The organism is Rhizobium sp. S152 (assembly GCF_030380735.1).
In the GTDB taxonomy this organism is placed as follows: Bacteria; Pseudomonadota; Alphaproteobacteria; order Rhizobiales; family Rhizobiaceae; genus Rhizobium.
Map to the genome: position 1 here is coordinate 56,817 of NZ_JAUDRZ010000002.1, position 115,343 is coordinate 172,159.

General features: G+C 62.2%; 96 protein-coding genes and 1 pseudogene (2 of these 97 cut by a window edge). 51 read left to right on the forward strand and 46 right to left on the reverse strand.

What is annotated here, in order from left to right; genetic code table 11:
• The 3 genes in view from QTL95_RS01740 to QTL95_RS01750 are tightly spaced (at most 44 nt apart) and all read left to right on the forward strand, a layout consistent with a single transcriptional unit that may run on beyond the window.
• Window positions 1–101, forward strand: the end of a protein-coding gene (locus QTL95_RS01740) for a Gfo/Idh/MocA family protein (RefSeq protein WP_112532798.1). 1,075 nt of this gene lie to the left of the window's left edge; only the last 101 of its 1,176 coding nucleotides appear in the window; its start codon lies beyond the left edge, outside the window; it ends in the stop codon at window positions 99–101.
• A gap of 5 nt (window positions 102–106) precedes the next feature.
• The gene (locus QTL95_RS01745) at window positions 107–1,279 is read left to right on the forward strand and encodes a dihydrodipicolinate synthase family protein (protein ID WP_289718242.1); all 1,173 of its coding nucleotides are present in this window, start codon (window positions 107–109) and stop codon (window positions 1,277–1,279) included.
• Window positions 1,280–1,323: 44 nt separating this feature from the next.
• On the forward strand, window positions 1,324–2,148 hold the full coding sequence (locus QTL95_RS01750; protein ID WP_289718243.1) for a sugar phosphate isomerase/epimerase family protein: 825 nt from the start codon (window positions 1,324–1,326) through the stop codon (window positions 2,146–2,148).
• A 7-nt stretch (window positions 2,149–2,155) separates the two neighbouring features.
• Here QTL95_RS01750 and QTL95_RS01755 read toward each other — a convergent pair whose 3' ends face one another.
• Complete coding sequence (locus tag QTL95_RS01755) at window positions 2,156–4,453, reverse strand: FdhF/YdeP family oxidoreductase (RefSeq protein WP_289718244.1); 2,298 nt, start codon at window positions 4,451–4,453, stop codon at window positions 2,156–2,158.
• Between the two features lie 222 nt (window positions 4,454–4,675).
• On the opposite strand from QTL95_RS01755, the gene QTL95_RS01760 reads away from it, so the two are divergent.
• Window positions 4,676–5,773: an NADH:flavin oxidoreductase/NADH oxidase gene (locus tag QTL95_RS01760; RefSeq protein ID WP_289718245.1), complete on the forward strand. Its 1,098-nt coding sequence runs from the start codon at window positions 4,676–4,678 to the stop codon at window positions 5,771–5,773.
• A gap of 171 nt (window positions 5,774–5,944) precedes the next feature.
• Entirely contained in the window at window positions 5,945–7,081 is a 1,137-nt protein-coding gene (locus tag QTL95_RS01765) for an RHE_PE00001 family protein (RefSeq protein ID WP_289718246.1), read from the forward strand.
• Window positions 7,082–7,220: 139 nt separating this feature from the next.
• Here QTL95_RS01765 and QTL95_RS01770 read toward each other — a convergent pair whose 3' ends face one another.
• The 8 genes from QTL95_RS01770 to QTL95_RS01805 form a co-directional block, all read right to left on the reverse strand.
• Complete coding sequence (locus QTL95_RS01770; protein WP_112532803.1) at window positions 7,221–7,937, reverse strand: Bax inhibitor-1/YccA family protein; 717 nt, start codon at window positions 7,935–7,937, stop codon at window positions 7,221–7,223.
• A 19-nt stretch (window positions 7,938–7,956) separates the two neighbouring features.
• Entirely contained in the window at window positions 7,957–8,724 is a 768-nt protein-coding gene (locus QTL95_RS01775; protein WP_289718247.1) for an anti-sigma factor family protein, read from the reverse strand.
• Window positions 8,711–9,250 (reverse strand): sigma-70 family RNA polymerase sigma factor, encoded by a 540-nt coding sequence (locus QTL95_RS01780; protein WP_289718782.1) that lies wholly within the window; start codon window positions 9,248–9,250, stop codon window positions 8,711–8,713. Before QTL95_RS01780 ends, QTL95_RS01775 begins: the two co-directional genes overlap by 14 nt.
• A 77-nt stretch (window positions 9,251–9,327) precedes the next feature.
• Window positions 9,328–9,723: a Cu(I)-responsive transcriptional regulator gene (gene cueR / locus QTL95_RS01785; RefSeq protein WP_289718248.1), complete on the reverse strand. Its 396-nt coding sequence runs from the start codon at window positions 9,721–9,723 to the stop codon at window positions 9,328–9,330.
• A 9-nt stretch (window positions 9,724–9,732) separates the two neighbouring features.
• Window positions 9,733–12,234 carry a heavy metal translocating P-type ATPase gene (locus QTL95_RS01790; RefSeq protein ID WP_289718249.1) on the reverse strand — a complete coding sequence of 834 codons (2,502 nt, stop codon included), beginning with the start codon at window positions 12,232–12,234 and terminating at the stop codon, window positions 9,733–9,735.
• 96 nt (window positions 12,235–12,330) lie between these two features.
• Window positions 12,331–13,524 (reverse strand): amidohydrolase family protein, encoded by a 1,194-nt coding sequence (locus tag QTL95_RS01795; RefSeq protein WP_289718250.1) that lies wholly within the window; start codon window positions 13,522–13,524, stop codon window positions 12,331–12,333.
• Window positions 13,525–13,556: 32 nt separating this feature from the next.
• Window positions 13,557–15,638, reverse strand: a complete 2,082-nt coding sequence (gene pbpC / locus QTL95_RS01800; RefSeq protein WP_289718251.1) for a penicillin-binding protein 1C — start codon at window positions 15,636–15,638, stop codon at window positions 13,557–13,559.
• Window positions 15,635–21,109 (reverse strand): alpha-2-macroglobulin family protein, encoded by a 5,475-nt coding sequence (locus QTL95_RS01805; RefSeq protein WP_289718252.1) that lies wholly within the window; start codon window positions 21,107–21,109, stop codon window positions 15,635–15,637. Before QTL95_RS01805 ends, pbpC begins: the two co-directional genes overlap by 4 nt.
• 504 nt (window positions 21,110–21,613) lie before the next feature.
• Here QTL95_RS01805 and QTL95_RS01810 point away from each other — a divergent pair.
• A complete protein-coding gene (locus tag QTL95_RS01810; RefSeq protein ID WP_289718253.1) occupies window positions 21,614–22,018 on the forward strand; it encodes a response regulator in 405 nt (134 codons plus the stop codon).
• Between the two features lie 26 nt (window positions 22,019–22,044).
• Here the strand turns inward: QTL95_RS01810 and copD are convergent, their stop codons facing one another.
• The 5 genes from copD to QTL95_RS01835 all read right to left on the reverse strand — a co-directional run bounded on the left by copD (window position 22,045) and on the right by QTL95_RS01835 (window position 27,843).
• Window positions 22,045–22,920 (reverse strand): copper homeostasis membrane protein CopD, encoded by an 876-nt coding sequence (copD, locus tag QTL95_RS01815; protein WP_289718254.1) that lies wholly within the window; start codon window positions 22,918–22,920, stop codon window positions 22,045–22,047.
• A gap of 140 nt (window positions 22,921–23,060) precedes the next feature.
• A complete protein-coding gene (locus QTL95_RS01820) occupies window positions 23,061–23,558 on the reverse strand; it encodes a copper chaperone PCu(A)C (protein WP_289718255.1) in 498 nt (165 codons plus the stop codon).
• Between the two features lie 160 nt (window positions 23,559–23,718).
• The gene (locus QTL95_RS01825) at window positions 23,719–25,233 is read right to left on the reverse strand and encodes an O-antigen ligase family protein (RefSeq protein WP_289718256.1); all 1,515 of its coding nucleotides are present in this window, start codon (window positions 25,231–25,233) and stop codon (window positions 23,719–23,721) included.
• Window positions 25,234–25,317: 84 nt separating this feature from the next.
• A complete protein-coding gene (locus QTL95_RS01830; RefSeq protein ID WP_289718257.1) occupies window positions 25,318–26,796 on the reverse strand; it encodes an oligosaccharide flippase family protein in 1,479 nt (492 codons plus the stop codon).
• A gap of 252 nt (window positions 26,797–27,048) precedes the next feature.
• Window positions 27,049–27,843: a WecB/TagA/CpsF family glycosyltransferase gene (locus QTL95_RS01835; protein ID WP_289718258.1), complete on the reverse strand. Its 795-nt coding sequence runs from the start codon at window positions 27,841–27,843 to the stop codon at window positions 27,049–27,051.
• Between the two features lie 90 nt (window positions 27,844–27,933).
• Here QTL95_RS01835 and QTL95_RS01840 point away from each other — a divergent pair, with 90 nt between their 5' ends.
• Together QTL95_RS01840 and QTL95_RS01845 are read left to right on the forward strand one after the other, a co-directional pair.
• Window positions 27,934–29,310, forward strand: coding sequence for a glycosyltransferase family 2 protein (locus QTL95_RS01840; RefSeq protein WP_289718259.1), 1,377 nt, complete (start codon window positions 27,934–27,936; stop codon window positions 29,308–29,310).
• 202 nt (window positions 29,311–29,512) lie between these two features.
• The gene (locus QTL95_RS01845) at window positions 29,513–30,994 is read left to right on the forward strand and encodes a hypothetical protein (protein ID WP_289718260.1); all 1,482 of its coding nucleotides are present in this window, start codon (window positions 29,513–29,515) and stop codon (window positions 30,992–30,994) included.
• Window positions 30,995–31,051: 57 nt separating this feature from the next.
• On the opposite strand, the gene QTL95_RS01850 is transcribed toward QTL95_RS01845, so the two are convergent.
• From QTL95_RS01850 to QTL95_RS01865, 4 genes are all read right to left on the reverse strand, one after another.
• Window positions 31,052–31,852, reverse strand: a complete 801-nt coding sequence (locus tag QTL95_RS01850; RefSeq protein ID WP_289718261.1) for an inositol monophosphatase family protein — start codon at window positions 31,850–31,852, stop codon at window positions 31,052–31,054.
• 27 nt (window positions 31,853–31,879) lie between these two features.
• Window positions 31,880–32,944, reverse strand: coding sequence for an ABC transporter ATP-binding protein (locus tag QTL95_RS01855; protein WP_289718262.1), 1,065 nt, complete (start codon window positions 32,942–32,944; stop codon window positions 31,880–31,882).
• A complete protein-coding gene (locus QTL95_RS01860; protein WP_289718263.1) occupies window positions 32,941–35,181 on the reverse strand; it encodes an ABC transporter permease in 2,241 nt (746 codons plus the stop codon). The genes QTL95_RS01855 and QTL95_RS01860 overlap by 4 nt, the downstream gene beginning before the upstream one ends.
• Window positions 35,182–35,260: 79 nt before the next feature.
• Window positions 35,261–36,289: an ABC transporter substrate-binding protein gene (locus QTL95_RS01865; RefSeq protein WP_289718264.1), complete on the reverse strand. Its 1,029-nt coding sequence runs from the start codon at window positions 36,287–36,289 to the stop codon at window positions 35,261–35,263.
• A gap of 182 nt (window positions 36,290–36,471) precedes the next feature.
• Here QTL95_RS01865 and QTL95_RS01870 point away from each other — a divergent pair, with 182 nt between their 5' ends.
• Window positions 36,472–37,485 carry a LacI family DNA-binding transcriptional regulator gene (locus tag QTL95_RS01870; RefSeq protein ID WP_289718265.1) on the forward strand — a complete coding sequence of 338 codons (1,014 nt, stop codon included), beginning with the start codon at window positions 36,472–36,474 and terminating at the stop codon, window positions 37,483–37,485.
• A 56-nt stretch (window positions 37,486–37,541) separates the two neighbouring features.
• Here QTL95_RS01870 and QTL95_RS01875 read toward each other — a convergent pair whose 3' ends face one another.
• The 5 genes from QTL95_RS01875 to QTL95_RS01895 form a co-directional block, all read right to left on the reverse strand.
• The gene (locus QTL95_RS01875) at window positions 37,542–38,288 is read right to left on the reverse strand and encodes a ThuA domain-containing protein (RefSeq protein ID WP_289718266.1); all 747 of its coding nucleotides are present in this window, start codon (window positions 38,286–38,288) and stop codon (window positions 37,542–37,544) included.
• 40 nt (window positions 38,289–38,328) lie between these two features.
• Complete coding sequence (locus QTL95_RS01880) at window positions 38,329–39,414, reverse strand: ABC transporter ATP-binding protein (RefSeq protein ID WP_289718267.1); 1,086 nt, start codon at window positions 39,412–39,414, stop codon at window positions 38,329–38,331.
• Between the two features lie 21 nt (window positions 39,415–39,435).
• Window positions 39,436–40,347, reverse strand: coding sequence for a carbohydrate ABC transporter permease (locus QTL95_RS01885; protein WP_289718268.1), 912 nt, complete (start codon window positions 40,345–40,347; stop codon window positions 39,436–39,438).
• Window position 40,348: 1 nt separating this feature from the next.
• The gene (locus QTL95_RS01890) at window positions 40,349–41,236 is read right to left on the reverse strand and encodes a carbohydrate ABC transporter permease (protein ID WP_289718269.1); all 888 of its coding nucleotides are present in this window, start codon (window positions 41,234–41,236) and stop codon (window positions 40,349–40,351) included.
• Window positions 41,237–41,334: 98 nt separating this feature from the next.
• Complete coding sequence (locus tag QTL95_RS01895) at window positions 41,335–42,627, reverse strand: ABC transporter substrate-binding protein (RefSeq protein WP_289718270.1); 1,293 nt, start codon at window positions 42,625–42,627, stop codon at window positions 41,335–41,337.
• 200 nt (window positions 42,628–42,827) lie between these two features.
• On the opposite strand from QTL95_RS01895, the gene QTL95_RS01900 reads away from it, so the two are divergent.
• Both QTL95_RS01900 and QTL95_RS01905 read left to right on the forward strand, forming a co-directional pair.
• Entirely contained in the window at window positions 42,828–43,835 is a 1,008-nt protein-coding gene (locus QTL95_RS01900; RefSeq protein ID WP_289718271.1) for a Gfo/Idh/MocA family protein, read from the forward strand.
• Window positions 43,836–43,851: 16 nt separating this feature from the next.
• Window positions 43,852–44,841 (forward strand): LacI family DNA-binding transcriptional regulator, encoded by a 990-nt coding sequence (locus QTL95_RS01905; protein ID WP_289718272.1) that lies wholly within the window; start codon window positions 43,852–43,854, stop codon window positions 44,839–44,841.
• Between the two features lie 109 nt (window positions 44,842–44,950).
• Here QTL95_RS01905 and QTL95_RS28615 read toward each other — a convergent pair whose 3' ends face one another.
• Window positions 44,951–45,433 (reverse strand): MarR family winged helix-turn-helix transcriptional regulator, encoded by a 483-nt coding sequence (locus tag QTL95_RS28615; RefSeq protein WP_442981249.1) that lies wholly within the window; start codon window positions 45,431–45,433, stop codon window positions 44,951–44,953.
• Window positions 45,434–45,797: 364 nt separating this feature from the next.
• On the opposite strand from QTL95_RS28615, the gene QTL95_RS01915 reads away from it, so the two are divergent.
• Genes QTL95_RS01915 through QTL95_RS01925 form a run of 3 tightly spaced genes read left to right on the forward strand, consistent with a single transcriptional unit; the run spans window position 45,798 to window position 49,544 of the window.
• The gene (locus tag QTL95_RS01915; protein ID WP_289718274.1) at window positions 45,798–46,547 is read left to right on the forward strand and encodes a gluconate 2-dehydrogenase subunit 3 family protein; all 750 of its coding nucleotides are present in this window, start codon (window positions 45,798–45,800) and stop codon (window positions 46,545–46,547) included.
• A gap of 4 nt (window positions 46,548–46,551) precedes the next feature.
• Complete coding sequence (locus QTL95_RS01920; protein ID WP_289718275.1) at window positions 46,552–48,318, forward strand: GMC family oxidoreductase; 1,767 nt, start codon at window positions 46,552–46,554, stop codon at window positions 48,316–48,318.
• A complete protein-coding gene (locus QTL95_RS01925) occupies window positions 48,315–49,544 on the forward strand; it encodes a c-type cytochrome (protein WP_289718276.1) in 1,230 nt (409 codons plus the stop codon). The genes QTL95_RS01920 and QTL95_RS01925 overlap by 4 nt, the downstream gene beginning before the upstream one ends.
• Window positions 49,545–49,863: 319 nt before the next feature.
• On the opposite strand, the gene QTL95_RS01930 is transcribed toward QTL95_RS01925, so the two are convergent.
• The 7 genes from QTL95_RS01930 to QTL95_RS01960 form a co-directional block, all read right to left on the reverse strand.
• On the reverse strand, window positions 49,864–50,811 hold the full coding sequence (locus tag QTL95_RS01930) for an NAD(P)-dependent oxidoreductase (RefSeq protein ID WP_289718277.1): 948 nt from the start codon (window positions 50,809–50,811) through the stop codon (window positions 49,864–49,866).
• 63 nt (window positions 50,812–50,874) lie between these two features.
• Entirely contained in the window at window positions 50,875–51,594 is a 720-nt protein-coding gene (locus QTL95_RS01935; protein WP_442981242.1) for a GntR family transcriptional regulator, read from the reverse strand.
• Window positions 51,595–51,679: 85 nt separating this feature from the next.
• Complete coding sequence (locus tag QTL95_RS01940; RefSeq protein ID WP_289718279.1) at window positions 51,680–52,501, reverse strand: alpha/beta fold hydrolase; 822 nt, start codon at window positions 52,499–52,501, stop codon at window positions 51,680–51,682.
• A gap of 3 nt (window positions 52,502–52,504) precedes the next feature.
• Window positions 52,505–53,350, reverse strand: a complete 846-nt coding sequence (locus QTL95_RS01945) for a carbohydrate ABC transporter permease (protein ID WP_052213787.1) — start codon at window positions 53,348–53,350, stop codon at window positions 52,505–52,507.
• Between the two features lies 1 nt (window position 53,351).
• Window positions 53,352–54,290 carry a carbohydrate ABC transporter permease gene (locus QTL95_RS01950; protein ID WP_051961529.1) on the reverse strand — a complete coding sequence of 313 codons (939 nt, stop codon included), beginning with the start codon at window positions 54,288–54,290 and terminating at the stop codon, window positions 53,352–53,354.
• Between the two features lie 15 nt (window positions 54,291–54,305).
• Window positions 54,306–55,610, reverse strand: a complete 1,305-nt coding sequence (locus QTL95_RS01955) for an ABC transporter substrate-binding protein (protein ID WP_289718280.1) — start codon at window positions 55,608–55,610, stop codon at window positions 54,306–54,308.
• 46 nt (window positions 55,611–55,656) lie between these two features.
• A complete protein-coding gene (locus QTL95_RS01960; RefSeq protein ID WP_289718281.1) occupies window positions 55,657–56,739 on the reverse strand; it encodes an ABC transporter ATP-binding protein in 1,083 nt (360 codons plus the stop codon).
• A gap of 293 nt (window positions 56,740–57,032) precedes the next feature.
• Between QTL95_RS01960 and QTL95_RS01965 the strand changes: the two genes are divergently transcribed.
• The 18 genes from QTL95_RS01965 (at window position 57,033) to fhuB (ending at window position 76,949) form a co-directional block, all read left to right on the forward strand.
• The gene (locus QTL95_RS01965) at window positions 57,033–57,815 is read left to right on the forward strand and encodes an SDR family oxidoreductase (RefSeq protein WP_289718282.1); all 783 of its coding nucleotides are present in this window, start codon (window positions 57,033–57,035) and stop codon (window positions 57,813–57,815) included.
• Window positions 57,816–57,817: 2 nt separating this feature from the next.
• Window positions 57,818–58,954, forward strand: coding sequence for a pyridoxal phosphate-dependent aminotransferase (locus QTL95_RS01970; RefSeq protein ID WP_289718283.1), 1,137 nt, complete (start codon window positions 57,818–57,820; stop codon window positions 58,952–58,954).
• Between the two features lie 43 nt (window positions 58,955–58,997).
• Window positions 58,998–59,876: an alpha/beta fold hydrolase gene (locus tag QTL95_RS01975; RefSeq protein ID WP_289718284.1), complete on the forward strand. Its 879-nt coding sequence runs from the start codon at window positions 58,998–59,000 to the stop codon at window positions 59,874–59,876.
• 5 nt (window positions 59,877–59,881) lie between these two features.
• Window positions 59,882–61,135, forward strand: coding sequence for a hydantoinase/carbamoylase family amidase (locus QTL95_RS01980; RefSeq protein WP_289718285.1), 1,254 nt, complete (start codon window positions 59,882–59,884; stop codon window positions 61,133–61,135).
• On the forward strand, window positions 61,135–62,064 hold the full coding sequence (locus tag QTL95_RS01985; protein ID WP_289718286.1) for a cupin domain-containing protein: 930 nt from the start codon (window positions 61,135–61,137) through the stop codon (window positions 62,062–62,064). The genes QTL95_RS01980 and QTL95_RS01985 overlap by 1 nt, the downstream gene beginning before the upstream one ends.
• Complete coding sequence (locus tag QTL95_RS01990) at window positions 62,064–63,002, forward strand: nucleoside hydrolase (RefSeq protein ID WP_289718287.1); 939 nt, start codon at window positions 62,064–62,066, stop codon at window positions 63,000–63,002. The genes QTL95_RS01985 and QTL95_RS01990 overlap by 1 nt, the downstream gene beginning before the upstream one ends.
• Window positions 63,003–63,426: 424 nt before the next feature.
• Window positions 63,427–64,302, forward strand: coding sequence for an ABC transporter ATP-binding protein (locus QTL95_RS01995; protein WP_442981250.1), 876 nt, complete (start codon window positions 63,427–63,429; stop codon window positions 64,300–64,302).
• A gap of 38 nt (window positions 64,303–64,340) precedes the next feature.
• Window positions 64,341–65,120 (forward strand): class II aldolase/adducin family protein, encoded by a 780-nt coding sequence (locus tag QTL95_RS02000; RefSeq protein ID WP_289718289.1) that lies wholly within the window; start codon window positions 64,341–64,343, stop codon window positions 65,118–65,120.
• 53 nt (window positions 65,121–65,173) lie between these two features.
• A complete protein-coding gene (locus QTL95_RS02005; protein ID WP_289718290.1) occupies window positions 65,174–66,199 on the forward strand; it encodes an ABC transporter substrate-binding protein in 1,026 nt (341 codons plus the stop codon).
• Window positions 66,200–66,204: 5 nt separating this feature from the next.
• Entirely contained in the window at window positions 66,205–66,993 is a 789-nt protein-coding gene (locus QTL95_RS02010) for an ABC transporter permease (RefSeq protein WP_289718783.1), read from the forward strand.
• Entirely contained in the window at window positions 66,990–67,748 is a 759-nt protein-coding gene (locus QTL95_RS02015) for an ABC transporter permease (protein WP_289718291.1), read from the forward strand. Before QTL95_RS02010 ends, QTL95_RS02015 begins: the two co-directional genes overlap by 4 nt.
• 7 nt (window positions 67,749–67,755) lie before the next feature.
• Complete coding sequence (locus QTL95_RS02020; protein WP_289718292.1) at window positions 67,756–69,051, forward strand: LLM class flavin-dependent oxidoreductase; 1,296 nt, start codon at window positions 67,756–67,758, stop codon at window positions 69,049–69,051.
• A 10-nt stretch (window positions 69,052–69,061) separates the two neighbouring features.
• Window positions 69,062–69,574 (forward strand): flavin reductase, encoded by a 513-nt coding sequence (locus QTL95_RS02025; RefSeq protein WP_289718293.1) that lies wholly within the window; start codon window positions 69,062–69,064, stop codon window positions 69,572–69,574.
• Window positions 69,575–69,986: 412 nt separating this feature from the next.
• Complete coding sequence (locus tag QTL95_RS02030; protein WP_289718294.1) at window positions 69,987–70,484, forward strand: RNA polymerase sigma factor; 498 nt, start codon at window positions 69,987–69,989, stop codon at window positions 70,482–70,484.
• 53 nt (window positions 70,485–70,537) lie between these two features.
• Window positions 70,538–71,476: a FecR family protein gene (locus tag QTL95_RS02035; protein ID WP_289718295.1), complete on the forward strand. Its 939-nt coding sequence runs from the start codon at window positions 70,538–70,540 to the stop codon at window positions 71,474–71,476.
• 188 nt (window positions 71,477–71,664) lie between these two features.
• Window positions 71,665–74,049, forward strand: a complete 2,385-nt coding sequence (locus QTL95_RS02040; RefSeq protein ID WP_289718296.1) for a TonB-dependent receptor — start codon at window positions 71,665–71,667, stop codon at window positions 74,047–74,049.
• A gap of 13 nt (window positions 74,050–74,062) precedes the next feature.
• Window positions 74,063–74,965 carry an ABC transporter substrate-binding protein gene (locus QTL95_RS02045; protein ID WP_289718297.1) on the forward strand — a complete coding sequence of 301 codons (903 nt, stop codon included), beginning with the start codon at window positions 74,063–74,065 and terminating at the stop codon, window positions 74,963–74,965.
• Window positions 74,928–76,949, forward strand: coding sequence for a Fe(3+)-hydroxamate ABC transporter permease FhuB (gene fhuB, locus QTL95_RS02050; protein ID WP_289718298.1), 2,022 nt, complete (start codon window positions 74,928–74,930; stop codon window positions 76,947–76,949). Before QTL95_RS02045 ends, fhuB begins: the two co-directional genes overlap by 38 nt.
• Before the next feature lie 112 nt (window positions 76,950–77,061).
• Here fhuB and QTL95_RS02055 read toward each other — a convergent pair whose 3' ends face one another.
• The gene (locus tag QTL95_RS02055; RefSeq protein WP_289718299.1) at window positions 77,062–78,528 is read right to left on the reverse strand and encodes an MDR family MFS transporter; all 1,467 of its coding nucleotides are present in this window, start codon (window positions 78,526–78,528) and stop codon (window positions 77,062–77,064) included.
• A gap of 490 nt (window positions 78,529–79,018) precedes the next feature.
• Here QTL95_RS02055 and QTL95_RS02060 point away from each other — a divergent pair, with 490 nt between their 5' ends.
• From QTL95_RS02060 to QTL95_RS02080, 5 genes are all read left to right on the forward strand, one after another.
• Window positions 79,019–80,302 (forward strand): extracellular solute-binding protein, encoded by a 1,284-nt coding sequence (locus QTL95_RS02060; protein ID WP_289718784.1) that lies wholly within the window; start codon window positions 79,019–79,021, stop codon window positions 80,300–80,302.
• Window positions 80,303–80,387: 85 nt separating this feature from the next.
• Window positions 80,388–81,320, forward strand: coding sequence for a carbohydrate ABC transporter permease (locus QTL95_RS02065; RefSeq protein WP_289718300.1), 933 nt, complete (start codon window positions 80,388–80,390; stop codon window positions 81,318–81,320).
• Window positions 81,317–82,159 (forward strand): carbohydrate ABC transporter permease, encoded by an 843-nt coding sequence (locus tag QTL95_RS02070; protein ID WP_289718301.1) that lies wholly within the window; start codon window positions 81,317–81,319, stop codon window positions 82,157–82,159. The genes QTL95_RS02065 and QTL95_RS02070 overlap by 4 nt, the downstream gene beginning before the upstream one ends.
• A 26-nt stretch (window positions 82,160–82,185) precedes the next feature.
• Window positions 82,186–85,206, forward strand: coding sequence for an alpha-mannosidase (locus QTL95_RS02075; protein WP_289718302.1), 3,021 nt, complete (start codon window positions 82,186–82,188; stop codon window positions 85,204–85,206).
• A 129-nt stretch (window positions 85,207–85,335) separates the two neighbouring features.
• On the forward strand, window positions 85,336–86,580 hold the full coding sequence (locus tag QTL95_RS02080; protein ID WP_442981243.1) for an ROK family transcriptional regulator: 1,245 nt from the start codon (window positions 85,336–85,338) through the stop codon (window positions 86,578–86,580).
• Between the two features lie 5 nt (window positions 86,581–86,585).
• Here the strand turns inward: QTL95_RS02080 and QTL95_RS02085 are convergent, their stop codons facing one another.
• The 5 genes from QTL95_RS02085 to QTL95_RS02105 form a co-directional block, all read right to left on the reverse strand.
• The gene (locus tag QTL95_RS02085) at window positions 86,586–87,662 is read right to left on the reverse strand and encodes an ROK family transcriptional regulator (RefSeq protein ID WP_289718303.1); all 1,077 of its coding nucleotides are present in this window, start codon (window positions 87,660–87,662) and stop codon (window positions 86,586–86,588) included.
• Between the two features lie 136 nt (window positions 87,663–87,798).
• Entirely contained in the window at window positions 87,799–89,118 is a 1,320-nt protein-coding gene (locus QTL95_RS02090; RefSeq protein WP_289718304.1) for a GH1 family beta-glucosidase, read from the reverse strand.
• A gap of 37 nt (window positions 89,119–89,155) precedes the next feature.
• Window positions 89,156–90,061, reverse strand: coding sequence for a 5-dehydro-4-deoxyglucarate dehydratase (kdgD, locus tag QTL95_RS02095; protein ID WP_289718786.1), 906 nt, complete (start codon window positions 90,059–90,061; stop codon window positions 89,156–89,158).
• Window positions 90,062–90,084: 23 nt separating this feature from the next.
• Window positions 90,085–91,059, reverse strand: coding sequence for a mannonate dehydratase (locus QTL95_RS02100; RefSeq protein ID WP_289718305.1), 975 nt, complete (start codon window positions 91,057–91,059; stop codon window positions 90,085–90,087).
• A gap of 56 nt (window positions 91,060–91,115) precedes the next feature.
• Window positions 91,116–91,823: a FadR/GntR family transcriptional regulator gene (locus tag QTL95_RS02105; protein ID WP_289718306.1), complete on the reverse strand. Its 708-nt coding sequence runs from the start codon at window positions 91,821–91,823 to the stop codon at window positions 91,116–91,118.
• Between the two features lie 119 nt (window positions 91,824–91,942).
• Here QTL95_RS02105 and QTL95_RS02110 point away from each other — a divergent pair, with 119 nt between their 5' ends.
• Genes QTL95_RS02110 through QTL95_RS02130 form a run of 5 tightly spaced genes read left to right on the forward strand, consistent with a single transcriptional unit; the run spans window position 91,943 to window position 97,056 of the window.
• Window positions 91,943–93,547, forward strand: coding sequence for an ABC transporter substrate-binding protein (locus QTL95_RS02110; RefSeq protein WP_289718307.1), 1,605 nt, complete (start codon window positions 91,943–91,945; stop codon window positions 93,545–93,547).
• 15 nt (window positions 93,548–93,562) lie between these two features.
• Complete coding sequence (locus QTL95_RS02115) at window positions 93,563–94,591, forward strand: ABC transporter permease (protein WP_289718308.1); 1,029 nt, start codon at window positions 93,563–93,565, stop codon at window positions 94,589–94,591.
• 41 nt (window positions 94,592–94,632) lie between these two features.
• On the forward strand, window positions 94,633–95,487 hold the full coding sequence (locus tag QTL95_RS02120; RefSeq protein WP_289718787.1) for an ABC transporter permease: 855 nt from the start codon (window positions 94,633–94,635) through the stop codon (window positions 95,485–95,487).
• Window positions 95,474–96,322: an ABC transporter ATP-binding protein gene (locus QTL95_RS02125; RefSeq protein ID WP_289718309.1), complete on the forward strand. Its 849-nt coding sequence runs from the start codon at window positions 95,474–95,476 to the stop codon at window positions 96,320–96,322. The genes QTL95_RS02120 and QTL95_RS02125 overlap by 14 nt, the downstream gene beginning before the upstream one ends.
• A complete protein-coding gene (locus QTL95_RS02130; protein ID WP_289718310.1) occupies window positions 96,319–97,056 on the forward strand; it encodes an ABC transporter ATP-binding protein in 738 nt (245 codons plus the stop codon). Before QTL95_RS02125 ends, QTL95_RS02130 begins: the two co-directional genes overlap by 4 nt.
• 170 nt (window positions 97,057–97,226) lie before the next feature.
• On the opposite strand, the gene QTL95_RS02135 is transcribed toward QTL95_RS02130, so the two are convergent.
• The 6 genes from QTL95_RS02135 to QTL95_RS02160 are packed head-to-tail and all read right to left on the reverse strand — an operon-like array spanning window position 97,227 to window position 102,951.
• Complete coding sequence (locus QTL95_RS02135; protein WP_289718311.1) at window positions 97,227–98,342, reverse strand: ABC transporter ATP-binding protein; 1,116 nt, start codon at window positions 98,340–98,342, stop codon at window positions 97,227–97,229.
• A gap of 14 nt (window positions 98,343–98,356) precedes the next feature.
• The gene (locus QTL95_RS02140; protein ID WP_289718312.1) at window positions 98,357–99,439 is read right to left on the reverse strand and encodes an extracellular solute-binding protein; all 1,083 of its coding nucleotides are present in this window, start codon (window positions 99,437–99,439) and stop codon (window positions 98,357–98,359) included.
• 27 nt (window positions 99,440–99,466) lie between these two features.
• The gene (locus QTL95_RS02145) at window positions 99,467–100,273 is read right to left on the reverse strand and encodes an ABC transporter permease (RefSeq protein ID WP_289718313.1); all 807 of its coding nucleotides are present in this window, start codon (window positions 100,271–100,273) and stop codon (window positions 99,467–99,469) included.
• Between the two features lie 4 nt (window positions 100,274–100,277).
• Window positions 100,278–101,219: an ABC transporter permease gene (locus QTL95_RS02150; protein WP_289718314.1), complete on the reverse strand. Its 942-nt coding sequence runs from the start codon at window positions 101,217–101,219 to the stop codon at window positions 100,278–100,280.
• Window positions 101,216–101,926: an aspartate/glutamate racemase family protein gene (locus tag QTL95_RS02155; protein WP_289718315.1), complete on the reverse strand. Its 711-nt coding sequence runs from the start codon at window positions 101,924–101,926 to the stop codon at window positions 101,216–101,218. The genes QTL95_RS02150 and QTL95_RS02155 overlap by 4 nt, the downstream gene beginning before the upstream one ends.
• A gap of 5 nt (window positions 101,927–101,931) precedes the next feature.
• Entirely contained in the window at window positions 101,932–102,951 is a 1,020-nt protein-coding gene (locus QTL95_RS02160) for a DUF6282 family protein (RefSeq protein ID WP_289718316.1), read from the reverse strand.
• A gap of 371 nt (window positions 102,952–103,322) precedes the next feature.
• Between QTL95_RS02160 and QTL95_RS02165 the strand changes: the two genes are divergently transcribed.
• The 6 genes from QTL95_RS02165 (at window position 103,323) to QTL95_RS02190 (ending at window position 109,822) form a co-directional block, all read left to right on the forward strand.
• Window positions 103,323–104,402, forward strand: coding sequence for an ABC transporter ATP-binding protein (locus tag QTL95_RS02165; protein ID WP_289718317.1), 1,080 nt, complete (start codon window positions 103,323–103,325; stop codon window positions 104,400–104,402).
• Window positions 104,403–104,468: 66 nt separating this feature from the next.
• Entirely contained in the window at window positions 104,469–105,911 is a 1,443-nt protein-coding gene (locus tag QTL95_RS02170) for an extracellular solute-binding protein (protein ID WP_289718318.1), read from the forward strand.
• A 53-nt stretch (window positions 105,912–105,964) separates the two neighbouring features.
• Complete coding sequence (locus QTL95_RS02175; RefSeq protein WP_289718319.1) at window positions 105,965–106,900, forward strand: carbohydrate ABC transporter permease; 936 nt, start codon at window positions 105,965–105,967, stop codon at window positions 106,898–106,900.
• Complete coding sequence (locus QTL95_RS02180) at window positions 106,897–107,796, forward strand: carbohydrate ABC transporter permease (RefSeq protein ID WP_289718320.1); 900 nt, start codon at window positions 106,897–106,899, stop codon at window positions 107,794–107,796. Before QTL95_RS02175 ends, QTL95_RS02180 begins: the two co-directional genes overlap by 4 nt.
• 32 nt (window positions 107,797–107,828) lie before the next feature.
• Entirely contained in the window at window positions 107,829–108,926 is a 1,098-nt protein-coding gene (locus QTL95_RS02185; RefSeq protein ID WP_289718321.1) for a sugar phosphate isomerase/epimerase family protein, read from the forward strand.
• A gap of 14 nt (window positions 108,927–108,940) precedes the next feature.
• The gene (locus QTL95_RS02190; RefSeq protein ID WP_289718322.1) at window positions 108,941–109,822 is read left to right on the forward strand and encodes a MurR/RpiR family transcriptional regulator; all 882 of its coding nucleotides are present in this window, start codon (window positions 108,941–108,943) and stop codon (window positions 109,820–109,822) included.
• A 47-nt stretch (window positions 109,823–109,869) separates the two neighbouring features.
• On the opposite strand, the gene QTL95_RS02195 is transcribed toward QTL95_RS02190, so the two are convergent.
• Window positions 109,870–110,838, reverse strand: a complete 969-nt coding sequence (locus QTL95_RS02195; RefSeq protein WP_289718323.1) for a LysR family transcriptional regulator — start codon at window positions 110,836–110,838, stop codon at window positions 109,870–109,872.
• Between QTL95_RS02195 and QTL95_RS02200 the strand changes: the two genes are divergently transcribed.
• The 3 genes and pseudogenes from QTL95_RS02200 to QTL95_RS02210 all read left to right on the forward strand — a co-directional run bounded on the left by QTL95_RS02200 (window position 110,821) and on the right by QTL95_RS02210 (window position 112,730).
• Window positions 110,821–111,606, forward strand: a complete 786-nt coding sequence (locus QTL95_RS02200; protein WP_289718324.1) for an SDR family oxidoreductase — start codon at window positions 110,821–110,823, stop codon at window positions 111,604–111,606. The genes QTL95_RS02195 and QTL95_RS02200 overlap by 18 nt on opposite strands.
• Window positions 111,607–111,672: 66 nt before the next feature.
• A pseudogene (locus QTL95_RS02205) lies at window positions 111,673–111,807 on the forward strand (ribonuclease activity regulator RraA); the annotation flags it as partial.
• Window positions 111,804–112,730, forward strand: coding sequence for a dihydrodipicolinate synthase family protein (locus QTL95_RS02210; protein WP_289718325.1), 927 nt, complete (start codon window positions 111,804–111,806; stop codon window positions 112,728–112,730). The pseudogene QTL95_RS02205 and the gene QTL95_RS02210, both read left to right, overlap by 4 nt.
• A 106-nt stretch (window positions 112,731–112,836) precedes the next feature.
• Here the strand turns inward: QTL95_RS02210 and QTL95_RS02215 are convergent, their stop codons facing one another.
• Together QTL95_RS02215 and QTL95_RS02220 are read right to left on the reverse strand one after the other, a co-directional pair.
• Window positions 112,837–113,700: an amidohydrolase family protein gene (locus tag QTL95_RS02215; RefSeq protein ID WP_289718326.1), complete on the reverse strand. Its 864-nt coding sequence runs from the start codon at window positions 113,698–113,700 to the stop codon at window positions 112,837–112,839.
• Window positions 113,693–115,343, reverse strand: the 3' portion of a protein-coding gene (locus QTL95_RS02220; RefSeq protein ID WP_289718327.1) for an IlvD/Edd family dehydratase. Its footprint extends 65 nt past the window's final position; 1,651 of the gene's 1,716 nt are visible here — the last part of the coding sequence; its start codon lies beyond the right edge, outside the window; it ends in the stop codon at window positions 113,693–113,695. Before QTL95_RS02220 ends, QTL95_RS02215 begins: the two co-directional genes overlap by 8 nt.

Below are 115,343 nucleotides of genomic sequence, written 5' to 3' on the forward strand. Positions count from 1 at the left end.
AGGGCGTGCAGCTGGCCGAACTTGCACATCGCAGCTGGAAGGAGCGCCGCTGGGTGGACGTGCCCTCGCTTGCCGATACTGCTGCCCGCAAGGTGGCGTGACGACCATGCCGGCAACATTGCGACTTCCCGTCCCCGACGGCACGCTCCGGGACTATACCATCCTGAACACGCCGATCGAGGCGCCGAGGCCCTCGGCCTCGGGCCACGGCTTCAACCGGGTCGCCTATGCGGCGGCCCATATCGTCGTCGATCCGCTGGCCGACAACGATCCCTGGCTCGATCGCAATATCGACTGGGAACGCACGGTTGCCTTCCGCGAATATCTCTGGGATCTCGGCCTCGGTGTCGCCGAAGCCATGGATACCGCGCAGCGCGGCATGGGGCTAGATTGGGAAGGGGCGAAGGAGGTCATCGCCAACGTGCAATCGGCGGCGCGAAAGCGTCCAGATGCGCTGATTGCCTACGGCGCCGGCACCGATCATCTGCCGCCGGGTTCAGGCGTCAGCATCGACGACGTCATCCGCGCCTATGAGGAGCAGGTCGCCTATGTCGAAGCGCAGGGTGGCCGAATCATCCTGATGGCAAGCCGGGCGCTGGCCGCGGCGGCGAAGAGCCCCGACGACTATGTCAGGGTCTATAGCCGCATCCTGAGCCAGATGCGCGAGCCGGTGATGATCCATTGGCTCGGCGACATGTTCGATCCCGCCCTTTCAGGCTATTGGGGATCGCGTGACGATCACCAGGCCATGGACACGGCGCTCGCCATCATCAACGACAACGCGGCCAAGGTCGATGGCGTGAAGATCTCGCTGCTTTCGGCGGAAAAGGAAATCCGCATGCGCCGGCGCCTGGACCCGGCGGTGAAGATGTATACCGGCGACGACTTCAATTACGCCGAACTGATCGCCGGCGACGAAGAGGGCTATTCGCACGCGCTGCTCGGCATCTTCGATGCCATCGCGCCGGCCGCAAGCGCAGCACTCGGCCACCTGGCGAAGGACGACCTCGCGGCGTTCCATGAAGTCCTGGCGCCGACGGTGCCATTGTCGCGGCATATCTTCAAGGCGCCGACGCGCTTCTACAAGACCGGCGTGGTCTTCCTCGCCTATCTCAACGGCTTCCAGGATCATTTCCAGATGCTGGGCGGGCAGCAGAGCGCGCGGTCGATCGTGCATCTTGCCGAGCTGTTCCGGCTTGCCGACGCGGCTCGGGTGCTGCGCGATCCCGATCTGGCGGCGAGCCGCATGAAGACCATACTGGCGACTGCAGGCATTTGAAAACAAGCGCTTCGCGGGAGGCGAAGCGGCATGGGAGGAGCATCATGGCTATCGAGGGCCTGTCCATCAATCTCGCCACCGTCCGCAAGCAATACGACATGAAGCAGGCGGTCGACGTCTGCCTCAAGCAGGGCATCACGGCGATCGCCCCCTGGCGGGATCAGGTGCATGCCATCGGCCTGTCGGAGGCTGCGCGTATCGTCGCCGACAACGGCCTGCGCGTCACCGGTCTTTGCCGGGGCGGCATGTTTCCGGCGGCGGATACGGAAGGGCGCCGCGCGGCGATCGACGACAACAAGCGGGCGATCGACGAGGCGGCGGCGCTGAACGCCGATTGCCTCGTCCTCGTTGTCGGCGGACTGCCCGAGGGCTCGAAGGATATCGCCCACGCCCGCGAGATGGTATCCGACGGGATCGCCGCCATCCTGCCGCATGCGCGGGCCTCCGGCGTGCCGATCGCCATCGAGCCGCTGCACCCGATGTATGCCGCCGACCGGGCCTGCGTGAACACGCTGGAGCAGGCGCTCGACATTTGCGATCTCTTGGGCGAGGGGATGGGCGTCGCCGTCGATGTCTATCACGTCTGGTGGGATCCGAAGCTCGACCAGCAGATCGCCCGGGCCGGCGCCGGCGGCCGCATCCTTGCCCATCACATCTGCGACTGGCTGGTGCCGACGACTGATCTGCTGCTCGACCGCGGCATGATGGGCGACGGCGTGATCGACCTCAAGCGCATCCGCCGCAGCATCGAGGCGGCCGGTTTCCACGGGCCGCAGGAGGTCGAGATCTTCTCCGCCGGGAACTGGTGGAAGAGGCCCGGCGAGGAGGTGATTTCCACCTGCGCCGAGCGCTTCCTCACCGTCTGTTGAGACGGTTTCAGGCGGCGACGCTGCCGGTCACCCGCACGGTGGTACCCTTGTAGGTCGGCGTTCCCGACAGGCGGTCGTACTGGTCGAGCGGGATGACGGCGTTCATCTCGGGATAATAGCCGGCGATCGCGCCGCGCGGGATGTCGTACTGGACGGCGGTAAAGCCCCGGACGGCAAGCGTTTCCTTGGCACCGCCGACCGCGCAGAGCACGTCGATCTTCGAGCCGTCGGAGAGCCCGCGCGCCGCGAGGTCGTCCTTGTTCATGAACACGACGTCGCGGCGACCGAAGACGCCGCGATAGCGGTCGTCGAGACCGTAGATCGTGGTGTTGTACTGGTCGTGGCTGCGCAGCGTCGTAAGGATGAGCTGCGACGGGTCCGTCAACAGCGGATCTTCCTCGATGCCCTTGGCGACGAGGAAAGTCGCCTTGCCGCTCTCGGTCTTCCAAACCCGCTCCGATGCCGGAACGCTGAGCCGGAAGCCGCCGCGGGCGCGAACGCGGCGATTGAAGTCGCGAAAATCGGGAAAGACCTCCTCGATCTTGTCGCGGATGCGATCGTAGTTCTCGACCATGCCGTCCCAGTCGATGCCGTAGCGGTCGCCGAGCGTCGCCTTGGCGATCTCCGCGACGATGACGGGCTCTGATTTCAGCATGTCGCTCGGCGGGTTGAGGAAGCCGCGCGAAGCATGCACCATAGACATCGAATCCTCCACCGTGACCGATTGCGGGCCGGATGCCTGCGTATCGAGATCGGTGCGGCCGAGGCAGGGGAGAAGGATCGAGGTCTTGGCCATCAGCAGGTGCGAGCGATTGAGCTTGGTGGCGATGTGGACGGCCAGATCGAGCTTGCGCATGCCGGGGAAGGTCGCTTCCGGGTCGGAGATCGCCACCGCGAGATTGCCGCCGAGGCAGATCAACGCCTTCGACGAGCCGTCGTTGATCGCCTCGATGGTCTCGACCGCATTGTGGCCCTTCTCCTGCGTCGGGCGGAAACCGAAGGCGCGTTCGATGCCGTCGATCAGCGCGTCGTTCGGAATTTCGGTGATGCCGACGGTGCGGTCGCCCTGCACGTTGGAATGGCCGCGCAGCGGGCAGATGCCGGCGCCCTGCTTGCCGATGTTTCCGCGCAGCATCAGGAAATTGGCGAGCTGCTGGACGTTGGCGGTGCCGTGCGAATGCTGGGTGATGCCCATGCCGTAGCAGAGGATGACCCGCTCGGACTTGAGATAGACATCGACGGCGCTCGACAGATCATCCTTGCTCAGCCCCGAGACGGCAAGGATGTGCGCCCAATCCGTGCGCTCGATATCCTCGCGCAACGCGTCTAGGCCTTCTGTATGCTGGGCGATGAACGCGCGGTCGAGCACGCCGGTGCCGCCCGCCGCGATATCCTCGGCATCGCGTTCGAAGATCAGCTTCATCAGCCCCTTGAGCGCTGCGAGGTCGCCGCCGGCGCGCAGCTGGTAATAGGCCGAAGCGATCGGCGTCGACGACATCGTCGCCATCTCGATCGGGCTCTGCGGCGAGGCGAATTTCTCCAGCGCCCGTTCCTTCAGCGGATTGAAGACGACGATCGGCACGCCACGGCGCGCCGCCTCGTGCAGCGTCGCCATCATCCGCGGATGGTTCGTGCCGGGATTGTGGCCGAAGCTGAAGATCGCGTCGCAATGGTCGAAATCCTCGAGCAGCACCGTGCCCTTGCCGACGCCGATCGATTTCGGCAGGCCGACGCTGGTGGCCTCGTGGCACATGTTGGAGCAATCGGGGAAATTGTTGGTGCCATAGGCGCGAACGAAGAGCTGGTAGAGGAAGGCCGCCTCGTTGGAGGCGCGGCCGGAGGTGTAGAACTCGGCCTGATGCGCGTTGTCGAGCTTGTTCAGTTCCGCTCCTATCAGCGCGAAGGCGGCGCTCCACTCGATCGGCTCGTAGCGATCGCTGCCCTTGTTGTAGACCATCGGGTGCGTCAGGCGCCCCTGATCCTCCAGCTTGTGGTCGGTCCAGTCCCATAGTTCGGAGACGGAGTGCTCGGCGAAGAACGCCGGCTCGACGCGCTTGGCCGTCGATTCCCAGGTGATCGCCTTGGCGCCGTTTTCGCAGAACTCGAAGGAAGAGGTGTGCTTCGGGTCCGGCCATGCGCAGCCGGGACAGTCGAAGCCCTCGGGCTGGTTGGCCTTCAGGAGCGTCGTGGTGCCCTGGGCGACGATCTGCTGATGCGCCAGGGTCTTGGCGACCGCGCGCAGCGCGCCCCATCCCCCGGCCGGCGCGTCGTATTCTTCGATGCCAGGGGGACGTCTTGCTGCCATGTCACTCTCCATTGCGTTCGCGCGATCCTAGCAGCGAACATTGGGTGTCGTCTATTGCACTGCGGTATCGATTGACACCATCATCCGTCAACGCGGATAAGCACTTAGGGAGGATCGCCCAGGCATCAACATTTTTTGATGAGGGGGCTTGTGCTTATGGCATTAGAAGCGCGCGATCGCGTAGCTGGCGCAATTGAAACGAACCGAGGCTCTGGAGATATCATGAGCAAGTCCAAACTCTTCTCACCCGTGTCGATCGGCGGGATGACACTGAAGAACCGCATCGTCATCGCCCCCATGTGTCAATATTCCGCCGAAGACGGCAAGATGACCGACTGGCATCTGATCCATCTCGGCATGCTCGCCAATTCCGGCGCCGGCATCCTGACCATCGAGGCGACGGCGGTAACGCCGGAGGGCCGCATCTCCTATGGCGACGTCGGGCTTTATTCTGACGAATGCGAAGCGGCCATGCACAGGACGCTCGAAGGTGTGCGCCGTTGGTCGGACATGCCCATTGCCATTCAGCTCGGCCATGCCGGCCGCAAGGCGTCCAGCGACCTGCCCTGGAAGGGCGGCGGCCAGATCGCGCCGGGCGCGGTGAACGGCTGGAAGACGGAGGCGCCGAGCGCCGTGCCGTTCAAGGCGGAATATGATGCGCCGACCGCACTTGACCGGGATGGGCTGAAGCGTATCCGCACGGCCTTCGCCGATGCCGCGCGCCGGGCCGCCCGGCTCGATCTCGATGCCGTCCAGATCCACGGGGCTCACGGCTATCTGCTGCACCAGTTCCTGTCGCCGCTCTCCAACCAGCGTACCGACGAATACGGCGGCTCGCTGGAAAACCGCATGCGCTTTCCGCTTGAGGTGTTCGAATCCGTTCGGGAGGCCTTCTCGCAGAGCCCGGTGACCATGCGCGTCTCGGCAACCGATTGGGCGCCCGGCGGCTGGGATGTCGAGCAGACCATCGCCTTCGCCCAGGCGCTCGAAAAGCGCGGCTGCGATGGTATCCATGTGTCGTCAGGCGGTCTCGCGGTCGACCAGCAGATCGCCATCGGCCCGAACTACCAGGTGCCGTTTGCCCGGCAGGTGAAGGCGGCGGTCGAAATCCCCGTCATCGCGGTCGGCCTGATCACCGAGTTCGAGCAGGCCGAGGCGATCATCAGCACCGGCGACGCGGATCTCGTGGCGCTGGCGCGGACGATCCTCTACGATCCGCGCTGGCCCTGGCACGCCGCGGCGCATTTCGGCGAGACGATCCACGCCGCCGATCAGTACCTGCGCTGCCAGCCCCGCCAGTTCCGCAATCTCTTCGGCTGAGCGGAACCATCGGCGAAGCGGGCGGCAGGTCCGCTTTGCCCAATTGGCGCGGGATGCGCCGGCGGGATTTCCACAGCGCGCCAAGCGAATCATTTGAACTCGCCTTCCGATATGACATAACGGGCGGAAGATAATCGCCATTTGGCTTCCGTTCCCGCAGGCATACCCGACATGCGTTTTGACATCGATAACTCCCTGATCAATTCGCTGCTGCCAGCCATTGTCCAGGCGGAGGATGGCCTGGCGCGGCTGGATGAGCGGGCGGCGCGGGCGTCGATCGGCGGCGGCTTTTCGGAGCGGCGGCATTATTTCGATGCCGTCGGCGCCCTGTGGGTGGCCGGCGAACTGGTGCATGTCGAGGATCTCGTCCTCCACGACGCTCATATGGATACCCGCTCGCCGAGCCACGAACTGACGATCGCGCATGCGGTCCTGCGGGCACGCCGCCGGATCTGGACGGGTGATCCGGCATGGGCGCTGACCTCGGCGGGTCTCGGCGTGCTTGCCGGCATCGGCGGGGAAGGCGAGGGCGATGCGGTTCCGGGCAAAACCGCGATATCGCTGGGCGAGGACGACAGGGACGACGCGGTGGACGATGCGCTGGCCGCCGAACTCGCCGAGATCGACGCCGTGCTCGAACGCTCGCAGCGCCTGCTGGACAGCCATGCCAACAAGGTGGCGGCGGAAGCGCCAGCGCCTGCCGAGCCGGTCAAGGAAAAGCGCCGGGACGATCCGCTCGGCCTCTTCGACGACGAGGAATGGGACGAAGCGGCGCGGCTCAAACAATGGCGCAAGGTGCTCGCTACCGCCGACGATTTGCCGCCGGTGCTGGGCGCCGCGCTGATGTTCGAGGCTTGGGAAAAGATCGAGCCGCTGCGCCGCCAGCATTGGCTGGGCGGAGTGCTGGTGGCGAGTTACCTGAGGGCGCGCGGCAAGGTCACGTCGCATCTGTTTTCGTTCTACACCGGCCTGAAGACAATCCGCCACGAACGCCGGCGCTCGCGCGACCGCCTGACGCGGCTGCAATCCTTCCTGGAGGGGATGAGCGAAAGTGCCGTACTCGGCCTGAAGGAGATGGATCGTCTTTCGCTGGCGGAGACGCAGATGGAGCTGCGCTTCCGCGACCGCCGCTCGAATAGCAGCCTGCCGCAGCTCGCCGAACTCGTTCTGTCACGACCGATGGTCTCGACGGCGATGGTCGCTCGCGAACTCAAGGTCACGAGCCGTGGGGCGCTCAATCTGCTCAACGATATCGGCGTGCGCGAGATGACCGGCCGCGGCCGCTACCGGGCATGGGGCATCATCTGACGAACAGCCAGGAAACAGAAAAGCGGCCGAGGATTGCCCCGGCCGCTTTCCTTTGGTGAACACCCGATCCGTGCTTCCTGTCACAGATTGCGGATCGGGCGTTCTGGCGCTTCCTTTGCCCCCAGAAGCGCCGTAGCCTTTATTCCCGCTCGCCGGTGAAGTTCAGCAGCAGCTGGAAGATGTTGACGAAGTTCAGGTAGAGCGACAGAGCGCCGAAGACGGCCAGCTTCTGGTTCGATTCCTGATCGTAGTTTTCGGAATACTGTTCCTTGATGTTCTGCGTGTCGTAGGCGGTGAGGCCGACGAAGACGACGATACCGATCACCGAGATGGCGAACTGCAGGGCGCTCGAACCGAGGAAGATGTTGACCAGGCTGGCGATGACCACGCCGATCAGGCCCATCATCAGGAACGATCCCATGCGCGACAGGTCACGCTTCGTCACGTAGCCGTAGAGGCTGGTGGTGCCGAACATGGTGGCCGCGATGAAGAAGGTGCGGGCGATGCTGGTGCCGGTAAAGACGAGGAACACGGAGGCCAGCGACAGGCCCATGACCGCGCAGAACGCCCAGAAGGTCATCTGTGCCGCCCCGGCCGACATCGTCTGGATCTTGAACGAGAAGAAGAAGACGAATGCGAGCGGCGCCAGCATCACCACCCACTTCAGCGGCGACTGGAAGATCGGCACGTAGAGCGCCGGCGTGGAGCCGACGATGAAGGCGACGATGCCGGTGATGACCAGGCCGATGCCCATGTAGTTGTAGACGCGCAGCATATGCTGGCGCAGGCCTTCATCAAAGAGCGCCTGCGAGCCGGCGGCCGAGCCGTAGCCGTAACGCGGATTGATCGGGTTCATACTGATCTCCTCGGTTGAACTAGTAGAGGGTCCGGGCAAGCTTTTCGGCCGCCTGGTCCAGGTTTATGTTTCGGTCGTCGGCAACAAGGGCGTAAGCCACGTCGCCGATCTGCCAGTAGGCGGATTCCGCATTGTCGAGCGCGATGTGGCTGACAGACTGCACCGCGAATGCACCAGGGCGAACGGCAAACAGCGAGAGCTGCCGGCCGTCTGTCGTCTTGAGGGCCATCTCGACGCTGGGGCCGAACTCGGACGGGAATATCTGCACATCGGAAATGCTCCAGTCCGCCGGCAGCTGCGGCATGACGATGCCTGTCGCGGCGCGAATGTCTTCCGGCTTGTAGCCGGCCACCGTCTGCGACGGCACGGATTGGCGCAGCACCGCCGTGTGATAGGCGCGCACCGCGTCCTCGACATAGGCGGGCGCCGGAACGGAGGCGGCGACTTCCGTCGCGGTGAAGGCGCCGAAGAAGGTGTGCGTCGTCCAGCCGGCGGCCACCAGAACGGCGACGGCGGCAATGCGCTGCACGGAATGGAAGATGCGGCCATAGGCAAGGCCACGCTCCAGACGGCGCGCGGCGTCGCGGGTATCGGCCCGGCCGAAGGCGCTTTCGCCGGCCAGCGCCAGCCGAAGCTCGCCCTTGACGCTCAGATCCGCCATCACCTTGGCGGCGATGTCCGGGTGCTCCGAGAGATAGCTTTCCACCTCGATGCGGCGGGCGACGCCGAGCTCGCCATCGACATAGGCGTCGAGATCGGTATCGATGATCGGATCAACTGCTTTCATGGCTGTTCCCTCCGATTAGTCTCAGGTGAGAGGCGCGGGGTGTCGTTTCCTCGAAGGCGCGAAGCTGGGCGCGGGCCCGCGAGATGCGCGACATCAGCGTGCCCATGGGAATGCCGAGGGTGGCGGCCGCCTCCTGGTAAGAGAGATCCTCTATGGCAACGAGATGCAGCGCCTCGCGCTGTTCCTCTGGAAGCTGGAAGAAGGCGTTGCGCACCTGCTGCAGCCGAACCGCGTGCTCCTGGCCGGCCTGCAGCGACTGGTCGGCCTCTGCGGCCGCCTCGTCGTGCCGGCGCGATTGCGAGAGGCCCTGGCGAACGCGGTCAATGTGGGCGTTGTGCACGATCGACATCAGCCAGGTGCGCAGGTTGGCGCCGCGACGGAAACTCTGCTTCTTCTCGTAGGCGCGGACCAGTGCATCGTGAACGAGGTCTTCCGCGTCATCCGAATTGCGCACCAGCGAGCGCGCGTAGCGCCTGAGCGCTGCGAGCTGACCGATGACATCGAATGGGCGTTCTTTCCGTTCCATGATTGAGTATACGGAACTCGGCACGATTTTATTCCGTCGCGTTCAAAACTTTTTTGAAAATCGCGCGAAAAGTCGCGTCAGCTGGCCCTGTGGTCGGAAAGCTCCTCGAGAATAGGGCAATCCGGCCGGTCGTCGCCATGGCAGGCGTGGACGAGATGCTCCAGCGTGCGCCTGAGTTCCGTCAGTTCACGGATCTTGCGGTCGATCTCCATCAGCTTCGTCTGCGTGAGGTTCTTGACGTCGGCGCTGGCGCGGCTCTTGTCCTCGTAAAGCGCCAGCAGCTGGCGACACTCCTCGACCGAAAAGCCGAGCCCGCGCGAGCGCTGCAGGAAGCGCAGCTTGTGGACGTCGGCATCGGCGTAGTCGCGGTAGCCGTTTCCGCCGCGATCGGGCCGGATCAGCCCGATCTCCTCGTAGTAGCGAATGGTCTTAGACGGCAGGCCGGAGCGTTCGGCGGCTTCCCCGATATTCATCGCATCCTCCTAGAGCTTTGCTAAGCGCAGGCGCAGCGCGTTGGTGATGACGGAGACCGACGACAGGCTCATGGCGGCCGCGGCGATCATCGGCGAGAGCAGCAGGCCGAAGACCGGATAAAGCACGCCGGCTGCGAGCGGCACGCCGAGTGCATTGTAGCCGAAGGCGAAACCGAGGTTCTGGCGAATGTTGCGCATCGTCGCCTCCGCCAGCCTGCGGGCCCGGAGGATGCCGTTGAGATCGCCTTTGACCAGCGTGATGCCGGCGCTTTCCATGGCGACATCGGCGCCCGTGCCCATGGCAATGCCGACATCGGCGGCGGCGAGCGCCGGCGCGTCGTTGACCCCATCGCCGGCCATGGCGATGACGGCACCATTGGCGCGCAGCTCGTCCACGAGCGCCTTCTTGCCTTCAGGCAAAATATCGGCGCGCACGTCGTCGATGCCGAGCGTCCTGGCGACGGCCAGTGCCGTGCGTTCGTTGTCGCCGGTTGCCATTATGATCCTGAGGCCCGCCTCGTGCAGCGCCCGGATGGCGGCCGCGGTCGTCGGCTTGACGCGATCGGCGACCGCGATGAGGCCGGCGAGCCTGCCGCCGGCAACGACGAACATGACCGTCTTGCCGTCGTCGCGCAGTGCCTGCAGCCGATCGGCGACGGATGCGACGTCGATGCCGAGATCATCCATCATCGCGGCGTTGCCGAGAGCGACGTCGGTATCGCCCGCCTTGCCACGCACGCCCTTGCCTGTCGTCGCTTCGAAGCCTGTTACATCGAGAAATTCGACCTCGCGTTCCTCGGCGCCGGAGACGATCGCCTCGGCGAGAGGATGTTCCGAGCCACGCTCCAGGCTTGCCGCCAGGGTCAGCAGGCGGTGCTCGTCCAGATCGCCGAGCGGCACGACATCCGTCAACCTCGGCTTGCCCTCGGTCAGCGTGCCGGTCTTGTCGACGATCAGCGTATCGACCCTGGCAAAGCGCTCCAGCGCCTCGGCATCCTTGATCAGCACGCCTTCCTGGGCACCGCGGCCGGTGGCGATCATGATCGACATCGGCGTTGCGAGGCCAAGCGCGCAGGGGCAGGCGATGATGAGAACGGCGACGGCGGCAAGCAAGGCATGCGCCAGCCGCGGCTCCGGCCCGACGATCCACCAGACGATGAAGGCCAAGATCGCGGCGGCGACGACGGCCGGAACGAAGATCGCCGAAACCTTGTCGACGGCGCCCTGGATCGGTGCGCGAGAACGCTGCGCCTTGGCGACCAGATCGACGATACGCGACAGAGTGGTGTCGGCGCCGACTTTCTCGGCTACGATGACAAGCGTGCCGTTGCGGTTCAGCGTGCCGCCGGTGACGCTATCGCCCGGCTGCTTGTCGACCGGCATCGCCTCGCCCGAGATCATCGATTCATCAACCGTCGATTGCCCCTCACGGACAGAACCATCCACGGCGACGCTTTCACCCGGACGAACGCGCAGGGCATCGCCGACCTTGATATCCTCGACGGGAACATCGGCCTCGGTACCGTCGGCAGCGATCCGCCGGGCGGTCTTCGGCGCGAGATCGAGCAGGGCGCGGATAGCCGAGCCGGTGCGTTCGCGGGCTTTCAGCTCCAGCACCTGCCCGACGAAGACCAGCGCGACGATGACGGCAGCCGCCTCGAAATAGACCGGCACCATGCCGCCATGGCCGCTGACACTATGCGGAAACAGGCCCGGGAAGAGGGTGGCGACGACGCTGTAGAGATAGGCGGCCGCCACGCCGAGCCCGATCAGCGTCCACATGTTGGGGCTGCGGTTCACGATGGAGGCATAGGCGCGCCGGAAGAAGGGGAGGGCGGCCCAGAGAACGACGGGGGTTGCGAGCAGCAGTTCGACCCAGGTCGCCAGCGGCTCGCCGATCCAGTCGCGCAGCGGCAGACCCACCATCGGGCCCATGCTTATGGCGAGAAGCGGGATGGAGAGCGCGGCGCTGATCCAGAGCCGGCGGTTGAAATCGACCAGTTCCGGATTGGGGCCGGCGTCCTCGGGCGGGATGCCCATCGGCTCCAGCGCCATGCCACACTTCGGGCAATCGCCCGGATGATCGCTGACCACCTCGGGATGCATCGGGCAGGTGTATTGCGTGCCCTTGGGCATGGCTGCCGCCTGCGGCTTGCGGCCGTCCGAATAGGCGGCCGGATCGGCCTCGAATTTCGTCTGGCAGCCGGCCGAGCAGAAATAGTGCTTTTGTCCCTCGTGCCGAAGGAAATGCCTTGCGCTTGCCCGGTCGACGCTCATGCCGCAGACGGGATCCTTCGCCGTCAGATAGTCCTCCGGCTGTGCCTCGAACTTGGTCCGGCAGCCATCGCAGCAGAAATGGTAGTTATGGCCGTTGTACGAGACCGACGGCTTGCCGGCCTTCGGATCGACGGTCATGCCGCAGACGGGATCACGTATGACGCCGAGATCCGGCACCCTGTGGTCGTCACCGTGGTGATGATGATGGTGGTTGTGGTTGCCGCTGCTGTCCATAAGTCTCTCCTGCGCCCACAAGGGCAGTGGATATCCTTATGAACCTTCCAGCAACTGGAAGGTCAAGCGGGAATTTTGTCACGGGTCATCTGCGCCTCAGACGAGCTTGCCGCCCTTCGCCACCAGCTCTCCGGCCTTGTAGACCGCGCGCTCCCTCGGAACGGACGCGACGGCCTCGGGAACGTGCTCGGCGTCGAGCGCCACGAAATCGGCCTTGGCGCCAATGCGCAATCCGTAGTCGGCAAGCCGCAATGCCCTCGCACCCGCGGTGGTCACGATGTCGAAAGCTGCCGCGAGTTCGTCGTCGGTGTAGAAGCCGGAGCGGTAGCCGATCATGTTCGCCCGTCCCAGCATGTCGCCGTCGCCATAGGGCCACCAGGAATCGCGGACGTTGTCGCTGCCGGAAAACACGGTGACGCCTGCCGCGCGCAGCAGCGCCACCGGTGGGAAATTGTGGGCGCCGGGCGCGTTGGTCATGATCGAAACGCCCGCCTCGACCAGTTTTCCGGCGGTACGCTTTGCAATATCCTCGCCGACATCGCCCAGGCCATAGGCGTGGCTGACGGCAACCCGGCCCTGCATGCCGAGCGCGCGGGCGCGGGCGCAGATCTGCTCGATGGTGAAGACGCCCAGCGTGCCGGCGTCGTGCAGGTGGATATCGACATCAACGCCCCGCCGCTCGGCGATCCCGAAGACGACGTCGAGATGCCCTTCGATATCGCGGTCGAAACTCGCCGGGTCGAGACCGCCCACGAGATCGGCGCCGAGCCCGACCGCCGCGTCCATCAGGTCGGGCGTGCCGGGGCTCTTGAGGATGCCGCTTTGCGGAAAGGCGACGAGCTGGATATCGATCAGGTCGCGGTACTCCTCCCGCACCCCGAGGATCGTCTCGAGCGAGGTCAGCCCGACCGAACCATCGACCATCACGTGGCTGCGCATGGCGGTGGCGCCGTTTGATATGCAGAGCTCGAGCTGCTTGCGGGCCCTCACATCCATCGGCTCGGCGATCGCCATGTTCTGGCGCTGGAATTCGACGCGCTCGTGCACGTCGAAGCCGTTGGTGCACGGTTTGTGCGATATCCATTTGCCGCCGTAGAAGCTGGTGTCGAGATGGATATGGCCTTCGACGAAGCCGGGCAGGACGAGCGCGCCGTTGAGGTCCGTGACCTGCGCTGCGTTGCTTGGCACACCCGGTTCGTTGTCGATCGCGGTGATGCGGCCGCCCGAGACGCGGATCGTTTTCAGCGTGCCGTCGGCAAATTTCGCGCGCGTGAAGATCGTATCGGTCATGGCAGCTCCAGTCTTGTGCACGGTGGTGGTCTTCAGTCGATGAAGACGCCGACGCTGGCGGCGCGGCCCATGGCGTCTATCACGGTCAGCTTCGAATACCCACCGCCGTCGGGCATCCATTGATTGGTGCGGCGGCGGGAAAGGTCGGGCAGGGGCTTGCCGTTGGCGAGCCAGCGGAAGGGCGCGCGGCCGCCCTGCAGCTTCAGCATCAGCGGCGAGAGATCGCCATTCCTGGCGCCGAGATCGACATGCGCGCCCTCCGGCGGATAGACGATCTGCGGCGCTGTCTCGCGGCCGGATGTGGCAAGCAGGCCACTTGCGGTGATTGCGAAACGACGCTGGCTAATCGGCAGCTGCGCCTGCGCGATGCGCACCGCGCCGGATGGCGGGCGGGGAAGCGGCGTGGTCGCGATGCCGGATTTGGCGAAACCCTCGAACAGGATCGGCGCCGCCGTGCCATAACCGGTAAGGCCAGGCGCCGCGCCGTTGTCGGGGCGTCCCACCCATACGCCGAGCACATGGCGTCCGTCATAGCCGATCGACCATGCGTCGCGGTAACCGTAGCTGGTTCCTGTCTTGTAGGCGATGCCGCGCTGGGCGGCGCCGGCGGGCGGGATGACGCCGGAGAGGATATCGGCGACATTCCACACCGCGACCGGATCGAGCAGCGCCTCGCCGTCGATCGTGCCGGGATGGCCGGTGACGCCATCGCCGAGCCGCACCGGCTGGCCGCGATTGGCGAGCGCGGTGTAGATCTGCACCAGGTCCTTCAGGGTGATGCCGAGACCGCCGAGGCCGATCGCAAGACCCGGTGTCTCGTTCGGCGGCAGCACCGGCCGTACCTCGGCGCGGCGGAAGCGGACCAGAAGCTTGCCGGGATTGACCGCATCGAGCAGTTTCACCGCCGGCACGTTCAGCGACAGCTGCAAGGCCTCGCGGATGGTCACGTCGCCCTGGTAGCTCATGTCGAAGTTGCGCGGCCGGTAGCCGAAGAAATCGGCCGGTCGGTCCTCGATGATCGTTTCCTGGCTCACCAGCCCTTCCTCGAAGGCGAGGCCGTAGATGAAAGGCTTCAATGTCGAGCCGGGCGAGCGATTGACGCGCGTCATGTCGATCCAGCCGGAGCGGCTGGCGTCAAAGTAATCGGCGGAACCAACCTCGCCGATGATGTCGCCGGTCTGCGCGTCGGCCATGACCATGGCAATCGAGAGCTTCGGTCCAAGCTTCCGGGCCGCGTCGCGGGCAACCGCTTCCAGCCCCTCCTGCACCGGCTTGCGCAAGGTGGTCAGGTGCTTGCTCGTATCGGGATACTTGCGTCGCGCCGCTTCCGCGACATGCGCGGCAAGCGCCGGCAATTGCATGCGTTTTGCCGGCACCAGCGTCGCCTCGGCGCGTTCCGCCTCACCCTCGCCGACGGCCTCGGCAACCGCCACGCGATCGAGCACCCGTTTGCGGGCGGCCTCGGCGGCAGCGAGATTGCGGTCCGGCCTGCGCTTTTCCGGCAATTGCGGCAGCGCCACGAGGAGGGCGGCCTGGGCGACCGTCAGGCGCTTCGGCTCTTTGCCGAAATAGGCGAGGCTCGCGGCGCGCACGCCCTCGAGATTGCCGCCATAGGGCGCGTGGGTCAGGTAGAGGTCAAGTATCTGCTCCTTGGAAAGCCGGCGCTCGATCTGCACCGCGCGGGCGACCTGCAGCAGTTTCGCCGAAAGCGACCGGCCCTGGCGAGGCTCGATCAGCCGCGCCACCTGCATCGACAGCGTCGAGGCGCCGGAGACGATGCGGCCGTTGGTGACGAGCTGAAGTGCTGCACGGCCGATCGCCAGCACGTCGATGCCGTGATGATCGTAGAAGCGGCGATCCTCGTAGGCGACGAGCATCCTCAGGAACTGCGGATCGACATCGCCGACCCCGGTCTTCAGCCGCCAGCGGCCCTCGGGCGTGGCGAAGGCGCGCAGCAGCTGGCCGTCCTTGTCCAGCACCTCGGCGGAGACGACATCGGCCTTGTCGAGCGGCGGCGGAAAGGCCCGGTCGGCGGCGTAGAGCGCAAGAACCGCCGCGCCGGCAAGGCCGATGCCGGCGACCGCTCCGATCGCGAATGTGCGCCTCAGCCTCATTTCGGTGCCGCCACGACCTCCATCTTGCCGGTCGCGGTGCGTGCCGAAAGCTGCGGGCGATACATGTCCTCGACCACGGCTGCCGGATGGTCATAAACGCCGGGGGTGACGGCGCGCACGACATAGGCGACGTTGACCTCCCGGTTGTCACCTTCCGAACGGTTGAAGGCCGCGACGAAACGGTCGTTGCGGAACTCCGTATGGGCGGCCGTTACCTCACCGATCCAGTCGAAATTGGCGAGCTGGGCGCTGTCGACCAGGTTCGGATTGTCGATCTGGAAGCCGGCCGGCAGCAGGTCGGTGACGACGATGCGCGACGGCCAATTGTTGCTCTCGGTGACATGCACGACGACGACATAGCGTTCGTTCTGCCTGGCTTCGCTGACATTCGCCTGCTCGCCGTCCATCGTGTAGTAGGTGCGATCAATGGCAAAGCCGTCGCCGCCGGCCGGCAGAGGTACGGCCGGGGCGGCGACCGTGGTCACCACGGCCGAAACCGCATCGCTCGTCTGGTTGGTGAGCGTCAGCGCATTGTTCATCAGCGCATCGCCGCTCATCTTCGCCATGTAGGCGCCGCTGTGCAGGGCGCCGTTGACGTCGATCTTCAGCGAATCGTCGCCGCCCTGGATGGCGCGTGCGGCAAGCAGCATCCAGGCCTGTTCCTGGGTGCTCGTATACTTGCTGCGCTCCCATTCCTTGGCGACGGCCTTGGCAAGCTCGGGTACCACGGGCGGAACGGGGCGGCTCTCGGCTGCCAGCGCCAGGATCGCGGCGCCGTCGCGGAGCACCGAGCCGTAATCGGTGCGCGAGAGGTTGACGCGGGTGACCATCGATTGCTCGGACATCTGCAGCGCGTCGAGGAAGATGTTCTTCGAGCGCGTGGCATCGCCGTAAAGCGCCAGCGCGGCGGCGATATGGGCCTTGGCGAGCGGCGTCGGGAAGTCGTTGATCATCGTATCGGCGTAGTAGCGCAGATCGCTGATCGCGGCCTTCTTGTTGCGGGCGAGAACGTAGAGCGCGTAGGCGATCTGGTCGCCTTGGTCCTTGACGTTGACGTCGTAGCTCAAGGCGTTCTGGAGGTTTTCCAGCGCCTGCGCAAAGGCGCGGTCCGGCACGTCGTACTTCTCTTCGCGAGCCCGCGTCAGGAAATCGGTGACGTAGGAATCGAGCCACAGGTCGCCGCTATCAGGTCCCCAGAGGCCGAAGCTGCCGGCGGATGCCTGATAGGAGAGAACCCTATATATCGCGTCCTGTACACGCTTTTTGATGTCGGCATCGTCCTCGAGGCCGGCCTGCTTGGCGAGTTCGCTCAGATAGAGCAGCGGCAGCGCGCGGCTCGTCGTCTGCTCGGCGCAGCCGAAGGGATAGCGATCCAGCGACATCAGCAGCGCCGGGATATCGAAGGCCGCCGATCGCGTGACGTTCACGCTGACGGATGCGCCCGGCAGGATGCTGTCGGCAAGCAGCGCCTTGTCGACGGTGAGCTTGGCGCCCGGTTTCAGCGCGAGAACGCGTCGTTCGGTGACCGGCAGCACGGCCGGGCGAACCGGCACATCCAGCGTCTGGTCGAGCGACAGGCCCGAGGCGTCGGAGAGATTGATCGCCACGCTGCCGTTGCCCGGCTGGCCGCCGGTGACATCAAGCGTCAAAGACGACTTGCCGCCGGCTTCGAGACGGATGGTCTGCGAGGCATTGGCGACAGTGACCGATTCATTGCCGGTTACGGCAAGCTTGTAATCGCCCGCCGGGGCGTCGGTGTTGGCGATGTCGAGTCGCAGCTGCGACGTGTCGCCGGGCGCCAGGAAGCGCGGCAGGCTCGCGGTCACGACGACGGGATCGCGGATGATCACATCCCGGGTCGCATGTCCCACGCCCGATTTCGACCAGGCAACCGCCATCAGCTTGGCCGTACCGTTGAACTGCGGGATATCGAAGCTCACCGTTGCCTTGCCCTGTGCATCGAGCTTCACCGGGCCGGAAAAGAAGGCGACGAGCTTCTGCGTCGGCGGGCTTGCCTGCAGCGCGATGGCGCCGCCGTCGCCGCCGGTGCGGAGCTTGCCGGTGGCGCCGAGCGAGCCGTCGATCAGGCGACCGTAGAGATCGCGGATTTCGAGGCCGAGCTGGCGCTGGCCGAAGTACCAATCGTCAGGGCTCGGCGGCTCGTAGCGCGTGAGGTTGAGGATGCCGACGTCGACGGCGGCGACCGTCACATAGGCGTCCTCATTGGCGCCGGCGCCTGCCACGGCGAGCGTGATGGGCAGCGGGCCGCGCGGCAGCATCTTCTCCGGCGCGTCGATCTTCACCTGCAGCGCGCGCTCGGCGGGATCGACCTTCAGCCACTTCACGCCGATGGCGCGCATCGGCATGTGGCTGTCCTGCGCATCGCCGGGGCGGAACAGCGTGGCGGTCACATAAGCGCCGGCGCCCCAGTCGGCGGTGACGGGAATGTCGATCTCGCCGCCCTTGTCGCCGATCTCGGCATTCTGCACGGCGACCAGCGTCTCGGTACCGGCTGCGATCATCAGCTGGCCGGCATAGCGGGACGAGACCTTGAGCTTGGCGGTCTCGCCGATCTTGTAGCTGTTCTTGTCCAGCGCGATTTCGAGCGCGTCGGGCGTTTCGGTCGATGTCGCCTGCACGAACCAGCCGGCGTCGAATTCCACGCTCGAAGTCGGGCCGTCGGCCTCGGTGCTTTCCACCTCAAGCCGATACCGGCCCCAGCCGACCGGGGACGAGATCTTGGCGCCGTCGAGCGCGGCATCGGCGGTGCCGTTACCGACCTGCTCGGCATTGTAGATCGGCTCGTACTTCCAGGCCGTGCCGTCGCGATACCACTGATAATCGCGGTTGAGCTTGAAGAGCTTCCAGCGCAGGCCCTTCATCTCCTCCTTCGTGCCATCGGCGCTGACGCCGATCACGGTGAAGTTGGCGATCGAGTTTTCGCCGAGGTCGCCGGAGAATTCCGGCTTGATGCCGATCATCGGGCCTTCGTTCTTGACCGGGATGACGAGCGAGCGCTCGATGGCGCGACCACCGGCCTCCTGCATGCGGATATAGACGGTGGCGTTGAGAAGCTGCGTCGTTGCCGGCAGCTCGCCCACCGTCAGGTCGGTGACGCCTTCGCCGTTCTCGTCGAGATCGGGCAGCCCTTCGATGGTCTGTCGCGAATCCTCGCTGGCTTCCTCATCGGCCAGGCCGAAGAAATAGCCGGGGAAGGCTTCCGCCTGACGGGTCGGCTTGATGACCACGTCGCCCTCGAGCGTCAGGCCCGCGGCCGGTGCGCCATAGAGATACTTGCCCGAGATATTGACGGTGGCGGGCGTATCGGGGCCGATGACCTTGGCGTCTGTCTTGATCTCCATGTCGGTCCTGTCAGGTACGAAGTCATCCACGAGGAACGTCTTCGTCGCGATCGGCGAGCCCTTGGGATCGGTATGGATGTTCATCGTCCAGGTGCCGCGCATGGCGTTTTCCTGGATCGGCAGGTCGATGTTGTAGCCGCCGATATTGCTCGTCTGGCTGACGATGCGGCGGCCTTCAACGCCATCCGGGCGCATGAAGATGAAGGTGAGCGGCAGGTTCTCCACGGCCTTGCCGTCGACATCTCGGGCGAGCGCGGAGGCATGGACCGTTTCGCCGGCGCGGTAGATGCCGCGTTCCGTCCAGCTCAGGACGTCGATCGCGCCGGGCGAGGCGCGGCCGGTGACGCCGCGGTCGGACAGGTCGAAGCCGGCGCGGGTCATGTCGAGGAAGACATAATCCGATGTGCCGTTTCGGGCGGTGACGACGGCAGGCGTCAAGGCCGCCGTGGCGCGGATCAGCCCGGCGTTGAACGTGGCGCGGCCGTCGGCGTCGGTCGTTGCCGTGCCGAGCACCTCGTTGTTCTTGGCGAGCAGCTGCAGCTCGACGCCGGCCATCGGCTTTGCCGAGGCAAGCGAGCGTGTGAAGACATTGAGGCCGTCCGTGCCGGCATAGGTGGTGACGCCGATGTCGGAGACGACGAACCACTGCGTGGCCTGCGAATTCCACTCCTGGTCCGGCGTGTTAGCGGCAGTCGCGGTCAGCACATAGACCCCGGGCTTGCGTTCCGGCAGGGCCTCGTCGACAGGGAAGCTGGTGACGACGTCCTTGTTCAGCTCGTTGCCGATCTCAATCGACCCCTGCCAGACCAGTTCGCCACTCTCGTCCTCGATGCGCTGGGCGCTGTAGCCGTCGAGCTGCGTCAGGAACTGCGAGCTCGTCAGAAGCGGTGCGATGCCGCGGTCGCCGATGCGGTAGAGCTTGAGATTGGCCGACGCCATGTTGACCGAGACGATCGGGATGCCGCGCCGGGCCGTCGACGGCAGCACGAAGCTGTCTCCTGTGAAGCGGACGCTTGCCGTGCGGTCCTTGACGTAGATGTCGAGGCTGACGGGCGCTTCCAGCACTTCGTCCTCGGAAGACGGCAGGCCGGTACGGAAGGCGATCTTGTAGGTCTCGCCATGCTTGAGCCCTTCGACGCAGATCTGCTTGTCCTTGGCCTCGAGCGCCTTCGGTGCGGCGCCGTTGAGCGTTACGAATGGCGTGTAGTCGGTCGTCTTGACGAGAGAGTCCGAGAAGCTGACGCAGGCGCGCGGTGTTGCGCTGTCGGCATCGACCGTGTGTTCGGTGATGCGGAAGCCCTGCGTCGACTTCAGCTGAAGATAAGCGGCCTGCACGCCCTTGGAATTCACCAGCGCAAGGCTTGCCTTGTAGGCGTTCAGCGCCGCGCGGTAGTTGGTGTTCTTCTCCAGCGCCGCCGCGAGCACGGCCAGTGCGTCGGCACGGCCGGAGGTGGTGCGCGAGAGCTCGTAGCCGTTGAGCGCGGCGAGCACCGCCTGCGCATAGATGTCGCTGCCGCTGTTGTCGTCGGTCTTCACGAAGCTGTCGCCGACGCGGGCGGTTTCCAGCCAGAGGTCGCCATTCTCAGGGGTCAGTGCCAGCGCGCCACGGAAGGATTTCAGCGCATCGATGACATTGCCGCCGGTGAGGTCGAGACGGCCGTTGGCGATCAGGCTGTCGGCGCCCTCGGTGCGCTGGTCGTCGGTCGCTTCGAGATTGGCCTTGTCGTCACGCGCCTGCTGCAACACATCGCCGGAGAGAAAGGTGAGGCGCGGCGCGGCGCCGAGATCCGGCTCCTGCTGTTTGCTCGTTTCGACGATCTTGCCGGCGATGGCGCCGGGGAAGGCGTTCATCGTCTTGAAGTCGGATTTCAGAAAGCACCAGCTGGCCTTCGGATTATAGGTGAACGCCTTGCAGGACTTGTCGCCGATGCAGGAAGCCTTGCACTGATCGAGCGTGAGGTTCTGTTCCGTGCGCAGGTCGAAGCCGAAATAGTCGGCATCCTTGATCGTCTGGATCTCGCGCTTGGTTTCCGCCGCGGAGGCGGGCGAGCTTGCGACGATGGCGGAAAGGGCGACGGCGGCAATGGCGAAAAACGCGCGGACAGTCATAGGTTCCCCCCGAGATGCTGGCGCTCAAATCGGGGGCACTCTCGGCACTGGCCGCGTCATTGTCAACATGGATATCCGGCTGTTCCGAAATGGCGCGACGGCTGTTTCATCGGTTTCGTGGAGCTGCAGGCAGGGGCCGCTGTCTTGTGCCGGCACATCCCTTGGCAATTCCGTGTCAGCGGTCAAAAGCGGCCGGCCATCGACATCGCGGCGAGCCGGCCTGCCGGTGTCAAGACTATGAGCAAGGATGAAAAACTCATCAATTTGCCGAATCGCAAGCTCGCGCGATACGGGTAACGGACCAATCGCCAACGGTTTGATCTCTCACGGGAATCCCCTCGGGGAGAGAAAGGCGGTTAATGATTTATCAACGTTAACAAATGCTTACCTGTGGATAAATCTGTTTCGGCGCGGAACATATCCGATTGGGGCCCGTTAACCGACCGAGCTTCAGCTATCGAAGCCACCGCGTAACTGAGTAAACAGCGAAGCAGGGGACCTTTCATGGGCGCCAATGTCGAACGCAAGCCACAGGAAGATAATGCCGCGAGTCCGCGGGTCTTGATCGTGGAGGATGAGTTCCTGATTGCACTCGATCTGGAGGAAACCGTGAGGTCACTCGGCCTTCAGGTCGCGGGGTTGGCGGTCAATAAAGAGCAGGCCTTGAACTTGGCGGCGATGGCCGACATCGCCTTCGTCGACGTCAATCTGCTCGATGGAGCGACCGGCCCCGAGATCGGCCGGCGGCTCGCGGAGGATTACGGCGTATCGGTCGTCTTCATGACCGGTAATCCAGAGGCGCTGACCGATCGAGTGAGCGGCGTTCTCGGCGTGCTTACCAAGCCGGTCATGCCTTCCGTCGTCGAGCGCTCCCTGCGCTATGCGGTGACGGCGCGCCGCAGCGCCTGACTAGGGAACTGCGGACGGATGCGCGATCAGGTCGGCTGGAGCATGCCAAACCAGGCGACAAGTGCGAGAGACGACAGGCCCAAAGCGATGGCCATGCCGGTCGATCGCTTCAAAGCCGAGAGCGAACCGGCAGCCGACAGCCGTGGGACCAGCACATAGCGGTTGATCACCGCGATCGTGACCATCCCGGCGACCACCAGTATTTTCAGGCAGAGCAGCCGCTGATAGGCCAGCGTCCAATCCGTTGGCATGCCCCCGACGATCAGCAGCGTGTTGGCCACACCGGTCAGCAGCACAAGTGCTACCGCGATATGACCGGCGGTCGAGAAGCGCATCAGGGCCAACCGCGCCTCCGCCCGCCATTCGCCGTTATCCAAAGCCGAGAACATGAGGAAGACCGGCACCAGCGAGCCGAGCCACGCGCCGCCCGACAGGAGATGCAGGGCATCGTTGAGACGGTGAAGGATGCGCAGCCAGCCGTCATTCATCGCCGCGTGGCCGGTGAACGTCATGCTGGCAAGTAGCACGAACGCGCACAGGGCATGCGCGGCGCGATCGTGCCTGGTCAGCACGGCGGATGACGCGCAGAGCGCCAGAGTGGTGGAGAGCTGTATCATCCAGGCATGCCCGCCAGCGGTATCCACCACCACGCTGATGATCAGGCCCATGCGAAGATCGCTCCAACCGTCGCCGATTGTCGCCGTCAGGGCTAGAGGTGTGACGAAAATGGCCGCGACCAGAAGCACGCGTGCCATCAGGTTCAGGATACGAAGTTTGCGCGCAATCGCGGCCGAGAGGCCGGCAGGTACCAAAGCGGCAAGATAGGCAGAGGAGCCCCACAGAAAAATGGCCGTCGCATAGAGGAGGAAGCGGCACAGGCTGAGCGCAATTTCCGGGCTCACGGCACCACCACAAACACGTTGCCGCCCATCTCTCGATTTCGGGGCCGGAAATACGGTCGCAAGACGGTGGTGGGTGGTGCCAGCGGCACGGAAAGAAATCTCGGCATTACGCTCTCGCCATGGCAGATCGCCGGAAGGGCTTACTGTGGCTTCGACATGTCCATTTGCGGTTGCGAACCCTTCATGCCGCCGCTGGCGCCGCCGACCGTGAAATCGACATCCACAGAGCCCGCCTTTTCGAATGTCAGCGTCGCCTTGATGCTCTCGCCCTGCTTGAACGGCTGGGCCACGTCCATGAACATGATGTGATAGCCGCCCGGCTTGAGTTCGACCGTCTGTCCGGCCGGAATGGATAGCCCGCCCGCGACGGACCGCATTGTCATGATCCCGTTCTTGACGCTCATTTCATGGATTTCCGCCGAGTTGGCGCGATCCGAGTTGATGCCGATGAGCTTGTCGTCGGTCGATCCGGTGTTCGTCAGCGTCAGGTAGCCGCCCCCCACCTTGGCGCCGGGCACCATGGCACGGGCATTCGGCTGCTCGATATCGATATCGCCGGCCTTGGTGCCGCCAGCGGCCGCGTGGACGGCAAGGAGGCATGAAAGGAGAAAGCCTGTCAGTACGGTCTGTTTCTTCATGATGTTGCGCTTTCGAAGCGGGCAGGCGTGCCGGTCGCCGCGATCGCGGCCGTCACCTTGTGAAGCGGATCGACGCCACGACGACGACGACGTCTCTCAATAGCCTTGCGTCACGGATTTTGAAAGAGGATCCGATATCAATGAATGCGCTGTCTCTCGGTCACCATTGCCCCAGAACCTTCATCCGTTTCACCGGTTCTGGTAATGATTCCGGCGACAGCGGATGTTGTTGCAGCGAGGCGCAGCGCAGGATTCCCACCGATAGGCCGATGAACATCCAGTAGATGTACGGGATGACGTTGACGCTGCTGACGGTGACAAGGGTAATCGCAATCGCGACCACCGTGCCGAGTATCGCGCTCGCATGCCATTGCGGCCCCTGGGCACTGAAGCTGAGCTTGATCAGGCCAGTGATCAATATGACGAAGATCGCACAGAACACCGCCATGGTCACAAGACCGTAGGTCAGCGCGGTGCCAAGGTAGGTGTTCACGATATCGACGATGCCTTCGCCCTGGATCATCGCGTGCATTTCGGGGGTCGTGAGGAAGTTGGGATCGCCGAAAAGCGGATTGCGCCCGATGACGATCATCGACGCCTCGAAGAGCTTTACGCGGTAGTCTTCGGTATTCGTATCCTTCCCGATGAACGGCAGTACGGCGACGATCTTCTCGCCGATCGGCGAAAGCATCAGAATTGGCAGCAGAGCGACCGCCGCCAGGCCGGCACGGACCAGGTTCGTAAGGACGCCTCGTTGCATGAGCAAGGTGACCGCGACCAGAGCGACGGCACCGACCCACGGGCCACGCGACACCGTGACAAAGAGGCTGAGCGATATCAATCCGACGGCAAATATCGACGTCTTGTCTGAAAAACTGGGCTTCCTGGTTGCAAGAAGGCAGCCGATCGCGGTCATGCATGTGAAACCGAGCGAAATCGGCTGGGCGGTCGATACGACCGCGCGCATCACCCCGCTGCGGAACATATAGGGAGACGTCATCGAGACACCCCATCCGGCCTCGACTGCCTGATACAGACGCCACATCTTCACCGCCTCGATAAGACTGATTGCGGCGATCGGCAAGACGGCGACGACGAACGCGGCCATTACCTTCTTCAAGTCGGTGGGGCTGGTAAGCGTGCGACTGAAGACGAAGTAGGGAAGCAGAATATCGAGGAAGGACGTCAGCATCATGCGCATCACGTCCGTGCTTTTCCCCAGACGTACGGTCAACACGATCACGATAAGCGTGTAGAGCAGGACGAATTTGTCCACCAGGGTCAAGCTTCGGGTTTCGCGGAAGACGCGCATTGCCAGCGGCGCCAGGAAAAAAATGGCGAGCAGCCGCGATGGATTGAGATAGATCAGCGTCCCGCCGTTGGCTCCAAGGCCCGCCAGGACGTCGATCGCCGGCGCGCAGAACATCAGCACGATATAGAGGTATATCGGATTGAAAGGCTGCCTATGGCAGTAGATGCTGAGCAGGCCGAGAAAGACGGCAAAGAGTACGAAGTTGTGGGTGATGAAGACGACGGCGACCGTGGCGAGCCAGCATCCCGCCCACATCGTGAACTCCTGCCGCGGAACGAAAGGTGCCGAGTATCGTCGCGCGAGAAAGAGGGCGGGGATTGCCGCGAGATAAACAAAGACTAGCGCGCGAGCATATTCCGGCATCGCCTTACTCCACCGCCTGTTCCGCTTTGCCCGAGGCAAACCGGCGCGCCGCGCGAGATCTGGTTCTGATCAGCCAATAAAACATCATGCCGCAATTCCCGCGCTGACGTAGCTTATGAACGACAACAGCACGCGACCGATCAAATATCCCGCCGGCCAAGCCAGGAGGATGAAAACCTCGAACGCCACGCTGTTCAGGCGATGCCGGGAATTATAGAAGAATATCAGAGGGATGATCGGCAACTGGTGGAGAGCGGCCGCCCAAAGCGCACCTTCGAAACCGAACAGCCAGTAGGAGATCGGTACTGCGACGAAAAGCAGTCCCGCCTTGGCGAGGTTCAGTATGCCGACGTTTCGCGGCTCGCCGATGGCGAGATAGACCGAGTTCATTATCCCATAGCGAGCCGTTACCAGGCTGAAGGACAGGATCTGAAGCATGGGTCCCGCGGCAGCGTAGCGATCGTCGTACACGAGGTCGACGACGAGCTGTCCGCACGCAAAGATGCCGCCGGCCCCAAGAAGGTAGAAAATGTCGAATGAAGCGCGCAGCTTGAGATAGGAGGTTCGAAAACGCTCGCGATTTTCCCGCGCCATCTTGCTGAGGGCGGGCAGGGTCACGGAGCTCTGAAGGCGCGCGCCCACGCCGTCCAGTATGCCGATCAGCCCGAATGCGAGCGTGTAGAGACCGAACGTCTGTGTGCTCGCCCAGCTTCCCATCATCATCTTGTCGCCATTCGAAGCAAGGATGGTGAAGAACGACGAGAACATGATCCAGCGACCGAAACGCAATAGTTCGACCGCAAACTTTCGGTTCAGCCGGAAGCGGTCCTGCCGGCCGGGTATCCAGACGTGGCTGAGGATCGTGGTGATCAGCGCGGATGCCGGACCGAAAACGATGCATGCCCAGACGGAATGAGTGAGCCAGGCCACGGCCAAGCCCAACGCGGTTGCGCCCAGCTGGCTGTAGAGATCTATCATCGTGATGCGGTTGAGGCCCATCCGGCGATAGCTCGTGATGCGCTTCGTGGACTGGAAGCCGTCGATGAAAATTCCCGATGTGCCCAGGATGATGACAAGCGGCAATTCGGGTGAAGCGTAGACGGAATGCGCGGGCATCCATCCGAGCGACGCGGCATGGCCGATCGCCACGGCGATGACGATGCAGCCGATCCAGATCAGCGTGCCGCGAATGATCTGGACGACCCAGACGGTGTCCAGGAATTCCGGGTCGTCTCCCCTGGGGCTCTGGATAACGGCCTGATGCAGGCCGATGTCGGCAAGCAGCACGACGATATAAGACACCATGGCCGCGGCCGCGGCGATCCCGAACATCTCCGGTGCAAGAAGCCGCGTCAGGATCAGATTGCTGGCGATCCGCACGAACTGACTGGCGACATAGCCGCCGGTGCTCCAGCCGGCGGCGCTCAGGATGAGCGTCCGGTTGCTTTTCTGAGGTGCGGGCGAAGGTCCGTCGTGCAGGCGTGGCGACGGATCTTGCGCGGATAGGCTGGGCATGCGTGGCGGCTTTCGCTCTCTGCTTGGACGTTCGAGTTCGTAGGTCACGCGACCTCCCCGAGATGCCCGGTCAACGCTGCCGGCGATATCTGCGATATCAGTCTGCTGTTGTCCGCATTGGCCAATTTGTCGAACATCCGAAACTCTACCAAATACAAAAGAGGCGACGCGAGGCCACGGAGGCCGGATTCTGCCCATGTGGCGGCACAAACTCAATTACGTCTTTAGGCTGTGGGCTTAGCTTCACCAAGGCCGGTCCGTCTTCCTCAACCCGTCTCCGGTGCGCCCGGCAACGCAGGATCACGTGGCCTTTCCCGGTGGTCGTCGGGTGACCAGCTCGCGCAGGAACAGCCGAGCCAGCGGTGCCACCGCGAATACGTATCGCCGCCACAGACGTCGTGGATCGGTGCCCAGGCGATGAGCCCATTCGAGCCCCCACCGCTGCATCCAGAGCGGAGCGCGCGTCTTGCTGCCGACGAGAAATTCCAGTGACGCACCGATGCACAGGCCGATCCCCGACGCGTCTGGTCGCTGGGAGATCGCATGGGCGATCTTCTCGGACTGCGGCGACCCGATCGCTATGAAAACGAAGCGGGCGGCCTCGGCGGCAGCGAAGTCCACGCAGGCCGCGAACGCCGCCGGATCGTGCAGGACACCGCGTGGAGGGACGTGGCTGCGGAAGCGGATGGTCGGATAGACGGCTTCCAGACTACGAACGACACCTGTGTCGCTGGCGATCAGCGCGACGACGTCGCCGTCCCGGATCACCGATTTGAACAATCTCGCCGTCAGATCGGAGCCGGTGACATGCGGCAGGTCCAGTGACAAGACATGGGCGAGGGACGAAATCGGCTTGCTGTCGCAAAGCGACATCCAGGCCTCGTCGTAGCAGGGAACCAACCCCCGGTTGCCACTCAGCCGAACGACATGATCCACATTGGGGGTAACCACATACCGGAACTTGCCGCCGGCGGTTCTTTCGACCAGGTCGACAAACGCGTCCTGATCGATGCCGTCAAAGGGTGCGCCGAGAAAGTGCCGGCGAACGCCCGTATCGGCACCGGCGGTCGTGGCCGGTATGTCCAACGCTGTCATCATGCTTCCTCGTGTCTCCGCAGCGGCGCGTTGCGCCGGATCCGGAATAGGAACGGCGATCAGCGACAGTCTCGGCGCTAGACTACAGAGTTGCCGAAGCCGTACAATTCTCCCTATCTCAGCATTTTGGGGTATGGTCATTGTATAACCGGATATTTAAATGATGGCACTTCAGATAAATATTACGATTATGTAGTAAATGTCGGCGCTTGTGGCGGAGATATATTGATGCAAGATAGCGCGGCGTGGATTTGGCTGACGATCGGAGAAACAGCCGTGCTTGCTACAACGATACTTTGCGTTGCGACTGTTGCCGCTGCCATCCTGATGTTGCCTGTCCTCCTCTTCGCCATCGAATGCATAGCGGGCGTCTGGCCGTCCGTCCGGCGTTCCTCGAGCACGAGCGCCCGGCCGCCCGTCGCGGTCCTGATCCCCGCTCACAACGAGAGTTCCGGAATAGCATCCACCCTGAGGAACGTCAGGGAGCAGGCAAGGCCGGGTGATCGGCTCGTCGTCGTTGCCGACAACTGCGACGATGACACCGCCGAAATCGCGCGATCGGAGGGAGCGGAGGTCGTCGTGCGAAAAGACCCGGTCAACCGGGGGAAAGGTTATGCGCTGGACGCGGGCATCCGCTATCTCGCGCAGACACCCTGCGATGTGGTGATGATCCTCGATGCCGATTGCCGCATCCAGCCCGGGACGATCAACGAACTTGCAGCCGCGGCTCTGTCTACCGGTCGCCCTGTGCAGGCGCGAAATCTCGTCCACGCGCCGCCGGGTTCAGGCCTCAATCTTGCCGTTGCGGAATTCGCTTTCCTCGTGAAAAACCACGTCAGGCCGCTCGGCCTCTCCCGGCTCGGTCTTCCCTGCCAGCTTACCGGAACGGGCATGGCCTTTCCCTGGGCGGTCATCGAGGGGGCGGATCTGGCCAATGGGCATCGGACGGAAGATATGAAGCTGGGGCTCGAGCTTGCGGCCGCTGGTTATCCGTCGTCGTTCTGCAACAACGCGATGGTCACAAGCCTGTTTCCCTACTCCGATCACGGCCTGGAAACGCAGCGGCAGCGGTGGGAGGGAGGACACCTTTCGATGATGCGTTTCGCGTTCCGCTCGCTGTTCAGCGTAAGGCGCGGGTTGACGCTTTCCTATCTCCTCATGTTGCTCGACGTCATGATCCCGCCGCTGACGCTTTTGGTCGCTGCGTCGGTCGCCATCCTTCTCCTCAACGCGGTCGTCGCGGTGTCGGGAGTGGGAGTCCTGCCGCTCGCCATATCCGGAGCGAGCCTTGTCTTGCTCGTCATTGCGGTTGGACTCGGGTGGCTTGCCCATGGGCGAACCGTCTTGCCGGCGCGCAATCTCGCGCAGATTCCGCTTTATGCAATCTCGAAATTGAAGAGCTATCCGAAGGTTGTTCTGTTGGGGAAAAACAGCACCTGGGTCAGGACCGACAGAAGCAGCAAATAGGAACCATCGCACACCGAAATAGGTAGGCCGCTATCGGCTACCGCACCAAAAGGCGGGGTTAAATGTTCCTCGGCCAAGCTTTAGACTGAGGCTTTCGGGCAAAGTGCATTCCTGATGAGCGTGCCCCGTGTTTAAGAGGAGTGGGAAATTGCGCCGTCGCGATCTTCTGAAGGGTCTTTCCGCATCGCTTGTCTCCAGCCCCTTGCTGAACTTGCCGGCTTACGCGGCCACACAGCAGCACAAGACGGGCTGGGTCGGGATGAATCTTGCTCCGACCGACTATTATTCCAACGAGATGCCGTTTGCCAATCTTGCCAAACTGGCATCCAGGTGGAGGCTTCAGGACCAGGGGCCGTTCAGCTGGGACTTGCCGTTGCCGCCGTTGACGGAAGACGGCTGCCCTACCTCTGTACCGCCCGACAGCTACGTGGAAACCTTCCTGCTTTCCACCAACGCCCGTAAATTCCTGCCTGCCGAACTCTTCGTTTCCTATGATGGGGAGGGGGTGCTGGAATATGCCGAAGGCGCACGGTTGGTGAAGCGCTTTCCGGGCGTGGATCAGATCAGGTGCCTTCAGACCAGCGACGTGCCGATGATGGCCCGGCTTGTTTCTACCAATCCCGAAAATCCGCTCCGCAACGTCTCGTTCCACGAGGGGCATGCAGCCCCTCCCAAGGAAACATTCCGCAAGGCCTTCCTGGAGCGAAATGCGTCGATGGCGGCGTTGCGTTTCATGGACTGGATGAAGACGAACGAGTCGAAGATCGAGCATTTCGAACAGCGCCCGATGAAGAACGCCTACACCCAATCGGAAAAGGGCGTGGCGCTGGAATACATGATAGAGCTCGCCAATGAATTGAAGAGTGCGCCGTGGTTCACGATGCCGCATCTGGCGACGGATGACTACGTGCGCCAATTCGCCGAGATGGTCAGGCGGGACCTTGATCCATCCTTGCCTGTTTATGTCGAGTATTCGAACGAGGTCTGGAACACCACATTCGAACAGGCCCGCTGGGCGCAGGCTCAGGGGTTAAGTGTGGGGCTGTCCACCGATCCTTTTGAAGCTCAGCTTCGCTTCTATTCGCAGCGTGCCACCGAGATGCTCGGGATATGGGATCAGGTGTTCGGTGCGGACAAGGCTCGGGTCTTGGGCGTCTACGCGTCACAGGCCGGAAATCCCGAGAGCGGCGAGACAATCCTCGGTTGGAAGGACGCGGGAAAATACGCCGATGTCCACGCGATCGCGCCGTATTTCGGCAACGGGTTCGGCGATCCCGCTAAGCTGGAGGAGGTGTCGCGGTGGAGCTTAGATCGCCTGTTCAGCGAGCTTGAAAAGGAAATCGACGGCAGCAACAAGAGCCTCATGGTCGCACAGGCGGCCCTGGCCAGGAAATTCGGCGTATCGATGGTGGCGTACGAAGGCGGCCAGCATCTGGTCGGCTATGGGGGAGCACAGAACGACGATCTGCTGACGATGCTCTTTGTCAAGGCCAATTGGGATCCCCGCATGGGAGAGCTCTACCGCAAGTACATGGCCAACTGGCGAGCCGTCGGCGGCGGTACGTTCATGTTCTACAGCTCCATGGGAAGCTACAGCAAATGGGGCAGCTGGGGCTTGCTCGAGAACGAGGACAAGCCGACCAGCGCGAAATGGGAAGCTGTGCGGAGTGCCGTGAAGGCCTGATGGCCGGGTGCGGCCATCAGCGTGGCGACAATCGGCACGGCGATGCCGTGCCTGACATCACAGCCCCGCGATCGTCCTGAGATCGTCGGTTGCGCCCGGCGCGGTCGCCAGCACGGGTGATCCCTTCGTCAGCCTTTCGCCTTCGGTCGGGAAGGGGTGAAACCAACCGCCGGCTTCCCTGACGAGGCAATAGCCGGCCATGCAGTCCCAGGCGTGCATGTAGGGCTCGTAATAGCCGACCAGCCGGCCGGCCGCGACATAGGCGAGCATCAGCGCGCCGGAGCCGTTGCGGATGAAGTTGCCGCCGGCCTCCAGCAGGCTCTCGACCATCTTGCCGACGAAGGCCGGCGTCACGTAGTTGTTGGCGCCGATGCCGGTTACGGCGTTGCGGATGGTGCGGGATGGATCGAGCGTCAGGCGCTTGCCGTTGAGCGTCGCGCCAAGGCCGAGGCCGGCAGCGTAGAGTTCATTATGGCAAGGCGCGGAGATCACGCCGACGACAGGCTCGCCGCCGTGGAGAAGGCCTATCGATACGCACCAGTTCGGCATGCCGTTGACGAAGGGGCTTGTCCCGTCGATCGGGTCGACCACCCAGGTGAAGCCCGATGTCCCCTTTTCCAGGCCATATTCCTCGCCCAGCACGCCGTCATCGGGATAGGCATCCCTGAAGCGCGCGCGGATCAGGTTCTCGACCTCGCGGTCGGCGATCGAGACGACATCCTGGGGATCGCGTTTGGTTTCGATGACGAGCGTTTCGCGACGATTGAAATAATCGAGCGCAACTGCGCCTGCTTCCTTGGCTACCGCCGTGGCGATCGCCAGGCGCGCTTCCAGGCCGGGGACGATATGGGAGGTCATGTGAAATTCCTTGGATAAACAGGCGGCTCAGCCGCTGATGATGGCGATGCCGCGGTCCTTGAAGCCGATTTCCACCTCGGTGGCCGGCGGCAAGCTTCTCTCCACGGCCGGATCGACGACGAAAAGCGTGCCTTTGCTGGTCTTCACCTCGTATTCGACGTGATCGCCCAGATAGGCGGCATGGGTGATCTCGCCGTTGAAGGCGCTTGCGGCCGTGCGCGGCGAAAGCGTGATGGCGTTAGGACGAACCGCGAGCTGCGCCGGACCGGCCTTGAGGTTGCGGCCGGGCACGCGATGCCGGAGACCCTCGACATTGATCGTCGCGCGGCCCTCCTCGATATCGATCACCTCGCAGGGAACGACATTGGCTTCGCCCATGAAGTCGGCGATGAAGGCGGATGCGGGTGCGTCGTAGAGATCGCGCGGGGCGCCCTGCTGGGCGATCTCGCCTTCCTTCATGACGATGATCTGGTCGGATACCGCCAGCGCCTCATCCTGGTCGTGGGTGACGTAGACGGCGGTGAAACCAAGGCGCTGCTGCAGGTCGCGGATCTCGGTGCGCACCCGGCGGCGCAGACGCGCGTCAAGGTTGGACAGCGGTTCGTCGAGCAGCAGCACCTGCGGCTCCAGGACCAATGCGCGGGCGACGGCGACGCGCTGCTGCTGGCCGCCCGAGAGTTCGGCCGGCAGGCGCTGGCCCATGCCGGCAAGGCCGACAAGGGCCAGCCCGTCGGCGGCACGCTCGTGCGCTTCCTTGCGCTTGATGCCTGATGATTCCAGCCCATAGGCAACATTGTCGAGCGCCGTCATGTGCGGAAAGAGCGCATAGGACTGGAACACCATCGACACATCGCGTTCGTTGGCCGGCAGCATGGTCACGTCCTTGCCGCCGATCAGGATACGGCCGGACGAGGGGTGCTCGAGCCCCGCCAGCATGCGAAGTGTCGTCGTCTTGCCGCAGCCGGAAGGGCCAAGCAGCGTGACCAGCGTGCCGGGTTCGATGGTGAGCGACAGGTCCGGGATGGCGGTAAAGGCGCCGAAGGATTTACGCACGTTCTGGAAGACGACGGAGCCGGGACGGGTGGTGCTCATGCGGTTTTCTCCTGGCCGATCTTTGCCGATGCCATTGTCGTGGGCGCGGCGGATGCCACGCGGTTTTCTCGTCGCAACCGCCGCTCGCCGACCAATAGCTGGAAGCCGGCGATCACGGTGACCATCACGAGGATGAGGACGGAGGAATAGGCGATCGCCACACCGTACTCGCCGTTCTCGACGAGGCCGACGATGTAGGATGTCGCCATGTTGTATTGCGCGCTCACCAGGAAGATCACGGCGCTGATCGATGTGATGGCGCGCACGAAGGAATAGACGAGCGCCGCGGTGATCGCCGGCCTGAGCAGCGGCAGGATCACCTTGCGGATGGTGCGGAAGCTGTTGGCGCGCAACGTCAGCGAGGCCTCGTCGAGGCTCTTGTCCAGCTGGCTCATCGCCGCCACTCCGCCGCGCACGCCGACGGGCATGTTGCGGAAGACGAAGCAGGCGATCAGGATCACGGCGGTGCCCGTCATCTCGAGCGGAGGCAGGTTGAAGGCCATGATGTAGCTGATGCCGATGACCGTGCCGGGGATGGCGAAGCTCATCATCAGCGCGAATTCGAAGAGGTTGCGCCCGACGAACTTCTGGCGGACGATGAGATAGGCGGTGAGCAGGCCGACGGCCGCCGTCAGCGGCGCCGCGATCAGCGCGATTTCCATCGTCGTCCAGAACGAGTTCCAGGCAACGCCGGTCCAGGCCAGCCCGCCATCGTCGCGCAAGCCGATCGAGAAGGCGCGGGCGTAGTGGTCGAAGGTCAGCGTGTTGTCGAGCCCCCAGGTACGGACGAAGCCGCCGAAAAGGATCATGGCGTAGACCACGATCGTGAAGATCATCCACGGGATGACGATGGCGTGGACGGCGATCGAGAGGCCACGCGGCAGGGCGATGTGCGCGCCTGAATCACCCTTGCCTGTGACCGTCGCGAAGCTCTTGCCCGCCAGCCAGACGCGTTGCGCGAGGAAGGCGGAGAGCGTGAAGAGCAACAGGACCATGGCGAGCACGGCAGCGCGGGACGGATCGTTCTGCGAGCCGACGACGGCGAAGAAGATCTCTGTCGACAGCACGCCATGGCTGCCGCCAAGCACGAGGGGATTGCCGAAGTCGGCCATGCTTTCGATGAAGCCGATCAGGAAGGCGTTGGCGAGGCCCGGTTTCATCAGCGGCAGCGAGACGCGCCAGAAGGTGCGCCAGCGATCGGCGCGAAGCGTCTGCGACGCTTCTTCCATCGATGGGCTGACACCTTCGACGACGCCGATCAGCACGAGGAAGGAAATGGGCGTGAAGGAAAGGACCTGGGCGATCCAGATGCCGGTCAGGCCATAGAGCCAGCGGCCGGGCTCGATGCCGAGCAGGGAGGAGATCGCCTGCGTGGCGACGCCGGAGCGCCCGAAGAGCAGCGTCAGCGCCAGGCCGACGACGAAGGGCGGCGTGATGATCGGCAGGATCGTCAGCAGCCGCAGCCCCTTCTTGAAGGGAAAGCGCGTACGGGTGGCGACCAGAGCGAAGCAGAGGCCGAGCAGCGTCGAGCCGCCGGCGGTCATGATCGCCAGCCAGAGCGTGCGCCAGGCAACGCCGCACCGGTCGCCGCCGACCAAGCAGTTCAGGCTCCAGATCGAGGGATCCTGGATGTTGGTGAGGAAGCCATCCGGGTTGAAGGAGCCGTCGAAATCCTGGAAGGCGCCGACGAACATGCTGCCGATCGGGTAGAAGACGAATATGGCGACCAGGAACACCAGCATGGCGATGGCGCCGACGACGAAGGCATCGCCCTTCATTGCGCCGCGATCCGCCAGGCCGAATGACGCGAGCAGCACGAAGACGATGCCGAGCAGGACGGCGCCGGCACCCATGGAGGGCTGGCCGTCTGAAAGCGCGCCGAAGAGCGTTTCGCTGATCGTCCAGCTCCAGCCGGAAAAGCCGATCGCCAGCCCCTGCAGGGCAAGGAAAAGCGTACCGGCCGTGCCGGCGCACAAAAGCAGCGCTCCACGCCGCGCGGGGTCGGAGACGAAGCGGGCCGCGACGCCGAGAAGCAGAAGCGCGGCAGCGATCGAAAGCCACCAACGGCCATGGCTGACCAGTTCGAGAATGCCGGGCGCCGTCGCCGCATCACCAGGAAAGCCGGAAAGCCAGCCGAAGCCGTAGAAGCCGCCCTCGACCCGATACCATGGAAGCAGGACAAACGCGGCGAGACCGATGGCAAGCGCGATATCCAGCCGCCGATTGTGATGTGTCATGGTGGTATCGCTTTCTCGTCATCGATCCGTGGTCATCGACATGGCCGGCGGTGCGGCCATGTCGTGAAGGAGCGCGGGCTCAGTTGGCCTTGGCGCCGATTTCCTTGTCCCAACGGCCGAGCAGTTCCTTGCGCTTGGTGGGGTCGCCATAGGTCTTGAAGTCGTAGTCGATCAGCTTGATGTCCTCGAACTTCGGGGATTCCTTCGGAACCTCGGCCGACTTGTTCGACGGCAGCTGGAAGGACTTGGCGTCCTTCATGTGCGACTGCACCTCGGCGGTCAGCGCCCAGTCGTACCACTTCTTGGCGTTCTCCAGGTTCTTCGCGCCCTTGATGATCGACATCGAGCCGATCTCGTAGCCCGTGCCCTCGCAGGGGGCGACCGACTTCACCGGAAAGCCTTCGACCGTTTGGGCAACAGCGTCATGCATGAAGACGACGCCGATGGTCGTTTCGCCGCGCGCTGCGGCCTTGACCGGCGCCGAGCCCGACTTGGTGTATTGCGAGATGTTGGCGTTGAGCTTGCCGAGATAGTCGAAAGCCTTGTCCTCGCCCATGATCTGCACCAGCGTCGCGAGTGCCGTATAAGCCGTGCCCGAGGAGTTCGGGTTGGCCATCTGGATCTCGCCCTTGTAGGAGGCGTCGAGCAGATCGGCCCAGCACTTCGGTTCCTTCATGCCCTTTTTCGCGAGGATATCGGTGTTGTAGCCCCAGCCGAGCGCACCGGCATAGACGCCGACCGTCCGGTAGTTGGCGCTTTCGGCCTGCTTCTTCGCCCAGTCCTGTAGCTGATCGAGCATCGGCGACTTGTATTCCTGCGTCAGGCCTTCGCTGGCGGCCTGCAGGTGGGGATCGCCGGTGCCGGCCCACCAAATATCGGTCTTCGGGTTGCGGGCCTCGGCGCGAACCTTCGCGTAGGTCTCGCCGGATGACAGGCGGACCATGTTCACCTTGATATCGGTCGCCTTCTCGAAATTGTCCTTCATCATTTCGCAGATGACGACATCGGCCGAGCAGATCAGGTTGAGATCGCCGGCGGCATGCGCGGAATAGGCAACGAAAGTCACACTCGCGGCCAGGGCAGCCGCGGCAAATTTTACCGAACCCATGATTTCCTCCAGATTGTTGCGACGCCTCCACGTCACCCGCTATTGCAAGCGTGTGCAAATGCTGCATGAGGCGGATCGGTGTGTCAATGGCCTTCGTCATGAAAGTTTCACATTGGCGCAAGAGGAGGCGCTTGCACGCAGTTGCAATATGGTGCAAAAGTCCATGCAACGGAGAGATCGAAGTGTCTGCAAAGGTTTATGTCAGCGCGCAGGAAGTTGCGGAGAAGGCCGGCGTATCCCGGTCCGCCGTATCGCGAACGTTCACGCCAGGCGCGAGCGTCTCGGCGGAAACCCGCCGGCGCGTGCTCGAGGCGGCGGATGCTCTCGGGTATCATGTCAACGAGCTTGCACGCGGTCTCATGCGCAACGAAAGCGGGATAGTCTGCCTGATCGTTTCCGACGTCGCGACACCTTATCGGGCGGCGCTGCTGCGGGAGCTGACGCTGCAATTGCAGAACGCCGGCAAGGTCGCGATGCTGATCAATACCGATCGCTCGGACGGCAGCGTCGACCGCGCCCTGCGGCAGGCGATCAGCTATCGCGCCGATGCATCGATCATCCTCTCGGGCCTGCCGGACAAGTCGATCGCGCAGCTCTGCCTGCGTAGCGGCCAGCGTCTGGTGCTGATCAACCGCGACGACGACCAGCCGGGTCCGTTGCGCATCAATCTCGACGACTACGAGGCGGCCGGCCGCGTCGTGACCGCCTTCGTCAGGGCGGGCTGTCGCCGCCTCGCCTTCGCCAATTCGGAAGCCGGCACGCCGAGCCTGATGGCGCGCGAGCGCGGCTTCGTTGCCGGCGCGCGAGCGCTCGGCATGGACGTGACGGTCGAGCGCTACGGCTGGACGGGATACGAGGCCGGCAAGGTTCTGGCGCAGCGGCTGCTGACGCGTTCCGAGCGGCCGGACGCGGTGTTCTGCGCCACCGACCTTCTCGCCTGCGGCTTCATGGACACGGCGCGCCATCAGTTTTCGATGTCGATCCCCAACCAGCTATGCGTGGCCGGATTCGACGATATCGAGCAGGCGTCGTGGTCGTCCTACGACCTCACCACATTCGCTCAGCCGGTATCGACGATTGCCGCCAAGGCGGTGGAGTGGCTGTCCGAGGCCCAGCCCGAGATCGTGAGCAATCAGGAACAGTCGCTCAGGCTTCGCGCCGAGCTCGTCTGGCGCGGTTCGATCCGCGGCGGCTGACGCAAGGCGCGAAGCACGGAATGCTCCGCGCTTCGGCTTGTCGGTCGTCGAATCGGTCAGCCCTTGCGGTCCGGACGGCCGTGGATCGGCTCGGCGCGGTGCCAGTTTTCAAGGATACGCCCGTCGGTATGCTTCTGGTTGGCCCAGCGGATGCCGTTGGAGATGACCTTGTGGATCATCCTGTCGTGATAGATCGGGTAAGTCTCGTGTCCCGGGCTGAAGAAGAAGATGCGCCCGCGGCCACGCTGGAAGGTGCAGCCGCTGCGAAACACCTCGCCGCCCGAGTACCAGGAGATGAAGACCAGTTCGTCCGGCTGCGGGATGTCGAAGGGCTCGCCGTACATTTCGGAAGCATTGACCTCGAAATAGGGCGGCAAACCCTCGGCGATCGGATGTGACGGGTTGACGACCCAGACCCGCTCCAGATCGCCTTCCGCCGTTTCGCGCCAGGAGAGATTGGCGTTGGTGCCCATGAGGCGACGGAAGAGCTTCGAATGGTGGCCGGAATGCAGCACCAGCAGGCCCATGCCTTTCAATACGCGCTGCTGCACGCGGTTGATCAGGCCGTCGCTCACATCCTCATGCGCCATATGCCCCCACCAGAGCAGCACGTCGGTATCATCGAGCACGGAATCGGGAAGCCCTTCGTCCGGATCGTCGAGCGTGCCGCGGCGGATATGGAAATCGGGATGCTCGATACCGGCCGCGATCGCGCCGTCGATGCGGTCGGGGTAGATCTCCTGAACCTCCTTGTGCAGTTGCTCGTGGCGGCCCTCGTTCCAGATGGTGACCTTGATTGTCATGATGTCCTCGATGTTGTCGACTGTTGGTCTTGGGAGGTTGTCATTGCGACCGCGCGGTGCGGATCACCTGGCCGCTCGGGTCGAAGAGATGGCAGGCGTTGCCGTCGACGGTGAGCGCCACGCGGTCGCCCGGGCGCACGGCGATATCGCCCTCGGCGCGCACGACGATCGGCTCTTGCTGCGAACCGACCGTCAGGTAGGTTTCGACGCCGAGGCGCTCGACGATCACGACCTCGGCCGAGAAATTGCCGATGCCATCGGCGGCGATCTTCAGGTGTTCCGGCCGGATGCCCAGCCTAGCCTCGCCATTGGGGAGGGTGGCTCCGGCATCCGCGAGGTCGAGGGAAAGCCCGGTGGGGCTTTCGACGCGAATGCCGTTCGCTTGCGGGCGGCTGATGGCGACCGGGAGAACGTTCATCTTCGGCGAGCCGATGAAGGTCGCGACGAACTCGTTGTCGGGGTGATGGTAGAGCGACATCGGCGAGCCCTGCTGCGCGACCAGCCCCTTGTTCAGGACAACGATCCGGTCGGCCATGGTCATCGCTTCCACCTGGTCGTGGGTGACGTAGACGACGGTCGCCTTCAGCTCCCGGTGCAGTCGCTGCAATTCGGCGCGCATCTGCACGCGCAGCGCCGAATCGAGGTTGGAAAGCGGCTCGTCGAAGAGGATAAGCGACGGCTTTTTGATGATGGCGCGGCCGATGGCGACGCGCTGGCGCTGGCCTCCCGAGAGGGCGGCGGGGCGGCGATCGAGATAGTCCGTCAGTTGCAGCACCTCGGCGACGGCGCCGACTTCACGGCGGATCTCCGCTTCCGGCACCTTCTTGAGGCTCAGCGAAAAGCCGATGTTCTCGGCCACAGTCATATGAGGATAGAGCGCGTAGGACTGGAACACCATGGCGATGCCGCGTTTGTCCGGCGGCACGTCGTTGATGCGCTTGCCATTGAGGATCAGGTCGCCGTCATCGATGCCTTCGAGGCCCGCGATCATGCGCAAGAGGGTGGACTTGCCGCAGCCGGACGGGCCGACGAACACCGCGAACTCGCCGTCCTCGACGGTGATGTCCACGCCCTTGATGACCTCGAGGGCGCCATAGAATTTGCGAACATTCTTGAGATTGATCATCTGCGAAACTCTTTCTTGGCGTCAGCCTTTGACGCCGCCCGCGAAGGTCTGGACGAGGAAGCGCCGCGCGAAGCCGAAGGCGATGACGGCAGGCAGGAGATAGATGAAGGCGAGTGCCGCGAGCAGGCCATAGTCGATCTCGTTGATGCGCAGGAAGGCGCGGAAGAGACCAAGCGGCAGGGTCTGCAGTTCGGGCGAGGACAGGAAGATCAGCGGCAGCAGGAAATCGCCCCAGGCCGACATGAAGGCGAACAGCCCGGCGGCGGCGAGCCCCGGCAGCGCCAGCGGGATCAATACGCGGCGAATGCGCTGGATGAGGGTTGCTCCATCCATCAACGCCGCTTCCTCATAGTCGCGCGGCAGCCCGTCGAAGAAGGTCTTCATGATCCACAGCGCCAGCGGCAGCTGCATGGTCGCGAGCACCAGGATGAGGCCGAGATAGCCGTCGATGAAGCCTGTCCAGCGCATGACCGGCCGCGCATATTCGCCGAGGATCGGCCGCAGGATCGCCCCTTCGGCATTGTTCAGCGTCAGCAGGAATTTATAGAGCGGCACCACCAGCGCCGTCGGCGGCAGCACGCGGATGAGCAGGATCGCGTAGAGGAACGGCAGCTTCCACCAGGCCCGTGTGCGCGACAGCGCATAGCCGCCAAGACCGGCAAGCACCATGACGAGAACAGTCGCTCCGCCGACGACGAAGAGTGAGTTGAACAGCCACCGCGCGCCGTCTTCCTTCGTGAAAACCCTCAGATAGTTGTCGAGTGTCCACTGCTGCGGCCAGCGCAGGAAGAGCTGGGCGTTTCCGTCGAGGGAGGCGAGCAGCACCCAGAAGAACGGCACGGCGCAGAAGATCGAGATCAGCGACAGTGTCGCATAGGCAAGCGCGTCCGAACGCGTGCGATTTGCGACTTCGGCGGGCGAGGATACGGCCATCTCAGACCTCCACTTTCATCGCCCGCACATAGGCTATGCCGAGCAGCAACGAGATGATGAGGGCGACCACCGCGACCGCCGCGCCATAGCCGAGCTGAAACGCCGTGAAGGACTGGTTATAGATGTAGATGCTGATCACCTCCGTGGCGCCGCTCGGGCCACCGCGGGTCAGTGCGTAGACGAGCCCGAAGACGGCGATTGTCGAAACGGCCGAGATCAGCATGTAGAGAAGGATCGTCGGCATCATCAGCGGCAGCGTGATGCGCCGGAACATTTGCGAGGGCGTGGCGCCATCCATGCGGGCGGCTTCGTAGATCTCGTCGGGGATGGTGCTGAGGCCGGCGGTCAGGAGGATCATCGCCGTGGCGATGCCGCGCCAGGTATTGACGACGATGATCATCGTCAGCGGGAAGACCTGCAGCCAGTCCGCCGGCGTCACGCCGAAGAACATCACGATGCGGCTCAGCGTCGCGTGTTCGCCGCCTGCCAGCATCGAGATCCACATGAAACCGGCGACGACCTCCGGTGCTGCGTTCGGCAGCAGGATGAGCGAGCTGAAGATCCGCCCGAAATGAATGCGCCGCCGCAGTGCCATCGCCGATACCAGGCCGAGCACGAATTGGCCGATCACCGCCGAGCCGATGACGAAGAAGAAGGTGACGAGCAGCGCGTTCCAGAACTTGGCGTCGTTGAAGAGGCGCATGTAGTTGCGCAGGCCGACGAAACGCGGCCGCAGCGCAGCCGCCCCGGTCAGGGCCTCGTTGGTGAAGCTCAGATAGACGGAATAAACGGCCGGATAGATGACGAAGGCCAGCAACAGGGCCAGCGACGGCATCAGGATGAACAGGAGCTGTCTTTCGACGCGCCTTTCATGAGAGTTTCGGGCCATGGACGCTCACGGTTTCATTGAATACGGCAATGCGGGCTGGCTGAGGGACGCGACCGCAATGGCCGCGTCCCTCATGCGGGCGAAGGGGAGTTACGTGGTTATTTGACCACGTCGTCGCCCAGGGTTTCCTTCACGTAGTCGACCAGGATCTTCTGCGCCCCGGCCGCATCGGTTTCCTTGCGCAGCAGCGCTTCGGTCGCCCGCGCCACGCCCTCGGCGACCGTCGCGAAGCCGGAGGCCTGCTTCAGGAACACGCCGTTTTCAGCCGCCGCGTGGATCGGCACGAGTTCGGTCAGCTTCTGGAAGTCGGCATTGCCGGCGGCATCCTTGCTGGATGGAATGTTGCCGATGCGGGCCGCGTAGGAGACCTGCGTCTCGACCGAACCAATCTCCATGAGCGCCTTCTTGGCCAGCTCCACATTTGCCGACTTGGAGTTGACGGCCCACGGGGCTGCGAGGTTGGCAAGCACATATTGCCCGCCGTCCTGGCCCGGCACCGTCCACGTGCCGACGATCTTGGTCACATCAGGCATGGGGTTCTTGCTCTCGCGGCCCCAGTCGAAGATGTAGCACCACGAGCCGCAAGTGGTCGCGACCAGCTTGCCCTGCGGAAACATCTCATATTTCGGCACGACCCAGGGCTCTGGCCCGAGCAGCGGCTGGACCGGCATCAGGTCGTTGTCGATCAACTGCTTGTAGACGTTGAAGACGTCCTTGACGCCTTCGCCGTTGAGATCGAGCTTGCCGTCGGCATCGACGATCTGCGGCGTCTTGGAGCCGACGATCAGGTGCTGGAAGCCTTCATCGAAGGCGCCGCTGCCCCAGGACACACCGGCCGGGAACAGAAGCCCGTAAGCGCCTGTCTTCTTCTTCACCTCGGCGGCGCGATCGAGCAGGTCCTGCCAGTTCTTCGGCTGTTCCGTCGAAATGCCGGCCTTCTCCAGCACGTCCTTGCGATAGTAGATTTCCTGGATGCCGAGCATGAAGGGCATCACGTAGGTTTCGCCATCGGGGCTGACGGCGAGCTGCTTGGCCACGTCATAGAAATTGGCGTAGCCGTCCCAGGCCTTGAACTCGGCGGTGATGGGCGCGAGATAACCGGCCTCGACCATATCGGCAACGGCGGCGGTGCTCGGGATGGAGAACAGGTCCGGACCATTGCCGGCGCCGAGTTCCGTCAAAAGCTTGGTCAGATAATCCTTGTCGGGCGCCGGGTATTCGACCACCTCGACGGTCACGCCGTATTTCTTCTCGATGGCCGCGACGGTCGACTTCATCGCGTCGATGCCGGCCTGGCCGTGATTGGCAATTCGGATTGTTTCGGCGTGCGCCAGCGTCGATACCGCACCCAGCAGAATGGCGCACAAGCCACCAATGACCGTTTTTCTCAACGGACTATCCTCCCTTTTTGTGAGCGGCGCCCTCCAGCACCGTGCGTAAAAATGTACACGCATTCTCATTTTGCGCAAGGTGGATTCACTCCGAGGCGTTTCCACAGAATAATGCATTGAAATACATGTGGTAATCATGTGTTGCGCTGAAATTCCGATTTGTGTAAACGTGTACACAGAGTGATCGAGGGAGGAATTCAATGGTGGCAAAGCTGCGACTTGGCGTGATCGGCGCCGGGCTGAAGGCGGCCGAGTATGCGCATAGCTGGGCACACATGTCGGAGATCGAGTTCGTCGCGATATCAGACACGACGGCATCCTCGCGACAGCGCCTGATCGATGTTTGCCTCGCGGCAGGGGCGGCCGCGCCCAGGTCCTTCGAGGACTACCGTGAAATGCTGGCTGCTTGCCGCGAAGAGCTCGATATCGTCTATGTCTCCACGCCGCATGCCTTTCACGGGGAGCAGGCTACGGCGGTGGCGGAGGCCGGTCTCGATCTCTTTCTGGAAAAGCCGATGGTGACGACGGTGGCGGAGGCAGAGAGGCTGATCGCCGCGCAGAGGAAAAGCGGCGTGACCGTTGTCACCGCTTTTCAAGGAGGGCTATCGCCGCTGGTGCTCGACACGAGAAGGCGGGCACTCGCCGGTGAATTCGGCGAGCTCATCGCGATCTCGGGCATGATATGGGAAAGCTGGTCGGACAATTATGACGGCCACTGGAAACAGCAGCCGGAAATTTCCGGCGGCGGCTTCATGTTCGATACCGGCGCGCACATGATGAATACAGTCTGCCTGCTTGCCGGCTCCGACTTCGCCAGCGTTTCGGCCTACATGAATAATCGTGGCAAGAAGGTGGACATCGCATCCGCGGTCTCTGCGCGACTTGAAAACGGCGCCCTGGTCACGTTGACGGCGGCGGGCGAGGGGCCGCGCGGCTGCGCTTCCTACATCACCTTCTTCTATTCGAAGGCGATCGTGCGCATCGATGCCTGGGGCGGCTGGCGCGAGATCAGCGTCGATGGCGCGGACGAGGCGCGCGAAGAGGCGGAGATTCTCGGCAATCCGATGAAGAACTTCCTCGCAATCCGCGCGGGAACCATGGAAAACTCCGGTTCGGTCGAGATGGGCCTGCGATTCGCGCGGTTGTGGGACGCCATCAAGGCATCGGCAGCCGCAGACGGCGAGCCCGTCAGGATCGTCGCTTCGTAGAGTTTGGACTTGCAACATGAATAAGAAGCGGATCACGTCGAAGGAACTGGCCAAGCTCGCCGGCGTGTCGTCCGCCACTATCTCGCGCGCGTTCTCGCCGGACTCGCGCATCGGCAATGCGACGCGCGACCGGATATTGTCGGTTGCCCGCGAATATGGCTATCAACCCAACGCCATCGCGCGCTCGCTGAACAACCAGCGGTCCCGTCTCGTTGCCCTTGTCGTCAATGCCATCGGAAATCCCTGCGAGGCGGAGGAGCAGCAGCTGCTGGTGCACCGCCTGCAGGCCCGCCAACTGCTGCCGATCATCCTGTGCTGCGCCGATCACGCCGATCGTCTGCAACTGATGCGGCTCGCTTCGACTTATCAGGTCGATCATGTCGTCGTGTTTTCCGACATGGTGTCGATGCAGGATGCGGTGGACATCTTTCACACGACCAAGCCGATTATCGTCTCCTTCGAACCGTTGGCGAGCGACAGTGTTTCGAGCATCAGCATCGATGGCTCCGCCGCAGCGGACGAGATCATCGCCAAGATCGTCGGCGACGGGAAGACGCGTTTCGCCTACCTCTCCGGCACGCAATCGAGCTGGATCGACAAGCTGCGTCGCAAGTGGTTCGCGGATGCGCTCGCCAAGCGCGGACTGGCGTTCGAGGCGCAGGCCTTCGGGGACTACACCTATGATTCCGGCTTCAAGGAAGCCGTCATGCTGCTGCATCGCTCCAAGGTGGACGCCATCATCTGCGGCAACGACGTGATGGCGATCGGCGCGCGCGATGCCGCCCGCCGCATCCTCGGCAAGAATACGCCCGGCGATATCGCCATCGTCGGGCAGGACGGCATCGCCATGGCGGCATGGGATTGCAACGATCTCACGACGCTCAGCCTCGACCACGTCGCGTTCATCGATGCTGTCGTCGACCTGATCGAGCGGCACGATGCCGAGCTGGACGGGCCGCACAGCATCACCATGACGTGCTCGGTGCGCTGGGGATCGACGGCTTAGATCGGCGCACCGGCCCGCCGCGCGCACCAGTGACTATCAAACACGTTCGAGGGCGGTCCCTCCACCGTTCGGGCTGATATGCTCCGCGCCCCGAGCGACCAGCATTCGATCACGCTTGACTCGTCAGGGGTGCACGGCTGGTCGAATTGAGCGCGTCTGCGAACTCGGCAAGCAGAGTGGACAATTGCGCAAGCTTTTCGGCGCCAAAAGACGTTTCGATTCGGGTGCGTGTACGGTTGGCAGCCTTGGACACATCGCTGAGGGCGGACGCTCCAAGCGGCGTCAGCGTCAGCAGGCGGGCGCGCTTGTCACTAGGGCTCACCTTTCGGTGGATGAAGCCACGTCGCTCAAGACGATCGATGCATTTCGTGACCGAGGAGCGATCGAGCGCAATCATCTCTCCAAGGGTTCGCTGGTCTATCTCGGGCTCGAAGTGAACGAAGGCAAGCGCCGCAAATTGGACGGGCGTGAGATCCTCGGCTTTCGCTTCCTCGAGGAAAATGCCGGTAGCGATCTGATGGCACCGGCGGATCAAAAAGCCGGGCGCGGCCCAGACGTCGCAAACTTCAACCAAGGTAAAATCCTCCCCCACAGCATTGACGAATATCAAGTAGTGTCATAACTGATTATGAGGATGCGAACAATATTCTTGCGCATTCGGCCCGAAAGGGGGGCAAGATCATGCGGCTCTGTCCGAGATCAGGCGTCGAAGCCTATGGAAAGCACCTAGGGCGCTCGATCCGTACTGCAACCCGTTACCGATGTCCCAGGACCAGAATCAGGCTTCTGCTGAGGGGCCGCGCGACGGAACACTGTCCCACCCATTGCGCCAGCGTCCCGCGATCTACGGGATGCCCGCAGCTTCAGAGCCGGGCCCCTGTCCCAATGGCGCTATCCCGGCCCTTCGGCTCGCCGCGCGAGAACGGAATTCTTTTCAAAACAACGAGGTTCAACCTATGAACGCCAAACTCACCGGCTCCATCAGCCGAAGGCAGGTGCTGCGCTCCGGCGTCGCCGCCTTCTTCGTGCTGGCGGCGGGAAGCGCCGGCGCCACCATCATTCGCGGTGTCGCGCCCTTCAAGCCCTTCGACTACAATCCGCCGGAGACGCTCGGCCCTAGCGGCTGGTACTTCTTCACGGCGGAAGAGGCGACCACCGTCGAGGCGATCGTTTCGCGAATCATTCCCGCAGATGAGCTCAGCGTTTCCGGAAAGGATGCGGGTTGCGCGAATTTCATCGACCGTCAGCTCGCGGGCTCCTACGGCACGTTCGAGCGGCTTTACATGAAGGGACCGTTCATGGCGGGCACCCCGGAGCAGGGCGACCAGTCTGAACTTGTTCCGCGGCAGCGCTACAGGATCGGCATCGCGGCCATCAACGCACACTGTCGAAGCGCAAATGGAAAGGTCTTCGCCGAGCTCGGCGAGGCCGACCAGGACAAGGTTATCAAGGGCCTGGAGAGCGGCGAGATCAAACTCGACGGCATCGATTCAAAGATGTTCTTCGGCCAGATCCTATCCAACACCATGGAGGGTTTCTTCGGCGATCCGATCTACGGCGGCAATCGCGATATGGTCTCCTGGCGGATGATCGGCTTCCCCGGCGCCCGCTACGACTACCGCGAATATGTCGAACGCCACAATGAGAAGATCGACTTGCCGCCGCTCAGCATTGCCGGCCGGCCGGAATGGACAGCAAGGAATTAGAACCATGGCTCGCAAACTTCCTTCCACAGATGTCGTGGTCATCGGCCTCGGCTGGGCCGGCTCGATCATCGCGAACGAACTGACCGACCAGGGCCTTGACGTCGTTGCCCTGGAACGCGGCCCTTGGCGTGATACGGCCGCCGACTTCAACGTCGCCTCCGTGGCCGACGAGCTTCGCTACGCCCAGCGCCAGGAGCTGATGCTGCGCACCGCGCAGAACACCATTACGGCGCGAAACAATCCCTCGCAGACCGCGCTGCCGATGCGCAACTGGGGGTCCTTCCATCCTGGTAACGGCACCGGCGGCGCCGGCAACCACTGGGCGGGCATCACGTTTCGCTTCCAGCCCGACGAGTTCCGGCTGAAGAGCCACCTGACGGAGAAATATGGGGCGAACGCCATTCCGGAAGAACTGGTTCTGCAGGACTGGGGCACCGACTGGGAGGAGATGGAGCCGTTCTACGATGCCTTCGACAAGATTGCCGGCATTTCCGGAAAAGCCGGCAATCTGCGCGGCGAGATCAAGGAGGGCGGCAATCCGTTCGAGGGACCGCGCTCCAACGAATATCCGACCGGGCCGATGAAGCAGCCCTATGGCCCGACCCTGTTTGCCAAGGCGGCAAAGGAACTCGGCTATAATCCGTTCCCGGTCCCCTCGGCGTTGATCTCCGAGGCCTATACCAATCCGCTCGGCGTCACGATGGGCCCGTGCACCTTCTGCGGCTTCTGCACGAACTACGGCTGTGCCAACTATTCCAAGGCGAGCGCGATCACGACCATCCTTCCGGCCCTCGTGCGCAAGTCCAATTTCACTGCGCGCACCAACTCCGAGGTGCTGAAGATCACGCTGGATTCGACGGGCAAGAAGGCGACGGGCGTCATCTTCGTGGATTCGTCCGGCGAAGAGTGGGAACAGCCCGCCGATCTGGTCGTCGTGACGGCCTTTACGTTCGAGAACGTCCGGCTGATGCTGCTTTCAGGCGTCGGTACGCCCTACGATCCGAACACCAATGTCGGGACCACCGGCCGCAACTATGCCTACCAGACGGCGAACAGCGTCCAGATGTTCTTCGACGACAAGAACTTCAACCCCTTCATCGGCGGCGGCGCCGTAGGCATGGGGATCGACGAGTTCAACAACGACAACTTCGACCACTCCGGCTTGGGCTTCCTCGGTGGCGGCAGTATCCGCATCACGCCGATCGGCGCGGCGCCCATTGGCTACCGGCCGACGCCACCGGGAACACCGAAGTGGGGTTCGGAATGGAAGAAGGCGACTGTCGACAACTATCTTTCGACGGCGGGCGTGGGCTGCGAGGCTTCGAGCTACACAACGCGCAACAACTACCTGTCGCTCGACCCGACCTACACCGACAATCTCGGCCGACCGCTGCTGCGCATCACCTTCGACTTCCCCGAGAACGATCTCAGGATGGCGGCGTACTGTACGGACAAGGTTGGCGAGATCGCGCAGGCGATGGGCGCCAAGCAGATCGTGAAAAACCCGATGAAGGGGCATTGGAACACGGGGCCATATCAGTCGTCGCACGTCGTCGGCGGCTTCGTCATGGGGGCCGATCCCAAGACCAGTTCCGTCAACAAGTACCTGCAGACTTGGGACGTCCCGAACCTCTTTGTCGTCGGTGCATCCGCATTCCCGCAGAACCCCGGCTACAATCCGACCGGCACGGTGGGCGCGCTCGCCTTCAAGGCGGCGGACGCCATTCGCAACCAGTATCTGAAAAACCCTGGCCCCCTGGTGCAAGCATGAGAAAAGTTCTTCTGATTGCAGCGAGTGCTCTGACACTTGCCGCGCATTCCGCTGGGGCCCAGTCACCCCGTGAAGATTCCTTCGAGCAGATCCAGAAGGGCCGCTATCTTGCGACGCTAGGAGACTGTTCCGCATGCCATACAGCGCCTGGAGGCCAGCCGTTTGCCGGAGGCGTCACCCTGAAGACCCCCTTCGGTGATCTTGTCGGCGCCAACATCACCCCTGATCCGGAGACTGGAATCGGACGGATGACGCCGGAGCAATTCCAGAAGGTCATGTCCGAAGGCGAGGGACGGGGTGGCTACCACCTTTACGGTGCGATGCCGTTCACGGCCTATACCAAGGTCACAAAAGAGGACAACGCGGCGATCTTTGCCTATCTCCAGAGCCTGGAGCCGGTTCGCAACAAGGTCGAGACCAATCTGCTGCCCTTCCCGTTCAATATTCGTGCGAGCCTTTCCGTTTGGAACGCGATGAACTTCGAAAAGGGCGAATACCAGCCCGACACGTCGAAGTCGGAAGAATGGAACCGCGGCGCCTATATCGTCCAGGGTCTGGCGCACTGCGGCACCTGCCACACGCCGAAGAACATGCTCGGTGGCGACAAGAGCGGCGAATTCCTGAAGGGCGGCGTTCTCGACAACTGGTATGCGCCGGATATCACCGCGGATGCACACAAGGGTATCGGCTCGTGGTCGGAAGACGACATTATCGCCTACCTGAAGACTGGCGCGAACCGCTTCGACATCGCGTCCGGGCCAATGGCCGAGGAAGTCGAAAAGTCGAGCCGGCATTGGACCGATGCCGACCTGAAGGCAGTCGCAAACTACCTGAAGGACACCGATGCGACGTCGGCGGCGGCACCACAGCCCATCCCGGCGACGGATGGCCGGATGGTCGCGGGCGCGGCGATCTATGCGGATCGTTGCTCCGCATGCCACACGCCTGATGGCGCGGGCATACCGAAGCTTTTCCCGCAGCTTGCCAAGGCGCCGCTCGTCAATGGTGACGACGCGACGAACCTCATCCGCGTCGTGCTCGCCGGCAGCCAGTCTGGCAGCACGCATGCGGCTCCGACGGGACCGTCCATGCCATCTTTTGCCTGGAACCTGTCCGACAAGGATATCGCCAACGTCGTCACCTATGTTCGAAACGACTGGGGCAACGCTGCTCCGCCGGTCTCCGAGAGCGAGGTCGCCAAGCTGCGCGAGAGCCTGCAGGAATAGAGCCGACCTGGGTCGGCATGAATTGCCGGCCCCCGTCTGCGCGAAAGCTTGGACGGGCCAATGCGTCGCGCAAGGAGGGCCAGAAAGTCGTCATCAAACACGAGCGCGAAGTCTTCGATCAGAAGCTCCATTGGTGCAGCGGTATGATGAGGCGCGAGAAGCTTTCAGAAGCAAGCCGTAACTCCAATCTGGGCCGCCATGCCTGGGCGGAAGCTCCTTCCGGTCCGAACCCGGCTCTTTATTGCCAGGCTTCGCACAGGGCTTTCGGAACGATAATCTGTACGCTTCAGGCGTAAGTTCACGGTGGCGTCGATCCCGATCAATAGCCGCGCACGGGATCGACGAGCGCCTCGAGCTCTTCGCCTTTAAGATAGGCGTCGAGGTTTTTCATCAGGCGGTGCTGGAAGGCCTGATCCTGATCGCCTCCTGCCCAGGAGATATGCGGACTTATGAAGACATTGGGCAAGGCGTAGAGCGGGTGTCCGTCGGGCAACGGTTCCGGCGTCGTCACATCAAGCGTCGCGCCGCCGATATCTCCCGCAACGAGTGCCTCTACCAGTGCTTCCTGATCGACAAGGCCGCCGCGCGAAATGTTGATGAGATGCAATCCCGGTTTCGCCTTGTGGAGCAATTCGCGATCGATCATTCCTTCGGTCTCTGACGTCAGCGGTGCTGCGATGACGAGGTGGTCGGCAGCCGCGAAGACCTGATCGATCGTGGCTGAGACGATGCCGCTGTCGCCCTCCCAGGCCGTGCGCCGGTTGACCATGACGTTCATTTCGAATGCGAGGGCGCGGCGGGCGACGGCCTTGCCGAGGCTTCCAAACCCGATGAGACCGAGCGTCTTGCCGTAGAGGCGGCCGATGTCGTGCCGGCGCCAGTCAGCTTCGCTGCGGGCGCGCGTCTGTTCAAGCCGCTTCTCGGCGCGCAGTATCGCCGCGAAGACGAACTCGGCGATCGGTAGCGCGTTCAGTCCACGTCCGCAGGTCATGACTCGGTCCTGAAACAGGCTCGGCGGATAGATTTCGATGCCTGTCGTCTGCGATTGCACCCATTTCAGCCGTTCTGGAAACCGCCAGTCGCGCGGCGCCTGCTTCCAGCTGGCAGAGCCTCCGGTGACCAGGATATCGGCCTCAGGCGCGATCTTCCATGGCTCTGCCGGCGCGGAATCCTGAATCACGACCGGCCGGGACGGATGCTCTTCGAGAGTCTTGCCGAGTTCCGGGCCGAGTTGGTTGAGGATGACGAGGCGTTCCAAGGTAGGCATATGTTTCCTCCTCCGCGCGACGATTGCCGCACGGTCTCCTTGCGAGCGTGAAGCTCGACCTTGTTACTGAGCGCGGCTCATATGCGCCGGCAGCGACGATATGAAATCGGTCAACTGATCGCCCAGGAGCTGGACGTGATCGCTAGCCGCCTTGCGCGCCGCTTCCGGATCGCTGGCATCGATCGCGTCCATGATGCGGACGTGCTCGGTCAGCGTGCTCAGCATGCGGCCGGGCTGGTAGGTGGCGCGCATGCGGTAGGCGCCAATGCGGCGGCGAAGCTGGATCGCCTGATCGGCAATGAAATGCGTGTGGGCTGCTTCGTAGAGCTGGTCGTGGAATTTCTGGTTCACCTTGTAGAAGGCAACCGGATCGCCGGAATTGTAGGCTTCTACCAGTTCCTCGTGCACCTTGCGCATGCCGGCGCGTTCGGCGGGCGTCGCGCGGCGGGCGGCCAGGCGGGCGCAGAGGCCTTCAAGAGCTGACATCACGTCGAACATCTCGATCAGCGCCGGAATGGAGAGCAACGCGACATGCGTGCCCTGGCGGCCGCGTGTTTCGACAAGCCCGATCGCCAGCAGTGCCTTGATGGCTTCGCGCACCGGCGTCCGCGACAGGCCGAAGCGACGCGCGAGTTCCATCTCGTCCAGCCGCTCGCCGGGTTCGAGCCTGCCGTCGAGGATCATCTGCTCAAGCTGCTCGCGCAGTTCGCCGGCGCGGGTCGGAGCGCGCATCCCGTTCGCCGCCTCGGGCAAACGCGTGTCATCCTGATCCAATGCGGTCACTCCTCTCGCGGAACTGCGAATGGCCAATTTATATTTTGCTGGCGGCATTTATACTTTTCTTTTTGCGGTGCATTCAATGGGTGGATTATGGGTATACGAGCGTCGCAAGACAGGTTCGAAGCTTTTCCACAATCATCGCGGGAGCTTCGATCATCGGGAAGTGACCGGAGTCGTATTCGACGACATCGGTCCTGCTGAAGCAGTCCATCGGCTTGGGATCGGCCAGTCGCGCGACCCAGGTCGAATTGAGCATCACGGCGGGACAGGCTACCAGCGGCCAGCGCTCTTCCGCGTCCCAGGCGAAGAGGTCGTCCTTCACATCCAGCGCGAAGGAGGCAGGTGCCGAAGCGATCATGTCGTCGGTAATTGCCTGGCGCATCGCCTCGTCCGTCGAGGGATGCACGATGATATCGATCATCGCGCGCATGCGGCCCGCGTAGTCGGCGGCGAACTCCTGGTGGCGCCTGACGAGCTCGTCGTGCGGTACGCGGCCGTAATAGTCGCGGTCCGTCAACGTATCGAGACCGATCAGGGCCTTGACGCGATCAGGCGCGATGATCGCGACCTCAGTCACGATCGGGCCACCCATCGAGTGCCCGATCAGCGTCGCGCCTTCGATCCCGAGATGATCAAGCAGATGCGCGACGGCGGCGCCCATTGCCCGGATCGTCTGGCCTTCGGGCGGCGGCGGGAGCATGCCGCCAAAGCCCGGATGCGAGACCGCGAGCACCCGGCGGTCGCGTGCCAGCTCGGGCGCGATCGCGTTCCAATGCTCGGCATTGCCGCACCAGCCGTGGATCAGCACCAGCCAGTCGCCTTCGCTTCCGAAGACGCGATAGCCGATTTGTCCGCCCATCGGGGCGTCCAGTGTCGAAAGCGGAGCAAGGCTGCGGGCCGGTGCGTTCATGGCCTAGCCCTTGATCCCGCTGGTGGTCATGCCCTGCGTGAAATACTTCTGCAGCAGCAGGAAGAGCAGGATGAGCGGAACGGTCGCGACAGTCGCGCCGGCAAAGGTTTCGCCCCAGTTCGGCAGCTGTGTCGGCGAGCCCTGCTGGGCAATCGCCACCTGGATGACCTGGATTGCCGGATCCTGGATGATGACGAGCGGCCACAGGAAGCTGTTCCACGAAAACAGGAAGGTGATGAGGCCGAGCGTCAGCATCGGCACCTTCACGTTCGGCAGCACGATCGAAAAGAAGATGCGCACATGGCCGGCGCCATCGATGCGCGCGGCGTCCTCGAGCTCGACCGGCAGCTCCTCGAACGCCTGCTTCAGCAGGAACAGGCCGAAGGGGCTGGCGATCCAGGGGATCATGACGCCGAGCAGCGTGTTGGAGAGGCCGAGGCCTGAGACCACCTGATAAAGCGGCACCATCATCGCCTCGATCGGCAGCAGGAAGGTGAGCAGGATCAGCACGAAGACGATCTTGGCGCCGGGAAAGCGGATGCGCGTCAGCGAATAGGCGGCCATCGAGCAGAGCAGCAGCGTCAACGCCACTTGCCCGCCGGCAACGATGGCGGTGTTCATCAGTGCCGTCAGCACATTGGTGCGCTCGAACAGCGTGCGATAGTTCTCGAACGTTCCCTCGACCGGCAGGAAGGCGCGCCAGGAGAGCGGCGTGACGTCGTTGAACAGCGTCAGCTGGTTCTTGAAGGACGAGGAGACGATCCAGGCATAAGGCGCCAGGAAGCAGCACAGGATGACGACGATGACGAGGGCGACCATGGCGCCGCGCCTAAGATGTTGCTTCTTCATGTCAGTAATTCCAGCGAGAGCGCAGCAGGGCCATCTGCGCCATGGAGATGGCAAGCACCACGAGCAGCAGCGCCACTGAGAGTGCCGAGGCATAGCCGGCCTGCTGCATGATGAAGGCGCTGTTGTAGATGTGGTAGACGATCAGGTTGGTGCTGTCCTGCGGTCCGCCCTGGGTCATCAGGAAGGCTGGCGCGAAGGCCTGCAGCGAAAACACTGTCATGATCACCACGACGAAGAGCGTCGTGCGGGAGAGGAGCGGGATCGTCACATTCCAGAGAACCTGGCGGCGGGTGGCGCCGTCGATACGGGCAGCCTCCGTCAGTTCCACCGGCAGGCCCTGCAGACCGGCCAGGAAGAGAATGGCGCCGAAACCCACCTGCTGCCAGAGCGTCATGGCGATCAGGGCCGGAAGCGCCTGGCTCGTCGATGTGAGGAAGGGCTGGTTGCCGATGCCGACGATGTTCAAAACGCCGTTGATCAGGCCGTTCGATGGGTCGAGCAAGAAGGACCACATGGTGGCGACAACCACGGATGAGGTCACGACCGGCAGCATGATCATGGTTCGGACAAGACCGCGCGCCGGCAGCTTCGAATTGAGAAACAATGCCAGCGAGAAGGCGACCGGGATGACGAAGACGACGACGCCCAGCGCGAAAAGGAAGGTGACGCCGAAGGAGACCGCGGCATCGTCATAATCGATCATGTCGGTGAAGTTGCGCAACCCGACGAACTTGGCGGCGGCCGGGTTGAGCAGGGAGTAATCATAAACGCTGTTACGGGCCATGACGAGCAAGGGCACGTACTGGAAGACCAGCAACAGGATCATGAACGGCGCAAGGAAGCCGGCCGCAAACAGCCAATCGCGCTTCTGCCGCTTCGTAGCGGGCTTTCGCGTTTTTGGTTTGGCCGAAGCCGTGGATAGGGTATTTGAGACCGACATTCTTGCGTCCAATGCTTAGCGATCGAGTACTCGCTGTACTTTCTTCTCGGCGTCCGCCATCAGGTCGGCCGGATCGCCGCCGAAGGCCACGGCACGCAGAGCATCGGTAACGAGCTTGTCGTACTGGGCGAACTTCGGACCCGGAGGACGCGGCTGGCCCCATTCCTGCAACTGATCGACGAAAACCTTCATCGGATAGGCGTTGTAGGTCTCGAAGCGCGGGAACAGGCTCTTCAGCGTCGGCAGATTGCCGCGCTGGCTGACGTTCATGTAGGCATATTCACCCGTGGACATGTCGACCACGAACTTGGCCGCGATATCGGGATGCTTGGAACGCGCCGTCGCGCCGATCGTGGTCGAGCCGGTGTGGACGATAGGGGTCTTGAAGTACGGGATCGGGGTGATGCCCCACTCGATCTTCGGATCCTTGATCAACGCGCTGCCGGCGGCCGGCGTATCGATGTAGAAGCAGGCCTTGCCGTCGAAGAAGGCGTTCGGAATGCCAACCTTGGGTGCGACACCTTCGGAGTTGAACAGCGACTGGTAGAACTTCAGCGCTTCAATCGCTTCCGGCGTGTTCAGGTATCCCTCGACCGACTTGCCGTCCTTGGAGAGCGCCCAGAAGGTCTTGTAGGCGGAGCTTTCCGGATCGGCCTTTGGGTCGCCGGCGGAGCGCTGGTAGATCAGGTCCTGGTAAACGAGGCCGGGCTGGCCGTTGCCGAAGCGGGTCGGGCCGAGACCCCAGACGCTCGGTGCGCCGGCCGGGCCCTGCTGGCAGGCCTTGAAAGCAGCCAGTGCTTCCGGCCATGTCCAGGCCTTGTCGAGCGTCTGCGGCGGCTTGATGCCGGCTTTCTCGACGAGTGTCTTGTTGTAGTACATGGCGACCGTGGTCTGCTCGATGCCGGGCGAATAGACCTCGCCTTCGTAGCTGTGCTCGGCCTTGGTCGCGGGAAGGATGTCCTCGTCCCAGCCCTTCGGCAGGTACTTGGTGATGGGCAGCAGGATTCCGGAGGCTGCGTAGGACTGGGTGTTCGGACCGTCGTAAACCAGCACGTCAGGCGGGTTGGAGCTTGCGGCCTGCACTGAGATGGTGTCGGCTAGCTGAGCGAAGGGAACTTCGTTGATCTCGAACTTGACGCAGGGATTTTCCTTCTGCCAGGCTTCCATCGGAGCCGGATAGGGGTAGTTCCCCGGCGTGCGCAGAATGCGCAGCGTCACGGCCTCGCCGGTACAGGAGGCGCTGTCCTGGGCAAATGCGCCGGTGCCGCCGAGCGCGGTGGCGCCAAGCAGGCCGGCGAGAAAAAGTATGCGAGCATTCATCAGCTGTTCTCCTTGGTTTTATGTCGTCGTGCAGGCGGTGGTCGCGTCAGATGGCGCGGCCGGTATCCGGGTCGAAGAGGGACATGCGATCGCGGGCGATACGGAGCGACTGCGTCTGCCCCTCCGCCGCGGCGAGCTCCGGCGGCAGCATGGCCGAACAGGAGGCGCCTTCCAGCGTGAAATGAACGAGCGTCGTCGGCCCCAGCAGTTCTGCCATGTCGACAGGCACCGAGATTTCGGTTGCGCCGTCGGCCAGGAAATGCTCCGGGCGCAGGCCGATTTCGACACGGCGACCGGCGAAGGCCTTCAATGCTTCGATCTTGTCGGCAGGCGCATTGAGCGTGGCGCCCGCGAACTTCAACGTCGGTGTTTCGCCGTCCATAACGACTTCGGCGGGCAGGAAATTCATGGTCGGGCTGCCGATGAAGCCAGCGACGAAGCGGGTCGCCGGACGCTCGTAAAGCTCCTGCGGTGTTCCCTGCTGCTCGATCAGGCCCTTGTTCAGCACCACCACGCGGTCCGCCAGCGTCATCGCCTCGACCTGATCGTGGGTGACGTAAACGGTGGTCGCCTTCAGCCGCTTGTGCAGGCGGCGGATTTCCGCGCGCATCTGCCCGCGCAGCTTCGCATCGAGGTTGGAAAGCGGCTCGTCGAACAGGAAGACGGCGGGATCGCGTACCATTGCGCGGCCCATGGCGACGCGCTGGCGCTGGCCGCCCGAGAGCTGCTTGGGCCGGCGCTCCAGCAGAGCTGAGATATCCAGGACCTTGGCTGCCTCCTCGACGCGGCGGCGAATCTCTGCCTTGTCCATGCCCGACAGCTTCAAGCCGAAGCTCATGTTCTGCGCGACTGTCATATGCGGATAGAGTGCGTAGTTCTGGAAGACCATGGCGATATTGCGATCACGGGGCTCCAGCTCGTCGACACGCCGGTCACCGATCCAGATTTCGCCATCCGTCAGCTCCTCTAGGCCTGCCAGCATCCGCAGCGTCGTCGACTTGCCGCAGCCCGACGGGCCGACAAGCACCACGAACTCACCGCTGCGAATGTCCAGGTTGAGGTTCTCGATCGTGTTCGCCGAGGCATTCTCGTAAGTTTTCCCCACATTCTTGAGGGACACATCTGCCATGAGGATATTCCAGCCGTCTGTTTGGTGTCATTCATGCCCGAAGGCCTAATGTGACATTGATGCCATTTCGGTATTCGTGCAATAGATATTCGTATACATTAAAAGCGTTTCCGCAAATAAATACGAAATTGCCGCGAAATTGAGCTGTTTGCCTTCTCGGTTTGCAGTTAGTGCGAATAAATTCCCCAAGTCGTAGGTAGAGAAGAAAATTTTTCGATATTTTGTCCGAGCGCCTATGGACACGGCGACAAATCAGCGTATTCAAGAAAGCGAAATATGTATTCATATAGGAGATGCAGGTGGAACTTAATCTTGCTGGAAAGACGGCGCTGATCACTGGAGCCTCGCAGGGCATCGGTCATGCCATCGCGAAGGTGCTGGCTGCTGAAGGTTGTCACCTTCACCTTGCCGCTCGTAACGGCGCGGCTATGGAAGAGCTGAAGGCTGAACTGGCGCAGTATCCGGTCAATGTTACCGTGCACGAGGCCGATCTCGGCACGACCGAGGCCATGGTCGCGCTCGACAAGGCTTGCGGTGACTACGATATCCTGATGAACAACGCCGGCGATATCCCGGCTGGTTCGATCGAGGACGTCACCGACGAATCGATCCGTCGCGGCTTCGATCTGAAGGTATTCGGCTACATCACGCTGGCACGCGAATTCTGGAAGCGCCGCAAGGGCAAGGGTGGCGTCATCATCAACGTCATCGGCAATTCCGGCGAAAACTGGGATGCCGCCTATTTCGCCGGTTCCACCGGCAATGCCGCGCTGATGAGCTTCACCAAGGCGCTCGGCGGACGCAGCATGGATGAAGGCATCCGCGTCGTCGGCGTCAACCCGGGCCCGGTCGATACCCCGCGCATGTTCAAGATCATGAAGCGCAAGGCCATCGACATGCTCGGCGACGAGAGCCGCTGGGAAGAACTCTACGACAAATATCCGGGCAAGCGTCCGGCAACCGCCGAGGAAGTCGCTGATCTCTGCGTCTTCCTGGCATCGCCCAAGGCCGGCTACATCAGCGGCACGGTCGTCACGATCGATGGCGGTATCGCAGCGCGCGGTTCGGTGATCTGATCATGGCCGACGCACGCACCCGCAACCGCTATTTCGACGATCTGTTCTCCACGCCCGACTTGGCGTGGATGGGTCAGAACACCAACCACGTGCCCGCCCATCCGGCGGTTGCGGAAGCCATGATCCGCTCGGTTGAAGCCGGCGAGTTCAATGCCTATGCCCCGCCGATGGGCTTCGAAGCGCTGCGCAGCGCGATCGTCGCCGACCTCGGCGTCGCCGGAACCTCGGCCGAAGCGCTCGTCACCGAAGGCGGCGTCAATGCGCTCGCTATGATCTGCAAGGCGCGCGCAAAGCCGGGCACGACGCTCGTCACCACCGACCCGACCTGGAAGTGGCCCTGCATGTTCGCCGAGCAGGCGGGCGCCGAAGTGGTCCAGATCCCGATCTACGATGCCTCGGTCAACTACAAGCTCACGCCGGACGCTTTGCGCGCCAACGTCGATGAGCGTTGCGCCATCATCTATATCGTCGATCCGAACAATCCGCTCGGCATCCGCTACGACCGTGAAGAGATCGAGGCCTTTGCCGAGATCGCCCGCTCGGTCGGCGCGCTCCTGATCCACGATTGCACCTATCGCGATTTCGCCGACGGCCATACGCCGGTGCTGCAGGTCGCGCCCGAGGGCACGGTCGTTTCGCTGTCGTTCTCCAAGTGGCTCGGCCTCGCCGGCATGCGCATCGGCGCTCTCGTCGCCGAGCCGAAGCTGGTCGATGAGTTCTCGGCCGCCTCCACCTCGGTGCTCGGCGCATCGGTCGTGGCCCAGCGCGCGGCGATGGCCGGCCTGTCGGTCAAGCCGGAATGGATGAAGGACGTGCGCCGCATCGACAGCGCCAACAAGGCGATGATCATCGAGGCCGCCAAGGCGACCGGTCTCTCGGTTCCGATCCCGGTCTCCCACGGCAACTTCCTGGTTCTCGAGACCGCCTCCACCGGCGTATCTCCCGAGGCCATCGTCGAGGCCGCCCGCCGCGAGGGCGTGATGATCCGCCAGGGTCGCTACCACACGGCCGCTTTCGGCGATCGCTTCATCAAGGTCTCGACGTCGGTGCCATCGGCCTGGGCCGAGCGTTTCTGCGAAGGCCTGCCGCGCTATATCGAAACCGCGCGCACGCTCAACGACGTACCGGCCCTTTTCTAGGGCCGGAATACCCATCGACGACACGAGGCAAAGAGGCTTTCACATGTACGCGACCGCCAAGGATGGAACGAAGCTTTACTACGAGACGGCAGGAGAGAGCGGAACGCCGATCCTGTTCATCCACGAGTTCGGCGGCAACTACGATGCCTGGGAACCGCAGATGAGCTTCTTTGCCCGTCGTCACCGCTGCATCACCTATGCGGCGCGCGGCTATGCGCCGTCCGATATCCCCGCGGATATGGAGATGTATTCGCAGGCCAACGCCGCCGATGATGCGGTAGCCGTGCTCGACGCGCTCGGCATCGAGAAGGCGCATATCGTCGGCCTGTCGATGGGCGGCTTCGCCACCCTGCATTTCGGCCTTCGCACGCCGGAGCGCGCGCTGTCGCTGACGGTTGCCGGCGCCGGTTACGGCACGGAGCGGGAAACGGCCGACTATTTCCGCAATACCTCGCTGAAGGTCGCCGACAATTTCGAGAAGGATCCGGTTGGGTTCTCCAAGATCTATTCGCTCGGCGCCAGCCGGGTGCAGTTCCAGAACAAGGATCCGCGCGGCTGGGCGGCCTTTGCCGAGCGCCTGTCGCATCACTCGGCTATCGGCGCCGCCAACACCATGCGCGGTGTCCAGTGCCGCCGCCCCTCCTTCTGGGATCTCGAAGAGCAGCTCAAGACGATGATGGTGCCGACGCTGGTCATGACCGGCGACGAGGACGATCACTGCCTGCAGCCTTCGATCTACCTCAAGAAAATGCTGCCGGCCGCAGGTCTCGCCATCTTCCCGAAGACCGGCCATACGCTGAACCTCGAAGAGCCGATGCTGTTCAATTCCCTTGTGTCCGATTTCATCGCCCAGGTGGAGCAGGGCGCCTGGAAAGTCCGCGATCCCCGCGCCGATCCCGGCCAGGTGATGCGGACGGAGTAAAAGACATGGCGCGGCCCGCAACCTCTCCCGACCGGCTCTGGACCCGCCTGATGGCGCTCGGCGAGGATGGCGCGCTGCCCGGCGGCGGCGTCAACCGGCAGGCACTGTCAGGCGAGGAAATCCTGGCCTGGCGGCGGATCATCGCCTGGGGCGCCGAGGCTGGCCTCGAAGCATCCACCGATCCGGCTGGCAATCTGTTTCTCACCCTCAAAGGCGTGCTTCCCCACCTGGCGCCTGTCGTCGCCGGCAGTCACATCGACAGCCAGCCGACAGGCGGTCTTTTTGATGGGGCTTTCGGCGTGCTCGCGGCACTGGAGGCCGTGACCGCGATATCGGAAGCGGGCCTGACGCCGGAGCGCTCGATCACGGTCGTCGGCTGGATGAACGAAGAGGGAAGCCGCTTCGCTCCAGGCATGATGGGCTCCGAACTCTTCGCCGGTCTGCGCACAGGCGAAGAGGTGACGGCGGTGCGTGACGCCGATGGTGTCAGCGTCGGCGATGCCCTTGGCGAGTTGCATGCCGCGTTTCCTGAGCTGCCACGTCGCGCACTCGGATTTCCCATTCACGCCTATATCGAGCCGCATATCGAGCAGGCCGATGTATTGGAAACGGAGGGCGCCGTCATCGGCGTCGTCTCCGGCATCCAGGGCAAGAAGACCTACGACATCACGATATCAGGCCGCGAGGCGCATGCCGGTACCGAGCCGATGGCCCGCCGACAGGATGCGGTGCAGGCCTTCGCGCGCATGGCGACGCGGATGCATGACGCGATGGCCGGCGAGGAACTGATCAAGTTCACCATCGGCCGTGTCGTCGTCGAGCCCAATGCGCCGTCGGTCGTCCCGGCCAAGGTGACCTTCCGCATTGACCTGCGCCATCCCGACAATAGCGTGCTGGAAGCGTGCGGCGCCCGGCTGGAAGAGATCGCGCGCGCTGAAGCCGGCGCCTGCGAGGTCGAGATCCGCCGCCTCGTCGACGCGCCCTCGAACGGTTTCGACGAGGGGCTCAAGCAGGCGATCCGCAACTCGGCGGACCGGCATGGTCTGTCGCGCCTGGACGTCCTGTCCGCAGCCGGACACGATGCGCGGCAGATGGCGCGGCTGACGCGGTCCGCCATGATCTTCATTCCCTGCCGGGGCGGCATCAGCCACCATCCGGACGAGTGGTCCGAACCGGATCATGTCGCCGCCGGCGCGACCGTTCTTCTCGACCTGCTTCTCGAAGAAGCGGGTGTTTCGTTCAACCAAGGAGATGCATGATGAGCACAGCCAACGACATGGCCGAAATGCCGGTCCAACTGCCGCGCGAGCCCGCCAACGCGGCCGAGGCGCGCAGCCGCTATTTCAATTCCGGCAATGCCTTCAACATAAAGCTTCCGGCCGTGCCGGGACACATCTTCATGGACGAGCCGGCGCAGGCGATGAAGATGGAGAAAACCGGCTTCATCAACTGCGACCAGTCGGACAAGATGGAATGCGGCTTTGCCGCAACGACGCCGCTGATGCTGGCGCGCTATGCTGTGGTCAAGGCCGGTGAAACGCTGGATACGACGCTCGTGAACACGGCGTCGATCTGGTACGTCATCAAGGGCAGCTCCAGCCTCGTCGTCGGTGACGAGAAGGCGACGCTCGGCAAGGGCGATGTCTTCCTTCTGCCGGGTGGCATCACGTCGGCGATCGCCGCCAAGGACGATTGCGTCTTCTGGGCTGTCGGCAACGACCCGCAGCTGAAATTCGACACCTCCGCTCCGGTCACCGGCAAGGAAGCCGCGGTGCAGTTCGTGCACTATCCGGCCGATGAAATCACCCATCAGCTCGACGTGGTCTATAGCTCGAACGCCAATGCCTCGACATCGGGTCACGCGCTAATCTTCTCGGCCGAAAAAACCGAAGCCGCCCGCAACATCACGCCGACCATGACGCTGTCGCTGAACACGCTGAAGCCCAAGAGCGCGCAGCCGCCGCACAAGCACAATTCGGCCGCCATCACGCTGGTCGTCGCCGGGGATCCTGCTTACTCCATGGTTGCCGAGCAGAAATGCGACTGGTCGCCCTGGGCAACGCTGGTGACGCCCGCCGCCGCCAAGCACAGCCACCACAATGACGGCAACACGCGCGCCGAATTTCTGATCGTGCAGGATGGCGGGCTCTACTATCATGCCCGCACCATGGGATTCGAGTTCTACTGATGCGGCTGATTATCGATACCGATACCGCAGGGGATGATACCTATTCCCTGCTGCTGGCCATGAAGACGCCGGGGTCGACGCTGGAGGCGGTGACCGTCTGCGTCGGCAACGTGCCCTTCGACCAGCAGGTGGAAAACGCGCTGGCGACCATCGAGGCCGCCGGTTTCTCCGGCAAGGTTCCGGTTTACTGCGGCGCGCGGCGGCCGATGGTCAAGCCATGGGAAGCCTCCACCATGCACGGCAATGACGGGATGAGCGGCGCCAACCTGCCGATCGCCCGCCAGCGGCCCGAGACGATGCATGCCGTCGATGCGATCATCGAGAAGGTGATGGCCGAGCCCGGCGAGATCGACATCCTCGCCCAGGCGCCGCTGACCAACATCGCGCTGGCGGTGATGAAGGAGCCGCGCATCGCCAAGGCGGTTCGTCATCTCTGGATCATGGGGGGCACCGACAATTCGGTCGGCAACATTACTCCCTGCGCCGAGTACAACTTCTTCATCGATCCCGAAGCGGCTAAGATCGTCTTCGAGGCCGGCTTCAACATCACGCTTTCGACCTGGACGCTCACCATGCGCTCCAGCCTGTTCGAAGCGGACCAGCTCGATGAAATCTTCGCGATGAAGACGCCGCTTTCGGAGTTCTACCGCAAGGTTTCGGCCACTCCCCGCCAGACCGCGGAGGCGCGCTATGGCCGGCCGATCAGCACGCATCCGGATTCGCTCACCTGCGCCATGGCGCTCAATCCCGATCTGATCGAGCGCGCGCGCGACGCGGTTGTGCGGATCGAGACCGCGGGTGAAATCACCCGGGGATTCTCGGCCGTTCATCCACCGGTTCTCGGCAATCGCTGGCCGGAGTTCAAGGTGAACGCCCGCGTTGTCGAGACGGCATCGAACAACGGCTTCTTCGAGATGATGAAGCGGGCGTTGTCCTAGGACAGTCTCCATATCGATTTTCAAAGACCGGGAACGGCGCCGTTTCCGGTCTTTTTTCTGCGTATGCCCATCCTCGGAAGCGGCTGGTTGTCGAAATTTCGAACATTGATGCCTGATGGCTAAAAAATACCCACGGCGTGCACAACAAATAGCGCATTGAAAACACGAACATCGATTTTACGTATACATATATTGTTGTTTTTGTATAATATTTGCATCGGATAGGCGTTCGAAGGTCCGACGCTTGTTGACCGCGGGAGCATATCTCTGTTTTTTGGCCGAAAAAAATGGCGTTCTGCATCTGGCATACAGCTTGCTTGTATTTCTTTGACCAAGATTTGCATACGTGACAGGACTCGTGCTCATGACTGACAGGACGATAACGCCAACCGACCTCTTTCCTCGCGGCCCGGCCTCCGGCGCCATGGGATTGATCGAGTTGCTGAGGCCGCGAAAGACGCAGGCCGCTTTCTCCACTCCTGCCTTGCTCGAAGCCGCCGATGCGGTGGATGACGGGAAGCCGCTCATCGAGTTGCGAAACGTCTCGAAGACCTTCGGCGCGACGAAGGCGCTGAGCGATCTCGAAGTGTCCATTCGTCCTGGCGAACTGGTGACCGTGGTCGGCCCCTCGGGTTGCGGCAAGAGCACGCTCTTCAACATCCTCGCCGGTCTGGAAGAGCCTGACGCGGGCAATATCCTGCGCCTGAAGGGCGTCAGCTCCACGGCGTCCGATCTGCTCGGCAAGGTATCCTTCATGCCGCAGCGCGATCTGCTGCTGCCCTGGCGCAATGTCATCGACAACGCCATCATCGCCCTTGAAATCGAGGGCATGCCGCGTGCAGAGGCGCGCAAGCTGGCGATGGAGATGCTTCCCGAATTCGGTCTCGCCGGTTTCGAGAAGCAGTATCCGAACCAGCTGTCGGGCGGCATGCGTCAGCGCGTGGCGCTGATGCGGACCTTCCTGTTCAAGCGCGATCTGATGCTGCTCGACGAGCCGTTCGGTGCGCTCGATGCGCTGACACGCACGATGATGCAGCGCTGGCTGCTCGATGTCTGGCAGAAGCACAAGCGCACGGTGCTGTTCATTACCCACGACGTCGACGAGGCGATCTTCCTCGGCGACCGCGTGCTGGTCATGACGGCGCGGCCGGGCAAGGTGAAGCTGGAACAGGTTGTCGACCTGCCGCGTCCGCGCAAGGCCGACATCGTCACGTCTCCCGAATTCATCGCGCTGAAAAAGACACTTCTTGAGGCAATCGAGGAGGAAAGCATGAAGTCCTTCCAGGTCGCCGGACACTGATTTCACCGCACACTGATTGAAGCATGAGGAAACAGATTATGACTGACCATTATTCGGGTCGCCCGGCCCATATCGCCGAAGACGAATGGAAGGCGCGCGTCGATCTCGCCGCCTGCTACCGCATGGTTGCCCGCCTCGGCATGGACGATCTGATCTACAACCACATCTCGATGCGCGTCCCCGGCCACGACGATCAGTTCCTTCTGAACCCCTACGGCTTCCTGTTCGAGGAAATCACCGCATCGAGCCTCGTGAAGATCGACATCGAAGGCAACAAGCTGGACGACACGCCCTACACGGTCAACAAGGCCGCCTTCGTCATTCACGGCGCGCTGCACAAGTCGAGCCACGATGCCGTCTGCGTGCTGCACACGCACTCCGATTCCAGCGTCGCGGTCTCCTGCCAGAAGGACGGCCTGCTGCCGCTCAGCCAGTTCGCCATGCGCTTCTACCAGCGCCAGGCTTTCCACGCCTATGAGGGCGTCGCCATCGACCTGGCGGAGCAGGAGCGCATCATCAATCACCTTGGCGGCAACAAGGTGATGCTGATGCGCAACCACGGCATCCTCACCATCGGCCGCACGCCGGGCGAAGCCTTCATGCTGCTCTACTATTTCGAGCGCGCCGCGCGCATCCAGCTCGATCTCCAGGCCGCGACCGCTTCCGGCGCCGAGCTCGTCATCCCGCCGCACGACGTTTGCGAGAAGGCGGCACGCCAGTTCTGGGAGAGCAAGGGCGACATTCTTATTGCCGGCGAACGGGAGTGGCCGGCGTTCCTGCGCCAGCTGGACAGGGAAGGCTCTGACTTCCGGCAGTAAGCGCATCAGGGAGGAGGCAACGACAAGTCACGAACAACATAAAAGAGGGTTTCATGCTTAACAGACGTAACGTGATCGCAGCATTCGCTGCCGCCGCCATAACGCTTCCGGCACTCGGCATGGGTGCCGCTCCGGCCGCCGCGCAGGAGATGGTCGATGCCAGCCTGCGCCTGAAGTGGCTCACGCAGGCCCAGTTCGCCGGTTTCTACGTGGCTCTCGAAAAGGGCTACTACAAGGATGAAGGCATCAACCTCACCATCAATCCTGGTGGACCGAACCTTCTGACCGAAAACCTCGTCGCGACCGGCGCCGATACGTTCGGCCTCTCCGGCGGCACCGACAGCGTCTTCGCCGGACGTGACAAGGGCCTGCCGATCGTCTGCATCGGCGTCGCGCACCAGCAGACCCCGTTCGTCTTTGTCTCGCACAAGGACGGGGCGGTACAAAGCGTTGCCGACTTCAAGGGCAAGAAGATCACCACCTGGTTCACCGGCGCCAACCATGTTCTCTCGGCCATGCTGTCGAAAGCCGGCATCGACCCCAAGGAAGCCGATATCCAGCCGCAGCAAGTTTCCGTCACGCCCTTCGTCGACAAGCAGGTCGATGTCGTGACCGCCACCCGCTACAACGAGCTCTACGTCATCAACCAGCGCGTCGGTAAGGAAAACCTCAACCTCTTCGTGCCGGAGGACAGCGGCGTCTCTTTCCCGCGCGATACGCTGATCGTCTCCGAGCAGACCGCCGCCGAGAAGCCTGAACTCGTCGAGAAGTTCCTGCGCGCCAGCGTCAAGGGCTGGAAGGAAGCCTTCGCCAACGAGAAGGAAGCGATCGATATCATCATGAAGATCGCGCCTACGCTCGACCGCGCGCAGCAGGAATTCATGCTGTCCGAGATCAAGACGCTGATGACGGCGGGCAAGGGTTCGACCGACGGCATCTTCACCATCGACAAGGCAGCCGTCGGCTCGGCCAACGAACTGCTCGCCAAGTACGGCGTGATCTCCAAGCCCGTCGATCTCGACAAGGCCTTCAACGCCTCCTTCATCGACAAGATCCCGGCCGAGGAACGACGCCTGTGACTGGAATGAATTCATCCGCGACAAGCCTGCCCGTCATCTCGACGGGCAGGATCTACACGGCGGTGAAGCCGATCCTTTGGCTGGCTGTCGGGCTGTTGGCGATCGAGGTGATCGTCATGGCCTTCGGCATCCGCCCCTATTATCTGCCGCGCCCAAGCGCCATTGCCGCCAACATCATGGCGACGCCCGGCGCCTATCTTGCCGGCCTTTGGCGGACCTTCCTCGAGACGGCGCTCGGCTTCGTTGCGGGTAGCCTGTTCGGCGTAGCGATCGCGGTCGTCTTCCATCGCTGGACGGCACTTCGCGAGCTGTTCTTTCCGCTCTTCATCGTCTCTCAGACCATTCCCGTCATCGCCTTCGGCGCGGTGGTTGTGCTCTGGTTTGGCAACACGCTGTTCGCCAAGGCGGTGATCTCCTTCTATGTCAGCTTCCTTCCGGTCACGGTCAACGCCATCCTCGGCTTTTCATCGGTGGACCCCAAGCAGGTTCAACTGATGCGCAGCTTCGGCGCCAGGGACGGACAGATCCTGCGGCGCATCTATCTGCCGGCCGCTTTGCCGCAGATCTTCGTCGCGCTGAAGCTCGCCTCTTCGCTTGCCTTGGTCGGCGCGATCGTCGGCGAGTGGTTCGGCGATACGACCGGTCTCGGCGTGCTGCTGCTACAGGCGATGTACAACGAAAACGTCGTCGGCATCTGGGCAACCATCGTCGTCTCCGCCTGTCTCGGCATGGGGCTCTACGGCGTCGTATCCTGGGCGGAGCGCCATATCGTCTTCTGGGGGATCGAGAAATGAGCACTCAACGCACGGACAACCTGCGCCAGATCGGCCGCGGCATCGCCGGCGCGCTTCTCGTCGCCGTCATATGGGAACTGGCGGCGCGTGGCTTCAATCTGCCCGCCTATGTGCTGCCTTCGGTCTCCAGCATTCTTTCCGGAATGGTGTCGGACGCGCGCAATCTTCTTGACGCCACCGCCTTTACGGCTGGAGAGGCCATCGCCGGCTACGTGATTGGCTGCGCCATCGGCATGTCGCTCGCCGTGCTCGTCACCATCATCCCCGCCGCGCGTGGCGTCGTCCTGCCGCTGGCGACCGCCATTAATTCGGTCCCCGTGGTCGCCTATTCGCCGCTTGTCCTGCTCTGGTTCGGCATGGGCATGACGTCCAAGGTGGTGATGGTGGCAATCGCCGTTTCCTTCACGATCTTTCTCAGCACCATCGCCGGCCTCGACCGGATCGATCGCAAGACGGTCGATCTCATCCGTTCCTTCGGCGCGGGACAGTTTGCCATCGTCTGGAGGTTGCGCCTGCCCACCGCGCTGCCGCTGATCATCGCCGGCATGCGTGTCTCGACCGTTCGCAGCGTGCTGGTGGCAATCGTCACCGAGATGCTCGGCGCTTACGGCGGGCTCGGCTGGGTCATCTATCAGGCCGTGCTGCAGATCGACTTCGTCAAGGTCTGGGCCGCCATCATCGTCGCCTCGACGATCAGCCTCGTCTTCTTCGGCGCGATCAGCTTCGTCGAGCGGCGTTACGTCTTCTGGAGATAAGCACAGCATGACACGCAAGATTCACTTCGGCCTCTTCCTTCTCGGCACCGGCAGCCATGTGGCCGGATGGCGGATGCCGGGCGCGATCGACAGCTTCCAGAATATCGACCAGGTCCGCGCCATCGCGCAGGAAGCCGAGCGCGGCCTCTTCGACCTGATCTTCATGGGCGACAACCTGCACGCCGATCCGGCGGCGCACCCCTCCTACACGGCGCGGCTGGAGCCGCTGACGCTGCTCTCGGCCGTCGCCGGCGCGACTAAGCATATTGGCCTCGGCGCCACCGTCTCGACCACCTACAGCGATCCCTTCACGGTCGCCCGCGTCTTCGCGTCCCTCGATCACCTGAGCGGTGGTCGCGCGGCCTGGAACGCTGTCACGACGGCGAACCCGACGGCTGCGGCGAATTTCGGGACGATCCATCCCGATCATGCCAAGCGCTACGAGATCGCCGAGGAATTCCTGACTGTCGTTCGCGGCCTGTGGGATTGCTGGGCGGACGACGCGATCGTCGCGGATCGCGAGACCGGTCTCTACATCGATCCGGCCAAGGTTCGCTGTCTCGACCACGATGGAGCGCACTTCAAGGTCAAGGGACCGTTGAACATCGGCCGCTCGCCGCAGGGCCAGCCGATCATCCTTCAGGCCGGCGGGTCAGGTCCCGGCCAGGAGCTGGCGGCCAAGTCGGCGGATGTCGTCTTCTCCGTCACGCAGGATCTCGACGAGGCGCGTGCCTTCTACCGCTCCGTCAAGGATCGCCTGCCGAAATACGGCCGCGCCGAAGACAGCATGGTCATCCTGCCGGGTCTCATGCCGATCGTCGGACGCACCGAGCGCGAAGCGCACGACAAGCTCGCGGCGCTTCAGGGCTTCATCAGCGAAACCAATGCGCTGTCGCTGCTGTCCGATCGTTTCGGCATCGACATGAGCGTCTACGATCTCGACGGCCCCATTCCCGAGGACCTGAAGCCATCGGACAATTACCACGCCTTCGCCAAGGTCATGCTCGACAAGGCGCGGCGCGAGAACATGCGGCTGCGGGATGTCTACAACCTCATGGCCGCGGCCCGCGGACACTGGGTTCTCTGCGGAACACCGGAATATATTGCGGATACGCTCGAGACCTGGTTTGAAACCGGCGCCGCGGACGGTTTCAACATCATGCCATCGCATTTCCCCGATGGATTGACCGATTTCGTCGACATGGTCGTGCCGATCCTGCAGGAGCGGGGCCTCTATCGCACCGAATATGAAAGCGGCACGCTGCGCGACCGGATGGGTTTCGAACGCCCCGCGCGGATCTAGGAGACGGCACATGGGGATCATGGATCACAGCTTCGAAACGGTGGAAAGCATGGAGTTCCGCCATGGGATGTCGCGCCTCGGCGCGGCGGTCAACATCGTGACCACGCGGGCCGGTGACGGCCCTTACGGATTTACAGCGTCGGCTGTCTGCAGTGTCAGCGATACGCCGGCGACGCTGCTCGCCTGCATAAACCGCACGAGTTCCTGCTTCCCGGCGTTCGAGACGGCGCGCTTCTTCTGCGTCAACACGCTGGCTCCCGGCCACGTCGCGCTCTCCAATCTGTTCGGCGGCAAGACCCCGATGGCAGAGCGCTTCGCGACCGGGGGATGGGTCGAAGGCAATACCGGCGCGCCGGTGCTGGAGGACGCGCTGGTCAGCTTCGAATGCGAACTGACGAATTCGCTCGATCAGGGAACGCACCGCGTTCTCTTTGGCCGCGTCCTGCGCGTCAACGTCGCCGAAAGCCAGGAAGCGCTTCTCTACTGTGCCAAGCGATATGTGACGATCGGCAGCACGAGCTAGTGGTTCGACATGCCAAGACCGCTCGGCGTGCCTGCGTCGTAGTCGCACGAAGAGCAAGGTGCGTGAGACCACATCCTTGGCGCCGAGGGCCGCGACAACGACGGAGATCGGGGCGCGATATTGTGTCCTCCTGTCTGGGGCCGCCACGGAAAGAAGACGCATGCCATTGCGCCGCCGGCTCAGATCACTTCAGCGCGAAGTGATCTCGCAAGCGCATCAGCCGCGAAAGTCATTCAGGGCGCCGAGCCAGCGGCATCAGAACTCCCAGAGATTTGTGCATTTATGCAACAAGCTCTGGCAAGCGACTGCGCCCGGTTTAAACATGACAAAGAAAGGCATGTTTACACTTTCCTTTTGGTTTCAGATCGATACAGTGCGGATGGACCAGAATTAACCCGCGATCGGCAACAGCATGCTAACGGCTGTCTCTGACATATCGAGCTTATACGACAGCGAGCGCCAACGACTCCTTTCGTTTATCCGCCGGCTGGTGGGAAGTCACTCAGTCGCTGAAGACCTCGTTCATCAAGCCTTTGCAAATTTGATCGGCAGCAGTGATCGAGAAGCGCGCACGAATGCCGCTTTCATCACCCAGACGGCACGAAATCTGGCGCTCAATCACCTCAGGGATGCAAGGAGACGCCAGCGCTTCGAGCTTGCCGACCAGGATGTGAGCGCTGTCGCGGACGCCTCGCCCACGCCTGAGATGACAGCGCTCCATCGCGATGAATTGCGGCGGCTGCTGCAGGCAATCCACCGGTTGCCGCCGCGCCGACGGGATGCCTTCGTGCTCAGCCGGATAGAAGGGCTGAGCTATCGGGAAGTCGGGCAGCGCATGGGGATCGCGCGCAGTTCCGTGATTACGCATGTGCTCGCCGCGGTGCAGGATCTCGACAAACTGCTCGCCTGATGGCGAAGTTTCACGATAGTAACCGGCAACCGAATGGCAGCGGAACGATCTGAATGGCCGCCAATGCAACAGATGACGATCCGCTCTACCAGCAGGCGCTGGCATGGCTGGTTCTGCTTTCCGACAAGGAAGCCAGTTCCGAGGATCGCGCAGAGTTCGAGCGATGGGTCGCGACCGACGCCCGGCACGCGGAGGCGCTGTCTCGCGCGCAAAAATTCTGGCAGCGCTTCGAGATAATCAAGCCGGAATACGAGCGGATGCGAAAGCGCTCGGCCTTGGTCCAGCGACGCAATGTCCTGCTGGGCGCAGGTGCGCTTCTGATCGGCGGAATCGGGATCTACACGGCAAGCCGCATGGCCTTGTTCGCCGATTACACGACCGATGTTGCCGAGCGGAAGACCTTTACCCTGCCGGATGGCAGCACGGTCGAGCTCGGGAGTTATTCAGCACTGTCAGTCCATTTCGGAGAAAGCGAGCGACGCTTGACGCTGCACCGCGGCCAAGGCTATTTTACCGTGGCGCCGGTTGCTTCGCGCCCCTTCATCGTCGAGGCGGGGAATGGTACCGCGACCGCGCTCGGCACGATCTTCGACGTCAAGATGCTGGATGATCGCGTCACTGTTTCGGTTGTCGAGCACGCGGTATCGGTCGAGGCCGCGCATCAGCCGCCGGCGGTTGTCGAAGCGGGATGGCAGATATCCTACAGCGCCACCGGTCTGGAACCATCGCAACGTTACGACGTGGCGACAGTCGATGCATGGCGGCAGGATCGTATCGTTTTCGTCGACCAGCCGTTGCGACGCGTTCTCTTGGAGTTGGAGCGTTACCGGCACGGCCGTATCGTACTGATGGATTCCGCGATCGGCGATATTCCGGTGACGGCAATCCTGAAGACCAACGATACCTCCGACGCGCTGCAGATCATCGCGAGCGGATTGCCGATCAAGATCATCGACGGCGCGGGCATCGTCACCGTCGTCACCTCTCGATAATTATTTCAGGCATCGTTCCATACCCCCCGATGTTCCGGGTGTTAAACCCAATGAGGCTGCGTGCAAAGGCGGCCTCATGAAAGAGCGCTCCGAGTTGGTTGGGGCGGCGATATATGAGGCGGGGCATAAGCATGAGCTGGGCAAGACTGACACGACATGGGGCTGATCGTGACGTGTGGCGATACACGATGCTGGTGACAACGGCACTTCTTTGCACCACGGCGCTGGTTCCGGAGATCACCTTTGCTCAGTCGTCGCCGCCGGTTGCCGAAGGCCGGTCGTTCAGCATTCGTCCGCAAGCGCTGGCGAGCGCTCTTGTCCAGTTCTCGAATGCCACGGGCATTCAGCTCTTCTTCTCGGCCGATATCGTCCGCGGCAAGAATTCTCCGGGCGCAAACGGCAGGCTGTCCAACGACGCGGCAATCGCCGCCATATTGTCCGGATCCGGTCTCGCGTACCGATATTCCGGTGACGCCGTCGTCATCACGGTTTCGGGTGCAGGCGTCGGGCCGGGAGCCGCCAATGATGGCTCTACCGTGCTTCAGCCGATCACGGTCCAAGGCGCCGGCGCGCTTCCGGCCGAATACCCCGGTGGCCAGGTCGCCAAGGGAGGCCGCCTTGGTATTCTCGGAAATCGGGATATCATGGATACGCCCTTCAACGTCACCAGCTTTACATCGAAGACAATCGAAAACCAGCAGTCGCGCTCCGTCGCGGATGTCACCAAGAACGATCCGTCGGTGCGCTCGACCTGGGCGGAGGGCAGCTACTCCAACCAGTTCTTCGTTCGCGGTTTTCCGCTTGCCAATCCCGACATTTCCGTCGGCGGCCTGTATGGATTGGTGCCCTTCCAGATGTCCGGAACGTCCTGGGTGGAACGGGTCGAGGTTCTCAAGGGACCGAGTTCACTGCTTAATGGCATGCCGCCGCAGGGAAGCATTGGCGGCGCCATCAACCTGGTGCCGAAACGCGCGACCGACGAGCCGCTGACAAGGGTGACGGGAAGCTATATCTCGCAGGGCCAGCTTGGCACGAAGGTCGATATCGGCCGCCGCTTCGGTGATGCCGGCGAATTCGGTGTTCGGGTCAATGGCGGATTCATGAAAGGGGATGCGCCGGTCGATGGCCAGGCGAACGAACTTGGCGAAGGGTCGATCGGCCTCGACTACAGGGGCGACCGCGTGCGCCTTTCGGCCGATCTGGTCTATCAGAAGAACTATTCCGACAATCCTGCGAGGCCGATCTTCCTGAACACTGGCGTACAGGCCCCTCGGGCGCCCGATGCATCCAGCGACCTTGGCCAGGACTGGTACTACTCGGATGGAAAGGACGTGCTCGGCATTGTACGGGGAGAGGTCGATATCACCGATGACGTTACGGCCTATGCCAGTATTGGCGCTCGCCATAACGACTTCCTGGGTCTCTACAACTTCTCTTATATCAAGAACGCTGCCGGCGATTTCGATGCTACCAACTACTATCAACCGACCTACAACGACTCCATTACCGGTGAGGCTGGCATTCGGGCAAAGTTTGAAACGGGTGCCGTGCGCCATGAACTGAATGTAGGCTTCACCGGGCTTTACAACGAACTTGGAGCGTTGGCACAGAACGTCTCGAGCTACTCCTCCAACATCTACAATCCGGGCCCGGCGCCGTTTCCGGACCTTACCGGCAGATTGTCCAAAGCACCCAAGACAAGCGCCTCGACGCTGACAAGCTTCGCGATAACCGACAGCCTCTATCTGCTGGACGATCGCCTTCAACTCATTCTCGGCGCTCGCCACCAGAATGTCCGGCAGAAGGCTTGGAGCCCGACGGGGGTTCAAACGGCCGATTATGATCAGAGCGCCATTACGCCTGCAGTTGGCGTGGTCGTGAAGCCATGGGAGAACGTATCACTTTACGCCAACTATATTGAAGGGCTAAGCCAGGGACCAATTGCGCCCACGACAGCAAGCAATCCGAATGAAGCCTTCCCGCCGATCAAATCCAAGCAGTATGAAGCTGGCGTCAAGGTCGATTTCGGCAGCATCAGCGCGACGGCCAGTGTTTTCCAGATCGAGCAGCCAAGCGCGTTCCTCAATACGTTAACGAGAGTTTATGGTTTGAACGGAGAAATCCGAAACCGCGGCCTCGAGCTCAATATCTTCGGCGAGGTAGCGGACGATGTCCGGCTTCTCGGCGGCGTCACCTTCATGGATGGCGTGCAGACCAAGACTGTTGACGGGAAGAACAACGGAAAGAAAGCGATTGGCATCCCGGATGTGCAGCTCAATCTCGGGGCCGAGTGGGACACGCCTTTCGCCGAGGGTCTGACGCTGACGGGACGGGTCATTCACACCGCCTCGCAATATGCCAGTGTCGACAACACCCAGAGCATCCCCGACTGGACGCGTTTCGATCTCGGGGCGCGCTGCGAGTATGTGCGGGAGAACGGCAAGCCGATCACGGTGCGCGCTTCCGTCGAAAACGTGTTCGACAAAAGCTATTGGGCGGCCGCTTCCTCGAATTTCGGCCTTGCACGCGGCGCGCCGCGCACCTTCCTGGTGTCGACGAGTTTCGATTTCTAAGGGCAGACGGAACATGGATCGTGCCATCGGCCGTCGCAGCTTGATGACGATCGCCGCGCTCGGGTTTCTCGAGACCTGCGCGCGGCCGGTGAGAGCGTATACGCAGCCGCGTCTCGTCGCGATCGATTGGGCCGCGGCGGACACGCTTCTGGCGCTCGACATCGTGCCGCTGGCGGTCAGCGACGTCGAAACATATCGACAATGGCTTCCTGATGACGCACCGAAGGAGATGCTCGATCTCGGCTCGCGGGCAGAGCCAAACATGGAACTGATCGCGGCACTGGGGCCGGATGCGATCTTCATTTCGAATTGGCAGAGCAATCTTGCCGAACAATTGCGACGTGTCGCGCCGACGCATGCCGTCATGATCATCGCGCCGGGATCCGATCCGCTGCAAAACAGCCAGACTGAACTTTTCACGCTGGCGAAGCTTTACGGGCGAGAGAAGCGGGCGCATGAGCTTGTCGCTGGTTTCGATGCCAGCCTATCGCGACGCTCCAGTCAAATTTCCGCCATTGGGATGCCGCCGGTCTTTGTCGGCGTCCTGCACGAGAACGGCTCCCAGCTGTTTCTCTACGGCGAGGGGAGCTGGGTGCATTCGCTGCTTCGACAAATGGGCCTGCGTAACGCGCTGTCGAGTCCGACGTCGGCCTTCGGCAATGCCCTTGTCGATCTGGCGGAACTCGCGGCGAGCCCGGACGCCATCCTGCTCCACCTCGATCAGGGCGATCGCACGCGCCGTGCCGAACGCCTGCTCGGGCGAAGCACATTGTGGCGCAATCTGCCGATGGTACGGGCGGGAAATGTTCACGCGATAGCGCCGTTCTATCCGCTTGGCGGCATGCTGTCTGTCGAACGAGCCGCCGGCGTGATCGCAGATGCGGTTCTCGATATCGATCGCCGTCGGCATGGTTGAGAGGGCGTCCGGAGCAAACCGGCTTGCGGCATGCGTCGCCATCCTGTTCATGGCTGCGGCTGGCGCCAGCATCTGGACACTCGGCGAACTGTTGCCGATGCGGCAGTGGTTCGATCTGTGGTCGCTGCCCGAAAGCAATATCCGGGCACTGATTTTCGAGCAGATGGCATTGCCGCGCATCGTCGTTGCGCTTCTGGTGGGCGGCGGACTGTCGTTTTCCGCCGTTCTCATTCAGCAGTGCCTGCGCAACCCGCTCGCGGACGCAACGACGCTCGGCCTTGCTTCGGGCTCCTATCTTGCCATCGCCGTCTGTGCGGTCTTTGCTCCATCCTTGCTTGATCACGGTCAGCCGGCGGTTGCGCTCGGCGGTGCGGCGCTGGTCACCTGCGCGATCTTGATCATCGGCAAACGCACGGACTTTTCGCCGACGGCGGTCCTGTTAACCGGCCTGTCGATCAATCTGATGTGCGGCGCCGCCGCAAGCGCTCTGACGGTTCTCAATCATGAGTTCCTGAGCGGCCTGTTCGTCTGGCAGAGCGGCAACCTTGCGCAAAACGGCTGGACGACGGCGCAACACTTCGGTTGGCAGCTCGGCATTCTGGCTGCTCTCGCTCTTCTCTTGGTCCGGCCGCTGAGAATCATGGAACTCGGCGATGCCCAGGCCAGGAGCGTCGGCGTCTCCGCATCTGTCTTGCGAGCATGGACGTTGGCGTTCGCCATCAGCATTGCCGCATTGGCCACCGGTGAGGTCGGGGTCATCGGCTTCGTTGGACTTGCGGCTCCGAACTTCGCCCGCATGCTCGGTGCAAGGACGTTTGGCGCAAGGCTGTTTTGGGCACCGTTGCTTGGAGCCGGATTGTTGTGGCTTGCCGATCAACTCGTTCAGCACGCAACACTCTTCCGCAGTGTCGTCTCAACCGGAAGTGCTTTCAGCATGCTCGGCGCTCCCATCATGCTTTGGTTGCTCGGCAGGACAAAGCTCCTGACGGTCGGCATCGGAGCGATCGAGCAGGGTTTCCAACCGCACAGGCGCGGTGGATCATCCCTATGGGGCAGCGCGCTGCTTCTATGCGTGGTGGTCATGATCGCCGCAATCTTCCTTGGTCGCACAGCCGGCGGCTGGCATTGGCTGACGCCTGCCGAGTTCGCCGCTGTCGCTCCGTGGCGTGTTCCCCGCATCGCCGTAGCGGCCTCGTCGGGCGCACTTCTGGCACTGGCCGGCGCCATCCTGCAGCGAATGACGGCGAACCCGCTCGCAAGCCCCGAGATGCTTGGCATTTCTTCCGGTGCCGCCATGGGCGTCATCGGATTGCTGCTGATCCTACCCACCTTCGGTCACGGCGAGATGATCGCTGCCGCCGCATCGGGGTCGCTGATGGCGGTGGCAGCAATCCTTCTTCTCAACCGGCGGTCCGGTTACGCCGGCGGGCGTCTGCTGTTGAGCGGAATAGCCTTGGCGACGCTGTTCAGCGCTCTGGCGTCCGTCATCCTCTCTGCCGGCGATCCGCGTTCCGCGGTTTTACTGGCCTGGATGTCGGGATCGACCTACCGAGCTTCGCCGGCAGTGGCGATCACCTCGGTTGCCGTGACGGCTTGCATCCTGGCCGTCACGCCGCTGACGGCTCGCTGGCTCGAGATCTTCCCACTTGGTGAAACCGCGGCCCGGTCCCTCGGCGTGAGCATCGCACTCGGCCGAGCAGCACTTCTCGCGATTATCGCACTCTCGACCGGGACCGCGACGATCGCGATTGGACCGCTGACATTTGTTGGGCTGATCGCACCCCATATCGTGCGATCGATGGGGATTGCGCGACCCTTACCTCAGGTTCTCACTTCAAGCGCGATGGGCGCGCTCCTCCTGGTGCTTGCGGACTGGTTCGGCAGAAACATCGCATACCCCTGGCAGATACCGGCAGGTCTGATTTCATCGATAGTCGGGGGTGCTTATTTTGTTTTTCTCCTAAGCAGGAAGCGCGCTCCCTGAGACAGGTGACGACCGTTCGGGAGAGGTGCGAAAGATCGTTTCCTTATCCCGGCAGGGGGCGAAGGCAAGATCGGTCAATACCGTGCGAACTGCACGCGCGCCTTCGAAAACATCAGGCGCTCTTTGGCTCTGCCTGTGGTGTCTGCGGGTGCGGCACCAACAGACACGCCGGGACGATCAGGACAGCGATGAGCATCATCACCATGAAGGTCGCGTGCAGCGCCTGTTGCAATGCCAGACGGATTTCATCGCCGCCGCCAAGGACCGTGCCCGTGCCGTTCAAAAGAGCCCGCAATTGCTCAGGCGTGATCGCCTGCCCATTGTTGGCATGCGCCAGACCATAGGTCAGAACCGCACCCAGTACCGCGGCGCCGAGCGTGCTGCCGAGATTGCGTGAGAACACGTTGGAAGCCGTGGCGCTGCCCCGGTCGGATGCGCTCACGCTCTCCTGGGTGAGGATGAGGGCGCCGATATTAAGCAACCCCATTCCGAAGCCCATGATGAGAGAGCCAGCCGCGGCGAGCACCGGGGAACTGGAGGGCGCCAGCAGCACGAGCAGGCAGGTGCCAACCGGTATGAACAGGCTCCCCACGATCATGATCGGTCGCAGGCCGAAGCGGGAAAACTGACGCGATGCGATCGTTGCTCCGCAGGGCCAGCCCAGCAACAGCATGGTCAAGGCAAAGCCGGCGACCAGCGGCGAGCGGTCGAGCACTGTTTGCACATACATCGGCAGGAAAGTCGTCAGCCCCATGATCGACATGCTGGCGAAGAAGACCGCCAGATTGGCGAAGGCGATCGGGCGTCTCAGCCATAGGTCGGGGGCGACCATCGGCGCTTCGGCGCGGCGTTCCTGCCAGATGAAGGCGATTAGCGTGAAGAGAAAAACGATAAAGGCTGCGACAGTGTAGCCGGAGAGGCCGGTCTCCACTTCGGTGAGCGCGATCATCAGCGCGGAAATCGAAACCGCGAAAAATGCAGCGCCCAAGACGTCGATGGATACGACGCGGGGTCGCTTTTCCTCATGCAGGAAGAACATGAAGCCCAGCGCCGCCAGAAGGCCCACGGGCACGTTGATCCAGAAGATCCACGCCCATGGGAGGTTGTGAATGATGATACTGCCAAGAAGCGGGCCGACGACTGCCGACAACGCCCAAACGCTCGCGAGGTATCCCTGCACCTTGCCGCGCTGGTTGCCCGGGAAGAGATCGGCAACCACTGTCATCGCGACTGGTTGAACCGCGCCGGCGCCGATCCCCTGCAGCAAGCGAAACGCGATCATCGAGGGCATCGACCAGGCGAAGCCGGCAAGCACCGAAGCCAGGAGAAACAGTGCGATGCCGACCATCAGCATCGGCTTGCGTCCATAGATGTCGGCAAGCTTGCCGAACACCACAGTCGTCGCGGTCTGTGTCAGGAGGAATGACGAAAAGACCCACGAATAGAGGTTGATCTGACCGAGTTGGGCCGCGATCTGCGGCATCGCCGTCGAGACGATTGTTGCTTCGATGGCGATCATCGCCATGCTTGCCATGATCGCGACAACGACCAATCCACGATGCGAAGTTCTTTGTTTCATAGGAGGCTTTCGAGGCAAACGTCGGCATGGAGGAGAATGGATGCGCGCCGGCGGTTATTAGGTAGCACCCTTACTATTCCTTGCAGTCCACGCGTCAAGGGCATTTGGTTCTGAAGTTATGGTGAGTGGCAGTGAGATGGGAGGATGGGCAACCACATGTCGATCTCCTTTCTAATCCGCCGCCTGTCTGGAATGGCGTGCATCAGCGCGACGGCGGCAGAGCGGCGCCTCGGCCGCTTAAGAGGCGGAGGAGAACTGGAGCCTCTGCCCTGCATTCGTGCAACGATGGATAGCCACGAACATCGACGATGCTTGACACAAAAGAAAAGTGACTTAATCTAATCGGCGGATCGGCGGATCGGCGGATCGGCGGATCGGCGGATCGGCGGATCGGCGGATCGGCGGATCGGCGGAGGCCCGTTGTTGTGGAGGCAGCGGCTCGGATGGGATCCTGAATCGGGAGGAAATACTGGTGAAGAACAAGGCAATCATGCTCGCCCTTCTGGCGGGCTCATTCCTGGCCGCGCCTGTTATCGCGGCGGCTCAGGATCTGATCACGGGCGACATCGTCGGCAAGCCCGACGCGCCCAACAAGCTCATTTTCCGGATGACCACCGACGGCCCGCGCAACAACGAGCCTGTTTATGCCGAGGGTTACAGCAAGCTCTTCAACGACTTCATTGCCAAGCGCCCTGACTGGCAGATCGAGCTGCAGATGATGTCGGGCGATATAGGCCAGGAACAGGCACGCATGCTCGAGCAAGCCAAGTCGGGTTCCGCGCCCGACTGCGCCGCGGTCGATTCCTTCGTGCTGCCGCTCTTCAAGAAATCCGGCGTGCTGCAATCCTTCTCGCCCTATTTCAGCAAGGAGGAAATCGGCCAGCTGTTTCCCTTCATCCGAGAGGGCATTACCGGCGATGACGGCAATATCTATGCCTGGTGGTGGTCGACCGACCTGCGTGTCCTCTATCGCAACAAGGAGATCGTGCCCGACGCGCCCCAGACCTGGGATGACCTGAAGAAGGCCGCGCTGCATTCCGTCGACGAAGGCATGGAGGGTATCCTCTTCAATGGCGGCCGCTACGAGGGTACGACCTTCGACTGGCTCGCGAATTTCTGGGGCCAGGGCGGCAAGCTCGTTGATGATCAGGGAAAGCCGATCTTCGGCGAGGGCGACAACCGCGATAAGTTCATCAAGGCGGTGAACTACTATCGTGATCTGGTGGAATCGGGCGCGGCTCCGAAGCGCGTCGCGACGCTCGGCAGCTATGACGACTTCAACGCCGCCGCAGCCGCCGGAACGACGGCGCTCTTCATTGGTGGCAATTGGCAGTACGCGCAGCTGAAGACCGCGCTCGACGAGGACGAGTTTGCCAAGTGGACCTTCTCGCCGCTTCCCGGCCCGACCGCCAATGAGCGCTCGACCGGCACCGGCGGCTGGACTGTCGCCGCCTTCAGCAAGGATGCGGAAAAGGTGAAGGTCTGCGCCGACCTAGCCCGCGAAGTCTATATGGGGCCGGCGAACGCGCTGCAGGAACAACTGCCGACGCGCGCCGATCTCTACGACAAGTACGAGGTATTCTCGACGCCATCCAACAAGACCTTCGCCGAGGCGCTGAAGGTCGGGCAGGCGCGACCGGGTGCTGCCGTCTATCCCGAGATATCCAACCAGATCCAGATCATGATGGGCAAGGTGCTGACCGGCACGCAGGCCACGGACGCCGCCGTCGACGAGGCCTTCACCGCCTCGCTCAGCGCCTTCAAGCGAAGCTGAGCTGACGATCGGTGGCGCGGGGTAACCTCACCCGCGCCACCGATGCCGACTGCCTGACCTCAAAGATAAATGACCGGACGGATCGATGACCAATCTCAGCATTGCGGCCGAGACTGCGCCTACCGGAAGCAGGCTTGCCGCGCGAAAGTTCTATCCCTCGCCCGCTCCCTGGCTTATGCCGCTGATCCTGGTTCTCGGGGTCTTTTATCTCTATCCGCTGATCGACGTCTTCCGCTTCGCCTTCACCAACACATCGATTGTCGGCAACGACGAAGAGTACACGCTGCGGACGATCGTCAACACGCTTTCCAAGCCGGAACTACTGCAGATCCTCTGGGTGACGCTCGTCTTCACCGGGTCCAGCGTCGTTGCCCAGCAAGTGCTCGGGCTGTTCATCGCCCAGGTCGTCGTGCGTAGCGAAAAGCGCGGCCTGTTCGGCTCGACCATCGTGCGCACCACGGCGCTGGTCGCCTGGGTGGTGCCCGGAATCGCAGGCGGCATCATCTGGAAGATGCTGTTCAACGAAGCACCCTTCGGCGGCCTCAACAGCCTGCTTAGAATGCTCGGCGCCTCGCCCGTTCAGTGGTTGTCAGATCCGAACATGGTGATGTGGTCGGTCGTCATATCCAACGTCTGGCGCGGAACGGCGTTTTCGATGGTCGTCATGTATGCCGCCATCAAGGCCATCGATCCCGAGCTCTACGAAGCCGCCGAGATGGACGGCGCCAACCCATGGCAGCGGTTGATCTACATCACACTGCCGCAGTTGCGCGCGGCGATCCTCGTCAACATGATCCTGATCACCATCCAGACGCTGAACACCTTCGATGCGATCATCTCGCTGACCGGCGGCGGACCTGGCCGGGCGACGGAGGTTCTGTCGCTCTATACGTTCAACGTCGTCTTCCGGAACTATGATCTGGCGGCTGGCGCGGTTTTGTCGATCCTGATGCTGGTCATCAGCCTCAGCCTGGCGCTCGTCTACGCCCGCTTCCTGCCGAAGGGAGAACCCGTATGATCAACTCGAGACAGGAACGCATCGCCGACCTCTTCAGCTATCTCTTCCTGCTGATCACTTTCCTCTTCTTTGCCTGGCCGCTGGTCTGGCTGCTGTCGCTGGCGCTGCGCACCCGCAAGGAAGTGTTTCTCGGCGTCTCCCGGCTGATCCCGAAATCGCCGACGCTCGACAATTTCATCGCGATCCTCTCCTCCGACAAGTTCGCGGGCTATCTCTGGAACGCGCTCATCCTGTCAGCCTCGAGCGCCATCGGTTGCCTGATCGTGGCATTGCCGGCGGCCTACGCCTTCTCGCGCTTTCCGTTTCGCGGCAAGGGGCCGTGGATGATGGTGCTGCTTGCTTTCCAGATGATCTCGCCGCTTGTCATCATGGTGCCGCTCTACCGCTATATGGCCAAGATCGGCCTCACCGATAGCCATTTCGGCGCGACCATGGTCTATATCGCGCTGGCCGTGCCGATGGTGACGTGGATCCTCAAGGGCTTCATCGATGGCATCCCGCGCAATCTCGACGAGGCGGCGCTGATCGACGGCTGCAGCCATTTCGGGGTCTTCTGGCGGATCATCCTGCCGCTCGCGACGCCGGGGATCGCCTCGGCCTTCATCATCTCCGTCATTGCCGGATGGTCGCAGTTCCTCGTGCCCTTCTTGCTGATCAGCAAGGAGGCGCTGATGCCGATAGGCGTCGGCATCTTCCAGTATGCGGGAACGCAGAACGACAGTTCCATCCAGTTGTTGGCGGCCGCCTGCCTCGTCTCGGTCGTTCCCGCCATCGTCGCATTTCTTTCGCTCCAACGCCTCATTCTCGGCGCCATGACGGCCGGAGCCGTCAAGGGCTGATATCTTTCAAACCTCAGGATATGATCATGTCGCTTACGCTTGCCCAACGCCTCGACCGCATCCGCGTCCGCATGTCGGAACTCGAACACTGGCGCGCCCGTGAAACCATTGAGATCAGCGACTGGACCTTCGATGGCGAACCGATCGCGATCGGCGCCGCGTGGCCGCGCAAGGATGGCACGGTCAGCTTCGCCGCCTCGGCGCGCGTGCCGGAACATTGGCCGGTCGAGGAAGCCCGCCTCAGCCTCAATCTTGGCGGCGAGAGCCTGATCACCATAACCGACGAAGCGGGCGGCGAAACGCGGCTCGGCCTCGATCCCTATCACCAGGAATTCCGGCTGACGTCGCGTCGGATCAAGATCTCCTCGGAGACAGTCGCGCGCCTGCCTTTCGGCGAGCCCGTCCGCGCGCCCCGGCTAGAGCGGGCGAACCTTTTGCGGCTGGACGGTCCGGTCGACCGGCTGTGGCTGCTGCTGCGCCAGATCTCGGAGGCGGTCGACACGCTGGAAGGACACGAGGTCATTCCGCATCTGATCGATATCGCCGAGGCCGCCATGCGCGGGCTCGACTGGCCGTCATCGACCGCAGCCTATATCGCGCGCATGTCGCCATCGGTCGGCCAGCAGAAAATCTGGCAATTGCCCGAGCTTGAGCCCACCCCGGAAGGCCTGAACCAGGGGCAGCGCGCGAGCGTGGTCGCGGCCTACGACACGCTGATCAAGGAGCTCAAGCAGCTGCGCGAACGCTTCCCGCCGCAGGGCGAGATCGCGCTGACAGGTCACGCGCATATCGACCTCGCCTGGCTGTGGCCCTACCGCGAGACCCGCCGCAAGATGCGCCGCACATTCCACACGGCTTTGTCGCTGATGGAACAGTCGTCCGACTTTCGCTTCAACCAGTCGACGGCGCATTATTACAACCAGATCGCCGAGGACGATCCCGAACTTCTGAAGCGCATCGTCGAGCGCGTGAAGGAGGGGCAATGGGAGACGCTCGGCGGCATGTGGGTCGAGCCAGACACGAACATGCCGACAGGCGAGAGCCTCAGCCGGCAGATCCTCTACGGCCAGCGCTATTTCGAGAAGACCTTCGGCGTTCGCCACACAGTCTGCTGGCTGCCGGATTGCTTCGGCTTCTCCGGTGCCTTGCCCCAGCTTCTGCGCCAGGGCGGGATGAAGAGTTTCTTCACGATCAAGGTGAACTGGTCGGAGACCAACAAATTCCCGGCCGACCTCTTCTGGTGGGAAGGCCTCGACGGCAGCCGGGTGCTCACCCACACCTTCGACAATCCGATGCATGGCTATAACGGCTTCGTGCAGCCGGATTGCTTCGTGCCCACCTGGCGGAACTTCCAGCAAAAGGACAAGCACGAGACCACCCTTCTTGCCGTTGGCTACGGTGACGGCGGCGGCGGTGTGACGCCGGAGATGATCACCCGCGAAGAGCAGTTGCGCGCCTTTCCGGCATTGCCCGCTGCACGCTGGACGAAGGTGCACGACTTCTTCGAGGGCGCGCACAAGAGCGCGAAGGAGAAGGAGCTCACCACGTGGCAGGGCGAGATCTATCTCGAACTGCACCGCGCGACGCTGACCAGCCAGAGCGTCGTCAAGCGCCTTCACCGCAAGGCCGAGCGCAGCCTGATTACCGCGGAGACGCTTGCCGGACTGGCGCATCTGATGGGCGGCGAGAAGCCGGCCTCGCTGGAGAGCGAATGGCGCGTCGTCCTGAAGAACGAGTTCCACGACATTCTGCCGGGCTCGTCGATCGCCGAGGTTTATGCCGACAGCGCTGAAGAACTCGACGGCGTGATCGCCGGTGGCCAGGCGGCGCAGGCGAGCGCCTTGCATGCGATCGCCAGGCAGCTGCCATCGGGAAGCGGCAACAACGTGCTCGTCGTCAACCCGTCGCTTGACAAACGGCCCGTGCGGCTGACGCTGGCCGACGGCAGCCATGTGTCGTCAGCCGAGAGCATCGCGCCGCTCGGCGTGGCCGTTATCGATATCGGCTCGCTGAAGGCGCAGCCGGGTCTTTCGGCCAGCAACAGCCACCTCGAGAATGAAACGCTGAAGGTGACGCTGGCGAAGGACGGCTCGATCGCGAGCATCCTGCACAAGCCGACCGACCGCGAGGCGCTCGAAGGCGCCGGCAACCGGCTCTTCGTCTACCCGGCGGACAAGCCGCGCAACTGGGACGCCTGGGACGTCGAGGAGGATTATGCCGCGCGCGGCGAGGAGATCACCGCGCTCGACAGTATCGAGTTGATCGAGAATACGGCTCACCGCGCCGCAATCAGGATCGTGCGCACCTGGCGTCACTCGCGCATCACGCAGATCGTGTCGCTCGGCGCCAATGCCCGCCGGCTGGACATCCAGACCGAACTCGACTGGCACGACCGCCGTGCCTTTCTCAGGACGCTGACTGGTGTCGCGGTGCGCAATGCCCGCGCCACCTGCGAATGCGCCTATGGCGTCGTCGAGCGTCCCACCCATTCCAACACGTCCTGGGACGCAGCGATGTTCGAGGCGCCGGCGCATCGCTTCGCCGATCTGTCGGAGCCGGGCTTCGGCGTCGCGATCCTCAATGACGCGAAATACGGCCATAGCATCCGGGGTAACGTGCTCGGCCTTTCTCTGCTGCGCTCTCCCATTTATCCCGACCCGCTCGCTGACGAGGGGCTGCAGAGCTTCACATACTCGCTGATGCCGCATGAGGGTTCCTGGTATGAGGGCGGTGTGCGCGAGGAAGCCGAAGACCTTAACCAACCCCTGCTGGCGCTTGAAGTGTCGGACCGTGCCGTCGGGTCGTGGCAGCCGATCAAGAATGATGGCATCGACGCAGCTCTCTCGGTGATCAAGCCATGCGAGGATGGCGATGGCCTCATCCTGCGCGTTTACGAGCCAGCCGGCCGCCGCGGCGCCTTCGGACTGACGCTGCCGCAAGGGTGGCGCAACGAGGGAACGGTCAGCATTCTCGAAGAGCCGATGAGCGATGTGCCGGTCGAAGGATTGATGCCGTTCCAGGTCAAGAGCTGGCGTATTTCACGATAGGTTGCGGTCAACAAATGTTGGAGCCCGGTCACGGCGTGGCTGGGCTCTTTCCGTTTATGCCGCAATCACTTAGTCTCGATATGCCTTGCAACAATTCAAACATACGACACTGACGGGAGAAGACAGAACTTGAAGGTTTCGGGCTCCAATCCTGAGCAGGCGGCCGCCGCCAATCGGGCCATGATCCTGAGCGCGATCCATCGCGGCGGGCCGATTTCGCGTACCGAACTGGCGGCGCGATCGCGGCTGACCAAACAGGCCGTGACACGGATCGTCGAGCGCCTGCTCGACGAGGGCCTTGTCGTGGAGGCGCGTCGCCGGCACGGGTTGCGTGGGCAGCCGGCGATCGAGTTGGAGATCGATCCGGAAGGTGTGTTCTCGATCGGCGCCAATATCGACCGCGATCACCTTACCATCATTGCCGTCGATGCTGTTGGTACGGTGCGCGGTCGCATTCACCATGAGGCCCGGTTTCTGCTGCCGGATGATTTCGCGGCACTGATGGCCGATGCTCTTTCGTCTTTCCGCCGACGTAAGGTCATCGAGGAAAGCCGACTGGCCGGGATCGGCCTTGCTATCCCGGATTGGCTCGGTGAAGTGCCCGTTATCGGCTTTCCGCCGGAATACCGGCGCTGGAGCGGCTATGACGTACGCGGCGCGCTTGAGGCGATCTCCGACCACCCTGTGTTCATAGACAACGACGCCAACGCGGCGGCGCTGGGCGAGATCGAGTACGGGCTTGGTACCGAGATCGGCAGCTTTTTCTACATCCTGGCGAATGCCTGTCTGGGCGGCAGCCTTGTCATCGATGGCATCCGCCACAAGGGCGCCAGCGGCATCGGCGGCGAAATCGGCTGGTTGCCTGTGCTGTTCGACGATGGACCCTTCGCCGGCAGCACGCAGCCGCTCGGCGAGATGTTCTCGCTTTTCATCCTGCTTGATCACCTGAAGCGCACCGGCGTCGAGGCTTCGACGCCCGCCGACCTCCTGACGCTCGATGCGGCGGGGCGCGCGGTCGTCAGCGCATGGTTGCGCAAGGTCAGCGTTAAGATCGCCCAGGCGATCGTTCATATCGGCATGATCGTCGATCCCGAGGGTGTTCTCATCGGCGGACGCTTTCCCGTCCGAATCATCGACGAGTTGCTGCTCTATGTTCACGAAGAGATTAGCCGCCTCGGCGCCAAGGCGCCGTCGTTGCATCGCGCGGCGGGCTCGGAGGATGCCGCGGCGCTCGGCGCGGCAGCCATTCCGCTTGCGCATCGTCTCGGCCTGCCATCGGCCGAACCGGCGCAGCGGTTTCGAAATCCGATCGGTGGCCTTTCGAACAGTCTGGAGAAATGGCCTGCGGCAGCGCCAGGGGTTTCGGCCGGATAACGCTGTCAGGCGGGAAACAACGTCTCATTGAAAGGTCGAAGGGCGGCGCCGAATGTAACACCGTCTTTCGGATGGGTCGCCGGTTGCACCACCGGTATCCAGGGGGCGATCACCAGATCGCGGATTTTCTTCTCCCGTTCCCGGGCCATGCTCGATATCACGGACGCCAGAATATCATCGGGCAAAGATCCGCCAATGAGGATCGCACCCGGAGCGATGAAGCCGGAGATCGCAAGTACGGCTTCGTGCAGATGTCGCGCGGCAATCTCCACCCAGCCATCAGCGGACGTCTCGTGCGCAAGATGCCGTTGTAGCGACGGTAGCGTCGCGGTCTCGTTCAGGCTTGCGCCGTCGATTCCCGACCGCATCTCGCCGATTTCACCGGCTTTTCCGTGCATGCCGTGAAACGGACGCCCTCCGATAAAGAGACCGGCGCGGACCGTATCGTCGATAAGGATAGTGACAAGCCCGCCTTCCGCGTCGCCTATTCCAAGCATCCGCTCGGCATTGATCGCCGCCTCGCTGTCTTCGAGGAAGAAGAGCGGTACAGCCAGATGGCCGACGGCCACCTCGATCGCAGTACGCGCCGAAACTGCCTCCGGCGACAAGGCGATACCGCAGCCGATCAGGCTGGCGGACGCCGGGAAGCTGGCGATCATGCCGTCGATCGCCTCTGCGATCATGTCGAGGCCCGTTACATGCTCCTGCCGCACGATCGAACATGCAAGATCGAGCATGACGATTTCGCAGCCATCGGTGCCGAGACGAAGCCCCAGCGAATAGGCTGCATCAGGACAGACTGCGAACTCGACGGCAGTATAGCGTGTCATGGCGACGCGCTTGCGGCCCAACACGAGCCCGGCATCCACCAGTCGCTGCGTGATGCCTGTGATCGCAGGCTCAGTCAGCCCAAGGTGTCTGGCGAGCTCCTGACGCGTCAGTGGACCGAAACGACGCAGCAGCCCGAGCGTCGCGCGGGAATTGTGATCGGCGATATCGACCGGGCTCATGCCAGGCCGGTTGTCGGCAAGGATTCGGTTCCCCGCTATGCCGGATGTGGGAAGCCGTCGCGACGTCTTCAATTACGCAATTCCTCGAAATAGCTTCTTCAGTCCGGCTCAACAGCACCCCGCTCCGTGGAAGTTTCTGGGTGCTGTTGCAGGTATCGCGCAAATAGGGAACGGTAGCAAGCAAGGTCACCGACGACCCGAATGCGGTTTATCTGACTTCAAGAGCACGGCCGAGAAGCATCTTGCTGAACGCGAAGTAGCTTGGCTTTGGCGTGCGCTTCTGGCTGGCATAATCCATCTCGACGATGCCGAAGCGGGATGAAAAGCCTTCGGCCCATTCGAAATTGTCGAGCAGCGACCACGCGAAGTAACCGCGCACGTCCACGCCCTTGTCTTTGGCGTCTAGGATCGCGCGAAGATGCCTGTCGAAATAGTCGATGCGCTTCGCATCGTTGCTTTCGGACATGCCGTTCTCGGTGACATAGAGCGGCAGGTTCGTATAGTCGTTCGACACCCGCAGCAGAAATTCGGTGAGGGCCTCCGGCACCGTTTCCCAGCCGAGGTCGTTCTTCTCCAGATCGCCGCGATGCTGGGTGAAGGGAAACACCGGCACAGACGCATCGAACTTGTAGAGCGACCGCGTGTAGTAGTTGACACCGATCCAGTCGAGTGGACGCGAGATGACATCCATGTCCGCCTGCCAGTCGCGAGGCAGGTGGTCCTCAATGATATCGACGATGGATTGCGGGTATTCGCCCTTGCAGACGCCGCCGAGATACCACTGATTGAAGAGCGCGTCGCCGAGTTCGGCGGCTTCTTGGTCCTCCGGCGAGGAACTGTAGGGTTCGGCCTTTTCCAGATTGACGACGATGCCAAGGTTCTTTGCGCCTTCGGCGCGCAAGGCGTCGATGGCACGGCCATGCGCGAGCAGGATGTGGTGCATGGCGCGCGAGGCAGCGCGCACGTCGCGATAGCCGGGCGCATGGATGCCGAGGAAATGGCTGAGGAAAGCGACGCACCAGGGCTCATTGACCGTCGCGATGGTCTCAAGGCGATCCTTGAACCGATGTCCGATGAGAGCGGCATAATCGGCGAAAGCGGCGGTCGTATCCCGGTTCATCCAGCCGCCACGATCCTGCAGGCTGCTTGGAAGATCCCAGTGATAAAGCGTCGCATAGGGCTTGATGCCGCGTTCGAGCATGCCGTCGATCAGGCGGTCGTAGAAATCCAGGCCCTTGGGATTGCTTGGCCCCGTACCCTCCGGGATGACCCGTGGCCAGGAGAACGAGAAGCGATATCCGTCGAAGCCGCCATCGCGGATGAGATCGAGGTCTTCTGGCCAGCGGTTATAGTGATCGCATGCGACTTTGCCGGTATCGGCATTCCTGGTGTTGCGCGGTGTCGCCGCGAAACTGTCCCAGATCGAAGAGCCCCGGCCGTCGGTCTGGCCGCCTTCGATCTGGTGCGCGGCCATGGCGACGCCGAAGTCGAAGCCGGGGCCGAAATCCTCTCGTTTCAATGAGAACATGTCGATGTCTTTCTGAATGCCGGGACGATGAATGGCGTCAGGCCGCTGTGTTGACCATCTGTTCGAGGAGAGCGAATTCCTCGGCGGTCAGATCGATCAGCGGCGGGCGTACCGGGCCGGACTTCCGTCCGCGCGCCCGTAGGCCGGCCTTGATGATCGACACGGCATAGCCCTTCTTTCGGTTGCGCAGCTTGGTCAGCGGAAAGAAGAAATCCTTCAGGATCTGATTGGTGACATCGGTATTGCCGGCACGCAGCGCGCTGTAGAAGCGCTGGGCAAGCTCCGGCACGAAGTTGAAGACGGCCGAGGAATAGGTCGTCACACCGGCGGCGAAATAGGCAGTCGCGTAGAGTTCGTGCGTCGGCATTCCGCCGATGTAGGTGAGGCGGTCGCCGAGCAGTGTCGTGATCTCGATCACCCGGTCGACTTCGCCATAGCCATCCTTGAAGCCGATCAGGTTCGGGCACTGATCGCACAGTCGCGCGATGCTTTCCGCGGAGAGCACGATGTTGTCGCGATTATAGACGACGACACCAACGCCCACGGCGTCGCAGACGGCCTTGACGTGCGCCACGAGGCCATCCTGCTCGCAGAACATCAGATAGGGCGGCAGCAACAGGACGCCGTCCGCGCCGGCAGCTTCGGCTGCCTTTGCCATTTCAACCGCCATCGCCGTTCCATAGGCGGCGCCACCCACGATCGGCGTGTTCTTCGAAGTCGCCTTGGCGACCTTGGTGATATAGGCCGCTTCCGATGGCGTCAGCGAAAAGAGTTCGCCTGTGCCGCCCGGGGCGAACAGTACCGATGCGCCAAATCCGTCCAGCCAGCTGATGTGGTCGCGATAGGCATCTTCGTCGAAGGAGAAATCCGGATTGAAGGTGGTTACGGGAAAGGAGAGCAGTCCGCTGCCGAGGGCAGTCTTGAGTTCACTAGGGTTCATAATCTTGTCCTGATTGGAATTCGGTCTCAGTAGGTATCGAGCGCCTGGAGGAGGGCGGCGGTGTAGCCGTAGCAATAGGCAAAGGCGACACCCTGAGGGTCGCGGCCGCTGATGGTCGGAACATGGTCCGGCATGATCATGTAGGGATAGCCGACCTCCTTGTAGACGCGCAGCGACCGCGCCATGTCCATGTCGCCCTCGTCGGGGAAGGTTTCCATGAAGGAAAGCTTGCGGCCTCGAATGTTGCGGAAGTGCAGGTTGAAAATCTTCTTGCGCTCGCCGAACCAGCGGATGACGTCCTCGATCTCCTCGCGCGGGTTATCCAGCATCTCGCCGACGGTGCCCTGGCAGAAGTTCAGGCCGTGATACGGACTTTCGCGCATGGTCACGAACTTCTTCAGTCCATCGACCGTGCCGAGAACACGCGTGACCCCCTTGTAACCCGGCGGGGTATAGGGATCGTGCGGGTGGCAAGCGAGGCGAATCCTGTTGGATTCGGCGACCGGAACGACGCGTTCGAGGAAGTAGTCGATGCGTTCCCAGTTCTCGTCTTCCGAAAGCACACCGGCGAGACCGGGTGCCGCGTTCTGGTCTATCTTGTCCCAGCGGAAGGACGCGTTCATCGATCCGCCTCGGCCGGCCTCGTCGGGCGTGCGCGGGATGCCGATCAGATTGAGATTGTATTTCGCGGCGGGGACGCCGACGGCTGCAAGGTCTTCGATCAGGGAGCAGATTGCGTCGATCTGCCGGTCGCGATCAGGACCTGCAAGCAGGATATCAGGATAAGTGGCGGTCTCGATCGGGCTCGAGGGCAGCGGCAGCTGGATCATGTCCAGCACAAGGCCAAAGCTTTCGACCTTGTCGCGCAGCCGCTTCAGGTCGTCTCTCTTCCAGGTGCCTGGCCGGCCATCCGGGTCCGCGCAAATGTGCTTGATGCCGAGCTGCGACCAGGCACGATAATCGTCGTCGTCTCGTGCAGCGAGCTGTGTTCCTACATACATGCCATTTCTCCTTGATGGAGGTATGACATAATATGAATTTTTCGAGTTGTCTATTGCTATCGCGCGAGTTGTCGATATCGCCGCTGGCTGCCAAGCAGATGTTCACGCATTGCCAGTCGCGCGGCCTCCGGTTGCTGGTCGGCGATCGCATCGACGATACGGTTATGCTCGTCGATGACGCCGAGCAGATATTTTTGTGTCGTGGCATCGACTAGGTTCGGGAACTGGCTTCGAGGAATCGAGCGAGCGCCGAAACGGGCCAACGCCTCGACGAAGAAGCTGTTGTTTGTGGCTCTTGCGATGGCCATGTGGAAATCGAAATCCACATCCACCGTCGCTTCCCCCGCCTCCGCAAGTTGCCGCATTTCCTCATTCGCAGCCCGAATCGCATCCTCTTGGGAAGCCGATCGCCGATAAGCCGCGATGGCTGCGGCTTCGCCCTCGAGCGCGGTACGAAACTCAAGCATTTCAAGTGTTTGCGGTATGCTTTTGATTTCTCCGGGGCTGAGGGGGGCTGCGGTACCCGACGTCGTTTCGGAGACGAACATTCCCTTTCCCTGGATCGGGACGACGAAACCCGCCGCGCGCAGTTCCGCGATGGCTTCGCGGATGACTGTTCTGCTGACGTTGAAATGCGCTTCCAGTTGCGGTTCCGTCGGCAATTGGGTGCCGGGTTGCAGCAGCCCGGTTTCGATCTGCCGGCGCAGATCAGTGACGACGGCATGAGCCAGTCTCGGTCTGCGGTTCAATGGTTTCGTTTCCAATGTTCCCCCTTGCCTATATTCCGGCGGGCCTATTGCCAGTTTCGAATAAATGTCCTAAATCGTCATACGACATACCAACGACATATGATGTTGTAATGGTAGTGCATGGAGGAGATTCAGTGAAGTACCTTTCTCGTCATCTTGCTGCGGCGGTCGTTTTCGCTGCATCGTCTCTCTCGGCCGCGCCGTTCGCGCTTGCCGCTACACCCAGCAATCAGCTGGTGATCGGAACGTCGCTTGCCCAGGTCCTTTCGCTCGACCCGCAGCAAGGCACCGAGGCCAAGGCGCTGGAGATCCTGGCCAACACCTATGACAAGCTTCTTACCAGTGACCCGACCAAGAACAACGAACTGGTGCCGGAACTCGCGGAGCGGTGGGAAGCGGACGAAAAGGGTATCACGTTCCACCTGAGGGAGGCGAATTTCGTTTCCGGCAATCCGGTCACCGCCAATGACGTTGTCTATTCGCTCGTCCGCCTGATGAAAATGAACCAAGCCGCCGCCCTGAACTTCAAGCGCGTCGGTTACAACGGTGACAATATAGAGGCGCTCGCCCGCGCACTCGACGAGCACACCTTCCGAATCGATTTTGCTGAACCGATGGCCGCCGATCTGCTACTCTATCGCCTGTCCATGGTCGTCGCCAGCGTCGTCGATAGCGAGGAGGTGAAGAAGCACGTCGAGAACGACGACTACGGCAATACCTGGCTTCGTACTCACACCGCCGGCTCCGGTCCCTTCACCCTCAACCGCTGGACGCCGAACGATATCGTCATCCTTCAGGCCAATCCCGAATTCTGGGGCGGCGAGCCCGCGATGAAGCGAGTGATCATGCGCCATGTGCCGGAAAGCCAGGCCGAGCGACTGATGCTGGAGCGCGGCGATATCGATATCGCCAATGGGATGACGGCCGCGGATCTCGCCGTCTTCGACAAGCGTGATGGCTTCGTCATTCAGCGCGTCGAGACCGGTGGCTTCTATGTGCTGTCGATGAATGCGAGCAGGAAAGAACTGTCCAACCCGCTGGTGCGCGAGGCGATTGCCTACGGCATCGACTACAAGGGAATGGAGAACACCATCCTCGGTCCATATGGCAAGGCGCGCAACGTACCGGTTCCGGAAAGCTGGCCCGGCGCAATCGCCAATCCTGACTGGGGTTTCAATCCGGAAAAAGCCAAGGCGCTTCTGGCCGAAGCCGGCTATCGTGATGGATTCACGCTGACGCTGAAGACCATCGCTCAGACCCCGCGTATCGATATGGCAACGGCCATCCAGGCGAGCCTTGGGGAGATCGGCATCAAGGTCAACATCGAGCAGGGCAACGGCGCCGACATCATCGCCGCGCACCGCGCCCGGAATTTCGACCTGCTCATCCCGCAAACTTCGGCCTACATCCCGAACGCGATCGGCTCCATGGAGCAGTTCGCCTCAAATCCTGATAATTCGAAGGAGGCCAACAACGCCGGCAACTTCGTCTGGCGTTCGGCCTGGGACATCCCCAACCTCACCAAGCTGACGGCATCCGCCAACTCCGAAACCGACATGGCCAAGCGCGACGCGATCTTCAAGCAGATGCAGGAAATGTTCGTCAGCCTGAAGCCCGCCACGCTGCCACTGTTCGAACGGTTCGAGCCGATCGTGCTCAGCAGTCGCATTCAGGGGTATCACGGCCATCCGCTGGCTGCGGTGCGCCTGAACCTCGTCACCAAGACAGACGCTGATTGATCAGGGCTCCATGCCATGAATGAATTTTCCGTCTCCGGTATCGGCAAACGCATCTTCCAGTTGTTTGTCAGCCTCTTCGTCCTCCTCGTCGTCACCTTCGTGATCGGTCGCGTCTTGCCGAACGATCCCGTCGGTGCCGTCGTCGGCGAGCTTGCCGATCCGGCCGCCCATGCAGCCATGCGGGCTCGGCTCGGTCTCGACTTGCCGCTCTACCAGCAGTTCTGGATCTATGTCTCAGGCCTTGTCAGAGGCGATCTCGGCAATGCCATCCTGACCGGAAATCCGGTTGTCGAGGATCTTGAATCGGCATTCCCGGCAACGCTGGAACTGGCGACCTTCGCGGTCATCCTGTCGACGGTGGTGGGCGTACCGCTCGGCATGGCAGCCGCCATGTTCCGCGATACGTGGCTGGACCGTTTTGCCCGCGTCATCTCGCTGGTTGGCCATTCGATCCCGGTCTTCTGGTTCGGTATCGTCGGCCTCGTGATCTTCTATGCCGGGCTTGACTGGGTCGGCGGCCCCGGCCGCGTCGATGTCTACATGGAAGGTCTTGTCGAGCCGAAGACGGGCCTGCTGCTGGTCGACAGCCTGCTGGCCGGCGATCACGAAGTGTTTTGGAACGCCCTCAGCCACATCATCCTGCCGGCCTGCATTCTCGGCTATTCGGCCATGGCCTATATTACCAGGATGACGCGCAGCTTCACGCTCGAGCAGCTCAACCAGGATTATGTGACGGCGGCGCGCGCCAAGGGCGCCTCGCCGATGGGGATCGTCACCGGACACATTCTGCCGAATATCGCGGTGCAGTTGCTGACCATTCTCGCCATCTCCTATGGCGGGCTTCTGGAAGGGGCGGTGGTCACGGAAATCGTCTTCTCCTGGCCGGGCATCGGCCAGTACATGACCAATGCCCTCTTGACCGGCGACATGAACGCCGTCCTCGCCTCCACGCTCATCATCGGCCTGATCTTCATGGTCCTGAATTTCCTGACCGATCTCGCCTACATCATCCTCGACCCCCGAACCCGCGAGGTAACAGCATGACGATCGTCGAAGCCTCCACCGGCGGCAAGGACCCCGGCACCATGAGCAGAACGCTGCGCACCTTCTCGCTCAGTCTCCGCAAGTTGTCGCACGAGCCTCTGGGCATGTTCGGCTTCGCGATCCTCGCCGTGATGGTGATCGTCGCGATCCTGGCGCCCTGGATCGCGCCCTATAATCCCTATACGCAGGATCTTTCCAATGTTCTCCTGCCGCCGAGTGCCGCGCACTGGGCGGGGACGGACGAGTTCGGCCGGGACATCCTGTCGCGGCTGATCTACGGAACGCGGATCACCGTCGTCACGGTGCTTTCGATTTCGGTCATCGTCGGTCCCGTCGGCCTCATCATCGGCGTGGTGGCGGGCTATGCGGGCGGACGGGTCGATGCCTTTCTGATGCGCGCGACCGATATCGTCCTCTCGTTCCCATCCCTCATCCTGGCGCTCGCCTTCGCCGCGGCGCTCGGCGCCGGGCTCGGGACCGCCGTCGTCGCGATCTCGCTGACGGCATGGCCACCGATCGCGCGCCTCGCCCGCGCCGAGGCGCTGGTGGTCCGCAACACGGATTATGTCGCAGCTGCGCGGCTCTACGGTGCCTCGCCGATGCGCCTGATCGCGCTCTACATTGCGCCCATGTGCATTCCATCGGTCATCGTACGTCTGACGCTGAACATGGCCGGCATCATCCTGACGGCCGCCGCGCTCGGATTTCTCGGTCTCGGCGCCCAGCCGCCGGCGCCCGAATGGGGCGCAATGATCTCGAACGGCCGCAAGTTCATGCTCGACAACTGGTGGGTCGCGGTCATGCCCGGCATCGCCATCCTGTTCACCAGCCTTGCCTTCAATCTCGTCGGCGATACGCTGCGCGATATTCTGGATCCCCGTCATGTCCGCTCCTGATCAGACCAAAATCCTGGAGGTCAGGGACCTCGCAGTCAGCTTTGCCCAGTCGTCGCTGCGCGCCGTCGACGGCGTCAGTTTCTCCCTCGGCGCCGAGCGCCTCGGTATCGTCGGCGAATCCGGCTCCGGCAAATCCACGCTCGGGCGCGCCATCATGCGCCTGCTACCTGGCTCGGCCAAGGTATCGGCATCCGAATTCAGCTTCGAGGGTCGGGACATCCTTTCCACCAGCGAGCGACAGATGCGTGCTCTACGCGGCAATCGTCTCGCGCTCATCATGCAGGACCCCCGCTATTCGCTGAATCCGGTCCTGAAAATAGGCAGGCAAGTCGCAGAGGCGGCACGGCTGCACAAGAAGGTCGGGAAAAGCCAAGCGGATGCACTTGCCCGGGACATGCTGCAGCGCGTGCGCATCGCGGATGTCGAGCGCGTCATGCATCTCTATCCCCACCAGATCTCGGGCGGCATGGGACAGCGGGTGATGATCGCGATGATGCTGCTCGCCAGACCGCGGCTGGTCATTGCCGACGAGCCGACCTCGGCGCTCGATGTCAGCGTGCGTGCCGACGTCCTCAAGCTTCTGGATGAGCTTGTGACGGAAAACGGTTCGGGCCTGCTGCTGATCAGCCACGATATCCGCATGGTCGCCGCCTTCTGCCAGAGGATGCTGGTCATGTACAAGGGCAGGGTAGTCGAGGAACTGACCGACCTTTCCGCCGCTACACACCCCTATACACGCGGGCTGATCGCGGCCATGCCGGACCCAAGGCATCCGGTCCGGCGGCTGCAGACGCTCGACCGCCAGGCCATAGACGCAATCGAGGTGCGCGGATGATATCGATAGAAGACCTGGACGTCCGCTTCGGTGACGAAAAGAGCGGAAAGCATGTCGTCAAGTCCGTTTCGCTGACGGTGGGGCGCGGGGAAACGATAGGCATCGTCGGCGAATCCGGTTGCGGAAAATCGACGCTGCTCCGGTCGCTCGCCGGGCTCGACCGCCACTGGACGGGCCGTATCACCATGGGTGGCAAACCGGTCGACAAGGTGAGGACGCGAGAGCAGCTGCGAATGGCGCAGATGGTGTTCCAGGATCCCTATGGCTCGATCCATCCGCGCCATCGCATCGGCCGCATCCTTGCCGAACCGTTGCGGGCGATGAAGATCGGAAGCGGCTTCGACCGCGTGACGGCAGCGCTGGAGCAGATCGGCCTTCCCGGTCACTTCGCCGACCGCTTCCCGCACGAGCTCTCGGGCGGTCAACGCCAGCGTGTCGCCATCGCCCGTGCCTTGATGCTCGAGCCGCCGATCCTGCTGCTGGATGAGCCGACCTCGGCGCTCGATGTGTCCGTGCAGGCGGAAATCCTCAATCTCCTCAGCGATCTGCAGGAGGAACGGGAGCTTACGTTCGTTCTTGTGAGCCATGACCTTTCGGTCGTCGCGCACATGTGCGATCGCGTCCTGATCATGAAGGACGGCGCCTTCGTTGACGAACTCACGAAGGCTGACCTGCAGGAAGGTCGAACGCACTCGGACTATTCCAAAGCCCTGTTTACTGCGAGCCTCATTTAGAAAAACGCAGCTTGAACTGGACCAGTCGAAAGGGGCTTACCTAAATGAAATGCGTCTCATGACAAATTGATGGATCGAAGGTTCGATTTTCATCACGGCGTTGAAATCTTGCTTCCCATCCATCAGCGGATAAATCGGTCGACAGTGAGGGCCCGCAGGTTCGATTCCTTTCAAGATCGGAGAGAGTATGCCGCGCCTTCGGGCCATTGAACGCTTACGCGTGACCCCGGGCGTAGCTGTGAAACATGTCCATCATTTTGAATCGACGCAGTTATGATCTGTCCAGGGGAGACTGCGACGCGAACGTCGGTGGAGGGTCCACGAAAGACAACGCGTTCGATAATGCCGGTCGCCCGATCCGGTTCAGTGAGATGATCCGCCCCGCCCTCGATGGAAAGGCTGACCATTTCCGGGCGTAGGCAAAGGAAATGAGATTGCGCCGGGCCGACATGGCGCACCGTCATTGTTATGCCGGCAGATGTGCGAAGCAGTCCGTTCTGACCATCGCGCCGGATAATTTCCGCTTCGAACACATTGGATGATCCGATAAAGCCGGCAACAAATCGCGTTGCCGGCCGGTCGTAAATCTCCGAAGGCGGGCCGTACTGCTCGATCCGGCCCGCGTTCATCACGGCGATCTTGTCGGAGATCGTCAGTGCTTCCTCCTGGTCATGGGTGACCATGATCGTGGTGATCTTCAGCCGCTTCTGGATATCCTTCATCTGAATCTGCATGTCCTCACGGAGCTTTTTGTCGAGCGCGCCGAAGGGCTCGTCGAGCAGAAGCACGGCAGGCTCGATGACCAGGGCGCGTGCTAGCGCGACCCGCTGCTGCTGGCCGCCGGAGAGCTGATGCGGATAGCGATCCGTGAGATGGGACAACTGCACCATCTCGAGTGCATCGCTGACAAGCGCCTTGTGGCGCTTGCGATCGTTGGAGCGCATCTCAAGACCGAAAGCGACATTCGCCTGGACCGTCATATGAGGAAACAGCGCATAGCTCTGGAACAGAACGCCGACTTCGCGCTTGTGGACGGGAACGTCGGTGACCGATCGTCCCTTGAAGAGGATGTCACCGTGGCTGGGCATGGCAAGCCCGGCGATCATCCGCAGTGTTGTGGTTTTGCCGCAACCGCTCGGCCCCAGAAGGGAAACCAGTTCGCCGGCTTCCACATCGAGGTCTATGCCGTCGACCACGTTTGTCGAGCCGTAGGATTTCCTCAACCGGGAAAGAGTGAGATCGGCCACGGTCTTTGCGGCGTTCCGAGCGGTTGCGTGCATGATCATGTTTCTCGCGTTCCCTAGGCCGAGAATATCTTGTTGGCCTGGTCGGTCCATGCCGAGCGCTGGGCGTTGATATAGGTCCAATCGGGATTGAAGAGGCCGAGTTCGTCCATCCGCGTGTCGGGATATGCGATGTATTTCAGCGCATCCGGCGAAAGCTCGATCCCCGAGACCGGTGGTGCCACCAGCGCAAACTCGGCAAGCGCCTTTTGTACTGAGGGAGAGAGCATTCGATCCATGAAGGCAAGACCAAGGTCCTGGTTGGGACCGCCCTTCACCAGAACCTGGCAATTGACGCCGGCAAAGCTGCCTTCCTTCATGAAGATCATGTCGATCGGCGCGCCCTTGGCGGTATAGGGATAGATGAATTTCGAGTAGTCGATGCCGCCGATCGTGGCCTGTCCCTGGGCTATTTCGTTCGCCGCTTCGACACCCGATGTGTAGACGTTCTGGATGTTCGGCTTCAGCTCGGCAAGCTTGCCCCAGATCTTGTCGACTTCGTATTGCGCCTGCGAAAAGGGCTTGCCGGTGACGATGGCTGCGGTAGCGATCAGGAAGAACAAGCCTGACGTATTCTGCCAACTGTTCAACTTGATATTGCCTTTGTATTTCGGGTCCCAAAGGTCGGCATAGCTTTTCGGCGCCTCTTCCGAGGTGTTGTGATACATGGTGCCGATGGAGACGCCGAGACCGGTGCCGTAGCCGCCTTCATAGTTGAAGCGCGGGAAAAGCTTGGCCATGTTCGGTACCTTATCAGCCGGAATTTCGGCGATGAGGTCCTCTGCCTTGCAGATCGGAACGGCCAGATCGTCCACGAACATCACCGTATATTTGGGGTTCGTCTTCGTTGCCCGCATCTTGGAAATGTTTGGCAGCGTGAAGCCTTCTTCTGCAAGAACAGTGCAGCCGAGATCCCGCTGAAAATCGGGGATGACATTCTTGCGGATGAACTCGCCCTGCGCGCCGCCCCAAATGCCAACAACGATCTCCTTGCCCTGCGCCCATGCATTGCGGTGCATGATCAGTGGGGTGGCGAGGCCGGCCGCGGCGGTGGCAAGAAAGGTTCTTCTGGTCGTCTTGAATGCGTTGGGCTTTGTCATTTTAGTTCCCTTTGTTTTCATTTGTATTCAGCTCGACATAACTTTGTGCATCTGCAGCCCGAGCGCCCGTTCGATGAGGAGAAGCAGCCCGAGGGAAAAGATGATCATCAGCGTGGAGATCGCCGCGACGCTGGGATCGAAGGACCTTTCGATGAAGATGTGCACTTGCAGCGGCAGCGTGAAGTGGCGGGCATCTGCCAGCCACATCGCCATCGCGTAGTCATCGAACGACGTGATGAAGGCGAAGACGCAGCCGGCGAGAATGCCGCCACCGATTTGTGGCAGTGTAATCCGGCGAAAGGTCACGAAGGCGTTTGCGCCGAGCGTGCGCGCGGCATCTTCGGTCGAGGGAACGACCAGAAGGAGTGCTGCCGAAACGGTGCGGACCAGATAGGGCAGGCAGATTGCGGTGTGACCGATCACAAGTTGGTTGAAGGAATTGTTGATCCCCTGCCGCGACGAAAATTGTAGCAGGGCGACACCCGTGACCAGCACCGGGAAGACGAGCGGCGACAGAACGAGCCCGAGCGCTAATCCACGGCCGGGAAACCGGTAGCGGGTCAGGCCGATCGCGCACGGAACGCCAAGGATCACCGTCAGCATCGTGACAATCAAGGCGAGTTCGATGCTGAACAGGAAGGTGTCGCGGAACTCCTGGTCGGCAAGCACCTTGCCATACCATCGCAGGGTGAAGCCCTGGGGCGGGAAGGACACAAACATGCTGTCGGAGATGGAGATCGCAATAGGGATCAGCATCGGCGCCAGAATGACAATTGCCAGAGCCGAGCATATGAGCAGCAGTAGGGGTGAGGGGCCGTCACGCAGTTCTTTCACCGTCTCAATCCTCCTGCTTGGCCCAATGGCGTGACTTTCGCTCGATTGCCCGCAGAAATACGAGATTGGCAACGAGCGTGATGACGAGCAGCAATGTCGCGAGAGCCGCGCCGAACGGCCAGTCGTTGACCGACAGGATCTGCTCCTGCACGAGGACGCCGAGCATTGCTGAGAAGTTGCCGCCCAGGATCTGGGGGGTGACGTAGGACGCGGCGGTCAAGGAGAAGACCAGCGTTACGCCAACGGCAAGACCGGGGATGCTGAGCGGTAACAGGATGCGCCAGAAGACCGTGCGGCTGTCGGCGCCGAGCGTGCGCGCGGCTTCCTTCACCGAAGGGTTGATCTTGCCGATCGCGCTGGCCAGCGGCAGCACGAGGAACGGCATGAACACATGGACGGAAGCGATGACGACTGCCCATTCGGTGTAGAGCAAGGCGACCGGCACATCGGAAAGGCCGAGCATCTGCAGGAGCCAGCTGAGAAAGCCCTGCTTGGACAGGATCAGCTTCCACCCGTAGGCGCGGACCACGACCAGAACCAGCAGTGGTGATATGACCACGAACATCACCATTCGCGACCAGAATGCCTTGCCGCTTGCAAGCACGATGGCCAGCGGATAGCCGATCGGGATGCTGATCAGACTGGCCAGCAGTGCGATCTTTAGGGTCCGAACGACCACGCGCCAATAAAGATCGGTTTCGACCAGTCGCGCGTAGTTCTGCAATGTCAGACCGGGAATCAAAACCCCATCCTTGATGTAACCGGTCAGGCTGTAAGTAACCATCTGCGCAATCGGCAGGACGAACAGGAGAAGGAGGAAAAGCGCTGCCGGCGCGACAAGCAATGGGCCGTGCAACGGAACCTTGCGCGCCATCCGCCGGCGCATGCCGTCGTTTGCCTTGTGCGACGCTGCTTCCGAAACGGTGCTCTGCGCGCGGATACTCATGAGGCTGCGCTCCGTCGTTGGGTGATAAGGCGCAAAGCAGCCGGTATTGGTTCTATAACCGGAATGCCAATCCTCTCCGACAGGTCCCGTGCGGCGTCCGCCAGCGGTCCACCGCCGACCACGATCGCTTGTGCTCCGTCCTCGTCTATGGCGCGGCGCGCCGTCGCCTCGAGCGCGTCGAGCAGACCGCGTGCATCGGCCATCGTGCGGAACACATCGCCTTCGGTGATGCGCACCGACAGCAAGCTATCCCCGTGACCATAGTGTTCGGCTCGTTTGCGGATGGCGGATGCCAGATGCGGCGTGGTGGTCACCACCGAAAAAGGCCGGGCGTTCAGCGCCGCCTCCCTCATGGCCGCCTCGGCGATGCCAACCACGTCGCAGCCCGCGATCGCACGCGCCGCCGCGAGGCCGGGATCGCCGAAAGCCGCGATGATAATCCCGTCCGGTTTAGGCTCGCCCAGTGCGGCAACAGACAAGCGAATGCCATCCGCGGCAATGGCCAGCTCTGTCTCGTTGGTGATCAGGGATGGGCCAACGGCTGCGGTCAGTCCCGCTATGTCAACGTTGGCATCGGCCGACTGCCGGGCGATCCGCACCATCATGTCCGTGGTGGCGGAACTTGTATTGGGGTTCAATAGCAGCAAACGAAGCCTCTCGATGCCGCCAGGGGCGACAGCATCGTCGGCAAGCACGGCGCTGGGCATGGCAATCAAGCCTCAAGGCCGAGGAGGCGAGCAGGGTTGCGCTTGATCAGCGTCTCTATCTCGTCGACGGTAAATTCGAGATCCAGCAAAGCGCTGACGATCAGCCGCATTCCTTCCACCGGCGTCGGTGACGAGCGGATGCCATAATCCGTTCCCAGCACGATGTTGTCGAGGCCGATTTCCTTGAGCTGCCGCGCCCAGGGGCCAACGCCGTTGAATTGCGGTGCATTCGCAATGCCGGCGATCTCGTCGGCATATTCCCGCTCGACATAGTAATTGGTACGCGGCAACCCGCGGTGGAACAGCCAATCCGATGCCGCCCCTTCCAGATAAAAGCCGCGCGACACGAGGTTCTTCTGCTGTTCCATGGTGAGCAAGGCGCGTGCCGGGTGCGCCACGATCAGCTTGGCAATGCCGAATTTTTCGGCGAGATCGGCCAGGCGCATCACTTCCGCCGGCGAGACGTGCCCGGTATTGACGAAGACATCGGGACGTTCGGCAAGCAGGCCGAGGATCTCTTCAAGCTCTCCGGGGATCGGATCATCGAGGGGGATGCGGATGGCCCGTGTCAGCTCTTCCTGCGCAAATTTCGGATAGAGATCCTTGAATTTCATCGGCTTGCCGTCGATGAGCGCGCCCTCGTTGCTGGCCATGTGATAGGTGCAATGAGCACCGAAATGCACGAATTTCGCGCCGGCGCCATAATTCAGCGCCGTCTTCACCGCACGAGGATTCATGCCCCCCTGCACCGACGTCAGGATGATGCCTCCGTAGATGTCGATGCCCTTGACCACGCGACTGGCAAGCCATGCCGTCCCAGCGCTGTTGCCGAGCGTGTGGTCGTAGAAAACAACGGCCCGCATGCCGGCGGCCTTTGCCTGTTCGGCAATCTGAAACGGATCGACGCGGCCGGGACACGATTTCAGCCAGGGACCACTATGGATATGTGTGTCGATCGAGCCAACCAGCAGCTCATCGGGAAGCTCCATGGAGCGGTTGTAGAATGTCTCTCCTGATATCGTCATGTCACATCCGTTTTGCACCGAGCCCGGCAGCTGCAAGGCTTGGATTTGTAAGAAAGTTGAATTTCATTGGTTGGCAAATGTAATCACGATTTCATGCGACGCGCAACTGCACGCCACCAAGAAATGCACATTTCTCATTCGAAAAAATTATTGACCATAAAATAAGCAGATACGATGATATTTCGCCTATTTTAATGATGTAATGCATGATTTTTAATCGTTAAAAATAAATGATGATAAAAGTCGCATTTTCAATTGATGTTCTTATGAAATCGTGATTTCTCTTTTTCTTCCGATGAAATGATCATTTCTCTTCCAGATCCAAGCTGGAGACAGGTCATCGGTCAGTTCGTATCTTTAGGAAAACGCATATGGCCAGCCTTGAGCTTCATGGTGTCATCAAGGATTTCGCACAGCAAAGGATATTGAAGGGCATCAACTTCAAGATCCGCGACGGCGAATTTCTAAGCCTGGTCGGCCCCTCGGGTTGCGGAAAATCCACGCTTCTCCGCATGATCGCGGGCCTCGACACGATCAGTGACGGTGAAATCGAAATCGGCGGAACGGTCGTTAATGGACTGGCTGCCAAGGATCGCGATATTGCGATGGTGTTCCAGAACTATGCGCTTTATCCGCATATGACGGTCCGTGAGAACATGGCATTTGCCCTGGAGATGCGCGGCGAAAGCAGAGCAACGATTGATGAACGTGTCCGCGAGGCGTCACGTATCCTCGGGCTTGAGCACCTTCTCGAGCGACTTCCGCGCCAGCTTTCCGGTGGACAGCAGCAGCGCGTCGCCATGGGGCGGGCAATCGTGCGGCAGCCAAAGGTTTTTCTGTTTGACGAACCCCTGAGCAACCTCGATGCACAGCTCCGCGTCCAGATGCGTACCGAGATCAAGGACCTTCACGCCCGCCTTGGCGTCACGACGATTTACGTGACGCACGACCAGATCGAGGCGATGACGATGGCCGATCGCATCGTGCTGATGCGCCAGGGTCTGGTCGAGCAGATCGGGCCACCGCTGGAACTCTACGATCGGCCCAACAACACGTTCGTCGCGACGTTCATCGGTTCGCCGTCCATGAATCTGCTGGACGGAGAGATTGTGTGTGACGACGTCACGCGCTTCAAGTTCGCGGATGGCCAGGCTCTAGATATATCCGGCTACGGAACCGGAGTTAAGGCGGGCGCGGTGCGGCTTGGCATTCGTCCCGAGCATATCGCGATCGACGGTAACGGGATTAAGGCAAGGGCCATCGTCGTCGAGCCGACCGGCTCCGAAACACATGTTACCGTCGAGCTGGCGGGCCAACGTCTGGCACTGATCGTCAAGGACCGCCTGTCGATCAGCAGGGGCGAGGAGATAGGGCTGTCGATGCCAGTCTCCAGATGCCACCTTTTTGATGCAGGCACGCAGGCGCGCATCGATCGCCAACCAATCCATTGATTCACACGTCTTTCCTTTCGTGATCCACGACGTTCAAACTGCCACTCCAAGCTTCAGGACAACGCCATGACATCTTCAAAGACGCCGACCTTCAACGCATCTCTTACCCGTCGCCGCTTGCTGCAAGGCGCTGCCCAGATATCCGCAGGCATCGCGATGGTTCCGTTCATGGGAGTTCTCTCGGCAGTGGCGAGCCCCGGCAGCAACGTTGGGAAATACAAGCTCGATCTCGGCGGCTATATCGGCCCGGAGTTGACGGAGGACACGGTTCAGCTGCGCTTCATGCACCAGGACTATCCGCCGGCCGTCAATGACTTCTTGGGAACGCTCTACAAGAAATTCAGCGCGGCCTATCCGAACATCACGATCGCGGAGGAGCGCGTGCCTTATGGTGACCTGCCGACCAAGGCACAGGTCTATATTTCGTCCGGCGATGCACCCGACCTGATGATGGGGCGCAGTGACTTTGCCGCAGCTTATGGCGCAGGCGAGATCGCCGCGCCATTGCAGACATTCTTTTCACCGGACTTCCAGGCGGACATGTCGGCACCCTTGCGTGAATCGGCGACGATCGGCGGCAATCTCGTGTGCATGCCGTGGGAGACGAACCCGGTGCTGATGTACTTCAACCGGGATATCTTCAAGAAACATGGTGTCCAGACGCCACCCGAAGTAACCGATGTCAAGGACGGCTGGACAATAGAGCAGTTCGAGGCGGCGCTTGCAGAGCTGACGCAAAAGATCAGGGCCGCCGGCGACACGCAAACCTATGCCCTGGCATCGTCGACATATGGCAATGGTGGCCCCGGCTCCAATTACACGCAGATGGAGAGCATGTGGATCCGGATGATGGGCGACAACAAGGCCGACCGGTCAAGCAGCGCCTACAAGACCTTCCAAGGCGTCTCCGACGATGGCCTGAGTGTTACCGGCTATATCGATACGCCGGAAGCGATCGCTGGGATGAAACGCTACCAGTCGTTTTTCCAGAAGGGCTTTGCGCCCACGGGTAACGTTTCCAATCAGTTCCTTGGCGGCGCGGCGGCGATCGATTTCGGTTCGATGATCGTCACATCCTACCTCCGCTCTCATCCCGACGCCTTCAACTGGGGTGCATCGCCGGTGCCGCATGGCAGCATCTATTATACGTCCTCGGTTTCGGATGCTCCCTTCGTCTGGTCCGGTTCCAGCCATCAGAACGAAGCGGCTGCCTTCCTCGCTTTCATGTGCAACGACGAAAACCGCATGGAGTTTCACAAGCTCTGGGGTTCGATGCCGGTTCGGGCCTCGTTGATCGCGGCCGCGCCGCTCTATCAGAGCGAACAGCCGAACAAGCTTGCCGTTTCGACCGCAGCAGCGAGCTTCGGCCCGCCGAAGACTGTCGGCTGGTTCGACTATTTCAATGCGATCAACCCGGCGGTCAAGGACATTGCCCTCGGAGCCGATCCCGAAAAGCGCATGCATGAAGCGGCACTCCAGATCGACGGCCTGCTGTCCAAATACAAGTAATCCCCAGCGCCGCGCAGATCGCGCGGCGCTCCATTCTGTATCGAGGTAACGGCATGCGCCGGATCAATGTGAAAACCGTGATGTGGCAATTAACCGGGGCTGGGGATCCCACCCGCCGGGGCGAACCATTGTTTGGGATCGCGATGATCTTCCCGGCGGTATGCGGTCTCGCTCTTTTCCAGTTTCTGCCGATGTTGTCGGCGGCGGTCAGCAGTGTCCGCCGTTTCAATCCCTTTACAAAGCGCGCCACCGGCTGGGCGGGCATCGACAATTTTTCCGCCGTGCTTTCCGATCCCAGCTTCCATTCGGCAATGCTTGTAACGGTTGCCTATGTCATTCTCAGCCTACTGCTCATGCTGCCGTTGTCGCTTGGTCTTGCAATGCTGCTCGACCGCCGGGTGCCAGGAACATTCCTGGCTCGCGCGGCGGTGCTCGGCGCGCTTGCAGCCTCGGAATCCGTCAGCGCCCTGATCTGGAACCAGATGTATCTCCCAAACAACGGGCTGTTTTCAGCGATCCTCAATGCCATCGGCTTGTCGGGGCAACCCTTTCTCACGAGCGCCTGGCAGAGCATTCCCTCGATCATTGCGATTTCGGCCTGGAAGGATATCGGTTTGCCGATGCTGATCTTCCTGGGCGGGTTGCAGGCCATTCCACCGCACCTCTACGAGGCGGCGGCCATCGACGGTGCCTCTCCGTGGCCGACCTTTCGGCGCATAACGCTGCCGATGCTGCAGCCGAGCCTCATCCTTGCGTCTTTCATGATCACCGTCGGTGCGGTCCGGCTGTTCACGCCGATCTATCTGCTCACCGAGGGCGGTCCAAACGGTGCGACGACGAATATAGCTTACTACGCCTATGTGCAGAATTTTCATTTCAGTTCGCCGGGTCATGCCTCTGCAAGCGTCATCGTCATGCTCATCGTGCTGGCTTTGATCGGAGGTGCGCAAGTCGTCCTCCTTCGCAGCAAAAAGAGGATCGCACCATGACAACCGTTGACCGCCTCGCCAACCAAGAGCCGGGCAGACCCGGCCTGAAAGCGTCCCGGAACGCCGTCGATCGCTCCTCGACGTTGGCAGTCGCCGTGACGCTCGTCGTCGCTGCGATCTATGCATTTCCGATTGTCTGGGCGGCCCTGTCTTCCTTTAAGTCCACCGCCGACGTGCTGGCGCTGCGCTATCCTCTGACCTGGAAGACGTTCATCCCCGAGCGCTGGACGCTTGAGAATTATGCGATGATCTTCACGTCCTTCCATTTCCAGCGCAACCTCTACAATACAGCGGTTGCCAGCTGCGGCCAGGTGGTGCTCGCCGTGATCACATCGACGCTTGCCGGCTACGCGTTTGCACGCCTGCGCTTCCCAGGACGTGATATCCTGTTCGGCATGCTGCTGCTCACCTCCTTCGTCCCGCTGGAGGTCATTCTCGTGCCACTCTACAATGTCGTGTCCGGCATGGGCCTGGCATCCACCTATCCGGCATTGTTCCTGCCGTTTTCGTGCAGTCCTTTCGGCATCTACCTGATGCGGCAGAGTTTCCGTTCGATTCCGCCGGCGCTTGACGATGCCGCGCGTGTGGACGGTGCCGGCACCTGGAAGATATTCTGGCGCATTGCCCTTCCTAACGTGAAGCCGGCACTCGCGACCTTGGTGCTTATCCAGTTCATCTGGTCCTGGAACAATTATCTCTGGCCGTTGGTCATCATGCAGAAACCGGAAATGCAGATTGCTCAGGTCGCGCTCACCGGCCTGAACGACAGCCAGAATTATCCGCTCGACGGACCGCTTTTCGCTGCCGTGAGTGTCGTAACTCTTCCGCTGGTTCTCCTCGCCATCACGCTGCAACGCTACTATGTGCGCGGCATGATGACGGCCGGGATCCGCTGATGCGGCCGCAACCATTGAAAAGGAGACCAAAAGTGCGTGTCGGTACTGATGGCCTGAAACTTCCCGAAGCCGCAAAGCGCGGCCCGATTGGTGCCTTGAAACTGGCGCACGACCTTGGCGCAGACGGATTGTTTTTCCGCTCGATGCTGGACCTGTCGCCAAGCCTTGATCGAGGCGCCCTGCGCGCGGTGCGCGAGCGCGCGGATGAGCTCGACATGTATCTCGAAGCCGGCGTTGGCAAGACCAATCCGTTTGCGATGCCGGAAGCGCCTGAACTTCGCGCCATCGGCGATGGCGACGTGCTGCTCGGATTTCGCCGCATGATGGAGGCCGCGGCCGAGATCGGCGTCTTCGAACTGTGGTCGGCGACCGCAAACCTGAAGCCGCATTTTTTCGGGCGAATGGCCTACGACCGCTTCCGTACCGATGTCGACTGGGCCGATCAGCTGGCGGCAACGGAAAAGTTCCTGAAGAAACTTGCGCCGATCGCTCGCGACCTCGGCATCCATATCAACCTCGAAACGCACGAGGAAATCACGTCGTTCGAACTCGTGCGTCTGGTCGAAGCAGTAGGCCCGGACGTCACGGGTGTCGTGTTTGATACGCACAATGTCCTGCAGCGGATTGAGCATCCTGTCTGGGCCGCACGGCGCCTGGCGCCCTATGTCCGGCAGACGCATTTGAAGGACGGCGTCGCGGCCTACGGGCCCGATGGTCTCGTCTCGCAGGTTCGCGACTTTGGAACCGGGATGATCGATTTTGCCGAGATCATCCCCATACTTGCATCGGAAAATCCGGTGCTCAACTTCTCGCTCGAAAACCAGGACATGAGAGACGGGCCCCTTATCGTTCATCCCGTGATCGAAATCGACAACGCCCACTTCCTGGCAGGTCATCCTGACCTGAGCGCGGAGGAGCACGAGGCGTTCATGGATCTTGTACGGTCTTTCGACGGGATGATCGCCCGCGGCCAGCGGCCCGGAATCGAAGGATTCGCAAAGGGACCATTCAACTTTGAAAACGTCTGCGCCAATATTCGCAGCGGGCTCTCACTGGTACGAGATATCCTCGTGGACGCTGGTTTGTCACCTGTGATAACGCCGCTCGATGAACACGTTGCACGCGGTTGAGGTGGGACTTAGATTTGGCACAGGACAATCTGGAAATCGCAAGGGATCTTGGCGTGCAGCGTGAAAAATCCTTCCTCGCCCGCATCCGGGAGGCCTTGCCCGGCATGCACCGAGCGGAGCGCAAGCTTGGCGAGATGCTCTGTGATTTTCCGGGGGAACTTGCCAGCTATTCCGCAGCAGAACTGGCGGCTCTGTCCGGCGTCTCGACGGCAACGGTCTCCCGCTTCGTCCGCAGGCTCGGATATGCCTCATACGAGGAAGCGAGGGTGAAAGCCCGCGAGGAGCGCGAGATCGGTTCCCGCCTCTATCTCGTCACGCCGGAAAGTTCAGAACCCGACCGACGCTTTCTGGATGTCCACTTTGAGCACTACGCCCGTAGTCTGGAAAACACCGCGTCCGCGATCGATGACGAGACGATCGATGCCATTGTGGAAGCGATCCTGGCGGCGCGACGTGTCTGGACGATTGGCTTTCGAGCCAGCCACTCGTTCGCCACATACATGCGTTGGCAGCTGTTGCAGGTCATGGAATTCGTCGATGCCATACCCGGCGGCGGACAAACGATGGGAGAACATATCGTCAGCTTCGCCGATGCCGATGTAGCGATCGTCTATGGTTTGCGGCGCCGTGTCGCCGAGACCGATGCGATCCTGGACGAGATAGCCCGCAAGGGAACGAAGATCGTTTACATTACGGATGAGGGAGCGCCTTTGCGCGCAGACGTGACTTGGCACTTGCGCTGCTCCACATCGTCGCCTGGACCGCTCTTCAATCATGTGCCGGTCATGGCTGTCAGCCATCTGTTGATTGATCAGGTCATTTCGCGGGCGGCTGCGAGAGGGCGGCTGCGTCTTCGAGAGATTGAGACGATCCACGACGCGTTGAATGAGGTTTAGTCAACGGAATCGAAAACAGCCATGCTGGAGTAACCTTGCGACTGACTTTAAAACTTAACTGCGTCAAGGAGCGCCTGAACAAGCCGGCCGGATGGCATGTTGCGTGGTCTTAATAGACCTATTTCCCGGTTGGGCGCACCTGTGAGTGTAAGCCGCGCAAGTTTCAGGTTCTCGAAGAGTGTCGAGTGCCAGTCCGGTATCAGGGAGACCCCAAGCTTCGCCTCGACCATGACAGCGATGGCTTCCAGCGAATCCAGTTCGAGCCATTCCCTCGGACGGACTTGGAGCGACCGCAAGTATTCGTCCGCCAAGCGCCCGCCCCAGTTGCGTCTGTCGTAGCGAATGAAAGGCTGTTCGCGAAGCAACCTGTCGGGAGGAAAATCGGCATATTCGAGGGGGGCGAGCAGCACGAATGGCTCCGAGCGGATCAGATCCCACTGGAGCGTTTTCGGGATGGAGAACGGCGGCTTGACAAAGATCGCCGCATCCAGCTTTTCCTCGAGAATGCTGTTGTAGAGTTCAGGCGAGGTACCAGGCAGCAGGAAGATGTCGACGCCGGGTGCCGTATCGAACACGCGGCGCAAGGCGCCCGGCAGCAAGCCCGTCAATACGGTCGATATGGCGCCGAGGCGCAACGCCCCGAAGGCCTGATCGTCATGCGCCAGTCCCTTCAACTGGCGGACTTCCGAAAGCACGCGCCGGCTCTTTTCCAATATTGCCAAGCCCACTTCCGTCGGCTTAACCCGCCGGCCCGATCGAATGATGATCGGCAGACCGATCTCGTTCTCCAAGGCCTGAATGCGCTGCGAGACAGCTGCCGGCGTAATGCCCATGCGCCGTGAGGCTTCCGCCAGGGAACCATGTTCAACGACAATCAGGAAGGTTTCGAGAAAACGTGTTTCCATAGGTGGTTTTTCTAATGTCTGAAGAGACAAAAAGGAAGGTTTTTCTTCGGTCTCTGCCTTGCCATACTGGCGCCAAAACCAAGGAGAAAGACATTGGATCTTCAATTGCATGACAAGACGGCGCTGGTGTTCGGCGCCGGCGGCGGGCTCGGCGGCGCGATTGCGAAATCACTTGCCGGCGAGGGCGTTCGTGTCGTCGTCGCGGATATCGACGAGAAGAGCGCGAAGGTTACCGCGGATGCGATTGCGGCGGGCGGCGGAAAGGCCATCGTGCTTGCCTGGGACATCGCCGATCTCTCGCTGATTGAGCAGAAGCTCGCGGAGATCGACAAGGCTTTCGGACCGGTCGATATTCTCGTCAACAATACGGGCGGACCGCCGCCGACGCCCGCCGCAGGCCAGTCGGCCGCGGACTGGTCGAAATATTTCGATATGATGGTTCGCTCGGTGATTTCGGTGACCGACGCGGTGCTGCCTGGCATGCGCGAGCGCAAATGGGGTCGCATCATCACCTCGACCTCCTCGGGCGTGGTTGCGCCGATCGCCAATCTCGGCATCTCCAATTCCCTGCGCCTTGCGCTTGTGGGCTGGTCGAAGACATTGGCGCGCGAGATCGGCCGCGACGGCATTACCGCAAACATCGTCCTGCCCGGCCGTATCGCCACCGGACGCATCGTCTTTCTCGACGAGCAGAAAGCCAAGCGCGAGAACCGGCCGGTCGAAGACGTCACTGCCGAAAGCACGGGCTCGATCCCCGTCGGGCGTTATGGCGACCCGAAGGAGTACGGTGATACCGTCACATTCCTGGCAAGCCCGCGCGCATCCTACATTACCGGTTCCGTCATCCGCATCGATGGCGGCCTGATCAACAGTATCTGAGCAGGAAGGCTCCATGCCACTCGATCCGAAGATTATCGAAACCCTCAAGGGCGCGTCGACCGTCCCGAGGCGCCCGAACAGGAAAGCATGGAGGCCCGCATCATGACGGAGATCGAGCACGGCATACCGCTGCCGGGGCTCTTTCCAATGAATGCCGAGAGCAAGGAGCGTTATCAGGGATGGAAGGATCGTCAGAAATGAGTTTCAACACGCAATCCAAAGGCGTCTATGCCATAGCGACCACGCCATTTTTCGAAGACGGTTCGATCGACTTCAATTCGATCGACAAGCTGACGGACTTTTATCAGGGGAGCGGCTGCACGGGCGTCACGATCCTCGGTATCATGGGCGAAGCGCCGAAGATGGAGCCGGAGGAGAGCCGGGCGATCGTCAAGCGGGTCGTTTCTCGCTCGAAAATCCCCGTTATTGTCGGTGTCTCGGCGCCGGGTTTTGCGGGAATGCGCTCCCTTGCGCGCGATTCGATGGAGATGGGAGCCGCGGGGGTCATGATCGCACCGCCGCCGGCGTTGCGAACCGACGACCAGATCGTCAATTATTTCGCCGGCGCCGTCGAAGCCGTCGGCGAGGATGTGCCCTGGGTGTTGCAGGACTATCCGCTCACCCTGACCGTCGTCATGACACCCGGCGTAATCGCCAGGATCATGAGCAATCACTCCTCCTGCCTAATGCTGAAGCATGAGGACTGGCCGGGTCTCGAAAAGATCTCGAGACTCCGCTCTCTGCAGAAGACAGGGGAGCTGCGCGAATTTTCGATCCTCTGCGGCAATGGCGGTCTCTTCCTCGATTTCGAGCCGGAGCGGGGCGCCGATGGCGCAATGACAGGCTACGGCTTCCCTGATATGCTGACCGAACTCATCGGTCTTTCGGCAGCCGGCAAGAGGGAAGAGGCGCATGATCTTTTCGACGCGCATCTGCCGCTCATTCGCTACGAACAACAGCCCGGCGTCGGCCTGGCGGTCCGAAAGCATGTCCTCAAGCGGCGCGGCGTGATCGCAACCGATGCGCAGCGCAAGCCGGCGCAAATGCTGACACCGACCGCAAGGGCCGAGGTGGACTATCTGCTCGCACGGGTCGGAAAACACGACAAGCGCGCGACATTGTAGTAGGCGCGAACCCCTGGATATCCATTTGGGGTTTCCTTCGCAGACGTGGGATGCGGTTGGGCCTTTGACCGCATCCATTCATCCGGCGGAGCCGCCAATCGATTGGCTAGCGGTCGAAGAACAGCGCTTCGGCATTCTCGATGAAGATTTTGCGAGCATGCGACGCGTGGCTGACCGCTTCCTGCATGCCGTCGATCAGGTCGGCATCATCGGGCATGTCGCTCCAGAGTTCGGTATGCGGCCAGTCGCTGCCCCAGAGCAGCTTTTCCGGATGGCTGGCTGCAAGCGCGCGCACCACTTCGGCAAAGCCTCCATAACCAGGTTCGCGGGCCAGGCGGTAGGGAGCCGTGAGTTTGATGTAGCCGCCGGGACCATCGGCGAGCCGCTGAAGTGCCGGCAGATATTCGCGCCAGCCCCCTTCGGCAAGTGGTATGAAGCCGAGATGATCGACCACGAAGCGAACTCCGAGACGCGGAAGTCGTCCGGAAAGATCGCCAATTTGTTCCGGACTGATCTGAAGTTGCAGGGACCATCCGAAGTCGTGTATTTTCGCCGCGAGCGTTTCCGCGGCGCCAAGCGGCAGGCCGCCTTTATTGCGGGTGTTGATCCGCACCCCGCGCACGCCAAGCCGGTCGAGGCGGGCGATCTCCTCGAGGCTCGTGTCGGGGGCGATGACAACAATGCCGCGCAGACGGTCCGGGAAGGCGGCAAGCGCTTCCATCAGCACCGCGTTGTCCAGACCATAGACGCTCGGCTGTACGAGAATACTCCTGCCGATACCGAGCTGGTCGGCAAACGCGATCCAGTCGGCAATCGTCGCGATGTCAGGCGTGTAGCTGCGCGGCGTATTGAGCGGCGCATCCGAGCGGAAGACATGGAAGTGTGTGTCGATCGTGCCCTGCGGTAGAGGCTTTGCCGGCAGGCGCGTCAGCGGCAGGCGCGGGAGACAGAGCGGCGCTTCACTATCCATCCTGATCGAGATCCTCATGCTGGAGGAAGTCGAAATCGACGCCTTCGTCTGCCTGCAGTACGCGCGTGTGATAGAGCTTCGCATAGCCGCGCGCCGGCTCCGTTGCCGATATTTGCCCAAGCTCCGCCATCCGCCGTGCGAATTCCGCTTGATCTATGGCGAGGTCGATGCGCCTTCCCTTGACGTCGAGGCGGATAGTGTCACCGGTTCTGACGATCGCCAAAGGCCCTCCGTCGGCGGCCTCCGGGGCAATATGCAGCACGATGGTGCCGAAGGCGGTGCCGCTCATGCGGGCGTCGGAGATACGCACCATATCTTTGACGCCTTGACGTGCGAGCTTGCGAGGAATCGGCAGATAACCGGCTTCCGGCATCCCCGGCGCGCCCTTTGGCCCAGCATTACGCAAGACAAGGACGTCGTCGGCGCTGACATCGAGATCGTCGCTGTCGATGCGCAAGGTCATGTCCTCGACGGAATCGAAGACCACCGCCCGTCCTTCATGCTGCATCAGATCCTTCGACGCGGCGGATTGCTTGATGACCGCGCCGCGCGGCGCCAGGTTGCCATGGAGCACGGCAATCGTTCCGATTGGCTTCAGCGGTTTTTCGACAGTGCGGATGATCGTCTGGCCGGGCTCGTCTGGAGCCGCGTCGATCACCTCGCCGATTGTCTTTCCATGGATCGTCCGCTGGCTGCCATCGATCTCATGGCGCACCGCCTTCAGCAACGTCTGTACGCCGCCGGCCTCATGGAACTGCGCCATGTAGTGCTGGCCGGAGGGCTGCAGATCGACGAGCAGCGGAATGATCTTGCCGAGCCTGTCGAGTTCGGCCATATCGAGGCGCAGGCCAAGTCGTCCGGTGATGGCGGCAAGGTGGACAACGGCATTGGTCGAGCCGCCCATGGCCTGAAGTGCGACGAGACCGTTGCGGATTGCTGCCGGCGTCAGAATATCGCGTACGGTCGGTGAATCCGGGTCGGCCGCAAGTCCGGCAGCGACACGGCCGGTTTCTTCGGCGAGGCGCACGCGCTCGGATTCGGCGGCGGGTGCTGATCCCGCCCGCGGTACACAAAGGCCCATCACTTCGGTCAGATTGGCCATTGTGCTTGCCGTTCCCATCACCGTGCAGGTGCCGACCGAACTGGCGAGCTTGTTATTGACGTCGGCGATCTCGGCCTCGTCGATTTCGCCGGCGCGGAAGCGTCCCCAGAAGCGGCGGCAATCGGTGCAGGCACCAAGCCTCTCCCCCTTGTGATGGCCGACGGCCATTGGTCCTGTCGGCAGGAAAATTGCCGGAATTTCACTACTGGCGGCGGCCATGATCTGCGCTGGCAGGGTCTTGTCGCAGCCGCCGATCAGGATCACTGAATCCATCGGCTGGGCGCGGATCATCTCCTCGGTTTCCATCGCCATCAGATTGCGCAAATACATCGAGGTCGGCGAGGCGAAGCTCTCGTGGATGGAAATGGTGGGGAAGACCATCGGCATGGCGCCGCCCAGCATGACGCCGCGCTTGGCCGCTTCGATCAACTGCGGGACATTGCCGTGGCAGGGGTTGAAATCGCTGTAAGTGTTAGCAATCCCCACGATCGGGCGATCGAGGGCATCGTCCGAATAGCCCATCGCCTTGATGAAGGCCTTT

Bases quoted from the DNA above. Each gene is read 5' to 3' on its own strand.
- QTL95_RS01745 (WP_289718242.1), top strand. From the start codon at position 107: ATGCCGGCAACATTGCGACTTCCCGTCCCCGACGGCACGCTCCGGGAC.
- QTL95_RS01750 (WP_289718243.1), top strand. From the start codon at position 1,324: ATGGCTATCGAGGGCCTGTCCATCAATCTCGCCACCGTCCGCAAGCAA.
- QTL95_RS01755 (WP_289718244.1), bottom strand. From the start codon at position 4,453: ATGGCAGCAAGACGTCCCCCTGGCATCGAAGAATACGACGCGCCGGCC.
- QTL95_RS01760 (WP_289718245.1), top strand. From the start codon at position 4,676: ATGAGCAAGTCCAAACTCTTCTCACCCGTGTCGATCGGCGGGATGACA.
- QTL95_RS01765 (WP_289718246.1), top strand. From the start codon at position 5,945: ATGCGTTTTGACATCGATAACTCCCTGATCAATTCGCTGCTGCCAGCC.
- QTL95_RS01770 (WP_112532803.1), bottom strand. From the start codon at position 7,937: ATGAACCCGATCAATCCGCGTTACGGCTACGGCTCGGCCGCCGGCTCG.
- QTL95_RS01775 (WP_289718247.1), bottom strand. From the start codon at position 8,724: ATGAAAGCAGTTGATCCGATCATCGATACCGATCTCGACGCCTATGTC.
- QTL95_RS01780 (WP_289718782.1), bottom strand. From the start codon at position 9,250: ATGGAACGGAAAGAACGCCCATTCGATGTCATCGGTCAGCTCGCAGCG.
- cueR (WP_289718248.1), bottom strand. From the start codon at position 9,723: ATGAATATCGGGGAAGCCGCCGAACGCTCCGGCCTGCCGTCTAAGACC.
- QTL95_RS01790 (WP_289718249.1), bottom strand. From the start codon at position 12,234: ATGGACAGCAGCGGCAACCACAACCACCATCATCATCACCACGGTGAC.
- QTL95_RS01795 (WP_289718250.1), bottom strand. From the start codon at position 13,524: ATGACCGATACGATCTTCACGCGCGCGAAATTTGCCGACGGCACGCTG.
- pbpC (WP_289718251.1), bottom strand. From the start codon at position 15,638: ATGAGGCTGAGGCGCACATTCGCGATCGGAGCGGTCGCCGGCATCGGC.
- QTL95_RS01805 (WP_289718252.1), bottom strand. From the start codon at position 21,109: ATGACTGTCCGCGCGTTTTTCGCCATTGCCGCCGTCGCCCTTTCCGCC.
- QTL95_RS01810 (WP_289718253.1), top strand. From the start codon at position 21,614: ATGGGCGCCAATGTCGAACGCAAGCCACAGGAAGATAATGCCGCGAGT.
- QTL95_RS01820 (WP_289718255.1), bottom strand. From the start codon at position 23,558: ATGAAGAAACAGACCGTACTGACAGGCTTTCTCCTTTCATGCCTCCTT.
- QTL95_RS01825 (WP_289718256.1), bottom strand. From the start codon at position 25,233: ATGCCGGAATATGCTCGCGCGCTAGTCTTTGTTTATCTCGCGGCAATC.
- QTL95_RS01835 (WP_289718258.1), bottom strand. From the start codon at position 27,843: ATGACAGCGTTGGACATACCGGCCACGACCGCCGGTGCCGATACGGGC.
- QTL95_RS01850 (WP_289718261.1), bottom strand. From the start codon at position 31,852: ATGACCTCCCATATCGTCCCCGGCCTGGAAGCGCGCCTGGCGATCGCC.
- QTL95_RS01855 (WP_289718262.1), bottom strand. From the start codon at position 32,944: ATGAGCACCACCCGTCCCGGCTCCGTCGTCTTCCAGAACGTGCGTAAA.
- QTL95_RS01860 (WP_289718263.1), bottom strand. From the start codon at position 35,181: ATGACACATCACAATCGGCGGCTGGATATCGCGCTTGCCATCGGTCTC.
- QTL95_RS01865 (WP_289718264.1), bottom strand. From the start codon at position 36,289: ATGGGTTCGGTAAAATTTGCCGCGGCTGCCCTGGCCGCGAGTGTGACT.
- QTL95_RS01875 (WP_289718266.1), bottom strand. From the start codon at position 38,288: ATGACAATCAAGGTCACCATCTGGAACGAGGGCCGCCACGAGCAACTG.
- QTL95_RS01880 (WP_289718267.1), bottom strand. From the start codon at position 39,414: ATGATCAATCTCAAGAATGTTCGCAAATTCTATGGCGCCCTCGAGGTC.
- QTL95_RS01885 (WP_289718268.1), bottom strand. From the start codon at position 40,347: ATGGCCGTATCCTCGCCCGCCGAAGTCGCAAATCGCACGCGTTCGGAC.
- QTL95_RS01890 (WP_289718269.1), bottom strand. From the start codon at position 41,236: ATGGCCCGAAACTCTCATGAAAGGCGCGTCGAAAGACAGCTCCTGTTC.
- QTL95_RS01900 (WP_289718271.1), top strand. From the start codon at position 42,828: ATGGTGGCAAAGCTGCGACTTGGCGTGATCGGCGCCGGGCTGAAGGCG.
- QTL95_RS01905 (WP_289718272.1), top strand. From the start codon at position 43,852: ATGAATAAGAAGCGGATCACGTCGAAGGAACTGGCCAAGCTCGCCGGC.
- QTL95_RS01915 (WP_289718274.1), top strand. From the start codon at position 45,798: ATGAACGCCAAACTCACCGGCTCCATCAGCCGAAGGCAGGTGCTGCGC.
- QTL95_RS01920 (WP_289718275.1), top strand. From the start codon at position 46,552: ATGGCTCGCAAACTTCCTTCCACAGATGTCGTGGTCATCGGCCTCGGC.
- QTL95_RS01925 (WP_289718276.1), top strand. From the start codon at position 48,315: ATGAGAAAAGTTCTTCTGATTGCAGCGAGTGCTCTGACACTTGCCGCG.
- QTL95_RS01930 (WP_289718277.1), bottom strand. From the start codon at position 50,811: ATGCCTACCTTGGAACGCCTCGTCATCCTCAACCAACTCGGCCCGGAA.
- QTL95_RS01940 (WP_289718279.1), bottom strand. From the start codon at position 52,501: ATGAACGCACCGGCCCGCAGCCTTGCTCCGCTTTCGACACTGGACGCC.
- QTL95_RS01945 (WP_052213787.1), bottom strand. From the start codon at position 53,350: ATGAAGAAGCAACATCTTAGGCGCGGCGCCATGGTCGCCCTCGTCATC.
- QTL95_RS01950 (WP_051961529.1), bottom strand. From the start codon at position 54,290: ATGTCGGTCTCAAATACCCTATCCACGGCTTCGGCCAAACCAAAAACG.
- QTL95_RS01955 (WP_289718280.1), bottom strand. From the start codon at position 55,610: ATGAATGCTCGCATACTTTTTCTCGCCGGCCTGCTTGGCGCCACCGCG.
- QTL95_RS01960 (WP_289718281.1), bottom strand. From the start codon at position 56,739: ATGGCAGATGTGTCCCTCAAGAATGTGGGGAAAACTTACGAGAATGCC.
- QTL95_RS01965 (WP_289718282.1), top strand. From the start codon at position 57,033: ATGCAGGTGGAACTTAATCTTGCTGGAAAGACGGCGCTGATCACTGGA.
- QTL95_RS01970 (WP_289718283.1), top strand. From the start codon at position 57,818: ATGGCCGACGCACGCACCCGCAACCGCTATTTCGACGATCTGTTCTCC.
- QTL95_RS01975 (WP_289718284.1), top strand. From the start codon at position 58,998: ATGTACGCGACCGCCAAGGATGGAACGAAGCTTTACTACGAGACGGCA.
- QTL95_RS01980 (WP_289718285.1), top strand. From the start codon at position 59,882: ATGGCGCGGCCCGCAACCTCTCCCGACCGGCTCTGGACCCGCCTGATG.
- QTL95_RS01985 (WP_289718286.1), top strand. From the start codon at position 61,135: ATGAGCACAGCCAACGACATGGCCGAAATGCCGGTCCAACTGCCGCGC.
- QTL95_RS01990 (WP_289718287.1), top strand. From the start codon at position 62,064: ATGCGGCTGATTATCGATACCGATACCGCAGGGGATGATACCTATTCC.
- QTL95_RS01995 (WP_442981250.1), top strand. From the start codon at position 63,427: ATGGGATTGATCGAGTTGCTGAGGCCGCGAAAGACGCAGGCCGCTTTC.
- QTL95_RS02000 (WP_289718289.1), top strand. From the start codon at position 64,341: ATGACTGACCATTATTCGGGTCGCCCGGCCCATATCGCCGAAGACGAA.
- QTL95_RS02005 (WP_289718290.1), top strand. From the start codon at position 65,174: ATGCTTAACAGACGTAACGTGATCGCAGCATTCGCTGCCGCCGCCATA.
- QTL95_RS02010 (WP_289718783.1), top strand. From the start codon at position 66,205: ATGAATTCATCCGCGACAAGCCTGCCCGTCATCTCGACGGGCAGGATC.
- QTL95_RS02015 (WP_289718291.1), top strand. From the start codon at position 66,990: ATGAGCACTCAACGCACGGACAACCTGCGCCAGATCGGCCGCGGCATC.
- QTL95_RS02020 (WP_289718292.1), top strand. From the start codon at position 67,756: ATGACACGCAAGATTCACTTCGGCCTCTTCCTTCTCGGCACCGGCAGC.
- QTL95_RS02025 (WP_289718293.1), top strand. From the start codon at position 69,062: ATGGGGATCATGGATCACAGCTTCGAAACGGTGGAAAGCATGGAGTTC.
- QTL95_RS02030 (WP_289718294.1), top strand. From the start codon at position 69,987: ATGCTAACGGCTGTCTCTGACATATCGAGCTTATACGACAGCGAGCGC.
- QTL95_RS02035 (WP_289718295.1), top strand. From the start codon at position 70,538: ATGGCCGCCAATGCAACAGATGACGATCCGCTCTACCAGCAGGCGCTG.
- QTL95_RS02040 (WP_289718296.1), top strand. From the start codon at position 71,665: ATGCTGGTGACAACGGCACTTCTTTGCACCACGGCGCTGGTTCCGGAG.
- QTL95_RS02045 (WP_289718297.1), top strand. From the start codon at position 74,063: ATGGATCGTGCCATCGGCCGTCGCAGCTTGATGACGATCGCCGCGCTC.
- fhuB (WP_289718298.1), top strand. From the start codon at position 74,928: ATGCGGTTCTCGATATCGATCGCCGTCGGCATGGTTGAGAGGGCGTCC.
- QTL95_RS02055 (WP_289718299.1), bottom strand. From the start codon at position 78,528: ATGAAACAAAGAACTTCGCATCGTGGATTGGTCGTTGTCGCGATCATG.
- QTL95_RS02060 (WP_289718784.1), top strand. From the start codon at position 79,019: ATGCTCGCCCTTCTGGCGGGCTCATTCCTGGCCGCGCCTGTTATCGCG.
- QTL95_RS02065 (WP_289718300.1), top strand. From the start codon at position 80,388: ATGACCAATCTCAGCATTGCGGCCGAGACTGCGCCTACCGGAAGCAGG.
- QTL95_RS02070 (WP_289718301.1), top strand. From the start codon at position 81,317: ATGATCAACTCGAGACAGGAACGCATCGCCGACCTCTTCAGCTATCTC.
- QTL95_RS02075 (WP_289718302.1), top strand. From the start codon at position 82,186: ATGTCGCTTACGCTTGCCCAACGCCTCGACCGCATCCGCGTCCGCATG.
- QTL95_RS02090 (WP_289718304.1), bottom strand. From the start codon at position 89,118: ATGTTCTCATTGAAACGAGAGGATTTCGGCCCCGGCTTCGACTTCGGC.
- QTL95_RS02100 (WP_289718305.1), bottom strand. From the start codon at position 91,059: ATGTATGTAGGAACACAGCTCGCTGCACGAGACGACGACGATTATCGT.
- QTL95_RS02115 (WP_289718308.1), top strand. From the start codon at position 93,563: ATGAATGAATTTTCCGTCTCCGGTATCGGCAAACGCATCTTCCAGTTG.
- QTL95_RS02120 (WP_289718787.1), top strand. From the start codon at position 94,633: ATGAGCAGAACGCTGCGCACCTTCTCGCTCAGTCTCCGCAAGTTGTCG.
- QTL95_RS02125 (WP_289718309.1), top strand. From the start codon at position 95,474: ATGTCCGCTCCTGATCAGACCAAAATCCTGGAGGTCAGGGACCTCGCA.
- QTL95_RS02130 (WP_289718310.1), top strand. From the start codon at position 96,319: ATGATATCGATAGAAGACCTGGACGTCCGCTTCGGTGACGAAAAGAGC.
- QTL95_RS02135 (WP_289718311.1), bottom strand. From the start codon at position 98,342: ATGATCATGCACGCAACCGCTCGGAACGCCGCAAAGACCGTGGCCGAT.
- QTL95_RS02140 (WP_289718312.1), bottom strand. From the start codon at position 99,439: ATGACAAAGCCCAACGCATTCAAGACGACCAGAAGAACCTTTCTTGCC.
- QTL95_RS02150 (WP_289718314.1), bottom strand. From the start codon at position 101,219: ATGAGTATCCGCGCGCAGAGCACCGTTTCGGAAGCAGCGTCGCACAAG.
- QTL95_RS02155 (WP_289718315.1), bottom strand. From the start codon at position 101,926: ATGCCCAGCGCCGTGCTTGCCGACGATGCTGTCGCCCCTGGCGGCATC.
- QTL95_RS02160 (WP_289718316.1), bottom strand. From the start codon at position 102,951: ATGACGATATCAGGAGAGACATTCTACAACCGCTCCATGGAGCTTCCC.
- QTL95_RS02165 (WP_289718317.1), top strand. From the start codon at position 103,323: ATGGCCAGCCTTGAGCTTCATGGTGTCATCAAGGATTTCGCACAGCAA.
- QTL95_RS02170 (WP_289718318.1), top strand. From the start codon at position 104,469: ATGACATCTTCAAAGACGCCGACCTTCAACGCATCTCTTACCCGTCGC.
- QTL95_RS02175 (WP_289718319.1), top strand. From the start codon at position 105,965: ATGCGCCGGATCAATGTGAAAACCGTGATGTGGCAATTAACCGGGGCT.
- QTL95_RS02180 (WP_289718320.1), top strand. From the start codon at position 106,897: ATGACAACCGTTGACCGCCTCGCCAACCAAGAGCCGGGCAGACCCGGC.
- QTL95_RS02195 (WP_289718323.1), bottom strand. From the start codon at position 110,838: ATGCAATTGAAGATCCAATGTCTTTCTCCTTGGTTTTGGCGCCAGTAT.
- QTL95_RS02210 (WP_289718325.1), top strand. From the start codon at position 111,804: ATGAGTTTCAACACGCAATCCAAAGGCGTCTATGCCATAGCGACCACG.
- QTL95_RS02215 (WP_289718326.1), bottom strand. From the start codon at position 113,700: ATGGATAGTGAAGCGCCGCTCTGTCTCCCGCGCCTGCCGCTGACGCGC.